97 protein-coding genes and 1 riboswitch (2 of these 98 only partly in view) are annotated in these 115,343 nt (G+C 64.3%); of the genes, 42 read left to right on the top strand and 55 right to left on the bottom strand.

Features of this window, described 5'->3' with window-relative positions; all coding sequences use genetic code 11:
• Nucleotides 1-162 carry the end of an MBL fold metallo-hydrolase gene (locus IPM18_06840; protein MBK9119307.1) on the top strand. It extends 576 nt beyond the left edge of the window, so only the last 162 of its 738 coding nucleotides appear in the window; its start codon lies beyond the left edge, outside the window; the stop codon is at nt 160-162.
• Nucleotides 163-244: 82 nt separating this feature from the next.
• On the opposite strand, the gene IPM18_06835 is transcribed toward IPM18_06840, so the two are convergent.
• The gene (locus IPM18_06835) at nt 245-1,300 is read right to left on the bottom strand and encodes an NAD(P)-dependent alcohol dehydrogenase (GenBank protein ID MBK9119306.1); all 1,056 of its coding nucleotides are present in this window, start codon (nt 1,298-1,300) and stop codon (nt 245-247) included.
• Between the two features lie 329 nt (nt 1,301-1,629).
• On the opposite strand from IPM18_06835, the gene IPM18_06830 reads away from it, so the two are divergent.
• Nucleotides 1,630-2,397 (top strand): SIMPL domain-containing protein, encoded by a 768-nt coding sequence (locus tag IPM18_06830; protein ID MBK9119305.1) that lies wholly within the window; start codon nt 1,630-1,632, stop codon nt 2,395-2,397.
• Nucleotides 2,398-2,448: 51 nt separating this feature from the next.
• On the opposite strand, the gene IPM18_06825 is transcribed toward IPM18_06830, so the two are convergent.
• The 3 genes from IPM18_06825 to IPM18_06815 form a co-directional block, all read right to left on the bottom strand.
• Complete coding sequence (locus tag IPM18_06825) at nt 2,449-5,274, bottom strand: S8 family serine peptidase (protein MBK9119304.1); 2,826 nt, start codon at nt 5,272-5,274, stop codon at nt 2,449-2,451.
• A 439-nt stretch (nt 5,275-5,713) separates the two neighbouring features.
• Nucleotides 5,714-7,144: a hypothetical protein gene (locus IPM18_06820; GenBank protein MBK9119303.1), complete on the bottom strand. Its 1,431-nt coding sequence runs from the start codon at nt 7,142-7,144 to the stop codon at nt 5,714-5,716.
• 8 nt (nt 7,145-7,152) lie between these two features.
• Nucleotides 7,153-7,632, bottom strand: coding sequence for a hypothetical protein (locus tag IPM18_06815; protein ID MBK9119302.1), 480 nt, complete (start codon nt 7,630-7,632; stop codon nt 7,153-7,155).
• A gap of 321 nt (nt 7,633-7,953) precedes the next feature.
• Here IPM18_06815 and IPM18_06810 point away from each other — a divergent pair, with 321 nt between their 5' ends.
• Nucleotides 7,954-8,967 (top strand): prepilin-type N-terminal cleavage/methylation domain-containing protein, encoded by a 1,014-nt coding sequence (locus tag IPM18_06810; protein ID MBK9119301.1) that lies wholly within the window; start codon nt 7,954-7,956, stop codon nt 8,965-8,967.
• Between the two features lie 93 nt (nt 8,968-9,060).
• On the opposite strand, the gene IPM18_06805 is transcribed toward IPM18_06810, so the two are convergent.
• Nucleotides 9,061-9,936, bottom strand: coding sequence for a hypothetical protein (locus tag IPM18_06805; protein ID MBK9119300.1), 876 nt, complete (start codon nt 9,934-9,936; stop codon nt 9,061-9,063).
• Between the two features lie 217 nt (nt 9,937-10,153).
• Between IPM18_06805 and IPM18_06800 the strand changes: the two genes are divergently transcribed.
• Nucleotides 10,154-10,678 carry a hypothetical protein gene (locus IPM18_06800; protein ID MBK9119299.1) on the top strand — a complete coding sequence of 175 codons (525 nt, stop codon included), beginning with the start codon at nt 10,154-10,156 and terminating at the stop codon, nt 10,676-10,678.
• A gap of 8 nt (nt 10,679-10,686) precedes the next feature.
• Here IPM18_06800 and IPM18_06795 read toward each other — a convergent pair whose 3' ends face one another.
• Nucleotides 10,687-11,601, bottom strand: coding sequence for a CPBP family intramembrane metalloprotease (locus IPM18_06795; GenBank protein MBK9119298.1), 915 nt, complete (start codon nt 11,599-11,601; stop codon nt 10,687-10,689).
• A 130-nt stretch (nt 11,602-11,731) separates the two neighbouring features.
• Here IPM18_06795 and IPM18_06790 point away from each other — a divergent pair, with 130 nt between their 5' ends.
• Entirely contained in the window at nt 11,732-13,426 is a 1,695-nt protein-coding gene (locus tag IPM18_06790) for a hypothetical protein (protein ID MBK9119297.1), read from the top strand.
• A gap of 33 nt (nt 13,427-13,459) precedes the next feature.
• On the opposite strand, the gene IPM18_06785 is transcribed toward IPM18_06790, so the two are convergent.
• Together IPM18_06785 and IPM18_06780 are read right to left on the bottom strand one after the other, a co-directional pair.
• The gene (locus IPM18_06785; GenBank protein ID MBK9119296.1) at nt 13,460-15,721 is read right to left on the bottom strand and encodes an insulinase family protein; all 2,262 of its coding nucleotides are present in this window, start codon (nt 15,719-15,721) and stop codon (nt 13,460-13,462) included.
• Nucleotides 15,722-15,834: 113 nt separating this feature from the next.
• Nucleotides 15,835-16,254 carry a thiol-disulfide oxidoreductase DCC family protein gene (locus tag IPM18_06780; protein MBK9119295.1) on the bottom strand — a complete coding sequence of 140 codons (420 nt, stop codon included), beginning with the start codon at nt 16,252-16,254 and terminating at the stop codon, nt 15,835-15,837.
• Nucleotides 16,255-16,497: 243 nt separating this feature from the next.
• Between IPM18_06780 and IPM18_06775 the strand changes: the two genes are divergently transcribed.
• From IPM18_06775 to phoU, 4 genes are all read left to right on the top strand, one after another.
• Complete coding sequence (locus IPM18_06775) at nt 16,498-17,211, top strand: winged helix-turn-helix domain-containing protein (GenBank protein ID MBK9119294.1); 714 nt, start codon at nt 16,498-16,500, stop codon at nt 17,209-17,211.
• A gap of 5 nt (nt 17,212-17,216) precedes the next feature.
• Nucleotides 17,217-19,076 (top strand): PAS domain-containing protein, encoded by a 1,860-nt coding sequence (locus tag IPM18_06770; protein MBK9119293.1) that lies wholly within the window; start codon nt 17,217-17,219, stop codon nt 19,074-19,076.
• 288 nt (nt 19,077-19,364) lie between these two features.
• Nucleotides 19,365-20,201, top strand: a complete 837-nt coding sequence (gene pstB, locus IPM18_06765) for a phosphate ABC transporter ATP-binding protein (protein MBK9119292.1) — start codon at nt 19,365-19,367, stop codon at nt 20,199-20,201.
• Nucleotides 20,202-20,286: 85 nt separating this feature from the next.
• Nucleotides 20,287-20,946, top strand: a complete 660-nt coding sequence (gene phoU / locus IPM18_06760) for a phosphate signaling complex protein PhoU (protein MBK9119291.1) — start codon at nt 20,287-20,289, stop codon at nt 20,944-20,946.
• A 45-nt stretch (nt 20,947-20,991) separates the two neighbouring features.
• On the opposite strand, the gene IPM18_06755 is transcribed toward phoU, so the two are convergent.
• The 4 genes from IPM18_06755 to IPM18_06740 form a co-directional block, all read right to left on the bottom strand.
• Nucleotides 20,992-22,059 carry a DUF368 domain-containing protein gene (locus IPM18_06755; protein ID MBK9119290.1) on the bottom strand — a complete coding sequence of 356 codons (1,068 nt, stop codon included), beginning with the start codon at nt 22,057-22,059 and terminating at the stop codon, nt 20,992-20,994.
• A 38-nt stretch (nt 22,060-22,097) separates the two neighbouring features.
• A complete protein-coding gene (locus tag IPM18_06750; protein ID MBK9119289.1) occupies nt 22,098-23,288 on the bottom strand; it encodes a Gfo/Idh/MocA family oxidoreductase in 1,191 nt (396 codons plus the stop codon).
• Nucleotides 23,289-23,554: 266 nt separating this feature from the next.
• Nucleotides 23,555-24,379, bottom strand: a complete 825-nt coding sequence (locus IPM18_06745; protein ID MBK9119288.1) for a hypothetical protein — start codon at nt 24,377-24,379, stop codon at nt 23,555-23,557.
• Between the two features lie 262 nt (nt 24,380-24,641).
• Nucleotides 24,642-27,632, bottom strand: coding sequence for a phosphoribosylformylglycinamidine synthase subunit PurS (locus tag IPM18_06740; protein MBK9119287.1), 2,991 nt, complete (start codon nt 27,630-27,632; stop codon nt 24,642-24,644).
• A 265-nt stretch (nt 27,633-27,897) separates the two neighbouring features.
• Between IPM18_06740 and hflX the strand changes: the two genes are divergently transcribed.
• The 7 genes from hflX to IPM18_06705 all read left to right on the top strand — a co-directional run bounded on the left by hflX (nt 27,898) and on the right by IPM18_06705 (nt 35,748).
• Complete coding sequence (gene hflX, locus IPM18_06735; protein MBK9119286.1) at nt 27,898-29,253, top strand: GTPase HflX; 1,356 nt, start codon at nt 27,898-27,900, stop codon at nt 29,251-29,253.
• Between the two features lie 90 nt (nt 29,254-29,343).
• Nucleotides 29,344-30,072 carry a hypothetical protein gene (locus IPM18_06730; protein MBK9119285.1) on the top strand — a complete coding sequence of 243 codons (729 nt, stop codon included), beginning with the start codon at nt 29,344-29,346 and terminating at the stop codon, nt 30,070-30,072.
• A 27-nt stretch (nt 30,073-30,099) separates the two neighbouring features.
• A complete protein-coding gene (locus tag IPM18_06725; protein MBK9119284.1) occupies nt 30,100-31,500 on the top strand; it encodes an HlyC/CorC family transporter in 1,401 nt (466 codons plus the stop codon).
• Entirely contained in the window at nt 31,497-32,483 is a 987-nt protein-coding gene (locus tag IPM18_06720) for a DUF21 domain-containing protein (protein MBK9119283.1), read from the top strand. Before IPM18_06725 ends, IPM18_06720 begins: the two co-directional genes overlap by 4 nt.
• A gap of 31 nt (nt 32,484-32,514) precedes the next feature.
• Nucleotides 32,515-32,856 (top strand): hypothetical protein, encoded by a 342-nt coding sequence (locus IPM18_06715; GenBank protein MBK9119282.1) that lies wholly within the window; start codon nt 32,515-32,517, stop codon nt 32,854-32,856.
• A gap of 155 nt (nt 32,857-33,011) precedes the next feature.
• Nucleotides 33,012-34,373 (top strand): dipeptidase, encoded by a 1,362-nt coding sequence (locus tag IPM18_06710; GenBank protein ID MBK9119281.1) that lies wholly within the window; start codon nt 33,012-33,014, stop codon nt 34,371-34,373.
• A gap of 64 nt (nt 34,374-34,437) precedes the next feature.
• A complete protein-coding gene (locus IPM18_06705) occupies nt 34,438-35,748 on the top strand; it encodes a hypothetical protein (protein MBK9119280.1) in 1,311 nt (436 codons plus the stop codon).
• A gap of 22 nt (nt 35,749-35,770) precedes the next feature.
• Here IPM18_06705 and IPM18_06700 read toward each other — a convergent pair whose 3' ends face one another.
• The 11 genes from IPM18_06700 to ispD all read right to left on the bottom strand — a co-directional run bounded on the left by IPM18_06700 (nt 35,771) and on the right by ispD (nt 47,307).
• Nucleotides 35,771-36,166 (bottom strand): STAS domain-containing protein, encoded by a 396-nt coding sequence (locus tag IPM18_06700; GenBank protein MBK9119279.1) that lies wholly within the window; start codon nt 36,164-36,166, stop codon nt 35,771-35,773.
• Nucleotides 36,163-38,229, bottom strand: coding sequence for an ATP-dependent zinc metalloprotease FtsH (ftsH, locus tag IPM18_06695; GenBank protein MBK9119278.1), 2,067 nt, complete (start codon nt 38,227-38,229; stop codon nt 36,163-36,165). Before ftsH ends, IPM18_06700 begins: the two co-directional genes overlap by 4 nt.
• Nucleotides 38,230-38,250: 21 nt before the next feature.
• Nucleotides 38,251-38,748, bottom strand: a complete 498-nt coding sequence (locus IPM18_06690) for a hypothetical protein (protein ID MBK9119277.1) — start codon at nt 38,746-38,748, stop codon at nt 38,251-38,253.
• Nucleotides 38,745-39,815, bottom strand: a complete 1,071-nt coding sequence (gene bamD / locus IPM18_06685) for an outer membrane protein assembly factor BamD (GenBank protein ID MBK9119276.1) — start codon at nt 39,813-39,815, stop codon at nt 38,745-38,747. Before bamD ends, IPM18_06690 begins: the two co-directional genes overlap by 4 nt.
• A 50-nt stretch (nt 39,816-39,865) precedes the next feature.
• Nucleotides 39,866-40,963, bottom strand: coding sequence for an ABC transporter ATP-binding protein (locus IPM18_06680; protein ID MBK9119275.1), 1,098 nt, complete (start codon nt 40,961-40,963; stop codon nt 39,866-39,868).
• 261 nt (nt 40,964-41,224) lie between these two features.
• Entirely contained in the window at nt 41,225-42,550 is a 1,326-nt protein-coding gene (dnaA, locus tag IPM18_06675) for a chromosomal replication initiator protein DnaA (protein MBK9119274.1), read from the bottom strand.
• A gap of 37 nt (nt 42,551-42,587) precedes the next feature.
• Nucleotides 42,588-43,859, bottom strand: coding sequence for a tRNA pseudouridine(13) synthase TruD (gene truD / locus IPM18_06670; GenBank protein MBK9119273.1), 1,272 nt, complete (start codon nt 43,857-43,859; stop codon nt 42,588-42,590).
• 113 nt (nt 43,860-43,972) lie between these two features.
• A complete protein-coding gene (locus tag IPM18_06665) occupies nt 43,973-44,377 on the bottom strand; it encodes a hypothetical protein (GenBank protein ID MBK9119272.1) in 405 nt (134 codons plus the stop codon).
• A gap of 26 nt (nt 44,378-44,403) precedes the next feature.
• Nucleotides 44,404-45,501: a PAS domain-containing protein gene (locus IPM18_06660; protein MBK9119271.1), complete on the bottom strand. Its 1,098-nt coding sequence runs from the start codon at nt 45,499-45,501 to the stop codon at nt 44,404-44,406.
• Nucleotides 45,482-46,441 carry a hypothetical protein gene (locus tag IPM18_06655; GenBank protein MBK9119270.1) on the bottom strand — a complete coding sequence of 320 codons (960 nt, stop codon included), beginning with the start codon at nt 46,439-46,441 and terminating at the stop codon, nt 45,482-45,484. Before IPM18_06655 ends, IPM18_06660 begins: the two co-directional genes overlap by 20 nt.
• Before the next feature lie 131 nt (nt 46,442-46,572).
• The gene (ispD, locus tag IPM18_06650) at nt 46,573-47,307 is read right to left on the bottom strand and encodes a 2-C-methyl-D-erythritol 4-phosphate cytidylyltransferase (GenBank protein ID MBK9119269.1); all 735 of its coding nucleotides are present in this window, start codon (nt 47,305-47,307) and stop codon (nt 46,573-46,575) included.
• Nucleotides 47,308-47,578: 271 nt separating this feature from the next.
• Between ispD and IPM18_06645 the strand changes: the two genes are divergently transcribed.
• Together IPM18_06645 and IPM18_06640 are read left to right on the top strand one after the other, a co-directional pair.
• Nucleotides 47,579-49,465 (top strand): flagellar basal body P-ring protein FlgI, encoded by a 1,887-nt coding sequence (locus IPM18_06645; GenBank protein ID MBK9119268.1) that lies wholly within the window; start codon nt 47,579-47,581, stop codon nt 49,463-49,465.
• A 56-nt stretch (nt 49,466-49,521) separates the two neighbouring features.
• The gene (locus IPM18_06640; GenBank protein MBK9119267.1) at nt 49,522-50,448 is read left to right on the top strand and encodes an rRNA pseudouridine synthase; all 927 of its coding nucleotides are present in this window, start codon (nt 49,522-49,524) and stop codon (nt 50,446-50,448) included.
• Between the two features lie 13 nt (nt 50,449-50,461).
• Here the strand turns inward: IPM18_06640 and IPM18_06635 are convergent, their stop codons facing one another.
• The 4 genes from IPM18_06635 to ndk all read right to left on the bottom strand — a co-directional run bounded on the left by IPM18_06635 (nt 50,462) and on the right by ndk (nt 54,625).
• Nucleotides 50,462-52,135 carry a tetratricopeptide repeat protein gene (locus IPM18_06635; protein ID MBK9119266.1) on the bottom strand — a complete coding sequence of 558 codons (1,674 nt, stop codon included), beginning with the start codon at nt 52,133-52,135 and terminating at the stop codon, nt 50,462-50,464.
• A gap of 680 nt (nt 52,136-52,815) precedes the next feature.
• The gene (locus tag IPM18_06630; protein MBK9119265.1) at nt 52,816-53,535 is read right to left on the bottom strand and encodes a superoxide dismutase; all 720 of its coding nucleotides are present in this window, start codon (nt 53,533-53,535) and stop codon (nt 52,816-52,818) included.
• Between the two features lie 122 nt (nt 53,536-53,657).
• Nucleotides 53,658-54,011 carry a cupin domain-containing protein gene (locus IPM18_06625; protein MBK9119264.1) on the bottom strand — a complete coding sequence of 118 codons (354 nt, stop codon included), beginning with the start codon at nt 54,009-54,011 and terminating at the stop codon, nt 53,658-53,660.
• A 158-nt stretch (nt 54,012-54,169) separates the two neighbouring features.
• Nucleotides 54,170-54,625: a nucleoside-diphosphate kinase gene (gene ndk / locus IPM18_06620; GenBank protein ID MBK9119263.1), complete on the bottom strand. Its 456-nt coding sequence runs from the start codon at nt 54,623-54,625 to the stop codon at nt 54,170-54,172.
• Between the two features lie 259 nt (nt 54,626-54,884).
• Between ndk and IPM18_06615 the strand changes: the two genes are divergently transcribed.
• The gene (locus IPM18_06615; GenBank protein MBK9119262.1) at nt 54,885-56,078 is read left to right on the top strand and encodes a PilT/PilU family type 4a pilus ATPase; all 1,194 of its coding nucleotides are present in this window, start codon (nt 54,885-54,887) and stop codon (nt 56,076-56,078) included.
• 11 nt (nt 56,079-56,089) lie between these two features.
• Here IPM18_06615 and IPM18_06610 read toward each other — a convergent pair whose 3' ends face one another.
• On the bottom strand, nt 56,090-57,574 hold the full coding sequence (locus tag IPM18_06610; GenBank protein ID MBK9119261.1) for a hypothetical protein: 1,485 nt from the start codon (nt 57,572-57,574) through the stop codon (nt 56,090-56,092).
• A 48-nt stretch (nt 57,575-57,622) separates the two neighbouring features.
• The gene (locus IPM18_06605) at nt 57,623-58,534 is read right to left on the bottom strand and encodes a helix-turn-helix domain-containing protein (GenBank protein MBK9119260.1); all 912 of its coding nucleotides are present in this window, start codon (nt 58,532-58,534) and stop codon (nt 57,623-57,625) included.
• A 253-nt stretch (nt 58,535-58,787) separates the two neighbouring features.
• On the opposite strand from IPM18_06605, the gene folE reads away from it, so the two are divergent.
• The 8 genes from folE to phrB all read left to right on the top strand — a co-directional run bounded on the left by folE (nt 58,788) and on the right by phrB (nt 68,011).
• Nucleotides 58,788-59,432: a GTP cyclohydrolase I FolE gene (folE, locus tag IPM18_06600; GenBank protein MBK9119259.1), complete on the top strand. Its 645-nt coding sequence runs from the start codon at nt 58,788-58,790 to the stop codon at nt 59,430-59,432.
• Between the two features lie 195 nt (nt 59,433-59,627).
• Nucleotides 59,628-60,464: a fasciclin domain-containing protein gene (locus tag IPM18_06595; protein MBK9119258.1), complete on the top strand. Its 837-nt coding sequence runs from the start codon at nt 59,628-59,630 to the stop codon at nt 60,462-60,464.
• 367 nt (nt 60,465-60,831) lie between these two features.
• Complete coding sequence (locus IPM18_06590) at nt 60,832-61,596, top strand: SDR family oxidoreductase (protein MBK9119257.1); 765 nt, start codon at nt 60,832-60,834, stop codon at nt 61,594-61,596.
• Nucleotides 61,597-61,598: 2 nt separating this feature from the next.
• Nucleotides 61,599-62,972 (top strand): TIGR01777 family protein, encoded by a 1,374-nt coding sequence (locus IPM18_06585; protein MBK9119256.1) that lies wholly within the window; start codon nt 61,599-61,601, stop codon nt 62,970-62,972.
• 20 nt (nt 62,973-62,992) lie between these two features.
• Entirely contained in the window at nt 62,993-64,510 is a 1,518-nt protein-coding gene (locus tag IPM18_06580) for an SDR family oxidoreductase (GenBank protein ID MBK9119255.1), read from the top strand.
• Complete coding sequence (locus IPM18_06575; GenBank protein MBK9119254.1) at nt 64,507-64,947, top strand: hypothetical protein; 441 nt, start codon at nt 64,507-64,509, stop codon at nt 64,945-64,947. Before IPM18_06580 ends, IPM18_06575 begins: the two co-directional genes overlap by 4 nt.
• The gene (locus tag IPM18_06570; GenBank protein MBK9119253.1) at nt 64,944-66,584 is read left to right on the top strand and encodes a cryptochrome/photolyase family protein; all 1,641 of its coding nucleotides are present in this window, start codon (nt 64,944-64,946) and stop codon (nt 66,582-66,584) included. Before IPM18_06575 ends, IPM18_06570 begins: the two co-directional genes overlap by 4 nt.
• Nucleotides 66,581-68,011, top strand: coding sequence for a deoxyribodipyrimidine photo-lyase (gene phrB / locus IPM18_06565; protein MBK9119252.1), 1,431 nt, complete (start codon nt 66,581-66,583; stop codon nt 68,009-68,011). Before IPM18_06570 ends, phrB begins: the two co-directional genes overlap by 4 nt.
• Nucleotides 68,012-68,199: 188 nt before the next feature.
• On the opposite strand, the gene IPM18_06560 is transcribed toward phrB, so the two are convergent.
• Both IPM18_06560 and IPM18_06555 read right to left on the bottom strand, forming a co-directional pair.
• Complete coding sequence (locus tag IPM18_06560) at nt 68,200-68,754, bottom strand: TetR/AcrR family transcriptional regulator (protein MBK9119251.1); 555 nt, start codon at nt 68,752-68,754, stop codon at nt 68,200-68,202.
• A 76-nt stretch (nt 68,755-68,830) separates the two neighbouring features.
• Nucleotides 68,831-70,435: a redoxin domain-containing protein gene (locus tag IPM18_06555; protein ID MBK9119250.1), complete on the bottom strand. Its 1,605-nt coding sequence runs from the start codon at nt 70,433-70,435 to the stop codon at nt 68,831-68,833.
• A 131-nt stretch (nt 70,436-70,566) separates the two neighbouring features.
• Here IPM18_06555 and IPM18_06550 point away from each other — a divergent pair, with 131 nt between their 5' ends.
• The 3 genes from IPM18_06550 to IPM18_06540 all read left to right on the top strand — a co-directional run bounded on the left by IPM18_06550 (nt 70,567) and on the right by IPM18_06540 (nt 73,474).
• Nucleotides 70,567-72,096, top strand: a complete 1,530-nt coding sequence (locus tag IPM18_06550; protein ID MBK9119249.1) for a hypothetical protein — start codon at nt 70,567-70,569, stop codon at nt 72,094-72,096.
• 308 nt (nt 72,097-72,404) lie between these two features.
• Nucleotides 72,405-73,163, top strand: coding sequence for an LPS export ABC transporter ATP-binding protein (lptB, locus tag IPM18_06545; GenBank protein MBK9119248.1), 759 nt, complete (start codon nt 72,405-72,407; stop codon nt 73,161-73,163).
• Complete coding sequence (locus IPM18_06540; GenBank protein MBK9119247.1) at nt 73,160-73,474, top strand: DUF167 domain-containing protein; 315 nt, start codon at nt 73,160-73,162, stop codon at nt 73,472-73,474. Before lptB ends, IPM18_06540 begins: the two co-directional genes overlap by 4 nt.
• Here IPM18_06540 and IPM18_06535 read toward each other — a convergent pair.
• From IPM18_06535 to IPM18_06505, 7 genes are all read right to left on the bottom strand, one after another.
• Complete coding sequence (locus IPM18_06535; GenBank protein MBK9119246.1) at nt 73,428-74,075, bottom strand: biotin--[acetyl-CoA-carboxylase] ligase; 648 nt, start codon at nt 74,073-74,075, stop codon at nt 73,428-73,430. The genes IPM18_06540 and IPM18_06535 overlap by 47 nt on opposite strands.
• A 21-nt stretch (nt 74,076-74,096) precedes the next feature.
• Nucleotides 74,097-74,915, bottom strand: coding sequence for an ABC transporter ATP-binding protein (locus IPM18_06530; protein ID MBK9119245.1), 819 nt, complete (start codon nt 74,913-74,915; stop codon nt 74,097-74,099).
• Entirely contained in the window at nt 74,905-75,972 is a 1,068-nt protein-coding gene (locus tag IPM18_06525; GenBank protein ID MBK9119244.1) for an ABC transporter substrate-binding protein, read from the bottom strand. The genes IPM18_06530 and IPM18_06525 overlap by 11 nt, the downstream gene beginning before the upstream one ends.
• Entirely contained in the window at nt 75,969-76,424 is a 456-nt protein-coding gene (locus IPM18_06520) for a hypothetical protein (GenBank protein MBK9119243.1), read from the bottom strand. Before IPM18_06520 ends, IPM18_06525 begins: the two co-directional genes overlap by 4 nt.
• Nucleotides 76,425-76,471: 47 nt before the next feature.
• Nucleotides 76,472-77,143, bottom strand: a complete 672-nt coding sequence (locus tag IPM18_06515; GenBank protein ID MBK9119242.1) for an MBL fold metallo-hydrolase — start codon at nt 77,141-77,143, stop codon at nt 76,472-76,474.
• A gap of 11 nt (nt 77,144-77,154) precedes the next feature.
• A complete protein-coding gene (locus tag IPM18_06510; GenBank protein MBK9119241.1) occupies nt 77,155-78,465 on the bottom strand; it encodes an extracellular solute-binding protein in 1,311 nt (436 codons plus the stop codon).
• Nucleotides 78,466-78,624: 159 nt separating this feature from the next.
• Nucleotides 78,625-79,689 carry an ABC transporter ATP-binding protein gene (locus tag IPM18_06505; protein MBK9119240.1) on the bottom strand — a complete coding sequence of 355 codons (1,065 nt, stop codon included), beginning with the start codon at nt 79,687-79,689 and terminating at the stop codon, nt 78,625-78,627.
• Nucleotides 79,690-80,028: 339 nt separating this feature from the next.
• On the opposite strand from IPM18_06505, the gene IPM18_06500 reads away from it, so the two are divergent.
• The 7 genes from IPM18_06500 to IPM18_06470 all read left to right on the top strand — a co-directional run bounded on the left by IPM18_06500 (nt 80,029) and on the right by IPM18_06470 (nt 88,077).
• Complete coding sequence (locus IPM18_06500; GenBank protein MBK9119239.1) at nt 80,029-80,949, top strand: ParB/RepB/Spo0J family partition protein; 921 nt, start codon at nt 80,029-80,031, stop codon at nt 80,947-80,949.
• Nucleotides 80,950-80,951: 2 nt separating this feature from the next.
• The gene (amrB, locus tag IPM18_06495) at nt 80,952-81,803 is read left to right on the top strand and encodes an AmmeMemoRadiSam system protein B (GenBank protein ID MBK9119238.1); all 852 of its coding nucleotides are present in this window, start codon (nt 80,952-80,954) and stop codon (nt 81,801-81,803) included.
• A 326-nt stretch (nt 81,804-82,129) separates the two neighbouring features.
• Nucleotides 82,130-83,704 carry a S8 family serine peptidase gene (locus IPM18_06490; protein MBK9119237.1) on the top strand — a complete coding sequence of 525 codons (1,575 nt, stop codon included), beginning with the start codon at nt 82,130-82,132 and terminating at the stop codon, nt 83,702-83,704.
• Between the two features lie 212 nt (nt 83,705-83,916).
• A riboswitch (SAM riboswitch) is annotated at nt 83,917-84,020 on the top strand.
• A 214-nt stretch (nt 84,021-84,234) separates the two neighbouring features.
• Entirely contained in the window at nt 84,235-85,572 is a 1,338-nt protein-coding gene (locus tag IPM18_06485) for a homoserine dehydrogenase (GenBank protein MBK9119236.1), read from the top strand.
• A gap of 2 nt (nt 85,573-85,574) precedes the next feature.
• Nucleotides 85,575-86,366 carry a hypothetical protein gene (locus tag IPM18_06480; protein MBK9119235.1) on the top strand — a complete coding sequence of 264 codons (792 nt, stop codon included), beginning with the start codon at nt 85,575-85,577 and terminating at the stop codon, nt 86,364-86,366.
• Between the two features lie 118 nt (nt 86,367-86,484).
• The gene (locus IPM18_06475) at nt 86,485-87,672 is read left to right on the top strand and encodes an aminotransferase class I/II-fold pyridoxal phosphate-dependent enzyme (protein MBK9119234.1); all 1,188 of its coding nucleotides are present in this window, start codon (nt 86,485-86,487) and stop codon (nt 87,670-87,672) included.
• Between the two features lie 84 nt (nt 87,673-87,756).
• Nucleotides 87,757-88,077 carry a heavy metal-binding domain-containing protein gene (locus IPM18_06470; protein ID MBK9119233.1) on the top strand — a complete coding sequence of 107 codons (321 nt, stop codon included), beginning with the start codon at nt 87,757-87,759 and terminating at the stop codon, nt 88,075-88,077.
• Between the two features lie 138 nt (nt 88,078-88,215).
• Here IPM18_06470 and IPM18_06465 read toward each other — a convergent pair whose 3' ends face one another.
• A complete protein-coding gene (locus IPM18_06465) occupies nt 88,216-89,808 on the bottom strand; it encodes a sigma-54-dependent Fis family transcriptional regulator (GenBank protein MBK9119232.1) in 1,593 nt (530 codons plus the stop codon).
• A 279-nt stretch (nt 89,809-90,087) separates the two neighbouring features.
• On the opposite strand from IPM18_06465, the gene IPM18_06460 reads away from it, so the two are divergent.
• Together IPM18_06460 and IPM18_06455 are read left to right on the top strand one after the other, a co-directional pair.
• Nucleotides 90,088-90,741, top strand: coding sequence for a cysteine dioxygenase family protein (locus IPM18_06460; GenBank protein MBK9119231.1), 654 nt, complete (start codon nt 90,088-90,090; stop codon nt 90,739-90,741).
• Between the two features lie 10 nt (nt 90,742-90,751).
• A complete protein-coding gene (locus IPM18_06455; protein MBK9119230.1) occupies nt 90,752-92,155 on the top strand; it encodes an FAD/NAD(P)-binding protein in 1,404 nt (467 codons plus the stop codon).
• Here the strand turns inward: IPM18_06455 and fliS are convergent.
• From fliS to IPM18_06430, 5 genes are all read right to left on the bottom strand, one after another.
• Nucleotides 92,107-92,685 carry a flagellar export chaperone FliS gene (fliS, locus tag IPM18_06450; GenBank protein MBK9119229.1) on the bottom strand — a complete coding sequence of 193 codons (579 nt, stop codon included), beginning with the start codon at nt 92,683-92,685 and terminating at the stop codon, nt 92,107-92,109. The genes IPM18_06455 and fliS overlap by 49 nt on opposite strands.
• Before the next feature lie 64 nt (nt 92,686-92,749).
• Nucleotides 92,750-95,809 carry a flagellar filament capping protein FliD gene (fliD, locus tag IPM18_06445; GenBank protein MBK9119228.1) on the bottom strand — a complete coding sequence of 1,020 codons (3,060 nt, stop codon included), beginning with the start codon at nt 95,807-95,809 and terminating at the stop codon, nt 92,750-92,752.
• Nucleotides 95,810-96,084: 275 nt separating this feature from the next.
• On the bottom strand, nt 96,085-96,573 hold the full coding sequence (locus IPM18_06440; protein ID MBK9119227.1) for a hypothetical protein: 489 nt from the start codon (nt 96,571-96,573) through the stop codon (nt 96,085-96,087).
• Nucleotides 96,574-96,835: 262 nt separating this feature from the next.
• Nucleotides 96,836-97,648 (bottom strand): hypothetical protein, encoded by an 813-nt coding sequence (locus IPM18_06435; GenBank protein ID MBK9119226.1) that lies wholly within the window; start codon nt 97,646-97,648, stop codon nt 96,836-96,838.
• A 373-nt stretch (nt 97,649-98,021) separates the two neighbouring features.
• Nucleotides 98,022-100,580, bottom strand: a complete 2,559-nt coding sequence (locus IPM18_06430) for a hypothetical protein (protein MBK9119225.1) — start codon at nt 100,578-100,580, stop codon at nt 98,022-98,024.
• A 296-nt stretch (nt 100,581-100,876) separates the two neighbouring features.
• Here IPM18_06430 and IPM18_06425 point away from each other — a divergent pair, with 296 nt between their 5' ends.
• Nucleotides 100,877-101,506 (top strand): HNH endonuclease, encoded by a 630-nt coding sequence (locus IPM18_06425; GenBank protein ID MBK9119224.1) that lies wholly within the window; start codon nt 100,877-100,879, stop codon nt 101,504-101,506.
• 10 nt (nt 101,507-101,516) lie between these two features.
• Here IPM18_06425 and IPM18_06420 read toward each other — a convergent pair whose 3' ends face one another.
• Genes IPM18_06420 through IPM18_06385 form a run of 8 tightly spaced genes read right to left on the bottom strand, consistent with a single transcriptional unit; the run spans nt 101,517 to nt 107,798 of the window.
• Entirely contained in the window at nt 101,517-101,870 is a 354-nt protein-coding gene (locus tag IPM18_06420; GenBank protein ID MBK9119223.1) for a translation initiation factor, read from the bottom strand.
• 20 nt (nt 101,871-101,890) lie between these two features.
• Nucleotides 101,891-102,322 carry a monovalent cation/H(+) antiporter subunit G gene (locus tag IPM18_06415; protein MBK9119222.1) on the bottom strand — a complete coding sequence of 144 codons (432 nt, stop codon included), beginning with the start codon at nt 102,320-102,322 and terminating at the stop codon, nt 101,891-101,893.
• 3 nt (nt 102,323-102,325) lie between these two features.
• Nucleotides 102,326-102,589 carry a cation:proton antiporter gene (locus IPM18_06410; protein MBK9119221.1) on the bottom strand — a complete coding sequence of 88 codons (264 nt, stop codon included), beginning with the start codon at nt 102,587-102,589 and terminating at the stop codon, nt 102,326-102,328.
• A 21-nt stretch (nt 102,590-102,610) separates the two neighbouring features.
• A complete protein-coding gene (locus IPM18_06405; protein MBK9119220.1) occupies nt 102,611-103,084 on the bottom strand; it encodes a Na+/H+ antiporter subunit E in 474 nt (157 codons plus the stop codon).
• Nucleotides 103,081-104,679, bottom strand: a complete 1,599-nt coding sequence (locus tag IPM18_06400; protein MBK9119219.1) for a Na+/H+ antiporter subunit D — start codon at nt 104,677-104,679, stop codon at nt 103,081-103,083. The genes IPM18_06405 and IPM18_06400 overlap by 4 nt, the downstream gene beginning before the upstream one ends.
• Before the next feature lie 10 nt (nt 104,680-104,689).
• Nucleotides 104,690-105,037, bottom strand: coding sequence for a Na+/H+ antiporter subunit C (locus IPM18_06395; GenBank protein MBK9119218.1), 348 nt, complete (start codon nt 105,035-105,037; stop codon nt 104,690-104,692).
• Between the two features lie 2 nt (nt 105,038-105,039).
• Nucleotides 105,040-105,453, bottom strand: a complete 414-nt coding sequence (locus tag IPM18_06390; GenBank protein MBK9119217.1) for a Na+/H+ antiporter subunit B — start codon at nt 105,451-105,453, stop codon at nt 105,040-105,042.
• Nucleotides 105,450-107,798, bottom strand: a complete 2,349-nt coding sequence (locus IPM18_06385; GenBank protein MBK9119216.1) for a DUF4040 domain-containing protein — start codon at nt 107,796-107,798, stop codon at nt 105,450-105,452. Before IPM18_06385 ends, IPM18_06390 begins: the two co-directional genes overlap by 4 nt.
• A 456-nt stretch (nt 107,799-108,254) precedes the next feature.
• On the opposite strand from IPM18_06385, the gene IPM18_06380 reads away from it, so the two are divergent.
• Both IPM18_06380 and IPM18_06375 read left to right on the top strand, forming a co-directional pair.
• Entirely contained in the window at nt 108,255-110,222 is a 1,968-nt protein-coding gene (locus tag IPM18_06380) for a glycogen synthase (GenBank protein MBK9119215.1), read from the top strand.
• Nucleotides 110,223-110,543: 321 nt separating this feature from the next.
• Nucleotides 110,544-110,972 (top strand): hypothetical protein, encoded by a 429-nt coding sequence (locus IPM18_06375; protein ID MBK9119214.1) that lies wholly within the window; start codon nt 110,544-110,546, stop codon nt 110,970-110,972.
• A gap of 156 nt (nt 110,973-111,128) precedes the next feature.
• Here the strand turns inward: IPM18_06375 and IPM18_06370 are convergent, their stop codons facing one another.
• The 3 genes in view from IPM18_06370 to IPM18_06360 are tightly spaced (at most 39 nt apart) and all read right to left on the bottom strand, a layout consistent with a single transcriptional unit that may run on beyond the window.
• Nucleotides 111,129-114,062 (bottom strand): DUF1460 domain-containing protein, encoded by a 2,934-nt coding sequence (locus tag IPM18_06370; protein ID MBK9119213.1) that lies wholly within the window; start codon nt 114,060-114,062, stop codon nt 111,129-111,131.
• An 8-nt stretch (nt 114,063-114,070) separates the two neighbouring features.
• Nucleotides 114,071-115,015 (bottom strand): GNAT family N-acetyltransferase, encoded by a 945-nt coding sequence (locus IPM18_06365; GenBank protein MBK9119212.1) that lies wholly within the window; start codon nt 115,013-115,015, stop codon nt 114,071-114,073.
• Nucleotides 115,016-115,054: 39 nt separating this feature from the next.
• Nucleotides 115,055-115,343, bottom strand: the 3' portion of a protein-coding gene (locus tag IPM18_06360) for a glucosamine-6-phosphate deaminase (protein MBK9119211.1). The gene runs 2,045 nt beyond the window's last position; 289 of the gene's 2,334 nt are visible here — the last part of the coding sequence; its start codon lies off the right edge, out of view — the gene reads right to left on this strand; its stop codon occupies nt 115,055-115,057.

Raw genomic sequence — 115,343 nt, 5'->3', positions numbered from 1 at the left:
ACGCCGAACACGCGCCCGCTGCTGGAGAATCTTGCCGCGCTCGGGCCGCGCGTGCTGGCGACCATGCACGGCAGTTCCTTTGCCGGAGACGGCGCCAAGGCACTCCGCGATCTGGATGGGGTGATGAAGGAAATGCTCGGAGCTCCGCACAGAACGGCTTGAGTTTCCGCAGGGGATCAACCCCGCACACCGGCTCGGGAGCAACGTGAAACACGCGCTCGATCGCCGGTGATTCAACCGGCCATCACTCCAGCGTGGACATGTCGATTACAAAACGGTAGCGCACGTCGCCACGCAACATTCGCTCGTACGCCTCATTGATCAGCTGAATCGGAATGAGTTCCACGTCACTTACGATGCCGCGCGCCGCACAGAAATCCAGCATCTCCTGCGTCTCCGGCAGGCCGCCGATGGCCGAACCCGCGATGCTGCGCCGGCCCAGCAACAGGTTCCAGATGCCCGGCGAAGGGTGCGGCGCGGCGGGCGCACCCACCAGGCACAGCGTGCCGTCGCGCCGCAGCAGGTGTGTATACGCATCGAGATCGTGCGGCACCGCCACCGTATCCAGAATGAAATCGAAGCTGCCGGCCTGCCGCTGCATCGCCGCCGCATCACGCGACAGCACAACCTCGTCCGCTCCCAGCCGGCGCGCATCCTCCGCCTTCGACTCCGACGTCGTAAACAGGACCGTGTGGGCCCCGAACGCGTGCGACAGCTTCACCCCCATGTGCCCCAACCCGCCAAGCCCCACGATGCCAACCTTCCTTTCCGGGCCGGCCTGCCAGTGCCGCAACGGCGAATACGTTGTAATGCCGGCACACAGCAAGGGGGCCACCGCCGCGAGATTCGGCTGCTCCGGCACGCGCAGCACGAAGCGCTCGTCCACCACGATGCTCCGTGCGTAGCCGCCATACGTCGACTGGCCCGGCAGGTGCGCATCCGGGCTCGCATAGGTGAACGTAGCCCCCTGCTGACAATACTGCTCCAGCCCGACGGCACAATTTCCACAGGTGCGGCAGGAATCAACAAGGCAACCGACAGCCGCGTGCTGGCCAAGCCGAAAGCGGGTGACCTCGGAGCCCAGTGCGCTAACGCGACCAACGATCTCGTGGCCGGGGACGACCGGGAAGGTGATGCCGGGCCACTCGCCGCGGGCGGTGTGCAGGTCGGAATGACAAACGCCGCAGAAGAGAATGTCGATGTGGACATCGTGAGGACCAAGGTCGCGGCGGTCGATGACAAAAGGGGCAAGCGGGCTCGTGGCGCTCAACGCTGCATAGGCGGCGCTCTTCAAAGGCATGGTGGACTCCTGGGGTGGCAGTGGCCAGCCGGCTCGGACAGTGTCGCCACGGACCATGGCTGCGTGGGTATGATAGTCGGCTACCGCTCCAGATCCGAACCCCCTGCGCGGGTCAGGGGCCACCGCCCCACTCCGATGCCGCCCGCGCGGCACAATCCACCCGCCGTTCGCACGGGCCATGGGCTGGACCACGAATCCACCCCAGCAGCACAGCCCTGTCGCGAGTTGTCGTGGCCCGTTGACGGTGGGCGTAGATTCAGCCGTGGTGTGCGAAAACGCGTCACGGACGACGCGTCGCGCGCCGTTCCCACGCCTCACGGAGGAGCGTCATGGAGTATCACGTCCGTCTGCACCTCGCCAGTGCCGCCCTTGTCGTCACCCTCGGCCTCATCGTCAGTTTGATCACCAGTACGGCCATCGCCTCGCGGGCCTATCGCGATCGCGGCCGCGAGGCCACGCGCGATCAGCAGACCATCACCGTCAAGGGCTCGACGCGGCAGCAGATTACTTCGGACAACGCCGTCTGGACGATCGCCGTAGGCGGGCGCGGCAAGACGCTGCCGGAAGCGTACGAATCGCTCGCCGCCGGCAGTGACCGCGTCCGGGCGTTCCTTCGCGACGCCGGCTTCACCGATCCGCAGATAGGTGAAGCCGCCATCGATACGACCACCCACTACGCCCGCGACCAGGAGGGCAACGCAACCCGCGAAATCTCAGAGTACACACTCGAGCGGCGCTTCGTAGTCACCACTCCGGACGTCCAGCGAGTGCACCAGTCCGCCGGGCGCGTCACCGAGTTGATTCGCGAAGGTGTGCAGGTGTACTCCCGCCCGCCCCAGTATTACTACACCGACCTCGCCCAGCTCCGGGTAGACCTGATGGCCGCGGCCTCCGCCGATGCCCGGGCCCGTGCGGAGAACATCGCAACGAGCACCGGCTGCCGTCTGGGGGTATTGCGGAATGCGCAGATGGGAGTCATCCAGATCACGGAGCCGCTCTCCACCGAAGTGAGCAGCTACGGGCTGTATGACACCAGCACAATCGAGAAGGACGTGCGGGCCGTTGTCACCGCCACTTTCGGGATCGAAGCCGGGTAGTTGGCGCCTGCCCGGGACAAAGGGCGCAGCCCGCGGTACGGATGCGTGGGACTATGGCACCGTTGTGCAGGGTTCCGGTGAACCCGCTTTGATGGCCCCGATGAACCCGGAGATGTCGCCGAAGTCCACCTGGCCATTGCCGGAGAAATCACCGTTGAGGTACGCGCAGACCCCGTTCTCGGGGTCGTATTCCCAATCCGCCGGGCCCGCCACCTTGATCGCCGCAATGAAGAGACTGATGTCGGCAAACGAGACGATGCCGTCGCAGTTCATGTCGCCCAAGCAGTACTGCGGGATGACCGGCTGGCACTCATCCGGAATCCCGTCACCATTGGCGTCGAGACTCGTACCCGCGAGCAGATCGCAGGCATCGAGCGTACCACTGGCGTTGCAATCGCGCCCGGCCCACAGGTTCGCCGTGGGAATCAGCCCCATACTGCCGCCCGGCGGCGTCCAGAGCAACTGCAGCGTGGCAGATCCGCTGCCGTGGTAGTACTCCACTTGGAGGGCATAGGTCTGAGCAGCGCCCAACGCCACCGCAGCCGTGTGCATCGTCAGGGGCTGATCAAGCCAGGCATCCACCAGCAGCTCACCGGCCAGCCACAGACGCACACCGTGATCGGCCAGCACATGCAATTCATACGCTCCCCCCGCGCTCGTCTCGAGATAGCCGGTCCAGCGCGCGCTGAAGCCATCGGCCCAGCCGGGCCACGGACCATTCGAACCCCAGTTGAAGTTCAACAGCGACTCGATGCGGCCACGCGGCGGGCCGCTCAATGCAGAATTCTCGAAGTAGGAGCCCGCCAGGCCACCCAAGACCAGTTCACAGGAATCCAGCACCCCGTTGCCATTGCAGTCGAGATGGGACTCGCTGGAGATGTCGCATTCGTCGGGAATTCCGTTGCCGTTGCAATCAATCGACCAGCCCGAAGCCAGGTCGAGAGAATCGGCCACGCCGTTGCCGTTGCAATCGAGGAAGGTCGTGAAGCCGGCCAACACGGGCGTGGAGTCTTGGGCACCGGCGCCGTTCACGGCAATCACGCGCCAATAGTACTGCGTGTTCTGATCGAGCCCCGAAACCGTCGTCTGCAGCGTGATCAGTGCTTCGCGCACCACGACCGGGTTCGCGAAATCGGGTGTCTGGGCGATCCAGAAGTTGTAAGAGTCGGCCCCGCTCGCGGCCGACCATTCAAATGTGACGTTGTCGAGGCCGACTTCCGTCGCGCCGGGGGCCGGCACGAGCAGGTTGAAGTCACCCGGCGCCGTCACCGGCAGGGCCGCGAGCACCGCCTCGTAGGCATTCACAATACCGTACCCGAACTCGGTGTCGTACCCCGCGGGTCCGCGGTCCGTACAGGTGCTCTGCAGGATCTGCTCAACCTGGACGGCATTGAGGGTCGGGTCGACGGAAAGCACCAGCGCGGCCGCCGCCGCCGCATAGGGCGAGGCGAATGAGGTCCCGCTCGCCCACGCGTAATCTGTGGCCTCGTAGCCCGCACTGCCGGTTCGGTCCGTCACACGGATATCCTGTCCCGGGGCGACAAACGCGATGCCGGTGCCATACTGGCTGAAGCTGGCGCGATTGCCGTTGCGGTTGACGGCCCCGACGCCGTTGACCGTGGAAAGACTGGCGGGATAGCCAATCGTGCTCGTTCCGCCGTTGCCGGTCGAAGCGAAATGCACCATTCCGGCAATGCGTGAAGCGCTGTAGCGGCTCGTGATCGAGCTGCTCGGGCTGAAGGAGTTACTGTTGTTGGTCACGCGGGCGCCGATCGACTGCGACCAGATCAGCGCGTTGACCAGCCAGGTCGTGTTGTGGAAGCCCGTCCCGTTGCATGGCACGTTCGAGATCGTCCACTTCGCCGCCGCGAGGCCGCAGTTCGGTGCGAGTCCGGCTACTCCAATGAAGTTGTTAATCGTCGCACCGACGCACGAAGCCACCGCGGTCCCGTGGTTGTCGCAACTGTTGCCGGGTTCGCCCCCCGTCCCGGCGGTGGTGAAATCGGCCTGCGCGGTGACGTTGAGATCCGGATGAGAGGACTGGATGCCATCATCCAGAATCACGACCGTAATGTCCGGGCTGCCAAGCGTGAGATCCCACGCCAGGTGGCCCTTCATATCCATCCCGGCCGTCCCGCCGCTCTGTCCCGTGTTGCGAATGCCCCACAACTGGCTGAAGAAGATGTCATTCGGAATCAGCTCGCGCCGGTTCACCCGGAGCATATCGGGCTCCGCGAAGATCACATCGTCCGAGGCCGCCAACCGATTCGCCGCATCCAACACGGCGAACCCGTCCCGCGTTGCGAAGCGGGCTCGATAGGCATTGGGCAGATCGGCCCAGTCCTGATCGAGAACTTCGGCGACACCGGCCGCGGCCAGCGCTCGCAGCGCATCCTCCGGCGAAACATGGCTCGCGAACTGCACGAGCAAATCCTGCGTCACGTACAGCGGGTCGCCGCGCTCGTCGAGCAGCATCGGAGAGATCGTGTGAGCCGCGTCGATCGTCGCGAGCAGCGCGCACAGGGCCTCCACCGCGGGCGCCGATTGTGCCTCCGCCGGCACGGCCAGGGCATACCAGCCCGGCACCACGTGCGGCGTCGCGTCCGCCACCGCCATACCATAATCCGCGAGCGCCGCGAGCGTCGCGGCATCCTGCGTGAACACCGCCAACTGATCGATCACGAGTCGGAGCGGGATCGGCTGATCGAAGTACATGTAATAGTGGCCGGCCTGCACAGCCGTGGCCTTCGACACCGCCAGCGACTCCGCGGAACCCGCGCGGGCGCTATCCGGCAACACCGCCAGGACGGCGCCGCAAACCAGCCACGCCACCAGGGTCACCCGCTTCTTCGAAACCGTCCTTAACATGGCAGCCATGCGCATGATCGTTACGTCTCCAAACACAACACCGGGGATTCATGAACCCGGTCTGAGCAACCGCGACAACCTCCGGCACGAACCACGGCGCATCCAGAATCTAGGAATGAAACGCACGCCGAGGGTCCATGCACGCAGGGCGGCAGCAACGGCCCCTGCACCGCCAACACCCGCACAGCACCGCCGAATGATGCGCCTGCGTGAGCATCGGTCTCACGAAGACGTCCAGGCCGGCACTGCGCTGGGGCTCTCCCAAACTACCCATTCTAGGTTGCAAGCCCGGTCTGACGAAAGTGAAACTTCGTCATGCCATGAGAATTGTCACCGCCAACGTCCCAATAGAGGAGGGATTCGCCCGTAGCAACATCCGATAACTCGAACGTGCCCCCCCAGTACCGTCGCAAGGAAGGGACGTTGAGGCGATCAGTGTGTCGCAGCACTACTCGCCGCGGACGAGATAAAGGGTCTCAGAGTTGTCGTTGAAGAGCGCGCGAAAAACGAGAATATCGAAATCGTTCAGGATGCCACTGCGTCCGGGACGATCACGCCATGGATCCGACTTCGTCCGGATATCCAGGAGGCCGGCCGGGGCGTTCTGTACTTCGTCCGCCACGATCAGGAACTGCTCACCCGTCCAATACGCGAGCCCCGCCTGTCCACCCGGGTGCGTATAGGGCAATGCTGCGCGGCCAAGGTTGTTCAACGCTCCACCCGTCGCATTCCATGTCACATTGGCCACCTGCAACCCGATCGGCAGCACATCGGTGAGCCGCTGTTGGCTAGCCGGCCCGGCCCGGTACAGGTGCGTGCCGACCTGCACAATCGCGTCACCATCGTCGTTGACACCGGTGAAGAGTGCGTCGGCCGGCGTTCCAAGTGAGCCGGTAAGTTCCATCCACGTGACCGCGTACGGATTCCACAACAGCACCGCGGCGCGGTTGCCACCGCTCGTCGCCACGGTCGTGGCGACGGCAATGTGTCCAAGCGGGCCAATCGCCACACCCGCGTACGCCGCGTTGGTCGGGTTGACCTGCATGATGTTGGGCAAGCCCGGCCATGTCGCCGCGGTACGATTGTCGATCACGCGGAAGCTCGTGCTCCCACGTCGCATGAAAACGCCCGGTCCGCTTGTCGGCGAACCCCACTTCGACTGGAAGATCATGTCGCCGCCACCGCTGACCGTGGTGGGCCGTTCCGGATTTCGGAAGAACTTCGTGGCGGCCTGATCAGGCACGGGCTGAGGGCGAATCTGGTCATCCGACAGGGGCGTCAACGTCGTGCCATTGCTTGTGAAAACACCGCTACCCGTCGGGAATAACGACGTCGTCGTGATGTACTGGTAGGTGGTCGAGAAGATCGCAAAGCCGTCGTCGGTGATGCCGGGACGGAAGAACTCGGCTTCGAAGAGCGGATCACCGTTGTTCGCGACGTCGACGTCGGCGTAGTTCGTGGCCAATTGATCCCGGTCGGCCACGCGCGCCAGCGAGTTGTCCGTCGCGCGCCAGCGGTATACGCCCCGGATGCGCGTGGAGGATGAACCTGTGCGGCGCGCCACTTCGCTGACAAAGAGCAGCCGACTGCCGCCACCCCACGAAATGTCGAGCGCACGCGGATCATAGTTCGCAATCGACGAACCCCAACGGAACTCCGCGCCGCGCCCGGGAACAGCGATCGTGCCGTCCGGATCATCGTCGAGAATGCGCACAATCTCCGTACCGTTCCACACATACAGACCGGACCGACCGCGAGCCCCGGTTCCGCCATACAAGGCCCAGAAGGCAACGCGATTCCAGCCATCGATGATGGGCTCGCCAAAGGCCGTGAAGGTCACACCCGCCGGCTGCCCGGGTACCGGATCACCGGTCCGCACGAGTGCACTCAGCGAAACACTGGTTGGCGGAGGCGGCGGTCCGCCCCCACCGTTATCGTTGTCGTTGTCGTTGCTGTTGCCGTTTCCATTGTCGTTGCCCCCACCGTTATCGTTCGTGTTGTCGTTGTCGTTGCCCCCCCCATTGTCATTCGCGTTGTCGTTGCTGTTCCCGTTGTCATTGCCCCCGCCGTTGTCATTGTCGTTATCATTTCCATTGCCGTTGTCATTCCCCCGCCATTGTCGTTCGCATTGTCGTTGCCATTCGTGCCCCCATTGTCATTGTCGTCGTCATTATCGTTGCTATTGTCGTCGCCGTTGTCGTCGCCGTTGTCGTTCTGGTTCCCATTATCGGTCTGCCCGCCATTATCGTTACCGTTCACGGACGGAATCTGCGGGCATCCTCCCCCCAGCACACTCAGCCCCAGTACTGCCACGAACACGAAGCCGATCGTCCACGGAAACCAGCGAACGGGGATGCGCAGTGACATTCTCGCAGCTCCTTGGGGGGGGCGCAAACCGGCGCGGGGGCGCAGCTGCACCCACAAGACAGATCGGTCCAATCGCCCTTTCAATACAAGTCTACGTCTGCTCGACAAGGGCCGCCATTCGAGGGGCTGACTTTCCGGCCCTATCACCGCCTATGAGCCGGGTGCCTGGCATACTCCCGGCGGTATGAGCTGCCACGCGACACCCAATTGCCCGCAAAATGCTCGAAAAATGCTTTGACGCGTCACGGGGCCCCCGGCTACGATCGGGTAGCCGAAGTGAGACACGTCCCGTTTGAAACGTCCGGTTCCGGGAGACATGTCATGCTGCGCGTGCGAACCCGTCAGGGTTTTACCCTGATTGAATTACTCGTTGTAGTCGCCATCATCGCCCTCCTGATTTCCATCCTGCTGCCCGGGCTGGGCGCTGCCCGCGAGCAAGGCAAGAAGGCCAAGTGCCTTGCAAACCTGCGGAGTATCGGCGCGGCCACCCACATGTACGCATCGGAGTTTGAGTTCCTGATTCCCATCCACGAGCAGATGCGCCGAAGCACGTCGTACTGGGAGTGGCGGATCGTGCACTGGTTCGCCTGGGGCGGCCGGTCGGCCACCGAGGTCCTCCAGACCGATCAGGGCTTCATGCGCCTCGCCGACACCGGCACATATGCCCGGCCGGTGTACTCGGCCCAACGCCGGCCATTGAATATTTACTCCCTGTCCGAGATCAATGAAAAGGATAAGGCGTCGATGGAGCTCTATCGGTGCCCCTCGGACCGCGGCTACCCGGAGCATCCGAGCATTGACGACGCCCCCCAGCAGAGTCTCGGCAAGCCCTGCTATGACATTCTGGGGAACAGCTACCGCGCCAGTCTTTCCATGCTGACGTACCACTCCGGCGGCACTAGCGTCGGGCATTTCTCGTTCAGCGCCTGGGGCAAGCGAATCTCCACGCTCAAGAACCAGTCCGACATGATCCTGCTGGGTGAGCCCACCTTCTTCAACATGATCGGCATGGACAACACGGGCCAGCAGGCCCCGAACCCCGTACTCGTGATGGGCTGGCACAAGCGTCCACTGATCGACAACGTACTGTTCTGCGACGGATCGGCCCGCCCGACCCGCGCCAGCAAGCGCGCCCCCTTCGATTTCATGACCTATCAGCAAATGCAGGTGGCGAATCCGAACTACTTGAGTCGGGGGAATGGCTGGCGCATCGACTGCTTCCCGACGCCAGGCGCCGTGATTTTCGGTTCGACCGCCCAGTGGAAGACCTGGATCGGAGCGAACTGGTCGACCAAGTGGCCGTTCGCGAACCGACAGGTCGTCGGCCAGAACTAGTATGCGTACGCCCGGTAGGTCTGCGGCACGAAAGCGCCGCGCCTCCGGAGCACTGCGGATTAGTGGTGCGCACATTCGGCGTGACCATGCCCGTCAGAACCGTACGACCAGTACTTCGAACACCGGGAAGCCCACAATCTGGGCTACCGCGCTGTACAGCAGGAGCAACAGCAGCGCCACGGCCCCGCTGCTCACGACTGCACGGAACGGATGGTGCCGGGCCTGTCGCAGCCGCGCGTAGAAACAGCACGCCACCCCCGCCAACCACAGCAACATCTGCCCCCACTGCAGCAGCCCCATGAGCGATTGCCCATCGTACATCCACTCCACGTAGGGATAGAGGCCCGAAAGTTGATACGCACGGGAGGTCAGCGCTTCACCCACCCAGCTTGTGGGGCCAAACACAAAGCGAATCAGGTCGGAGAAGAACACCAGGGGCGGGCCTGTCAAAATCTCCGTCACCATCACCGCGCTGGTATAACCGCTGATCGCCAGCCAGAAGGTCAGCCCGGCGCGCCACCGGTTGACCGGAGCCGGATCGAAGGTGGTCAGTAAAATGGTTTGCAACAACACGTAAACCACTGCGGCAACCATCCAGGCGGCGTACACCGCCCATTCGGCCTCGATGAGCAGCGCGATGGAGGTGCCGGCGAAGCAGACCGCGCCGAACCCCCAGCCCGCCCGTACCGAAACCCGCTGCACCGCCTGACGCGCGAAGATCCACGGCAGGAACAACACGGTGATCCAGGAGATCACAAAACCCAGCGGCCGCCACCAGCCCCTCAGACGCTCGAAGTGCATGGGCGCCGGACCGCCCAGCGCCTGGAAGAGTTGATCCCGATCAAAGGGACTACCACACTCGGGGCACCTCTCCGTTACGAGTCCGGTCAGGTTGTAATGACATACCGGACAGTGCAGGCCGGAATCAAAATGTTGTGCCGGTACAGCCGTGGGCGGAAACTTGCTCATGCTGCCCGGATGGTAACGGCGCACAGCCCGAACGTAAGCTCCGGCGCGGCGGGTGTGTTTCCGGCCGTACGGTCGCCCGGACCGCAGCCGCAGTCCGGATTGTTTCTGCCTGCGTTGCACACCCGGCCATATTCTCGTTGCTACATCGGGGGTTTACGGCACCGGAGGTTCTCTTTTTACCTGCTGCTCGCCTATCGTTCCCATAGGAGGCAGAAAGATGGCCCACGACCCCTTCACAACGCTGGGGCTGGCGCCGGGGCGCTGGCCGCCACACGAGGTCCGAAAACGGTTCCTCGCCGCACGCACACGCCTGGCACCCGCGCTCGACGATCCCGTGCGCTATCACGATGCGCAGCAGGCCCTCGATGACCTCCATCTTGCCTACGTCGCTCTCCGCGATCCCCAACGGCAGGACGAGATTCTTCGCCAACAGCGGGGTGGCACTCCCGCCAACGAGCTGCGCCTGCTGATCCGGGCTTCCCTTGAAGCCGGATTGCTACGCCACTCGCGCCGCGAGGCCATTCTCGCCCGCGCCACCGAGCTCGGTATCAACGAATTTCAGGCCCAGTTGCTCATCGCACAGGTTCAGTTCGGAGACGAAGGGGTCGAGCCGGTCACCTCCAAACGCCTGCCGCGGATACAAGCATCCCGTGGCACCACACGGGCCTGGGCCGGCCTCGCCGGGGTCGGCTTGCTCGCGCTGGTCCTGTTCCTGTCACTGAAACGGTGGCTCGGTGTTTGACGTCTGCGCTAGGTTCCTGCGACCTGTTCCGAAAGCTCTTCCGCATACGACAATAACCAGGGCGCCAGCAAAAGTTGTGTCACGTTGAACGCGGCGTGCGCCACGATCACCGCGGGCAGACTGCGCGACCAGAGGTATATGCTGGCAAAGATCAACGCCAACGCGAACGTTTGCGGAATCGCCAGAAGACCCTGCCCGATGTGCAACACGGCGAAGATGGCCGACGACACGAGCACGGCTCCGATCCAGCCCAGGCCGACGCGTCGCAGATACGGCAACAGGACCCCGCGGAAAAGCACCTCTTCGTGAACGGCGACCAGCACCATGAAACCCACGAGCCCCCCCAGTCCGTGGGCCGACAAGGGGTTGATGAAATCGACCCGTCGCAGCAGATCGTCCTCACCCGCCTCGATCAGGTTCGCAAGCAGGTAGATGATCGGCGCCGTCAGCACAATCCCTACGTAACAGCCGATGAAGCACACGCCCGCAAACGTAAAATGTCGCCACCACGGCTGTCGGCCCAGCCCGAACGTCGCCCAGGGCGCCCGGTGCAAGAACGCAAGCGCGATCAACAACCCAACCGCAACAAACGCGCTACCCCCCTTGTTTAGATACAGGTAGGGCAAAGACCCCAGCGCCACCGCCATCGTTTCGTCAACCGGTGTACCGCTCGGCAATGCGAGCATGGCGGCGAACAGCTCGACTCCCACCATCAGCGCCGCGGCAACCATGATCAATCCCAGACCGCCCCACGCAGCCGCCCAGGATATCCACGCCATTCGAAACGGATACCATGGATCGCGGTCCTCCCCATGGGGAAACATCGGCCGCGCCACCGGCAATTCGTCGCCCCGCGGCCCCAGGGTCGTCCGCGCCCACGGTATCTCGCTCGGCAACTCAATCGGCCGATCTGGTTCCATCATTACCGCTATCCATATGGGTGGCCCTGCCGGAGTGACCGCACCCGGTTCCGCGCACATGTACCATTGCCGCCCGGCCGCTTCTCAGGATAATAACCCGCTCGCCACGGGCGGGCTCGTAGGAGATCGGCACTTGACGCCTTCCGACCATTCCACCCGCCCCCGTGTAAGCACCGCACGGCCATCCCGCACCAGTGGCCTGCGCGGCTGGCGCTGGGATGGCCGCAATACGCTCGTTTCCACCCCCGTGCGCTGTCGCGCGGACGAGTGGTACCTCGCCCGTGCGCAAACCACGTCCAGCACATTGACCGAATGCCACCTGCTGTTGCACTTTCTCGATGGCGAAGGCATACCACATGGACAGCGCATCCTGCGGCTGCATGCTCCGGCCGCGGGGCCTCCCGGTGAACTACTCGGCTGGGTGCAGACGCCGGTTGGCACGCGACGGCTTCAATTCCGTGTGGATACTTCCGGAACACTGCCGCCACTCACCGAAGTGCGTTTTCACCACGTTTCCGAGCGCGACCCCAAATGCCATCCCCTCGCGAATGTGCCCCGCTGGAGCACTTACACCCCGCCCTTCATTCCCCGGCGTGTCGTGTTGCCCGCGGACCTCGCCCCCCTCGCGAGTCATCTGGGTGACACCGAGGTCCAACTCGCGGCGCCACCGCCATCGAAAAAGCATTTGCTCCGGCTCGCCCGGGGCAACGCCTGTGTTCTACCAGCCGCCTGGGTGCGGCATCTGGACCTGCGCCTCGCCGATCTCGAACACCTGGCGGGCACCGCGTGGCTGCTCACCGACCTCGGAACGACCGTCACCGTGCTCACGGCCGCGCGGGTCGCCGACCTGCGCCTCATTCAGCTTGCGGACGAACACGGCATCATGTCCGCGCGGCACGCATACGCCGATGTGCCCACACGCGGTTTCGCACTCCAGGATGTCTTCCCTTACTGCGCGATTCGCCCGGACGGTCGCTTCACCATCCGCGCGATCAAGACGGGGCGCAGTTGGAAACGTTATGCCACGGACAACGACTGTGCGGCGATCCTGACAACCGAAACCCCCTGGGCGGATCGCCATGCCGATATCCTCGCAGCACTGCGGCCGATCGGTCGTGGGGAGTGGCTCACGACCGATGTGCCGTGGCTCGCGAGTGGCCTGCTCGGCACGCCCCTCGCACCGCGCCTGCTGCGGCATTTGCTCCGCGCGCAGCTCGCCCTGCCAATCGACGATTTCGTGCAGTACTGGAATCGCTGGGACGATGGCGACACCGTCGTGCGCGATATCGGCGACCTCGCTCGGCGCTATGCACCGCTACACCCGATCCGCTGGGCGCCCGCAGCTGACGGCACCGAACACCTCGGAGTGGAGTTGGTCGGCGGTCCGGGGCAGCCGCTCTGGTTCGCCACGGGTCGCATTGACGCCCGTGGTCCACACGAAGGCATACCGCCTGAACCCATGATGATCTTTATGAAACAGCTCGCGCGCGAGCGGCGCGCTGGCACTGCCTGGTCGGAGCGCTACCTGACCCCCCAGACCATCGTCTGGCGGTTCGACACCGCCGATGGGCAGCGCTTCGCCGTGAATTACGATGCGGCCGGCACGGTGCGCCATGGTGGATCTGTGTCAGCACCGGCCGCCACACGGCCGCCGCGCGTGCTCCACGTTACCTTGCGACCGCAACACCGTGCGACGAGTACGCCGGGAGACCACGACACGCTGGTGCTGACCACTTCTGAAGGACTGCATGGCGACGGAGCGTTCGAGTTTTCGGCCGATCTGTACGCCGCCCTGCGAAACTGGATCGAGCGCCAACACTCGGCCTGAGGGGGGCGGCACGCCACGGCGCGCTGCGGCGACTCAGGGCTGGGTGAGTTCAATCACAAGGATCGCGGCCTCGAGCAACTCCGGCAGAGCCGCACGCAACTGCGCCGGCGTTTCCGCTTCGATTCGATCCCATGGTGTGTCGTCTTCGAGTGCTGCGGCCGCAATTCGCACCGGACGATCCAGCCACCGCCAGCGCTCGGCGCGCGCCAGCTCGACTGCTGTCACCAACAGCGCATCCTCCACTTCGCCGGTACGTAACCGCGCCACCCACGCCCGCAGCGCCTCCTCGCCGGCGCGGGCGACTTCGGGGGTAAACCGGGCAACCGCACGAAACTCCAGGGCAGCCGCACACCACTCTGTGAGGCCGCCATCTCCTTGCTCGTCAAACAACTCCAGCGGCAGCCGCCCAAGCAGCACTTCCACAGCATGCCGCCGCAGTGCCGTGCGGGCATCCGGCGCTGGCCGCCGCCAGTCCAGACGCAACACCAACTCCGCAGTGTCAGACGCCGTTGGACGGTGTTCGCACGCAGCGGCGGCCCACCCACCTGGCGCGGCGCGGCCACCAGTCCCGAGCGCCGCAAAACGCCACGCCGCCGGCAAGCGCGCCAGAACTTCGCCGCCATCCACATTCCCGCAGACCGCTATACGGAGCCCCCGCGGGGCATCCGGCGCTGCCTTCTCCGCCTCCGAACCGCCCCACACCCTTGCGTGCCATTCCAATGTTTGGGAGACAAAGTTACTCGGCCCCTGTGACCACCAACTCACCGCGTCCGGCAACCTCTCCTGCCACAATACGAGGCCGTGATACGCGTGGTAGACCTCCGCGGCCCGTAGCATTTCGGCGGCCGGCCGAGTGGCCGTGTTGTGCCTGCCGTGATCCTCCTGCAATGGGATCCTCGTCCATGCCGCCATGCCACCGGGCAGCGCCAGGGAAATGAGACTAACCTCCGCATTTTCGCCGAAGTGCGAACGGATGACCCGCGGCGCGCGCGCGGGTGCACGTGCATCGGTCGCACCTGGCCGGTAAGCCGCAAGACGTCGCAACACGAGATCCGGGGGGATGAAGCCACGCCCCGGGCGGTGCAAGTCGTTTATCGAATCACGCAACAACACCCGCGGCTCTGTCCATGGGCGCAATACCTCGTTCACCGCGCTCGCGGCGGCAGACTGCGTGACGAGGGCCTCCCGCAGATCGCGGGCTGCCACTTGTACATCTGCCATCCGCAGCAACGGCAACCGCCGCTCGGCGTGCAGGGCTCGCTGGGCATCACCGCCCACGACTTCGTATCTGCCGAGCGTGCGCGCGAAAGCGGCGAAACTCTCCCAGTCGTCCCGCAAGGTGCGACCTGCCAGCGCTCGCGCACGGTTGAACTCCTGCTCGCTGAGACCCTGCTTCTCGATCGATTCAAGCTCGACCGCCAGTTCGACAATGGGCACCACAGCGGAAGTCGGCTGGGATGCGGATGGTCCCGCCGAGGTCACGTGCGATTCCAGCCAGAGTTCCACCGCACCATCGGTGCGCCCGGCGAGACGGCGCCACCGGGGAGCCAGCCCACGAGCAGCACTGACACGCCGCCAGGCGCCATCTGGCCACGCACACAGGTGCTCCAACAACACGTCGATGGCCGAACCCGTTGCCACACCGAGAGAAGGGCCCGGCCAACGCAAGACGTTACCGGCGGCTTCGGTGACGACGGTTGCTTGGGGGGATAACACCGTATCCTCGGACCAGGCCCGGCGCGGCGATTCCGCCCAAGGCCGTAATCCGAATTGTTCCTGCGCTTCTGCAAACGCCAGAGGTGGTGACCATGCACCGACAATGAGGAGGGTCGCGTTTCCGGCGACAAACCACCGTTCAATGAGATGTTCCGCATCCTCGACCCGTAACGGATTGGTCGATGACGCCCGCACCGCAGCAAGTTCCTCGGCACTGGGTGGCTCCGGTGCGACCATGTCCGCAAGCAGGCCCAGGGCCGCAGTGGCCTGGGGAGCCGGCAGTGTGACCGCGAACATGCTCGCATCGTGCGCGACCACGGCTGTCGACTGCCCACCGAGCGCCGCCAGCTTCCAGAGCCGCGCGTCGCGCACTGCAATTGCGGTATGCACAGCGCGACAAAGCCCGGCTTGCCCGGACGGGTCGTCCCCATGACCCGCTCCGAACCAGAGCTGCACCTCCACGAGTGGCAGCGCGAAATTGGGTATCACCACGACGTGCAGGCCGTTTTCGAGTCGCCGGTATTCCGCCGCCCAATCCTCTGCCCAAGCGCTCCTGGGTCCGGCCAGCAGTAACATCACCAATGTGACCCACCCAATCTGCCACACCCATCCAACTCGCGCTCGCCACAGGCAAGAGGGCCCGCTTGCGATCCCGCTCACGGCTTCCAATAGCATCCGGAGCCCCCGAAAATTCATTCGAGAAACCGCTCCCGCCATTCCGGTAACACCCACAGGCAATCTTCCCGACGCCCGAACCAGCGATACCTGTGCTGCGCCACCCATTGGTATACCCAGTCCCGCAGTGGGCGAGGTAGCAACCTGAGCACCCCAAACACTCTCCACACCCCTCCCAATTCGCGGGCGATTCGCAGGGCAGCCGCACTCGCAACCCACACCCGGCCATCTGCGAGCAGGACCACCGAGTCCGGCCCGGACAAGCCGCCATACTGCGCCAAGAGCTGCTGTCCCACTTGCGACTGTTGCGCTGCGAATCGGAAACGTCCCCGCCGGTCACGCTTCAGGATGAACTGCACCGACCACTGGCAAAGTGCGCACTGCCCATCATAGAGCACCACCACGGATTCGACCTTGATCGGCCGGGGGAGCGACATCAAATGTACGTCCACGCGTGAGTTTTCAGGAGCAATCACACCGGATCGTAGCCCAGGGAGCGATCGAAATCTGTTAGCGCAATCTTAGCGCTGCGCTCACTGCGAATTGAAACCCCCTTGTCACCCTGTAAGAGGCACCGCATCGCCTGCAACCGAGCCCTTCGGTACGATAGAGCGCGCTCGGGGACCTTGGCGGAGAAGCACATGGCCGAACGGCCGGATCAGGACTCCCGCAATACCACGATGCCGCGCAACCGCGGGACCATTCTCGTGGTTGAGGATGAGACCGACCTCGCCGATGTCCTTTGTTATCACCTCGGCCGCGAGGGATACCATTGCCGGCGCGCCGAGGATGGCGAGCGCGCCCTCGCCGAAGCTACCCGGCAACCACCCGATCTCGTGGTGCTGGATCGCATGTTGCCGGGGCTCTCCGGCGATGAGGTGGCCCAGCGCCTGAAGCGCGACGCCCGCACCGCCGCCATCCCGATTCTAATGCTTACCGCGAAAGCCGAAGACGAAGACGAGCTGGTCGGCTTCGCCCTCGGTGCGGATGATTATGTGCGCAAGCCGTTTTCCGTGAAACTCGTCCTCGCCCGAATCGCAGCGGTGCTCCGTCGGCAGCGCGCCGGAACCGGCAAACGCGAAGTTCTCGCGATCGGTACCGTTGTGCTCGATCATGGTCGCCATGAAGTCACGGCTGGGGGTCAGCCCCTCGATCTGACCGCCACCGAATTCCGCATTCTCGCCGCGCTCATGTCGGCGCGCGGTCGGGTGCTGACACGCGAACAGCTCATCGACAACGCCATTGGGCAGGGGGCGGCCGTCACGAACCGGGCCATGGATGTGCACATCGCCGCCCTGCGAAAAAAGATGGGGGCGACCGCCAACTGCATCCACACCGTGCGGGGCGTCGGCTATGCTTTCCGGTTACCAGAAAGTGGCACCGATGAAGCGTAGCCCTCATGTTTCTCAGTGGTCGACGTAATCGCCTGTTACTCGCGGGCGCCCTGCTCGTGGGCGTGGCTCTTGTGGCTGCGCTCTGGCTGATTTCGCGCGAACAGGAACGGTTGCATGGCGAGGAAGTCGCCAGCCAACTCCAGACCAAGGCACGTCTGCTCGCGGGAGTGCTTGCGGATGGGCGTCCCGACGTCGATCGGCCCCTTTTCCACCGTCTGATCGCTACCCTCGAAGCCGAAAACATCGCGCTCGCCATTTTCGACGCTGAGGGTCATGTGCTGGCGCAATCTGCGGGGCTCGCGGATGCCGACACGCTTTCGATCGCACCGGAAGTCATCGCGGCCCTGCGGCCTGGGGGCACACCGGCCCGTGACGTGCGCCGCTGGGGGCCGCGCAATGCCGTCCACGTGATGGTGGCGCTGCCGATCCACTTCGGCGGCCCGGAGGCCCGCTGTGCCATCTGGCTCGCACAGCCCCAGTGGGCGCTGATCGACCACCCCGGCGCCGTCGTACGGCTGCTTGCCTTCATTGCGACCACCGCCACGCTTGCGGTCATCGTGCTGCTGACGCTTTACCTGCGCTTTCGCCGGCGCGCCCTGGCCCGCCTGGTCCGGACCGTACGAGAACTATCTGCCGGCAATCTCACCTCTGAGTTGCCGCGCGATGATCACGGTGAACTCGCCGCGCTGGCGACGGCCCTGAATTCGCTCCGAAAACGCCTTGCCGCCCAGATGGAGCTGATTGATCGCCAGCGCCGGATGCTTCAGTCGCTCGTCGACCAGTTGCATGAGGGTGTCATCGTGACCCGCGACGATGGCCGCATCGTCCTCATCAACCCCACCGCGATGCGGATGCTCAATCTCCCGGGGGAGCGCGGCCACCAGGATTTCATCGGCGAGCCCGTCGAGCACTGTGTTCAGGATCACCGCCTGCAGCGCATGCTGCTACCGGGGCTGGCGCCACCGCCGTCGCCGCGCACCGCGGCATCCGACGACAGTGGCAGTGATGCGCGCCTCGAGATCGAGACCGGTGATGGCCCGATTCACCTTCTCGCGCGCGCCTCGGAGGTGATCCTCGCCGAACCCGGACAGCGCACCGTCGATGCGGAGCGCGGCCGCGCAGTTCTGCTGACCGACATCACCGAGTTGCAGCGCATCATCCAGATGCGCACGGATTTCGTGGCGAACGCCTCGCATGAGCTGCGCACACCGCTGTCGACCATTCGCGCCGCAGTCGAGACGCTCCTGGGGATGGATCTCGTCGAAGAAGGACCGGCGGCACAGACCTTCCTGGAGAAGATCGATCGTCACAGCGCCCGTCTTGAAGCCATGGTGGCGGATCTACTCGATCTCTCCAAGCTCGAAACACCCTCTGAACGCTTCAAGCCGGAAACCATCGACTGCAAGAACCTCCTCCAGGAACTCTACGCCCGCTTCGCGGAGCGCCTCGAACGCAAGGGGCTGCATTGGCACGCCGAACGCCGCCCCGCTCACGCCGCCACCGTCCTGGTGAACCCCCACCTGCTGCGCCTCGCCGTTGACAACCTGCTTGATAACGCCATCAAGTTCACCGACCGTGGCGGCCACATCCGTGTGCAACTGACCCTCACCAACGAAACCGCCACACTTACTGTCGCGGATACCGGCTGCGGCATTCCAGAAGAAGATCAGCAACGGGTGTTCGAGCGCTTTTACCAGGTCGAGCGGGCCCGTTCGGGCGCTGAACGCGGCACCGGGCTGGGGCTTTCGATCGTACGACACGCGGTCAACGCCATGCGGGGTGCCGTGGAGTTGCGCAGCACACCGGGGCGTGGCACCGAAGTCACGTTGAGTGTGCCACAGCCACGCTACGCCGAGCGCTCCTGATTGGCGAATCCCATCCGGCCCCACCTCTTCGATGGCATCCCGCCAGTGAAAGCTAATTTCAAATTCATAATGAATGTTATTATAGGACTTATTGGCCACATGGATGGTACTCTGCTTCTTGGGAAAAACCGCCCTTACTAACCAATTCTTAACGCTTCCCGACTACGCTCATCCTTGATGGACGTTCCGGAACCGTCCGCTGTCGCCCCCGACGCCTTGGCCATGGGCTCCGGGCTGCCTGCAGCCGAACGCCACAACACCAGCCGCCGCACTAGGGACTCGGACGAGATGATCACGATGGAAGTCAAACCCACCGACTCACACGTGCGCCCGTCTCCCGTGTCCGCTCCGGCACGGGCGGTCGCGCCGCCACGCGACCATGTCCGCACCGAATCCTTTTCCGTGTTGTACAGCGGCAACCCCGCCGTGCGGAACGTCTCCATCACCATGCCGCAAGGCAAGGTGACCGCCATCATCGGACCCTCCGGCTGTGGAAAGAGCACTCTGCTCCGTGCGATCAATCGGATGAACGACCTCATCCCGACCTGCACCACCAAGGGGCGCCTGCTGTTGGAAAACGAGGACGTCTATGGCACCCACATTGACGTAACCACCCTGCGCAAGCGTGTCGGCATGGTCTTCCAGAAGCCCAACCCCTTTCCCAAGTCGGTCTTCGACAATGTCGCTTACGGTCCACGCGTGCACGGCATCCGTGGTCGCGCCGCGCTCACCGAGATTGTCGAACGCAGTCTCGAACAGGCCGCACTCTGGGACGAGGTCAAGGATCGCCTGCACCAAAGCGCGCTCGGTCTGTCCGGGGGACAGCAGCAACGTCTCTGCATCGCCCGGGCCCTCGCCATCGAACCGGAACTGCTCCTGATGGACGAGCCGACCTCCGCTCTTGACCCGATGGCAACCGACCGGATCGAGAACTTGATCGCCGAGCTGCGGGGGGAGTACACCATCATCATTGTCACACACAACATGCAGCAGGCCGCCCGGGTTTCCGACCAGACCGTATTCATGTACGTCGGCGAGATGATCGAAGCCGGCGACACCAGCGTGATCTTCACCAACCCCACGAACAAACGCACCCAGGATTACATCACCGGGCGTTTCGGGTAAACTTTTGCCTCGATGATCGGCCGGCGCTTGGACCGCCATCGGTCGTGGCGGACGTAATTGCGTGCGCGGCCAGTGCGAGGCAGGCATGTCCACCCATTTCGTGAATCTGCTGAACGATCTGCGCCGGCGCTCCCTGCGCATGGCCAGCCAGGTCGAGGATATCGTGCACGAGGCCTGTGAAGCCGTATTCTCCACGGACGAAGCCCTGGCCTTGCGCGTCATTGCGCGGGACGAGGAAGTCGATGCCGCCGAGGTCGAAGTGGAGGCCGAGGTGGTTCGCCTGCTCGCACTGTACCAGCCGGTGGGCTCGGATCTGCGGGCACTCTGCACGATCCTCAAAGTGAATAATGACCTGGAACGCGTCGCCGACTGCGCGGTGAACCTCGCCGAGCGGGCCCGCGCCGGCGTGGTGCAGGCCCTGGCACAGCGTTCGGCCCAGCTCAAACAACTCTGTCCAGCCGTACGGCAATCGCTGCGCAACGCGATTCGTGCTTATAGTGATGGCGACGCGGAGATCGCGGCCCAGATCCGCCAGGAGGATCAGGGCATCGACGCTCTGCACGTAAAGATGGTGCGCGACGTGGTTGCCCTGAGCGGTCTGGCCGCCGAGGAGATCGCGGCGTATCTCGATCTGTTGTCGGTGGCCAAGAACCTGGAGCGCATCGCCGACCACGCCACCAATATCGCGGAAGACGTGATCTTCATGTCCACTGGCCGGATTGTGCGCCACAGCGCCCGCGGCTGAACATGAAACCAGCGTTCCCCGGGGCATAGATGAATTTGCCGGCGATTAATCCGCTGAGGGTGCTGGCGCGGGCAGTGGCGCCACGGCCGTAAGACCGTCATCCGCCTGCGAACGCAGCCGGGTCAGACCCCAGGTCACACCAAAACCAACCAGGACCAATGCCGCCGCGCCCAGGATGCGACCGGGGGTATAGCTGGATTGCTGTCGCTGCGGCCATTGCCGCAGGATGGTCGCCACGAGCTGATCGTCGGCGACGCCGGCAACACCGGGGAGTTGCCAGGTTTCTGCGAAAGCCCGCAGCTCGGCCGGGGTGCGACGGTGCATGGCCTTCTCACCCGGCACCTTGTCGAACGGCCAGAGTCCGAGGACCGATCCCAGCAGGATGCCGAGCAGCACACCAAGGGTGGGCCGCGCGCAGCGGGCCAACAGCAGCTTGAGCAGGTGCGACAGTCCGACGATACCGAGCGCAGCCCCGAGCGCAACCGGAACAAGAATGCGGGGCTGCAGCGGGCGGATGGCATCCATGATGCGCTCGTACTGATCCATCACCAGGAGGACATACGAACCGGAAACGCCCGGCAGCACCATGGTCATGGCACCGACAACTCCACTGATGAAGTCCATCACCGTGTTGTGCGGAAAACCGGCGCCCTGCCGCAGCCCAAGCACGCCAAGCATCAGCGCCAGGCCGACCGCGGTTGCGAGAACAGCATCAACTCGCCACGGCCGCAGCGCCCGAGCGAGCGCCGGCGCGCCGCCGAGCGTGAGTCCGATGAAGAGTGCGTACATCGCGACAGGGTAGTGGAACAGCAGATACAACAGCACCCCGGCAAATGCGACGATCGCACCGGCCGCACAGCAGCCGAGCACCCCGATGAAGCTGAGGCGCCGGGTCGTGAAACGCAGGGCAGTGAGATCGGCCACCGTGTCGACAAACTCGCGGTAGAACCCCAGTGCCAGCACCATGGTGCCGCCCGAGACCCCCGGGATCAGGTTGGCAATGCCCATGAACAGGCCGGTGACGGCGATGCGCACGAGCCGCAGGGGAGCAAAGGCGGCCGCCACGGCCGGCGCTCCGGCCGCGACGGGCGAAGACTCGGGTGTACCAGTCATATGGGCTCCGCAGCGGACCCCGGCGGGGGGGCGCGGGGTTACTTGATCTCGGCGAGTTTGACGGCGGCGCGGTGCTTGGCGGCGAGCAGCGCTGCTTCGAGCACACGTTGCGTCTCGTAGGCATCCGTAAAGCTCGGCAGCGGCACGATCGGCTCTTCGCCTCCAAGGACGGCGAGCATGTCGGCGACCATGTTTACGAACGTGTGTTCGTATCCGATGATGTGGGCGTCGGGCCACCAGGCCCCGGCGTAGGGGTGCAGGCCGGCGGTGGTGCACATGATCCGGCGCCAGCCGCGCAACGCGGGAGAATCGTTCGCGTCATAGAACCAAAGCAGATTCATGTCTTCGAAGCCGAAGCGGATCGAGCCATGCTCGCCGTTGACTTCGATACTATTGTGATTCTGGTTACCCGTGGCGAGGCGGGTGGCCTCAAAAGTGCCAACGGCGCCGTCGCGAAAGCGGGCGAGGAAGAGCACACAATCGTCGACATCACTCTTGCCGCGCTGCTTGCGGGCGGCCCCGCCGCTCGCGATGCCGCCGCGGTTACCGGCCTTCTGCGGCAAAGGGCGCTCCGTGACGAACGTCTCCGCAATGGCGCCGGTCACCTCGACAATTTCCTGCCCGGTGATGAAGCGTGCCAGGTCGATGATGTGCGCATTGAGGTCGCCGTGAGCACCGCTGCCGGCATACTTCTTCTGGAAACGCCAGACGAGCGGCGTTTCCGGGCCACCCCAGTCCTGTAGATACGAGGCCCGCACGTGGTAAATCCGGCCCAGCTTGCCTTCCTGCACCAGGCGGTGGGCCAGGGCGACGGCTGGGCAGCGGCGATAGTTGAACCAAACGAACGTCTTGGAACGGCGGGCCTTGACCGCCGCATTGCGCATCGCGCGGGCGTCCTTGAGGGTGTGCGCTAGGGGCTTCTCACAGGCGACATGCTTGCCGTTCGCCAGTGCCGCGAGGGCCTGCTCGGCATGCATGTAGTTGGGAGTGCTGACATCGACCAGGTGGATGTCCGTGTTCTTGACGACTTCCTTCCAATTGGTGGTGTAGTTCTTCCAGCCCCAGCGATCGGCAAAAGGGGCGAGCGCAATCAGATCGAGCCCGGCGATGGTGTGCATCACCGGGGCCAGCGGTACGTTGAAGAACTTGGCGACCTTCAGGTACGCGTTGCTGTGCGCCCGGCCCATGAACTTCTGGCCGAGCAGCGCGATATTGCAGACGCCTGCCATGGTAGTTGTTTCCTGCAAAGACTGAGCACGTCACTAGGAAGCATGGACGGGCGGAAGAGCCCGCAGAACCACACTTGCCACCGGGCGACCCCCTCTGCCGTGCCACGGACTCGAAACGCGGAAGAGATCGGCCACGAGCGGGAGCGGCATCCCGACGCGCACAGCACGTCTCGAGGAGTCGCGAGACTGTTACCGTGCAAACGGGCGGGCGTCAAGAGTTCTGCCGGGGCGCGCCACAGTTCGCGACAGGTGGCACGGGACGGACCTCAGCGGCCGTATTCATCCTCGTCATACGGCACCCACGCGTGCGGGCTGTCGCCGGCCCGCAGCAGTGGCGCCACAAAGTGGGCAATGAATCGCGGCGCAGTACTGTCCGCGTGGCCGCCAAAATAGCCGTAGGGCGTGTATTCCGCCCGGTGGGACTGGTTGCGGAGCCGCTCGACGTAAAGGGCCTCGGTGTGCTCATCGGCCCCTGGCGGCAAACGGAAGCCGATCAGGCCGGCGGCGCGTTCAAACCCCAGTTCGCGATCGACCGTGCCGGTGATAGGCAGACCAAAACGCAGCAGCGGATCTGCGGGTGAATAGAAGTGGTAGAGCATCCCGTGGACGCGCTGGAGGACATCCGTCAGGTCATATTCGCCGGAAAGACTGCTCGAAAGGAACACGACCGTGCCGACCGGGGTGTCAGGGGGCAACCCTTCGAGAGCCCACGCCACAATGCCGGTACCCGCGGAGATCGCGATGAGGTGGACCCGTCGGCCGGGATATTCCTGCTGATACGCGCGGATTCGAGCAGCGAGGCGGCGGGCCTTCTGCTGATTGCGCCCACGGGCGAACTGGTCCACAACGGCGTCGCCGATGGGACTCTGCCAGGCAAAAACCTCGATTGACCCACGATATCCGGCCTCCCGGAGACCCCGGGGAACATCCCATGTGCCGACCACGTTGCCGACGCCCCCCGCACCACCGACGAAGTAAATCCGTCCGTACGCAGCGCCGGCGGGATCGGTCCCGAGACTTGAAAGCAGGGCACACCCGGGGAGAGCCGCGAGAAGGAACGTGTGGATGATGATGCGATGAGGTCTGGACACGCGCGCGACTCCTGGCGCCGTGCAGATTATGGGTGTGAGTGGGCCGTGCCGTCTACGGGTAAAACGCGACACGACCGGTGGCCCCCGCAAAGCGGTGTGGTTGGGTATATTCTTGCGTTATGCCCGGGACTGAACACATCCTATGGGCGATTGCAGGGGGGCTCGTGACCGCTGTCATGTTTGCAGCGGTCGGGTTTTGGACATGGCATGAGTGCGCGCGCCCCCCCGCTCACTCCCGCGGGGACACCTCGCCCGACACGGATCAGGACGACCCGTGACCGGCCGAGGGGGTGGTCCATGCTGCCCGCAACTCCGCCACGGAAAGCACCTGTCCTGCCACGCACAGTTCCGGCCTCTCGTGTGTCGTACCGAGGCGCCGGCACGCGATTCCTGGAAGCCCGGTCGAGGCCTGCTCCATTTCAACCACGTAACCGGCCGCCAACTCCTCAAACCCCGCGGACAGCACGCCTGATTCCGCCGTCACCGCGACACCACGACCACCCGCAATCGCCATCTCCGCGACCGTGACGAGCCAGCCGCCATCACTCACATCGTGGGCGGCCCGGACGGCGCCGGCGGCCACGAGAGCAGCAACCGCACGGTGAATCCGGGCCGCGACCGCGAAATCGAAGCCGGCTGCCGGCAGGCCACCGACCAGCCAAAGTGCACCGTCGGAGGACTTCAAGTCGGGCGTGACACAGCGGTGCACATCGGGCACGATGCCCAGCGCGCTGATCAGCAGGGTCGGTGGAATCGCAAGTCGCCCCCGGGTTCTGACGCGCTCCGTGATCATCGGCAGCGCGGCGGCGAGCCGCGCAGCGTCGGGACCCGATCCTTCCGCGCGACGCCGCAGCGCCGCGAGGAATCGCTCGACGTCCTCGCGCTCCAACGCGAATTCATTGTTGAGCGAATCCTTGCCCGAGATGAACGGCGTTCCATAGGCCAGCGCCACATCGTGACAGGCCTGGCAAGCTCGGACGAGTGCGCCGAGCTGGTGGGGGTCGTCGCTGCGTCCCCAGCAGAAATTGTCGAGAATCGCGGTTTGGGCTGGATCGCCACCGACGCACACCACATTACGCACGGCCTCGTCGATCGCGGCCGCTGCCATCCAGTAAGGGTCTACGTCGGCCAGGCCCGGTGAGAGGCCACAACCCACCGCGAGGCCGCGCCGGCTGGTCAGCCGCGGTCGCAGCACGGCCGCGTCCCCCGGACCGCCGCCGGGGCCAAGCAGCGGCTTGATGACACTGCCGCCCTGCACTTCGTGGTCGTACTTGCGAATGATCCATTCCTTCGAGGCGATGTTCGGCCGGGCAAGCTCCGTAAGCAGCCGGGCGGCAACGCCTTCCTCGCCCGAAGGGGGCACGGAACGCTGTGCAGACGCGACCGGTTGCCAGGTCGCTTCACGCTGCAGACGGGGTACGCCGTCGTGAAGAAACGCCATGTCCAGCGCGCCGACGAGCGCGCCGCGATAGCGCACCACGAGGCGCGGAGCGTGGGCTTGTGTGCCGGGAAGTGCGCTGGCCCCCTCCGACCCGAAACGTCCGATGACCGTCGCCTCGACCTCCTCCGCGCGCATTGTCGCAAGGAATGCTGCGAGCTTCTCCGGCGGCACCGCGACAACCATGCGCTCCTGCGCCTCGCTGATCCAGATCTCGTCGTAGCGCAGGCCGGCGTACTTCAGCGGCACCTCCGCGAGTTCAACCGTCGCACCAACATCAGCAGCCATCTCACCGACCGCACTGCTGAGCCCACCGGCGCCGCAGTCGGTGATCGCGGTGTAAAGGCAGCCGCCGTCCGCGTCACGCGCCCGCAACAGGGCTTCGAGGAACCGCTTTTCCGCAATCGCGTTGCCGATCTGGACGGCGTGCGAGAACTCATCCGCGTGGGTGTCCGTCAACTCCGCAGAGGAGAACGTAGCGCCGTGAATACCATCGCGCCCCGTGCGGCCCCCGACCACGACAATGTGATCTCCCGGGAGCGCGGCCTTCTCGATGGCCCAGCGCGGGATCAATCCAACACACCCGGCAAAAACCAGTGGATTACCGAGATAGCGCGGATCGAAGGCGACGGCACCATTCACGGTGGGAATGCCCATTCGGTTGCCGTAGTCCGCGACGCCTTGCACAATGCCGCGCAACACGCGCCAGGGATGCAGCACGCCGCGTGGCAGCTCCTCGTGCGGCCAGTCGAGCGGCGCCACGCAGAAAACGTCGGTGTTCGCGATGGGGCGGGCGCCAAGACCACAACCGATGACGTCGCGAATGACACCGCCAATGCCGGTGGCCGCTCCGCCGTAGGGTTCGATGGCCGAAGGGTGGTTGTGGGTCTCGACCTTGAAGGCAATTCCAAAGTCCTCGTCAAAGCCGATGATCCCGGCATTGTCCTTGAAGACGGACAGGCACTCCGGCCCGCGGCCCTCCACCATGAGACGTTGGGTAACCGCTGCGATGGTGTCTTTCAGCAGGTTCTCGTAGTGGCGCTCTTCGATGGTGGCAGTGGTGGACGGACCGCCGGGTAGCGGAGCGCCGCGGTAAAGGATCTCGCTCTTGAGGGTCTTGTGTACACAATGTTCAGACCAGGTCTGCGCAAGCGTCTCGAGTTCGAGGTCGGTGGGGTCGCGTTCCAGGGTGCGAAAGTGGGACTGGATCGCCTCCATTTCGGCGCGGGAGAGAAAGAGGTGGGCATCGCGTGAGAGCTTTTCCAGCGCGGCGGCATCAAGATCGCGCAGTGGAACGGTTCGCAGGCGAAAGTCGTAATTCGGCGGCTGCGGGGCCGGGCGGATTTCAGCGGAACCCAGGACAACTTGCTCGATGCAATCGTTCGCCAGCGTCCGTCCTGCCGCGAGACGAACATCGTCCACGCCCCAAGTGCCCGTAAGTACAAAGCGTCGCGCGGTGCGCACACGTTCGACGGGGACGCCCGCGCTTTGCAGTGCGGCCAGCGTGCTGTCGGCAACGGGGTCCATCACGCCCGGCCGGAGGTGAACCTCGACCGCCTCGGTACCAGCCGTCAAACCCGGCAGGTCGGCGGCGGTGGTGACGACCGTGGCGGTTTCTACGACCGGATCTCGCAGCAGGGGCACAACGGTGCGCTCTACGGTGGCACGGTCCAGTGGGCCTTCGAGGAAGTACAGATGGCTCGACCGGACGCCCTTGAGGCCGGGTAACCCGCCTTCACGCAGAAGCTGTGCAACTTCTTCCGCTGCCGCACCGGCTGCCCGCGGTGCAATTTCGATCCGGTAGACGTTGCTCATGGGGGCCGCCAACCTCCTCGCCTGCCGCACACCGTTCGCACGCCCCCGAAACGCCACTCCGCCGGGCATGATAGCGGAAAAGGGGGGGCGATTCGGGACAGGCGAAAGGCCGGAATCTCTGTCACGGCCACATTCCCCCGGAGTGGATTTCACGCTGGAACCGCCCCCAGCCATGATACACTACCTATGGCTGAGTTGATGATTCTGCCTGGGCTGCGAACGTCGCGGGCCGGGTGTCCCCATGTGTCCGGCCGTCGCGTGGTCGATGGCTGTGAACCCAACGGTCGCCAATTTCGGAGCTGACTTGTCCGCTACGCCACGCGAAAAACTCTCCGTTCGTCGCGAGAACGCCCTGCTCGTCAAAGTGTTGCTCGACCGGGAACCCATCATCGCCGATCCCCTAGCGGAGCTGGCGGAATTGGTGGAGTCGGCTGGCGCGGTAGTCGTCGGCCGATGCGTGCAGCGCCGGCAGGCGTTTCACCCGGCGACCTGTGTCGGCAAGGGCAAGCTGGAAGAGATTCGCCAGCGAGCGGAGGCCTACGAGGCCGAAGTCGTCGTCTTCGACAATGATCTCAGCCCGTCCCAGATCCGCGAAATCGAGAAGGTGACCGGCCGGAAGGTGCTGGACCGCAGCGAAGTGATCCTCGACATCTTCGCCAGCCGGGCCCGGACGCACGAGGCACGCTTGCAAGTTGAACTGGCCCAGCTCGAATACACCGCTCCGCGGCTGCGCGGCATGTGGACACACCTTGAACGCATCGCGGGCGCGGGTGGCGGCACAGGCGTCGGTGTGGTGGGCGGCATCGGCACCCGTGGCCCGGGCGAGAGCCAGATCGAGATCGATCGTCGGCTGGTCGACAAGCGTGTCGCATTTCTCCGGCGGCAGATCCAGGCGATCGATCAGCGCAAGGTGCGGGAGGTCCGGGCGCGGGAAGACTTTTTCACCGTCTCGCTGGTGGGCTATACGAACGCCGGCAAAAGCACGCTGATGAACGCGCTTACCGGAGCCGGCGCGTACACCGAGGACCGGCTGTTTGCCACGCTCGATACGTTGACTCGCCGCTGGGAACTGGGGAATGGCCGCTACGTGTTGCTGTCGGATACGGTCGGTTTCATCCGCGATCTGCCGCATCACCTGGTGGCGTCCTTTCGTGCCACACTGGAAGAGGCCATCCACGCAGACCTGTTGCTGCACGTTGTCGATGCGGCCAGCCCCGATGCCGCCGAGCAGATCGGCGCCGTGGAGAGCGTGCTCGCGGAGCTCGGCGCGGCCCACGTACCCACGCTGATGGTTCTGAACAAGGCGGACGCGGTCGAGGACGAGGTGGCCCTGACCGTGTTGCGCAACCAGTTTCCGAAGGCACTGCCGGTGTCGGCGCTCACACGCACGGGACTGGTTGAACTGGGCAGTGCGGTCGACGCGCGGGTGCGCGGGGAGCAGCGCGCGGTACGGCTGTCGGTGCCCTCGGGCGATGGCCGGGCTTTGAACTTCCTGGAACGGTTCGCCGAGATCGACACACGCGCATACGAAGATGGCAGAACCATCCTCGACGTGCGCATCGCCCCCCGCGCGCTGAATCACCTGCACAGCATCGCGGCAGACGTTCAGCATTTGGGATAATACCGGGGCCTCTGCTGCGGACGCCGTTTGGATGGCCGACACGAGCCAGCCCCGGCCAGGTCGCCAGAGATTGACCACGGAGGGTTCGCCATGCTGTTGCCGCGTGACTTCTCCCGCGCGACGCTCGTACTGCTCGGGGTGAACCTCCTGCCGCTCGGAGGCGTCCTGTTCCTGGGGTGGGATGCCGCCGCGATCGTGATTTTGTACTGGGCTGAGAACGTCATCATCGGCGCCTATACCGTGCTCAAGATGATCGGCGCCCCGGTCCAGCCGCCGGAAACACACCTGGGCAAGCTGTTTCTGGTACCGTTCTTTTGTCTGCACTTTGGCGGTTTCTGCGCTGGACATGGAGTGTTCCTGCTGATTCTCACTCAGTTCGGCGGGGCTGCTGGTCCCCACGACACTTTATTTCCGCCGGTCCCGTGGCCGGGACCACTCATCTTCGTGCAGCTTCTCATTGGTGTGGTCCTGACACTCTGGGAGCGCATGCCGCCGGGCATGGCCTGGTTGTTACTCGGGCTGATCATCAGCCACGGGGTTTCATTCGCGCAGAATTACATCGGCCGGGGCGAGTACCTGCGACTGTCTGCCTCCGAAGCAATGGGCCAGCCCTACAAGCGTATCATCCTGCTGCATGTCGTCATTCTGGCCGGGGCGGTGCCGGTGCTGCTGCTCGATTCGCCGGTCCCGCTGGTGGTCATCCTGGTCCTGCTCAAAATCGTGCTCGACCTGTGGTTGCACGTGCGTGAGCACCGGAGCCGCCCATTGGAATCGGACGCGACCGAACCACCGGTGGCCGATTCTTCGGCCCGTGATTGACCCGTCCGCGGCGGATACACTGCCGGCGTGTGGGCGCTGACCGTGAACTTGTTGCCGCCAATCCTCGTTGAGGCGGCTCGTGTTGCGCCTGTTCTCGGCACTGCGCCCTTACCGGGCGCAGCCGATCTCGGCGCCGTAGCCCTCGCAGCCAACGCGGTGCTGCTGCTTGTTCTCGTCGTGCTCTCGGGCATTTTCTCCGGCAGCGAGACGGTGCTCTTCACGCTCACCACTGTGCAGATTGAGCGGGCCGCCGCCAGCGCGAATCCCTTCCGGCGCCTGGTGGCCCACCTCCTGAAGCGGCCGAAGGAAGTGCTGCGCTCGATCCTCGTGGTCAATACGGCCGTCAACGTGCTGCTGTTCGCGACTTCGTTCGTGTTGTTTCAGTCGCTGGCCGCGCAGGCCGGACCGTGGGTAACGCCGGTTTCGGGCGTTGCGAGCATTCTACTGGTGGTGGTCTTCGGGGAAGTCGTACCCAAGGTGCTCGCGGTCAAACTCGCGGAGCGGCTGGCCCCGCTTTCGGCGACGGTCGTGCGAATGGCGGATGTCGTCGCGGGGCCGGTGGGGAAGATCATCGACGTGGCCCTGGCGGAGCCGTTCGTACGGGTGGTGCTGGGCGGAGGGCAGAAAGTCGCACCGCCGACCGGTGACCTGTCCCGCGCCGAACTGAAAGCGCTGCTCGAACTGAGCCGCCGCGGAGGCACCCTGCGCCCGTTGGAAGACAGTTTCCTGCGCGCCGTGCTCGACCTCGGCCACACACGCGTCCGCGAGGTGATGGTGCCGCGCGTCGCGATGCGCATGTACGATGTGAATGAATCTCCCGAGGGGCTCCGCACGCTGATGCGGGAGACGCGCTATAAGAAAATCCCCGTGTATGACGGCACGCCGGATGCTGTGGTCGGCATGGTCTACGCCAAGGTGTTGTTTCTGCAACCGGACCGGCCACTGCAGGAACTGGTGCAACCGGTGCGCTTTGTGCCGGAACTGATCACTTGTGAGCGGCTGCTGGCCCATTTCCGCGAATCCCGCACGCAACTCGCCATCGCCGTGGACGAGTATGGTGGCGTGGCCGGGCTGGTAACACTGGAAGATGTGCTCGAACGTATCGTGGGTGAAATCGACGACACACAGGACCGCGAAGAGCCGGACATCCGACCGCTGGAAAGCGGGGACTTCGATATCAGCGGTGGCCTGAGCGTGCACTACTGGGTAGAGGCGTTTCGCTTGCCGCCGCGGGTTGAGCGAGTGGCAACCGTCGGTGGGCTGGTGATGGCACAGCTCGGCCGACCGGCGCAAGAGGGAGACCGAGTCCGCTTCGGCAACATCGAACTCGAAGTGATCCGGGTTGCACAACGGCGCATCGAGCGGTTGCGACTGCGGCTGCTGAACGAGGCCCGTTCCCAGGAAGATGATGGGGAGGTGCAGCGATGATCCTGCTGTACCTGGGGGCGCTGCTATTCGCATTGCTGCTCAGCGCCCTGTCGTCGGGCTCGGAGACCGGTTTGTACTGCATCGATCGCGTACGGCTGCGCGTGGCAACAGAGCGCGGTGAGCGGGCCGCCCAGCGCCTGGAACGGCTGCTGCGCCGGCCGGAAGACGTGGTGATCACGATGCTGCTCACGACAAACATCGCGGATTACCTCGCGACCGCGGCGGTGACGGCCCTGCTGCTGCACCTCGCGGTGTCGACGGCGGTGGTCGAGCTGTATGCAACGGCCATTTGCACCCCGCTGATCCTCGTCTTCGGTGGCCTGATTCCGAAGGACTGGTTTCGCCGTGAAAGCAACGCGCTGTTGGCGCGGCTGAGTGTGCTGCTGGTGGGAGCAGAGCATCTTGCGCGGATAACCGGGCTGGTCTGGTTTCTGCGGGGACTGACGACGCTGCTCGCGCGCTGGCTGGACCCGGCCCAGGCCGTCCCGGAGCACGAGTTGTTGCCGCGGGCGCGGTTGCTGCACCTGCTGCGCGAGGGGGCGGCGCGCGGTGGACTGACGGTGCTCCAGCGCGACCTGATCGAGCGCGTGTTGAACCTTCCCGGGGTGCGCGTGAGCGACGTCATGATTCGCCTGCCGCGGGCGGCGACGGTGCCGCGCGACATTGAGCGGGCGGAGTTTCTGCGGATAGCCCGGATGGCACACTTCTCGCGGCTGCCCGTCTGGGTGCAGCAGCCCCGGCGGATCGTCGGTGTGGTACCGGTCTTCGACGTGCTGAGCGATACCGAAGAACGTCCGATCGCCGCGCACGTCAGGCCCCTGGCAACCTTGGCGGAGTCGCTGCCGGTGTCCGCGGCGCTGCTGGAATTGCAGCAGCAGCGCCAGACGATGGCGGTGGTTGTGGACCGGAGCGGGTTGGCGGTGGGCATCCTGACGGTCAAGGACCTGGTCGAAGAAGTCGTCGGCGAACTGGAAGCGTGGTAAACTGCGTGTGGTTGGGCTGAGGCGCAGAGCGATGGCAACCGAACAGCATGATCTTTCTAAAGAAGTCACCTGGGTGAGTCCGCGCCTGGGGCCGCTCGCGCTGGTACTGCGTACGCTGGGGGCACTGTTTTACCTGCTTCCGATTGCGCTGTTCCTGATCTTGTCGGGTCTGGGGATGCTCTTTCTCTGGCTGGTTGTGAATAAGGCCCCGCCAGTCACGATCTGGCTGGCGGAGGGCAGTTCCGGGTGGGTAGCACTCCTCGCGATCGTGCTGGGGGTGGCCCTGTGGGTCGTGCTCGCACTGGCGGCGCTGCTATGGGTGTGGCGCTGTGCACGGGCCATGTGGGAGCTGTTGTCGGATGGGCGACAATAGGCCGCAGGCCGCACGAACGCCTTCTTCGGGCCCCCCATCCACCCGTGTGGATACGGTTCGATTCTTTTGGACGCGGCGGGGTCTCCGCGGTACGCTCCCTGCTCCCGGTGGCGGCGCTCGCCGGCAGCTCCGCGGCCGTTGCAAGGAGTGTCACCGTGAACCAACTTACCACGTACCTACAACAGCACCAGGCCGCCCATCTCGAATGGGCCCGCGACCTGTGCCGCATCCCCAGCATCAGCACCAAGCCCGAGCACAATGCTGACACGCGGGCCGCCGCGGAGTGGACACGCGATCTCTGCACGAGCATCGGCCTCAAGGCCACCTTGCACGAGACGGGCGGCCACCCCCTCGTCTATGCCGAGCGCTGCGAACACCCGGGACAGCCGGTTTATCTCGTCTATGGCCACATCGACGTTCAGCCCGAAGGCGACCTGTCCCTCTGGAATGCCGCCCCGTTCGAGCCGGTCATCAAGGACGGCCTGCTCATTTGCCGAGGTTCTTCCGACGACAAGGGGCAGGTGTTGATACACCTGCGGGCCGCGGCCGCGTGGCTGGCGACGACCGGCAAACTGCCGATCAACCTCAAATTTCTGATCGAGGGCGAGGAAGAAATCGCCTCGCCCAACCTTGGACCCTTCCTGCGACAACATGCTGAACTGCTGCGTTGCGACCATATCCTGATCTCCGACACCGGCATGTACGCAGACGGCTGGCCGACGATCACCTATGGCACGCGCGGGTTGCTCTACAAGGAAATCCGCCTGCACGGGCCCAAGCACGACCTGCACAGCGGCTCGTTCGGGGGCACACTGACAAATCCCGCCAATGCACTCGCACACCTGCTCGCCTCCCTGCATGACGCACAGGGCCGCGTCGCGATTCCGGGCTTCTACGACACGGTGGACGAGTTGTCCGCCGCCGAGCGGGGGCAGCTCGCCGAACTGCCGCTGAACGAACAACGCTACGCGGCCGACATCGGCGTCCCCGCGCTCGCCGGCGAGCAGGGCTATAGCACCAATGAGCGTCGCTGGATTCGCCCGACGCTGGATGTGAATGGCATCTATGGCGGCTTTATGGCCGAAGGCGCCAACACCATCATTCCGCGCAGTGCCGGGGCGAAGGTCAGCATGCGCCTGGTGCCCAGTCAGAGCGGCGAACGGCTCAGCCAGATCTTCGACGAAACCATTCGCACCCGTTGTCCGAACACCGTTCGGCTCGAGATTCTCAACCACGGTGCAGCGGATGCTTACGTGGCCCCACTTGACAGTCCTCCGATGGCGGCGGCGCGACAGGCGTTGCAGGAGGCGTTTGATCGCACGCCGGCACTGATCCGCGAGGGCGGGTCGCTGCCGATCCTGGCGCTCTTCAAGCAGGTGCTGAAGGCAGACTGCCTGATGCTCGGTTTCGCCGGGCCCAATTGCAACGCGCACGGGCCCAACGAGAACATCGTCATCGCGGACATGGATCGCGGGGCCGACGCCATCGCGCGGCTCTACGGACACCTCGGCGCGTAGCGGCCCCGCGCAACGCCGACCCCAGCGCCCCGGCACCGGGGACCGCACGCCACGGACAGGTGACATGCGTATCGACGCCGCCCGCATTGTCGGACTCGTCGGCGCCGTGGCGTTTGTTGCGTGGTACCTGGTGGGCTTGATCCTGCGGCCGGATCTCACCGCGGACGAAACCTACCATGTGCCCGCTATTCTCGGGTTGGCCAGGGGAGACTGGACGGAAGCGCTCAAGCTTCCCATGCCGCCCACCTATCACCTGGTCGTGGCGGGTGTTGCGCGCGTTTTCGGTCCCGATCTGTGGGTCTTGCGGTTGCCGAACCTCATCGTGGCCGTCGCCGCGATTTTTGTCGTGGATTGGGTCCTCCGCGCGCGGTGGCCGCAGGGGGACGCACTGGGGGTCGCGTTGTTCGCCTGCAACCCACTGCTATGGCCCTATGTCGCCTTTTGCTACACGGAACCCCTGTGCCTGCTGGGCGTGCTGTTGGCATTCGGCTGGCACGTCCGCGGACGTTATCTGGCGGCGGCACTCGCATTGCTGGTCGCCTGCCTGGTGCGGCAATCCACAATGGTCTGGGGATTGTTCTTCCTCGGGTGGGCGCTACTCGAACAACTGGCACCGTGGGCGGGATTGTCCCGCGCAGCGGTCGGATGGGGCCACGGCGACACGGGTGGCCGTACTGCGCGCACCCCGTCACCCCCACCCCCGAATTGGCACCAAGCGGTGATGGCGACCTGGCCGTACATGGTCCTACTCGAGCTCGCCGCGGTGTACGTGCTGGTGGTTGGATTCACACAGAGCCATAGCGTCGAGAATGCACTGCGGCCCAACCGCGCCCAGGGCTACGTGCTGATTCTGACGCTGGGCTTGCTGTGGTTCCCGCGTTGGGTAGCCGCATTGCCAGGGCTCTGGCGGGTGGCGGGGCAGCCGGTGTTGTTGCGCGCGGCGGGTTGCACGGCTCTCGCGGGCCTGGTCGGCCTGCTTGCGCTCGCGTTCGCGAACCCGCACCCCTGGAACCTGGACACCTACTACCTCCGCAACTGGCCATTGGCCGCGATGACTCGTGATGGTGGTATGCGATGGGCATTCTCGGCCGCCGTCGTACTGATCGGGGCGGCACTGGTGGTGGCGGCCCGCGGAGCGCCATACGGGCGCGTGCTGGCCCTGGCGGCTCTTTGTGGCGCGGCTTACGTCGGGGCGCACTACCTGGTCGATCCGCGCTACTACGTGTTGCCAATTTATGTGCTGGAGTTGCTCTGGCCACGTAAGGGTTCACAACGGGAAACAGCGCGCACCCTGGTGGCATGGTACGTGTTGCTGTTGATCGGCTTGTGGCTGGGGCTGGCCTGGCAGCCGGGGGGCTGGGGGGGGATCTGGTAGGTTTCCCAAGGCGTGGACCGGTTCAGGGGCGCTGTTCGGCGCGCATCCGCTGCAGGGCCTCTGCGAGGGTCGGCACGATCTCGAAGAAGCGGTCGAGTTGCGTGGTGCCGAAGAGGCCGGCAACGAACGGCGTGGGGTTCACCAGCGCTACGCGGCATTCCTCGGTATTGGCCTGTGCGGTAATCCGCACCAGCTCACTGAGGCCGACGGAGTTCATGAAGCGCAAGGCACCCAGATCGATCAGGACGCGCGTACCCGGGCCGGCGAAGAGTGCCGTTACCGCTCCGACGACATCGGGCTCCGGCTGGCCGGTGAGCTCACCATCCAAGCGCACAAGGAAGACGCCGTGGTCTTCCCGTATTTCGATCTGCACATCATTCACACGGCACTCCCACACCTGGGCGAAGTGGCGCTTCACGCCGGGCTCGGCAGGGCCCCCGCGTCGCCATCCGGCGGCTTCTGCACGGGCCGCGCTACCGGTGTGGTGTCCGGCCGGCGCTGCTGCTCCGCCGCGATGAGATCCGCCACGGTCGGGCGGTCGATGGTTTCACCGGCCATGATCTGGCGTACTTCCTCGCCGCTGAGGGTTTCATACTTCAGCAAGGCCTGGGCGATATTCTCCAGACTGGTGCGATTTTCATGCAGGATCCGGCGCGTGTCTTCGTAGGCCCGCCCGATGATCTGCTTGACCTCTGCGTCGATCACCTCGGTGGTCTTATCGGAAAACTCGCGCCCCAGCCCGAAATCAACCTGGCCGCGACGCGTCAGGGGCTCGTCACCGTAATAGACGAAGCCGAGCTGATCGCTCATGCCCCATTCTGTGACCATCATGCGGGCCATCTGGGTTGCCTGCCGGATATCACCCGAAGCCCCGGAATTCATGTCCTGGCCAAGAACTTCCTCCGCAATGCGGCCAGCACAGAGTACGCGCAGGGTCGCCTCCACATACGAGCGGTTGTAGGTCATGCGGTCCTTCTCGGGCAGGGAGAAGGTCGCTCCGCCGTAGGGTCCGCGCGGGATGATACTGACCTTGTGAACCGGGTCCGCATCTTTCAGCAGCGATTGCACGAGGGCGTGTCCGGCTTCGTGATATGCCGTCAGCAGGCGATCACGATCATCCACGACGCGGTTACGCTTGGCACGCCCCCAACGGACCTTATCGCGGGCTTCTTCGAGGTCTTCGAGCTCGACGGCATCCTTGCCGGCGAGCGTGGCGAGCAGGGCCGCCTCGTTGATGATCGCGGCGAGGTCGGCGCCGCTGAACATCGGTGTGCCACGCGCCACGCGCGTGAGCTTGGGATCGAGCGGCGGCTGAATCTTCACTTTGCGCGCATGGACCCGCAGGATTTCAAGGCGCCCCTTCACATCCGGCAGTGGCACAAAGACCTGGCGGTCAAAACGGCCCGGCCGAATCAGGGCGGGGTCAAGCACGTCCGCACGGTTGGTCGCGGCCACGACAATCACCTGGTCGTTGCTGTCGAAGCCATCCATCTCGACAAGGATCGCATTGAGCGTCTGTTCGCGCTCATCGTGGCCGCCACCGTTGTAGCCCATTCCGCGGCGGCGCCCGACCGCATCAATCTCATCGAGAAACACAATGCAGGGGGAGTTTTCCTTTGCCTGGCGGAACAGATCACGAACGCGCGACGCCCCCACACCCACGAACATTTCGACAAAATCCGAACCGCTGATCGAGAAAAAGGGCACGTCGGCTTCGCCGGCGATCGCCTTGGCAAGCAGCGTCTTGCCGCAGCCGGGCTCCCCCACCAGCAGCACGCCGCGCGGTATCCGTCCGCCCAGCCGCTGGAACCGCTTCGGGTTCTTGAGGAACTCCACGATTTCGTAGACTTCCTCCTTGGCTTCCTCGATACCGGCCACCTCGTTGAAGGTGATACTGGTGTGTTCCTTGGTCAGAATGCGGTGGCGGCTGCGGCCGAAGTTGCCGAGCATGCCAGCCCCGCCGCCGGTCTGGCGCAACTGGCGGAACAACAGGAACCAGATGAGTGCAAAGAGCAGGAGCCACGGAATGATGGCCAGCAGGATGTTCATCAACAGGTTGCTGGAAGGATCACTGGTTACGATGATCTCGCGTGGGGAGTCCTGCTTCAGCCCCTTGCGAATCGACTCCACTTCATGCACCAGGCCGAGATACTTCACCTGGAAGCGCGTGGTGTTGTGCTTGGCGGAAGGCGGCGCCTTGTAGAACTCCCCAGTGAGCAGGTCCGGTTTGAACACCACCCGCTGGACCTCGCCCTCGGCGACGTGCGTCCAGAAGGCATTCATGGGGATTTCGTTCACGGGGTTCATGCTCTGGCTGAGCATGACGACCACCATGAGTCCCAGGCCGACGATGAAAATCCACGACAACAGGCCGCGGTTCATCCGCCCGGGCGGACGCGGCGGACCGCCATTGCCGCCATCACCCTCGCCGCGCGGTCGCTGGTTGGATTGCTGCTCATCCGGCATACGTTCGTCGCCCATCGCGGGGAAACCCGGCTCGAGTCACCACGCCTCATACATCGTAGCCACGATCCGGGCCGCGAGACGGTCGATGGCCCGTTCCTGTGCCAACCGCTCACTTTCACCGGCCGTGGGCAGGTAATCCACCGCTTGGATGATGGCCGGATGATCGACCAGAATGCGCCCGGTTCGCACATCCTTCCACTGCACCTGCACCACGAGGGTCAGGGTCTTGTCGCGCGGCTCGCGCGTCCGAAAATCCGGCGCAAACGCCGTCTGCCGCTCTTCACGAACTTCGGCCACGAGCACGGTATCCGCTTGGGTTCCATCGACCAGACGGTAAGGCGTATCCATCGAGATGCGCTTCTTCACGGCCTCCAGCAGCATGAATTCAAGATCGCGGCGAAACTCCCGTGACCCGAACATGTCCACGTAAACCGTCTGGAAATCGGTGCGGTACGGGCCGCCCGCGCGATAGCCACACCCGCAAGCCCCCCCGGCGATACCGGCGAACACCGCGATCAGCAGTGCAGATTTCATGATTGCCCGTCCTCCTGTGCCGGGCCGGGTCCGACAACCCCTTCACGCGGCGGTGCTCCCGGAACACCATTCTCGACCGGGCGCGCTTCAAGGTCATCCTGCCGCCCCCCAAGGGCTCGTAGCCGCGTACGGGCATCGGCCGCGGCGAGCGTCTCGGGGTAATCCGCCAGTACCAGCCGATAGTAGTACTCCGCCGCGCTCGGTTGACGCGTGCGACGGTACCAATCGGCAACGTACAAGTCCTTCTCGGCACGCTGCTGGCGAATGCCATCGAGACGGCTGGCCACCTGCTCCTGTTCCGCGAAGACCGGGAAGGTGCCAGCCAGCAGGCGGTAGCGTGCTTCGGCTTCAACCAGCGGCATGCTGTCGTACTTGATGCCCGGAAACGCCGCGTTGGCGGCTTCGGCCGCGCGCAGCATGGCAATCTGCACAAACCGCCCGCTGGGGTACTGCTCGATGAGGAACGCGTACTCGTCCTGGGCCAGCCCGAGGTCGCCGTTGTCAAACAAGTAATCGGCCTTCAACTTCAGGGCCAACTCGCCCAACCGGGTGCCCGGCATACGCTGCCAGACCTGGTCGAGAAGCTCTACGCCCTCATCGTACGCGGGCATCGGCAGGAAGCCCCAAATGAGCCGCCGCTCACCGGACAGGAAAGCCCGGGCTACGTCGACCGTACGCTGGTTGGCCAGTGCAAATAACTCACCCGAAGTGTTCTCGGCCACACTGCTGTACTGCTCCGCGGCCTTCCAGAAGTTCTTTTGCTCGAAGTACGTTTCGCCGCGCAGGAAGATCGCTTCGTAATACTGGTCGTCGTCCGGATTTTCACGCAGAAATGCCCGCAGCACCGCCCGGGCGCGCCCGGGCCGACCGGCTGCGAGCAGGTCACGAGCTTCAGCCAAGGTGCCTTCACTCGGAAGTACCGCAAGCGGGTCGAGGAGCACCCATTCCCCCGTACGCGGGTCAAAGACCTGCTGTTCGGACTCTCCGGGCGGGCGGCCGCTTTGAAAAACGAGCGCCAGTGCGGCAATCGTACCCAAGGTACGCCAATCGTATGTGCCACCGAACATGGGTGCGAATTATAGGGGCAGCCCCTCACCGCGTGCCATGGCCCCAGGCCTCACCGGGTGACATTCCGTGGGCTCTCACCCGTCGCAAGCCAGCACGCAGACCAGTGCCCCGCGGCAACCTGTTCTGAGAGCGGCAATTGGGTACGGCAGCGCTCGTCGGTGTGCCCGAGCGGACAGCGCGGGTGAAACGCACAGCCCGGCGGGCGGGCGCGCGGTTCGGGCACGTCACCGGGAATGACGGGCAGGTGCCGCGACGCGACACTCGGAAACGGTGTGTGTGGAGATCCGGTCAGGACAGATTCTATCAAATGCGGCGTCGCCCGAAGCAGGCCCTGGGTGTAAGGATGACGGGGAGCCGTGAACAGGGTTGACACCGGGGCGGTTTCAACGATGCGTCCGGAATACATGACCGCCACTCGATGCGCGATCTGCGACACTACGCCCAGGTCGTGGGTGATGAACAACATCGCCAGCCCCATCTGCCGTTGGAGGTCCTGCAAAAGCGCCAGAATCTGGGCCTGCACAGTGACATCCAGCGCGGTTGTGGGCTCATCCGCGAGCAGTAACTCCGGCTCACATGCCAGTGCCATCGCAATCATCACGCGTTGACGCATGCCGCCTGAAAGCTGGTGTGGGTACTCCCGATAGCGTTGTTCGGGGGCAGGAATGCCCACTTGTCGTAACAATCCCAGCGCCCGGGCGCGCGCCATCTGGCTGCCCGGGGATCGGTGGACGATGAGTGTCTCCTCAATCTGCGCTCCCACGGTCATGAGTGGGTTCAGACTCGTCATCGGCTCCTGAAAAATCATCGCAACACGGTTCCCCCGGAACGCACGGAGCCGCTTCTCCGACCACTGGGACAGGTCTTCCCCTGCAAAGCGCACATTGCCCGCCGTGAGGCGGCACCGCGGCGGCAGGAGTTGCAACACCGCCAGCGCTGTCAGACTCTTGCCGGAGCCAGACTCCCCGACCAACGCCAGTGTCTCACCACGGCTCACCCCCAACGTGACGTCAACCACGGGTCGAACCGGACCAGCGGCCGTATCGAAGGTCAATTCCAATCGGTCAACATCGAGCAGCACAAGCCCAAAATAGCGGCATGCTCGCCGGTCGTCATGCCGGCGCCGGGGGAGTTCGCGGTGTGAGATGCGTTTCTTCTTACTGAGACCACGATAAAGATATCTTCTCTCGTCCTTCTTCTGTTCTGTCAATACGTCACAAGTTTGGTCTGTAAGTGCCCTATCTTCAGTAGAAGGAAGGAGTTAACGGTTTCTTCCCGCTGTTGCGCACAGGTTCTGTTGCGCGACAGTTCACCTGACAATCCCACCAGATAACGGTCCATGCCCACCGGTTGCGGTGGTGCCTGGCTCCCGTACCCGGTGGAGCGACAGCCGGGCACAGGTTTCTAATCACCCTCTTGTCAAAAGTTGGTGCGTGAGCTGCTGAAGGGTGTGTGCCAGTTCGCGGACATTCGTGCGCTCGTTCTCGACCCGGGCCTCGGCATGTAAAACGGTGGAGTGGTCTCGTCCTCCGAAATGCATGCCGATCTCTTCCAGACTGAGGGGTGTCAGGCGCCGGGCGAGGTACATGGCCACCTGGCGCGGGTGGCTGATAGAACGGGTGCGCTTTCGCCCGAGGAGGTCCTGCAACCGGACGCCGTAGTGCTTGCTCACGACCTCGAGAATTTCACTCACGCGGAGGGGGCGCTGCTCACGCTTCGATGTGGCATAGCTGGAAAGTACCTCGCGCGCGGTTTCAACGGTCAGGGGGCGGCCCTCGAGTTGGGTCATCGTGATTAATCGTGTAAGGGCGCCTTCCAGGAGCCGGATGTTCGCCTCCACGTGTTCAGCGATGACGTCGATGACCTCGTCAGGAACCTCTACGCCGCGCAGTCGGGCCTTCTTGTGCAGGATGGCTTGACGAGTTTCGCGGCTCGGTGGATCGATCTGAACGACGAGGCCCCAGTTGAAACGACTGACGAGGCGGTCTTCCAGCGTAGGGATCTCGTTCGGCGGCGTGTCGGCCGAGAGGATAATCTGCTTTCCGCTCTGATAGAGCGCGTTGAACGTGTGGAAGAGTTCTTCCTGGCTGGATTCACGGTTGGCGAGGAACTGTACGTCGTCGATGACCAGGAGGTCAGAGGCCCGCGCATTTTCACGAAAAATCGGGAGCGCGCCCGCGGCCATGGCCTGCACAAAGTCATTGACGAAGCTTTCGCAGGTCACATAGGTGACTTGCCGGGTACCGTCACGCTTCAGGACCTCCGTACAGGTGGCTTGCAGGAGATGGGTTTTACCGAGCCCCGAGGCCCCGTGCAGAAAAAGGGGGTTGTACAACGTGCCGAGCTGGTTGCAGACGGCGCCGCAGGCCGCATGGGCCAGCCGATTGGACGGCCCGACCACAAACTGGTCGAAGACGAAGTCCGCGCTGAGCCCGAATTGTGCCAGGACTGCTGGCCGGTTGGTTGCCAGCAGCACGGGACCGCGGGTTTCCCGTCCTACGAACCGCACCACCACAAGCAGTCCGGTTAACTCCTGGGCCGCACGCAGAAACACGGGTCGACAGTGGCGCTCAAGATACTGAACGTGCGAAAGATCGTCGGCGCGCACCTCCAGTTCGCCGCGTTCCGGCTGCGCGGCTTCGAGATCCTTGAACCATGAGCGGTACAAGTCGGGTTCATAGGCCCGTACCCTGTCCAGCAGACGGTTCCAATCCAGAACCGGCTCGTTGCGCATGCCTGCCTCGCCTCGTGTTACGTCGTTCACACCACCATCAATCCGATGTGTCGGAAACGTCGGCACCCTCCGCTTCCGGAGCCGCCGCGGTTACCGCTTCGGGCCGGAACAGCTCTCGCAGCAGCGCTGTGGCATAGCACCCACGCGGTAGTGTGAAGCCCAGTTGAAGATAGGGACCGCGCAGGTCCGCGCCAAGCGTGAGCTCTGTATCTGCCGGGCGAAACCGCAAGGCGCGGCGTGCCCCCTTGGTGCGCACCCCCTCTTGGTGAAAACGGTCCAGCGTCAGTCCGGCCGCCTTCAACACGGCCGCTTCCATTTCGCCCGCGGCACCCTGGGCTTCTGTCATCCGGTATCCGAACAACGGACCGGTGGGGCTGATCTCGAAGGAGTCCGCCCGCGGCTGTTCCCGGGCCACGTCCTCGACGCGGAAGACGGCATTCGGACCATGTCGACAGGCCAGATCACCCAGCCAGAGCTGCCCCAACCCATGCGGCAGGCGGGTCCGCACCACTTCGTTGAACAGGTAGGATTGAAAGGAGGATACAAAAAACGCTTTTGCACTGCGGTCGTAGGCCCAAAGCCCGCGGCGCTTCTTGCCCTTGTTGTTGGCAATCGCACGCAGCGCCTGCCGTTCGTTGCGGAACATCCGGGGCCAATGCTGCACGGCCTCTTCGTAACGTCCGGCGTCGTAGTCCTCGCGGGCACGACGAATGGTGCCGTGATCGGCGGGACCAGGGCGGCCGAGAATAAGGTCCATGGCTTCGTCGGGGTTGCCGGCCACCAGGGCGCGCCCGATCTCCCATGTATCGCCGCGGTAGCCGAAGCGTTGCTCGCCGAAGTAATTCGGCACCCCCTGCGCGGTGAGGCGGGCGAGAGCCGCCCGCGCCTCGTCACCGCGACCCGCATCGGTATCGCGCACGCGTATCACAAAACGATTGCCGCGCAAATGTCCCAGGCGCAGCTTGTTCCGGTGTCGGGTGATGGCCAGGATGCGAATCCGTGGCAATTCCAGTGCTTGCAGGCGCTCCGGCTCAAGATGTTCGATGGAGAACCATTGCCGCGTGACGGCGCGGGCATCTTTCAGGCCGGCGAAGCCAATCTGGTGCCGGCGAATGCTTAATGCGCGGGCCAGGTCCTGCACGACCTGGAATGTGGAGAGCCCGGCTTTTTCCAGCCAGAAGTAAGTGTGCGGACCCTCCCCGTCGGCCGGGTAAAGCGGAACTTCCTCCACGACGAAGTCGGTGTAATCCGCCTTGATCGTCCCCGCGAGCGGCGCGAAATCCGTCAGAAACCGCGGCAGCGTTTCCATGCGACCGTCTCTCGTGAGGGTGAGTGCCAGGCGCGGTGCGTCGTTTGGCGGCCGCGCAAGCGGTTCATTGTCCGCCCAGAGTGCCGCCGGTGCAACCCTGCCCGCCGCGCCGCTCAGGCCGGACGATCCGTGGTGGTCGCCTCGAAAGCGGCGCGTTCGAAGGGATTGTCAAGGTACGGATGCTGGCCGCGCAACCATGCCAGCAGACTGGCGCCGAGATACGCCGGGAGGAAGCAGGGTCCCCAGCGCTCGTACTGAGCCACATGGATGCGCTCGTGTGCCCGCGTGCGGTCAAGGGTCTGTCGATCGAGCCCCCAGACGACATGGCCCAACGTCAGGGCGGCAGCGGAACCGACCCCCGGCAGGGGACCGCGCAGCAGTCTGGTGACCACGCCGCCGTGGACTTCGAGAACGCCGCCCACGATGCGCACGGAGCCCTGCTGCAACAGCACGAGCGGAACGGGTACGAGTCCAAGCAATGTCGCCGGGGCGGCCCAGAGGTGGAGGAATACCCGCAGCCCCCCGCGCGGACGGCGTAACATGGCTAGCGCTGCACCGGGAGCACGATATCAAAACGGGCCCCCTGCCCCGGAATGTTGGAAACGGTAATGGAGCCGTGCATTTCGCCCACCAGACCATGCACCACGGCCAACCCCATGCCGGCGTTGCGTCCCGCCCCCTGTCCCAGTGCCCCCTTGGTGGTGAAGAACGGCTCGAAGATGCGCTCGATATAGCGCGGATCTACCCCTTCGCCCGTGTCGGTGATGGATAGCGCCACACTGTTCTCGTCGCGTCGGGCGAGTGTCACGGCCAGCGTACCACCGCTCGGCATCGCGTCGAGCGCGTTATCGACGATATTGCTCATAATGATCATGACCTGGTCGCGGCGGACGGGGACAATGGGCAGCATCTGCCAGTCAACGAGCAGCTTGATGTGCTGCTGCGCGAGGCGTTGCTCGTTCTCGTCGCAGTAGAAAAGCACGGTTTCGGTCAGATCGCTGAGGTCCCCTTCGCTGTGGTCGGCCTGGGCAAAGGCCAGCAGTTGGCGAGTCATCTGGGCGGCTCGCCCGACGGCGTCCGCCGTGCGTTGCAGCGCGCGGCGCATCGCGCTGGTCGTGTTCATGTTGATCGCGTATTCCACGCTGGTGGCGATGCAGCAGAGCAGGTTGTTGTAGTGGTGTGCCACGCCACGCGAAAGTGTGCCGAGCGAGGCCAGCCGCTCGCGCTCCTTCAGCGTGCGCCGCAGCCGCATCCGCTCGGTCACATCCCGGAACCAGAGAGAGACGCCGCGTACGGTGGCGTCGGCATCCAGAACGGGCGTGAACCAGACGGCGTATTCGAGCGGGTCCGCATCGGTACCACCGATGCGTGTACGAAACTCGAGCGGTTCGAAAGTCGTCCGCACGGTGTCAAACATCTGCTCGACAGCTTCGCGGTCGGCCTCGGCAAAGAGCGCGGCCACCGGGCCATGAAGCCGGCGGTCGGTCCCGCCGAACAGCCGCGTCGCCGCGGGATTGGCGGCGACGATCTCGGCCTCATTATTGCACGCGATGATGCCCAGACCCGCGCTGAGAAACAGACTCTCGAGGTAGCCCGCATCGAGCCGGCCGGTGGCACTTGCGCTAGTTACGATAGGAGACATGGTTTACATCCGCGCGCAGGAACACATAAGAGTCGTGGCGGACACCATCCTCCTCCCGCGTGAGCAACGCTCCGCCAAGAATGCCGTACACATCGGCCATCTCCGCGGGGGCGAGCAACAGAAACTCGCCGGGACCGAGGTTCACCGAAAAGGCGGCCTCCCAGAAGCTGCGGCCGTTGTACTGTGGAACCTGTGAGAAACCGCCCTCACCGCGCACCCAGCGAAAACCCTCCAGCCGCTGCCGCACTTCGGGCGTGATGTGCAACCGGACGCGCTCGGGACGGGTGAGGTCCAACTCGTGGACGACCCGCAACACGTTACGGCTTTGCGGCCAGGTCTCCCCCGTAAGAACGCCGTCCGTACCCATTACGAACAACGTCTGTTCGCGCGGGCGCTGGTCAAGTTCGAGCGCCAGCGGATGATGGGGCGGCAGGATCAGGGGGTCCATGGTCAGCACGCGGGTGCCCGGCACCGCGTCGAGCGTGGCCTTGACGGCGGGCCACCACTCGTCGTGTCCGAAGCCGATACGCAGGCCGTTCTGCCGAATGCGCTGCTCTGTTGCGGCGTCGAGCACGTCCTCGCGCAGGTGGTTCCAAAGAGGTTCGAGGGCCGCACGCGCATGGCTCGGAACCTGCACGTAAAGTACGGTGACCGAAACGTCGATCCGGGCCTGGAACACGCGTTCGTCACTTGGGTTGGAGGGGGCGAGCTCGATTCGGTTGCGACTTTCAGGGGTCGTGGTGGCGGCGGGCGGGCTGGTGGGTGTGAGGGTGAGTGTCGTACCGGTCGCAGCGGGTGCCTGACCAGAGGTGCCCGGCCAGCCGGTCCATGCCGTGCCCGAACAACCCAGGCCCAGCGCGCAGATCGGGATCAGGGCAAGTTGTACCGAGAACCCGAACCCCGTCGAAGAACCATGCCGCCACGTTGGGTTGTGCCTCATCGCAACCGCCAGTCTCCGCGTTCGCAACGATGGGTCAAGCTAACACCCGACCCGGGCGCGCCCGGCGATGACCTCGACAGGCAGGCCGCAGAATCCTCCGACGTTATCAGTTTAGTCGGTTCCGTGCGCGTTTACCACTGGGCCTCATCGAATGCGCCCAAGGGAGCCCCCTTGATCTTGCGCCCCATTTCCTTCACCAGGGCGGCGGCCAAGGAGATGTCACCCGGCTGGGTGATCTTCAGATTACGTCGATCCGTCGGCACGATGGTGACCCCATGTCCGAGCCGTTCGACGAGTTCGGCATCATCGGTCGGGTGAAAATCCTGCGGGCGCTCGGCGTACGCGCGTTCGAGCAGATCGCGCCGGAACACCTGCGGCGTCTGGGCCTCGTAGAGACCCGCGCGTGGCACCGTTTCGTCAATCACACCGGCCCCCGAAACCCGCTTAATCGTGCCCGAGAGCGGAGCGGCCAGGATCGCTGCCCCGCTCTTGCCGGCCTCGGCGAACACCTTGTCGATCCAGCTTTCGAGAACGCAAGGCCGCACGGCATCATGTACGCAGACGAGTTCTGCGGCCGGATCCAGCTCGGCCAGGGCCGCCGCAACCGAGGCGTAGCGTTCCGTGCCACCCCGCACGAGCTTGAGTCCGAGAATCATGATGTTGGCGGCGTATTTCTCCCGCACGACGTCGTAATCATCGGGGGCCACGGTCAGAATCGTCTGACAAACATCCTCGCGGTTGATGAACAACTCCAGCGACCGGATGAAAATCGGCCGGTTGTCGAGCAGGGCGAAGGGTTTCTTGACATCGCCGCCGAAACGCTTGCCGGCGCCCGCCGCCGGGATGATGACTGCCACTTTGCTCACGGGCTGCTCCTGGTTGCCGGCCTACGTACACGCCACGATCCGTAGCTTTGACGGAGCACATCGGCGGGTCAAGCGTGTCGGCAAGCCGACGGCCTCCGCCGGGAAAGTGTCCCGCGGGCAGGAACTCGGCGGTATACTGCTCCCTCGCGGTGCAGTTGAGAGTTGAGACCGAGGCGGGTGACACTGGCCCGCCCCGCAAGTGGAAGGCCGCGATCCGGGTGACAGGCCCATCAGCCCAGCGCGGCTCTGCGGATAGGCGAGGATTCCACGTATGAGTTTCCACGACAGGGTCGCGGGCGGAACCGTCCGAGGGGCGCGGCGGACCCCATGGGTTGCAGCGGTGCTGCTCCTTGTCTGCGTGACGGGTTGTGAGTTGCTCCAACGGCGTGTGCCGCCCGAGGAGCCGCCCCCGCCAGCCGAGGAGGAGTCGCCCGATCCCACCATCCGTGGCACCATCGGTTCCATCACGCGCCTGGGCAGTGAGGAGCTCGAGCCCATGCGTGGCTTCGGCGTGGTGGTGGGGTTGAACGGTCGCGGTAGTGGCGACTGCCCGACGGTCATCCGCGAGTATCTGATTGACTACTTCGCCAAGCAGGTGGGGCCGCTACTGCCCCAGGATCGCCGCCCGACACCGGCCGGGCTGATCGACTCGCTTGATACCGCCGTCGTGGAGATTCGCGGGGTGGTGCCGATGGGAGCCCGGGCGAACACGCGTTTTGACCTGCAGGTGGAAGCGCTCACCGGTACCGCGACGCAATCGCTCGAAGGCGGGCTCCTGCTGGCGGCCCCGCTGCGTTACTTCGAAGAGGCCGCGAGCGGACGGGGTCTGATCGAAGGCCGTGTACTGGCGGAATCGTCGGGGCCCGTATTCGTCAATCCATTTCCGGAAGGCGAAGACGGTAACCTTGATCCGCGCCGTGGCCTGATACTCGGAGGCGGACGGACCACCGATGCGCGCGTGACACGCCTGCTGCTGCTTCAGCCGGATTACCAACTTGCGCAGCGCGTTGAGCGTCGCATCAACGAGCGGTTCGGGCCGCGACCGCGTGTCGCCGAGGCGACCAGTGCCGGTGTGATCGAAATGCGGACGCCGCCGCAATACGCACGCGACCCGCAACGTTTCATCCAACTGGTCCAGCAGCTCTACGTCGACAACCGGACGGCGTTCGTGGATGCGCAGGCCGCCGAGATCGTGCGGCAGGTGTTGGCGCGACAGGTGGACGTGGATCGCGCAGCGCTGACGCTCGAGGCCATCGGGCGCACCGTTGTGCCGCGGCTCCAGCCCCTCTATGGGCAGAACGATCCGCGCGTGCGTTTCCTCGCGGCGCGCACCGGTCTGCGGCTGGAAGATTTGAGTGCGCTGCCCGTTCTGGCCGAGTTGGCCCGCACGGGACCGGACGAGCTGCGCGTGCCGGCGATCGAAGAGTTGGGCACGAATGCATCACCCCAGGTCGGGCTACAGCTCACCCCGCTGCTGGACGAGGCCGACCCCTTGATCCGCATTGCGGCATACGAGGTGCTCCTGCAGCGTGCCCATCCGGCCGTGCGCTCGACCCCTTTCGCGCTGTGGCTCGACCGAGGCCAGATCAATTTCAGTCTCGACATTGTCGAGTCGAACGGCCCGCCGCTGATCTACGCCAGAAGAACGCGCTTGCCGCGCTTGGCGATCTTCGGGCCGGGTGTGCCGGTGGTCGCCCCGGTGTTCTACTCGAACAGCGATGACTCGGTCACGGTTTTCACGCGCGACAACGCCCCGGATGTGCGCGTTTTCACGCGGCGCCGCAACCGCATGTCAGAGCAGTTGATTCTGCCGCCGCGGGCGGCTGAATTGGCGCGCGTGTTAGGCGATCTGCCGGTGCTCGATGACAACCGGCGGCCACGGGGCCTCGGCTTGCCCTATTCGCGCGCCCTTGAAGTCTTGGCCGACCTGTGCAATTCGGGCACGATTCCAGCAGAGATGGTGCTGGAATTCAGCCCCCTGGCGGAGCAGCTCGGCCGGGGGGCCGGGCCGCTCGGTCGCCCACCGGGGGCGCGTCCCGAAGGCGTGCGCCGCGACGTGGTCCCGCCGGTGCCCGCCGCCGAGCCCGCGCCACGCCCGCGGCCCGAAACCGAGGATGAGCGGCTGATTCGCACGTCGGAGCAGCAGGCACTCCCCTGAACGGGCGAGTTCGCACCTGGAAACGAGAGGATGGCGCCGTGGCCCCGACCGAACGCATGCGATTGCAGAAATTCCTTTCCGATGCGGGTGTTGCCTCGCGCCGGCGCGCCGAGGAGTTGATCCGCGCGGGCCATGTGCTTGTCAACGAGGAAATCGTTGATGCACTGCCGGCTTTTGTTGATCCCCGCACGGACCGGGTGCGTGTGGGGGGACGAATCGTGAAGGCCCAGCGTTTCTTGTATTTTCTGGTGCACAAGCCGAAGGGCTTCGTGTGTACGAACCGCGACCCCGAGGGGCGGCCGCGCGCCGTGGACCTGCTGCCCGAAGGCGCGGGGCGCCTGTTTTCCGTCGGCCGGCTCGACGTGGACAGTACCGGCCTGCTGCTCATGACCAATGATGGCGAACTGGGCGAACGGCTCACCCATCCGCGCTACGGCGTGCCGAAAACCTACCATGCCGAGGTGCGGGGCCGGATTTCAGCAGAGCATGCTGTCCAGCTTAAGGCCGGGATTCACCTCGCCGAGGGCAAGGCGCACGCAGCGCAAGTTGAACTGCTGCACAGTGGCCTGGATCGGTCGGCGCTTATGATTACGCTGCATGAGGGGCGCAATCGGCAGGTGCGACGCATGTTGGCGCGGCTGGGTCACAAGGTGCGGCGCCTCAAGCGCACTCACATCGGGCCGCTCAGCATCCGGGGTCTGCCGGTCGGGGCCTGTCGGCAATTGTCCGATGCCGAGCTCGAAGCGCTGCGCCGCTTGGCGGAACAGGGCGCGGTCGCGGCGGCGGATGCGCGGCGCGGCACGCGGCGCACACCCAGCCGCCGTTCCGGTCCATCCAAGAAGCGGTCCGCGCCGACCGGGAAATCGCCGGTTCGTCCGCCCCGCGGAACCGTTGCACCTCCGGGGCGAACCCCCGGTGGTCGCCGGGGGCGCGACCCGGATCGGGACGGTCCCCGGGGGCCACAGCGCCGCGTCATTTATTGACGGTGGCGTGGATTCATCCGCGCGGGGGGCCATCGGCCTGTTCGAGGCCGCGGAGGGCGGACTCGCGCTGACTCAGTTGTACGTCGTGATCCGCTGTCAATTCGCAGATGGCGCGCCAGGTGGCGGCGGCGCGGTCGATCATTCCGATGTTTTGCAGTGCCAGGGCAACGTGTGCACGGAACGCGGCAGGAGACATTCCGTTCGTATGCGTTTCTTCGAACTGCTCGAAGGCTAGGTCGAATTGGTTGCGCTGCGCGAACAGCAGCCCGAGTCGGTAGTGCGTATCCACGGCGCGCGGATCGAGTTGCAGCGCTCCGGAAAAAGCCGCGAGAGCGTCTTTCCGGTCGCCGGATTCCTGCAGGCAGATCCCCAGCTTGACCAGGGCCTTGGCGTAGTTCGGGTTCAGCGCAATGGCCCGGCGGAATGCTACGATGGCTTCGTGCGAGCGCCCCAACTGCCGTAGCAGCAGACCGTAGCGATAATGCACATCGGCGTGCTGGGGTTGACTCAGCGCGGCTTGCTGGTGCCGCCGGAGGATATCGGCCAGTTCATCTTCACCGTTCGGTTCCGCGGGATCTTCGGCAGGGCCGGCCGCTTTCAGTTGCAGCCGAGTCGTCTCGGAGAACAGCAGTGTGCTGCTTGGTTCGAGACTGGCAGCGAGGTCCAGCGTTGCCAGGCATTCTTGCTCCCGCCCGGCCGCGTGCTGCGCCATCCCCAGGCCGACGAATGCGGTCATGAGACGATCGTTCAGTTCGACGGCATGGTTGAACGTGAGTGCCGCTTCGGCATAGCGCGCCTGCCGCATATGCTGTGTGCCAAGCTTGACCGTCGCTTCGAGGAACGTCGGCTGCGTCTCAAGGGCCTGGCCGTACGCGGACATGGCACGGGGGTCGTCTCCGGCGCGGGCGTAAAGATCGCCCAGCCGCACGTAAAAGGGTGCCATGCCAGGGTACTTGCGCACGAGCCGCTCAAGGGATTCGATGGCTTCCTGCAAGCGACCTTCGTCGGCCAGCCGATCCGCGGAGGCGAGCGAGCCGTCCTGGGCGTCGGGCTCCACAAGCAGGGCGCGCTGGTACTGCGCGATGGCTTCGACCGGACGCTGCGCGGCAAGGTACAGGTTGCCGAGTGTCAGCAACACGTCCAGGTCCCCAGGATCCAGTTTCGCGAGCTGCTCGTAATGCCGGATCGCGGCGTCCAAGTCGCCCGTCCGCACCGCCATCGCGGCTAGGCGTTCGTAAGCGTTCCGCAGCTCGGGACAGCGTTCCAGCGCGGCCTGGTAAGCCGCGGTGGCGGCCTCCGGCGCGCTCGCCCGCTCGTGACAAAAGCCAATTGCGAAAGCGATGGCCGGATCACGCGTGTCGCGCTGGGCGGCCTGCTCGAGGCAGTGCAGGGCCTCGTTCAACTGGCCAAGGGCGTCGGCGGCGCAGGCCAGCCCCAACCAGGGTGCGGCGGCCGCGGGGGCGAGTCGCTCCGCCGCCCGGAAGGATTCGACGGCCTCTCGCAGGCGAACCTGTCGGAGGCAGGCCGCGCCGGCGCGCAGTGCCAGGTCATAGGACGTGGGCGCTTCGGCCGCCCGGGTGCGCAGCCGATCAGGGTCGTCCTGCTCGGCGCCGGGAATCTGGCTGTCGAACGCAGCACGCAGATCGGGCAGCAAACCGCGGCCCAGGGTCTCAAGCAGATAACTCATGGCTGGCCTCTTCCTTCCCTTCCGTCGAAGGCCCGCTCGGCCCACTGCCGCGCGGCGCCCATGGCTCGTGGCTGGTGCGCCGGTCTGCCGTACCCGCCTCCGCGAGGGCACACAGACAACACACCCGCTTCTTACTTCCGCAGAAGTCGGCACCGAGGTGGGCCGAATCTGCCAGACGGGATTGATCGCGTGGAGTGTGCTTCATTTCCTCTCCGCGCTGCCCCGCACCACTTCAGCGGCGGGGGCGTTTTTTTGAATTCGCCGGTGCAGCGGCCGGTTTGGGGGCCGCGTTTTCGGCGGGGGGTTTCTCCGGTTCGATGGTCGCCACGACGGTGCCGCGCGGCACCATGAACAGCGTCTGACATTGCACGCAGCGCACGAGCCGGCCGCGGGCGTTGTCAGGAGCGACGACCGTAGAGCCGCACTTCAAATTGGGGCAAATCATGGTTACCGACACGGCGGTCCTTCCTCGCAGGCACGTTGACCTGCCGGGAGTCGTATCGACCGCGGGGAGGGTGTCGGTGAGTTCTGCGCGAAACTTGTGGCGCAGATGCGGAAATGTGGTCCCGTCCGGGAATCTCAGGCGGGAAAGGAAAGCGGGCAGCCGGCGCGCACCGCAGGTGGCACGCCGGCTGCCCTGGAAATTCGGTGGAGCGCGCGCAGGTCTGGAAACGCGGGTGCTATGCGGACGTAAGTGCCGCGGCCGCGTCGGTGCGGCAGGCCATCAGGCGGCGCTCGACTTCGGCCCAGTTGACGACTTCGAAGAAGGCCTTGATGTAGTCCGTGCGCTTGTTCTGGTATTTCAGGTAATACGCGTGCTCCCACACGTCGAGCGGCAACAGCGGCACGGTACCCCAGGCACCAAGGTTCTGGTGCTTCTCCGCCTGAAGTACGAGCAGCCGGCCAGCCAGCGGCTCGAAGCCGAGCACGGCCCAACCGCTGCCCATGACCTGCGCGGCGGCCGCGGCGTAATGCGCGCGGAAGGCATCCACGGAGCCGAAGTCGCGCACGAGGTGCTTGTGGATTTCGCTGTCGGCCGGGGGATCACCACCGCCGTCCTTCTTCATCACCGCCCAGAACACCTCGTGCAGAATGTGACCGGAAAGATGAAAGGCGAGCCGTTCCGACAACGCTCCCACCTCGCGGATCCGCTCGCCCCCCGTGCTGCGGATCGCGGCCAGTTCGGCCAGCGCGCCGTTGGCGCCGCGGACATAACCGGCATGATGGATATCGTGGTGCAGCTTCATCGTCTGCGCGTCGATATACGGCTCCAGGTCGGCGTAGTCGTACGGCAGGGGTGACAACCGGTACGGTCCGTCACCGTCCTGCGCGGCGGCGGCGGAGACGTTGCCGGCTGCTGGCGCTGCGGTGGCGAACCCCGCGGTGCTGCCGAGTGTCATCCAGCCGCCGACGACGGCAGCCGACCCGAGTAGTTCACGTCGCGACAGGTCTCCCATGGCATTCACTCCTTACCGGGTGCAACCCCAACCCAGCCGGTTGGTTGCAACCGATGATGGGTAACTCAGCGCGCGCAATCCTGCGGCGCCGGAATGAGGCAAATGAACTCGAATGGTTCGGCGCCCGCGTTGACGAACTGGTGTAGTTCGTTCGCCGGCACCCAGATGACGTCCAGCGGCTGGCACGGGCGATCGCCGGCGGCGCTTTTGACCGTGCCGCGCCCCTTGAGAATCAGCACTTCGTGCTCGTAATCGTGCTGGTGGTGGGGCGTGTGTCCGCCGACGGCGACTTCAAAGTGCCGCATGTGAAAATTACGAGCTCCATCCTCCGGGCCGACCAGCATGCGCATCTGAACAGCGCGCGCCCCTTCCAGTCCGACGGTCTGCTGCGGATGTTCATGCAGGGGTTTGACTTTCATCGTTGGCAACTCCGCGCGGGACGACGCCGCAGGGACTTGAAGCGATTTCCATTCCTCGCCCCCTTGGGCGGGAGGTCGGGAGAGTAACGCTGTTCAACAGAGCTTCGACCCTCCCCCAGCCCCTCCCTGCCGGGGGAGGGGTGGTTCGGGGACGGTTTTCAGCCCGCACTCATGATCCATTGTTCCGTGACGCGCGTGTAGCTCACCAGTTCCTCGGGCCGGAAGAACAGCTCGATCTCCTTCGCTGCGGTCTCCGGACCGTCACTCGCGTGGACCAGGTTGTACTGCTGGTCGAGGCCGAAATCTCCGCGGATCGTACCCGGGTCGGCCTTCTGGCCGTTGGTCGCACCGAGGAGGTTGCGAACAACCGTGATGGCGTTGGGCCCCTCCAGCACTGCGACAATCACGGGGCCGCTGGTCATGAATTGGACCAGGTCCCCATAAAAGGGCCGCTCCCTGTGCACTTCGTAGTGCTGCTCGACCTGCTTGCGGGTCGAGTGTTGCAGCTTCATAGCGGTAATGCGCAAGCCCTTGTCCTCGAAGCGAGCCAGGATGCGGCCCACGAGGTGTCTTTGCAGGGCGTCGGGTTTGAAGATGATCAGGGTACGTTCCATGTTCACTCCCACTCATTGCACGATGGTTTCGATTGCGGTTCCGAATTCTAGCGGCGGTGCGGCTGCCCGCCAAAAAGGCGACGGCCTGGCAGTGGCCTGTCGCCGGGGCAACGATGCGGTACCGGGCCGCCTCCTTGCCCGACGACTTCCGACGATCGCAACCTGTTACCTGGACGGGACGTACAAGCTCTCGCGACGCTGCCGGGCGGCCCGTCTCCCGGCCATTCTCGACTTCAGGTGCGTCGGAAAGGCAGTTACGATGTTGGATGTGGATCTCGCAAGTACCGGTCCGGGTGTGCTCGACAATGCCTTGCGACACTTGCGTCCGAATGGTTGTGACCAAGAGCAGAAAGGCGCCGGCATGAAGCCCGCCACCGATCTGGACGCCCTGCTGCACGCTACGCTCGCGCAGGGCGCATCTGACCTGCACCTTGTCCCGGGCTATGCGCCGACGGTGCGTGTCCATGGGAAGCTGGTGGTTTTGCCGGGCAAGGCGCTGACGCCATCGGATACGGATCAACTCGTGCGGGCGCTGGTGCCCTACCGCTTGCGGGATGCGCTGGGCCAACAGAAAAGTGTGGATTGTTCGGTGTCCACGACCTATGAGGGCGCAACCGCCCGTTTCCGGGTGGGGGTGTACCTGGCACAAGGCGCGTGGTGCGCTTGCCTGCGACATATTCCAAGCGTGATTCCTTCGCTTGAAGTCCTGGGTTTCCCCCAGGAGGTGGCGGAGCGACTGGCCGCCTGCCGGGACGGGCTGATTGTCGTCACGGGCGTGACGGGCTCGGGCAAGACGACGACCCTTGCAGCGCTGCTTCAGTTGATTCGTCAGCGGCGCGCCGTGCGGGTGCTCACCATCGAGGAGCCGATCGAATATCTCTATCCCCCGGATATGGGTGGACTCGTCACCCAGCGGGAGGTTGGGCGTGACGTGGATACTTTTGCCGACGGCCTCCGCGCCGGGCTGCGCCAGGATCCGGAGGTGATCCTGGTCGGAGAAATTCGTGATCGCGAAACCGCCCAGCTCGCGATCAGTGCAGCCGAGACCGGCCACCTTGTCCTGACCACGTTGCACACCCGGGATGCGAAGGGGGCACTCTCGCGGCTGGTCGACATCTTCCCAGCGGACGCACAGGACGAGATTCGCACCCAGCTCTCGCTCAGTCTGCGTGCGATTGTGTGCCAACACCTGGTCCCCGCGCTTGATGAACATGCCGGCCGCGCTCTTGCGCTCGAGGTGCTGCCCGTACACGGCGGTGTGCAGGTGGTGATCCGGGCTGGCAAAATCGAGCAACTCGAGTCGGCCGTGCAGACTGGCAAGCGCGAGGGTGCGGTGCAGTTGGACGAAAGTCTGCAAGCGCTGGTCACCGCTGGTCGCGTCACCGCCGAAGCGGCCCGCCGGTTCGCAAAGGAGCCGGAGGCCATCAAGGGATCGAGCCGCTCCTGGAGCTGAGACAGCGGTTCTTACGGGCCACTACCCGTATTGGATGTATGGGTCAGCAGCCAGTCGAGAGCGGCTGCCAACCGATCGCCGATCGCGAGCGTATGGCCATAACCGGAGAGTCGCTCGAAAGTCACGTCGATTCCACCGCGCTGGGCCGCTTCCACGCCGCGCGAAATGCGACTGATCGGGGAAATCGGGTCCTGTGTGCCGGCGTAGATGAGGGTTGCGGGAAACGCGCCACCGTTCGGAAGATTGTTACCACCGGCGAAGCACACGATGGCCGCGATGTTCTCGCTGTAGCGTTTACCGAGCTCGATGGAAGTCGCTGCGCCAAGGGAGTGGCCGAGCAGGTAGATCCGTTGTGGGTCAATGGCATAGTCTGTGCCGAGGGTGGCAAGCAAAGCGGGAAAATGATCGAGCTGGTTGATCGCCAGCTCGGTGCGCGGGGTCACGACAATCATGTTCCGGGTGGCTGCGAGCGTTCGAATGCGGCCGGCACCGTAACCATAGAAGAACATGTTCTCGTCGCCACCGGCGCCGTGATATGCGATGACCAGCGGGCGGGGCTTGGCCGGATCGGCTACGGACCCGGCAAAGACCCGAAAGGGCAGCGGTCCGCGATCCGTCGCGAGCACGCGCCAGGTGTCACCCGCAAGGTTGGCGTAGGGGTTGGCCCCGGCAGCAAGGGTTTGAAGCTCCGCGCGGACGGCTGCGATCAAGGTGTCCATGTCGCTCAGGAGGACCGTCAGGTTGCTGTCGGTCGGTCGGCTCACGAGAAGTTCATTGCGGGCGCGTGCGGAGGCCAATGCCTGCCGATTGTCTGGGGTCTCCGCCACGTTAGCGAGCAGCTCCGCATGTTGAGCGCGGGCCGCCTCCGGTGATTCCTGTACGACACGCCAGCGTGTCAGTGGTGCGAACCAGCCCGCGGCAGCGCCAATTTCGAGGACGTAAGCACCGGTGGGCAGGGTGCGCACGTGGTCGGGCAGCACGATGCGCGCCGTGGGGCGGCTCAAGGCCCGCACTTCCAAATCGGCCGGCTGCTCATGGGCCACGGTGCCCGTGTCGGTATTCCGAATGCGAAGCTGCAGGGTTACCCGGCTCGTGGCCATGAGCCCACCCATGCGCGTACCGTCGAGCTGGACCGTCACCGCCTCCGGCGCATCCCGCACCAGGGTGGGCGGTTCCACGCGGCCACGCAGCTCCGTGATCAGGCCGCGCTCAGGGTGTGGAGCGCCAAATCCTTGCAGGCCAGCGGTCAAGCGGCGCAGCGTCTGGATGGCGTCGGCTTGGCGGCCGAGGAAAAACTGGATACTCGCCTCATCGAAGCGTTCGTTGATCCGAGAAATGTCAGTGGAATCGGGTGGGTGCGCGGCAAGGGTCAGTTCGAGATCAAGATATGCCACCGCGAGATCGCTGCGACCCAGTTCGTTACCGGCGGGCCACACGCAGGCGGTGAGCAAAAGCAATGCAGACAAAGGCGCGAGGAACAAGATGCGTTGCGACACGCCGAGACTCCTTGGTTGTGAGGTCAGGCGACCCGGTGCCTTGCGGCGCTATGGGATCTGGATCGGAAGCACCAATGGGGCCTGGGCACCCGCCCGGCTGGCGAGCACGCCATTCGCGAAGGCGGCCAGTTCCGCCATCGATCGGCCGACGAAGACTTTGTCGCCAAGCGCCGTTCCGATGTTACCCAGACTCTGGCCACCCACCACAAGACGAACGCCCCGTTCGGCCATTTCCTGCGCGAAACGGCGCGCGCCGGCCTCGGTGGCCGGTCGGTCGGGAACGTGGCTGAAGCTCAGCCACGCAAGTGTAGCTTTGTGGTGGTCGACCGCGGCGCGCAGGGCTTCAAAGGGTGTGTTGGGTCCGAGGTTGACGGCGTGATAGCCCTCCGCCGCCAGCACGGTGGCCGCCAACAGGGACGCCAGAATGTACGGGTCACCGGGAATCGCCCCGCCCACCGCTGTCGCAACAGTCGTCCGCGGCTCGAGCGTGGTGTGCAACTGCCAGAGCGCTTCCATGCAGATGTCGGTGGCGCGGTGCTCGATGAAAACGCCGTTCTCGTGGTGTTCCCAGAGGCGGCCGAGACGCTCGAGGGCGGAGCGAACGGGTCCGTCGGCTAAAGCGGCAACGGTCTGCCCACTCAGATAAAGCGACATAACGAGTCCGCGGGCCTCGGGTGCCTGGCCGGCGGCGAGATAGCGATAGAGCAGATCGGCGGGCTCCTCGCCGCCTGTGGTGTCGGCTTGCACCAAATCGAGATCGGTGAATCCGAGCACTTCGGGCCGTACGAGGGGCGTCTTGGTTTCGCGAATGAAGCGGATCGCCTCGGCGATGGGGATGCGGCGGTGCCCGCCGGCGGTACGGGCCACACGGATCAGGCCGTCGTCGGCCCAGCGTTTGAGCGACGACTCGCTTACGCCAATGGCGGTTGCCAGCTCCTTAGGAGACAAAACGGGCTTCAAAAGAAATCCTCTGGTCGTTTTGATCGATTATACAATCCGACCCAAGAATAGCAAGTCCGCATTGTAACGTTATATAAAATAAGCATATTAAGGATGTTCTCCCGAAAACAGGGGCGCTATGCTGGCAGCTCCGCTCAGAATAATTCTGGACGCCCGTTTGACAAACCGATCTTTGTGATGAATACTTAGGACGTTACGAACGAATTGAACGTATTATCGTTCAGGTGTGGGAAGGAGTCGAACTGAGATGTATATGGAAACAGCCATTCCGGGACGGAGCACACCGGTGAGCGGGCTGACATTGCGGCTGCCGGTGACGCCCCAGCAACCCGTGGATGTTGAGCGTATCGAACGGGCCGTGCGGGAGATCCTGCTTGCGATTGGCGAGGACCCCGCCCGGGACGGGCTCCTCGACACTCCAAAGCGTGTCGCCCGGGCATATCGTGAGCTCTTCGCCGGTTTGCGGCAGGATCCCGCGGCCCACCTCGAGCGGGTGTTTGAGCAGGAGACCGACGGTGTTGTGCTGGTGCGCGACATCGAGTTCTTCAGCATGTGCGAGCACCACTTGCTGCCTTTTTTCGGGAAGGCGCATGTCGCCTATCGCCCGAACGGCGATCGCGTGGTCGGCCTGTCGAAGCTGGCACGCACGGTGGACACATTTGCCCGCCGCCCCCAGGTGCAGGAGCGTCTGACCGCGCAAGTCGCCGACGCCATGATGGAGCACCTCCAGCCGGCCGGCGTAGTGGTCATGGTCGAGGCGGAGCATCTCTGCATGTCCATGCGGGGGATCTCGAAGCCCGGCAGTGCAACCGCGACGACGGTCAGCCGGGGGATCTACGCCACGGATGCGGAGGCACGGCGGGAAATCTTGAGTCTGATCCACGGGCACGCCCGGTAGGTGTGACCGTTACCCCATGCAAGAAGGGGCTCGCGCTTTTGCGAGCGAAGAAGGATAGTTTCCAAGGAGCTGATCGTGATGACGAGTGTTGGAATGTTGCGATTGATTTGTGGTGGCTTTGTGCTGGCGGCTGGTTCGAGTGCCGTGCTCGCTCAGTGCGGCGGAGGCGCCGCGAAGGCGAGTAATCCGGTGCGGATGGTGAGCACCTCGGGCAAGGCCGACATCGTGGACACCGCGGTCGCCGCGGGCAGCTTCAAGACGCTGGCGGCGGCGCTGGGCGCGGCCGACCTGGTCGATGCACTGAAAGGTGATGGTCCGTTCACGGTATTTGCTCCCACCGACGAGGCCTTCGCCAAACTCCCCAAGGGCACGGTTGAAGAGCTGCTCAAGCCGGAGAACAAGGCGAAGTTGCAGGCAATCCTGACGTACCACGTCGTAGCCGGCAAGGTCGATTCGAAGGCGGTCATCAAGCTGACCGGGGCGACGACGCTCAATGGGCAGCGGGCCACGATCGCGGTGCAGGATGGCAAAGTGCAGGTCGGCAACGCGACCGTCGTTACCCCGGACGTTGAGGCCAGCAACGGCATTATCCATGTGATCGACACGGTCATGCTCCCGGCGGACAAGAACATCGTCGACACCGCGAAGGGCGCCGGCAAGTTCAACACGCTGCTGAAGGCGGCGGTTGCGGCGGGCCTGGCGGAGACGCTCGCCACCGGCGGTCCGTTCACCGTGTTTGCCCCGACTGATGAGGCGTTCGCCAAGTTGCCGGAAGGCACGCTGGCCGACCTCCTCAAGCCGGAGAACAAGGGCAAGCTGGCTGACATCCTGAAGTTCCATGTGGTTTCCGGTCGGGTGTACTCGCCGGACGCTCTGAAGGCCGGCCAGGCCGAGACGCTGCTGGGGCAGAAGGTTCGCATTCGGGCGGCGGACGGCAAGGCCATGATCAACGATGCGACGATCATCGCCACGGACATCGACGCGTCGAACGGCGTGATTCACGTTATCGACACGGTGATTCTGCCGGGCTAAGACCGGATCTCTGGAAGGGAAAGATGCGAAGCGTTGGTGGAGCGCGGTCTAGAGGGCTCGGCAGGGTAAAACGTGGCGAGAGCGACGCCACGATAACGCGACCGCCGTTGTGCTGGGATGTTTCGATGAAGTCGCGCCTCAATTACCCGCCGAGCCCCCGCGAAATACATGACCGCCCCTGCCACGCCCTGACGGGCGTGACGGGTGGCGGGGTGGAGCGACCGATCGCAAGGTACGCAGGCCAGGACCGGTAAGCGACAAACTCCTCCCTCCCACGTGAGCACCCATGGTCCCTGACCGTGGGTTGCTCTTTTTGAGGGCCCGTTGAGCGGTCCGTGGTTGCCCGCGGATGAGCAGGAGCAGGGCGATGAGCGCAACGACGAGCTTTCGCGACGAGGGTGTTTACGCGGTCGTGGGTGCGACCGGAGGTGTCGGCACTGCGTTGGTCCGGCGGCTCGTGACCGGTGGCGCGCGGGTTGTGGCACTGGGGCGGAACGAAGCGGGATTGAACGCCCTTGCGGCCGATCTGGGGGTGGCCACGCAGGTTTGCATGGCGGCGGATATTGACGCGCTCGATACAGCGCTTGGTGTGGTCGCTGTGCAGCATGACGGGCTTGCGGGTGTTGCGAATTGTGTGGGTTCCCTGTGGCTGCGCCCGGCCCATCAGACCACTGCCGCGGACTTCGAAGCCACCCTGCGAACGAATGTGCATTCGGCTTTCGCCGTTGTAAAGGCGGCCGGCCGGCTGACGAAGGCCCGTGGGGGGTCGGTTGTGCTGGTTTCTTCGGCGGCGGCCCTGGTTGGGTTGGCGAGCCACGAGGCGATCGCAGCGGCCAAGGGCGCCGTCGCGTCCCTGGCGCGCTCGGCCGCTGCGACCTATGCCGGTCAAGGACTGCGGGTGAACGCCGTGGCCCCCGGGCTGACGCGAACACCCCTGACGACCGCCATCACCGCCAATGAGTTGTCACTCAAGGCATCCGTGGCGATGCACGCGCTGGGAAGAATTGGCGAGCCGGACGAGATCGCCGCGGCGATGGTATGGTTGCTCAGCGAGGAAAGCGCGTGGATCACCGGTCAGGTGCTGGGTGTGGATGGCGGCCTTGCGTGCGTGCGGGCGCGGAGCAAAGCTTGAGAATGCAACGATTCACACGGGAGATCCCCCTGTCGGTATCGGCTGATGAAGCGTTTGCCTGGCACGCGCGCCCGGGGGCCTTCGAGCGTCTTTTGCCACCTTGGCAGCGCGTTCGAGTCCTGGAGCGACAAGGCGGGCTGGAGGTCGGGGCACGCCTCAAGCTGCGCTTGCCTGGACTCCTTCCGATTGCGTGGCTGGCCGAACACACGACCTGTGTACCGGGACGCAGCTTCACCGATGTGCAACGTCGTGGTCCGTTTCACACCTGGGAGCACACCCACGAATTCGTGCCTTGCCCAGACGGTACCAGCATTCTTCGTGATACGATTCATTACCGCCTGCCAGGTGGTGCTTGGGGGGCTTGGCTGGGCAGCGGTCGGGTTGGCCGCGAACTTCGACGCATGTTCCGTTACCGGCAGACCGTGACGCGCGAGGATTTGGCCATGCACGCGGCAGAGCAAGCGAAGCCAAGACAGAGGGTGGCGCTGTCGGGCAGCTCCGGTCTGGTGGGTACGGCGCTGCGGACTCTCCTGACGACGGGGGGCCACACCGTGCGGCCACTGGTGCGGCGCGCTGCCGGGGTGGACGAAATCCCCTGGGACCCGCAGCGCGGCGTGGCCGAAGCGGCGGCGTTTGAGGGGCTCGACGCCGTGATTCATCTCGCCGGCGAGAACATCGCGGCCGGACGCTGGACAAGCGCTCGCAAGGCGGCCATCCGCGAGAGCCGTGTGGCGGGGACGCGCTCACTCGTGGACTCCTTGGCGCGCGTCGCGCGGCGGCCCCGCACGTTCCTGTGCGCCTCGGCGGTAGGCATTTATGGAAGCCGTGGCGATGAAGTGCTGACGGAGGGTTCCGCGTCCGGCGAGGGGTTTCTGGCAGAGGTGGCACGCGCGTGGGAAGCCGAAGCGATGCGTGCGACGGAACTGGGAATGCGGGTCGTGCTGATGCGGATCGGCGTGGTGCTCTCGCCCACCGGCGGCATGCTGCGGCAGGTTCTACCGCCGTTCCAGCTTGGTGCCGGGGGACCGGTTGGGAACGGCACGCAGTGGCTTTCGTGGATTTCGCTGGACGATGTGAGCGCGGCAATGCACCACGTACTGCTACACGATGAGGTGCACGGCCCGGTGAACCTCGTGGCGCCAACGCCGGTGACGAATGCGGAATTCGCCCGAACACTGGGGCACGTGCTGGGGCGTCCCACGGTCCTCCGGGTGCCCGAATTCGTGGTTCGCACCATGTTCGGCGAGATGGGCGTGGAGACTGTGCTCGCGAGCGTGCGGGCCACACCGCAGGCACTCGAACGGAGCGGGTTTTGTTTTCGTCACGCCACCCTCGAGGTTGCCCTACGGCACGTACTCGGGCGGGCAGCGGAGTGAACCACAACGAGTTGTCACCAATGGCATGGCCGGCGAGCGACTCTGGATCGGAGGCGCGGTCGGGTCCGCGCACGACAGTCTTTGTGACCGGCGCCACCGGCTATATCGGGGGGCGGCTTGTGCCGCGCCTCTTGGCGGCGGGCTACCGGGTGCGCTGTCTCGCGCGCTCCGCGGGCAAGATTGCGGTGCGCACCTGGGCGAACCACCCGCACGTCGAGATCGTGACGGCCGACGCCCGTGATCGGGCGGCCCTGGCCGCGGCGCTGCGCGGCTGTACCGCAGCGTATTATCTCATTCATTCGATGATTGTGGCTGGACGTACCTACGCAGAACTGGATCGGCGCCTCGCAGAGGGTTTCGCACACGCCGCGGAGGCGGCCGGTGTCGGGCGGATGATCTATCTGGGTGGGCTGGGCGAGACGGGGGCCGGGCTCAGCGAGCACCTGCGCTCGCGCCGCGACGTGGAGCGTGTGCTCGCGGAGACGACGGTCCCTGTGACTGTGCTGCGAGCCGCGATGATCATCGGCTCGGGCTCGGCGTCGTTTGAAATTCTGAGATATCTGGTCGAACGATTGCCGCTTATGGTGACGCCGCGCTGGGTGCAGACGGAATGCCAGCCCATCGCCGTGCGGGACGTGCTTTTCTACCTTGTGGCGTGCCTCGACACCCCCGCAACGATCGGCCGTACACTCGATATCGGGGGGGCGGATGTACGCACCTATCGAGAGTTGATGCAGGGGATGGCCGCCGCCCGGGGGCTCTCCCGGCGCATCATTCTGGCTGTGCCGGTGCTGGCGCCCAAACTGAGTTCGCTGTGGATCCACCTGGTCACGCCGTTGAGCCATGACATTGCGCGCCCCCTGGCGGAGGGCATGAAGAACCGGGTCGTGTGTCGCAACGACGATGCCCAGAAGTTGATGCCGCGCAAGCTGCTTACAGCGCGCGAAGCGATCGAAGTGGCGCTGGGGCGGATCGCGACACACGAGGTAGAGACCGCCTGGAGCGATGCCGGGCCGATTGCCGGCGATCCGGACTGGGCCGGTGGGAAAGTCTTCATCGACGAACGCAGCACGCCGGTTGCGGCGCCGCCGCTGGAGGTCTACCGGGCGGTCTGCCGAATCGGCGGTGGTCAGGGCTACTACTCGTCCGACTGGCTCTGGCGGCTGCGCGGGTGGCTGGATCGACTGGCAGGTGGCCCCGGATTGCGACGCGGACGGCGCAACCCGGAGATGGTGGTCTACGGAGATGCACTCGACTTCTGGCGCGTGACGGCGGCAGAACCCGGCCGTCGACTCCAATTGCGGGCGGAGATGAAATTGCCTGGAGAGGCGGCGCTGGAGTTCCGGATCGAACCGCTCGGGACGACGGGTTCGCGACTGGTACAATCCGCCCGCTTCAAGCCGCGCGGGTTGCTGGGGCTGGCATACTGGTACACGGTGCTGCCACTACATCACTACGTCTTTTCGGGCATGCTGCAGGGAATTCGGCGGACGGCGGAAAATCTGTTCGCCGCCGCGCCACCGGAGGCGGTCGCATGACCGCGGCGGTGGCCACTTTACACGCGTTCGCGACGCTCGCGATGGTGGGACTGATCTGGTTCGTGCAAATCGTGCACTATCCGTTATTTCTGCGGCTTGAGCCCGCGTCGAGCGTGGTGTACGCGGAAGCACATCAGCGCCGCACCACCTGGGTGGTAGCGCCCCTGATGCTGCTGGAGGCCAGCACGGCCCTGTGGCTGGTGTGGGTGCCGCCGCCCGGCGTCTGGCAAGCGTGGCCACTGGTTGCATTCGGCCTGCTCGTGCTCATCTGGTTGTCGACCGCCTTCGTGCAGATTCCCTGCCATGCCCGCCTGGCACGCGGTTTCGACTCAGCCGTGGTGCGACGACTGGTCCACACGAACTGGCTGCGCACGGTGGCATGGACGGTGCGCGGCGTGTTCGCGCTTCAGTTCATGCAGGCAGGGTCGGAAGCATGAGCGCCCGGCGTACGCGGACCCAGGGGCAGGCGGGAAACAAGTCACTGGTTGCGGCGTGGCGCCCCCTCCGCGTGCGGGGCGCGGTTCGCCGCCTGCTGCTTGTACTCGGAGATCAGCTCGACGGGGAAGCGCCGGTGCTGCAGGACCTGGACTCGCGGCACGATGCGATCCTCATGGTGGAAGCCGCGGAAGAAGCTGAGCATGTGCCCAGCCACCGGCAACGAACGGTCGCCTTTCTCGCGACAATGCGGCACTTTGCGTTGGAACGTGCCCAGGCGGGCTATCGGGTGGAGTACGTCGAGCTCGACGACTTACCCAACAGTGGAGTGCTCGCCGAGGAAGTCGGGCGTGCCGTGGAACGGCTGCGCCCGGCGCAACTTGACTTTGTGCGTCCGGGCGAGTGGCGCATTCTGGAATCCCTCGAAGTGTTGGGGGCCGAACTCGGCGTACCCCTGCGCATGCACGAGGACCCGCACTTCTATCTCGCGCCGCAGGAGTTTGCCACCTGGGCGAGTGGGCGCAAGACCCTCGTGCTGGAGCACTTCTACCGCGCGATGCGGCGGCGCTTCGACGTTCTGGTCGATGAGGACGGTCAACCCGAAGGGGGCACCTGGAATTTCGACAGAGAGAATCGCCGGCCCTACCGCGAAGCTGCCCCGCCTCCGCCGCCGCACCGCTTCGAGCCCGATGCCGTCACAAGGGGCGTCATGCGCCTGGTGAATGAGCGTTTCCCGGCGGCCCCCGGCCGCATGGTTTCGTTCCGTTGGCCGGTGACGCCGGCTGCCGCCCGGCAGGCGCTCGAGGACTTCGTACGACACCGGCTGCCGCGTTTCGGTGATTACCAGGATGCGATGGTCACCGGCGCGCCGTGGATGTTTCACTCGCTGCTGTCGGTGCCGTTGAACCTGAAGCTGCTGAATCCACGCGTCGCGGTTGCGGCGGCGATCGAAGCGTATGAGGAAGGCCACGCGCCGCTCAACGCCGTGGAGGGGTTCGTGCGACAACTGATCGGTTGGCGCGAGTTCATTCGCGGCGTGTACTGGCTGGCTGGGCCGTGGTATGGCAAGCGAAACGCCCTGGGCCAGCACGGGTTGTTACCCAATCTGTATTGGACGGGGGCTACGGAGATGCATTGCCTGCGACAGTGTGTCGGTGAAGTGCTCGAACACGGTTTCGGCCACCACATTCAACGGTTGATGGTAACCGGCAATTTCGCCCTCATCGCTGGCGTGAACCCGCGAGCGATCAGCGACTGGTACCTCGCGATGTACGTCGATGCGGTGGATTGGGTCACCCTGCCCAACACGCTCGGCATGGTGATGCACGCGGATGGCGGCATGGTGGGCACCAAACCCTATGCGGCCAGCGGGCGGTACATCGAGCGGATGAGCGACTACTGCCGCGGTTGCCGCTACCGGCCCGGTGCGCGGACCGGGGCGGATGCTTGTCCGTTCACGGTGTTCTATTGGGATTTCCTGCTGCGCAATGAGGACCGGCTGCGCGGGAATCGGCGCATGGCGCTGCCGCTCAAGAATGTGGCACGGTTCGAGGCGCGTGAGCGGCGCGAGATTCGCAGCCACGCAGACGCGCTGCGAGCGGAGTTGGGTATCGGAGCCGTGGAGAGGAGTCGGGAATGAGGGTGCTGGTATGGCTGCGGTCCGATCTGCGCGTGGTGGACAACGCGGCGCTGCGCATGGCGGCGCAGGATGCAACCGACGGCGTACTGGCCGCTTTCCTGTTGCAGCCGCAGCAGTGGCGAGAACACGACTGGGCGGACATCAAGGTGGCGTTTCTGCTGCGAAATCTGCGAGAGCTGCGGGCGGCGCTCGAGAAACTGCGGATTCCGCTGCTGATTCGCACGGTAGCCGACTTTGGCAAGACGCCCGCGGCCATGCAGCAGCTTGTCCGCGAGTACGCCTGTGATGCCGTGTATTGGAATCACGAATACGAGTGGAATGAGGGCAAGCGCGACGCGGCTGTGGCCTACGCCTGCGGGCGCGCCGGAGTGAAAACGCGGGCGTTTCACGATCAGACGATCGTTCCGCCCGCAGCCCTACAGACCGGCCAGGGTGATTTTTACAGCGTCTTCTCTCCCTATCGCAGGGCGTGGCTGCGGCATGTCGATGAACACGCGCTTGGAGAGGTGCTGCCCGCGCCACGCCGTCAGCCCGAACTTGCGGCTGAACCCGATGATCTTCCGGACCGGGTGCCCGGTTTCAACGCTGATCGGGATCGTGCCGATCTCTGGCCGGCTGGGCCGAAAGCCGCCGAGAAGCTGCTGGAAGATTTCGTGGCCGCACGGCTACGCACGTATCACGAGCAGCGCGACACACCGGCGGCTGGGGGAACGAGTCGGCTGTCGCCCTATCTGGCCCTCGGTGTGATCAGCCCGCGGCAGTGTGCCGCGGCCGCGCGGGAGGCGAATGCCGACCGGTTGGATGGTCCGCACCGGGGACCGACGGTGTGGATCAGTGAGCTCATCTGGCGCGAGTTCTACCGTCATGTGCTGGTGGGTTTTCCGCGCGTCAGTCGCCATCGGCCCTTCAAGCCGGATACCGACCGCCTGCCGTGGCGCCAGGATGAGGAGGTCTTTTCGGCATGGTGCGACGGCCGTACGGGCGTGCCGATCGTGGATGCGGGTATGCGGCAGTTGCGGGCGACCGGCTGGATGCACAACCGGCTGCGGATGATCACGGCGATGTACCTGACGAAGGATCTGTTCATCGATTGGCGCTGGGGTGAACGGCACTTCATGCATCACCTGATCGACGGCGACCTGGCGAGCAACAACGGCGGCTGGCAATGGTCGGCCTCAACGGGCACCGATGCGGCCCCCTACTTTCGCATCTTCAATCCATACGCGCAGTCGCAGAGATTTGATCCCGACGGCGCTTTCATTCGGGCCTATGTGCCCGAGCTGCGCGGCCTGTCCGCCCGCGAAATTCACGCCCCAGCGGAACTCCCGGAGCTTGTGCGTGTGACGCTGGACTATCCCGCGCCCCTCGTTGACCACTCCACGGCGCGCGCGGCCATACTCGCAGCGTTCAAACAACTGAGCGGCTAGCCGGTTACGACGCTGCGATTCACTCTTGCAGCATGCGCGGGGTGGGCCGTGGCGCCCACCCCGCACAAACCCCGATCGGATGGCCGGGACCAACCCGGGCGTGCCTGGGCGGCGAAACCAGCACGCACCGATCGGGGGCTGCAAACTCGGACTTAGTGCGCTCTCGCTACCCGGGGTACGAGCATTCGTCAGGCCACAAGGGCCTCCTGCCATTCCTGTGCGAACAACTCATGCCGAATACGCACTTGTGTAGCGGTATAGTCCCACTCCATTGTCAGTGGCCGCCACCCAAGACTGTCGAGCAACAGTGCAATCGTATCGCGCGTGACATCAAACCCCGCGTGAATTCCTAGCTGCACCGTGGCGACGCTAGTGTTGAGCAGTGCACGGGTTCCGAATACGAGGGCCCAGAGCGAGAAAGCCAGCTCGCCGGTCTGTGGCCGGGCGGGCAGGACCAGGTCTCCACACTGCTGCGCAGCGCCGATGACGCCCGTGAGCAACGCCACCATACGACTCTCACACCGGCGTAAGTGGTCGGTGGAGTTTTCTGCGCCCCTGGATAGCTGTGAGGCGACGCGCACAAGCTGTAGGGAGCGGTAGTGGTAGGGAAACAATCGGAAGAACAGTTCATCCGCTTCTGCAAGGGCGAGTAATCGCTCCCGGGAACGGCCTTGAAAGAAGGCCGCTCGTTCGTACAACGCGGTGGCACGCCCCAAAGCAATGATGGTGGATTCAGCACGCATGGTCGCTGCCATTATGGCGGGTGCTGCGAGTCTCCCAACTGTCTCGCAGGAGGCGCTGATGACCAGGCGGGCGGCCTCAGTTCTCGCGCGCGAAATCTACGTGCGACAACTCGATCGCGATCTCACGAGCCGCACGCGTCATGAGGTCGACCGCAAGGATACGGTGATGGTTCGTATCCGCGATGTAGAGCGTATCCCCCCCGACGGCGAGTCCGCCCGGCTCAAACAGTCCGATCGTCGTGCCGGTGCCCCGTTCCGGTCGACCTGTGCCCAGCCAGGTTGTCACGGTCCCGGTTCGCAGGTCGATCGTGCGGATGAGGTGGTTAAAGGTATCCGCCACATAGAGGGTTTCGCCGTGCAGCGCGACGCCCTTCGGATGCTGAAACAGGGCCGTGCCGCCCGTACCGTCACGGTGGCCGAAACCGAAAAGGTCGCCGCTGCCTGCAACCGTGGTTGTACGGCCGCGCGGGCGCGTTTCCACGCGTCGCACGGAGGAAATCTCGGCGTCTGCGACGTAGAGCAAAGTGCCGTCGGTTGCGAGTCCGGAGGGTTGCGCAAAGTGCGCTTGGATGTTCGGTCCGTCGCGGCGGCCTTCGTTGCCTGTTCCGGCCCATGGCCCGATGCGCCCGGAGGCCGGCTCGTAGACCCAGAGCTGATGCGGTCCGGCCATCGCGACAAAGATCCGGTCGCCCACGATGGCAACATCCCAGGGAGAGCTGAGGGGTGTGCGGGAGCCGGGGCGCAGACCGCGCCGCTGAATTTCGCGCGCCTGCGTGCCTGTGCCGGCGATAGTGACCACCCTCCCCGTAGCAAGATCGACCGCTCGCAGGGCGTGGTTGCCGGTGTCGGCGACGTACAGAGTGGCACCGTCAGGCGTCAGCGCAACGCCCTGGGGCTGGTGGAAGCGGGCCTCCGTGGCAGCACCGTCGCGGAACCCCGGAGTGCCGTCGCCCAGGATGCGCTGAACGACGCCTGCCAGATTGCAGACCAACACGCGGTGGTGGTTGGTATCGCTGATGACGAGCCGGTCGCGCGCGGCATCCACCGCGATTTTCCCGGGAAACTGCAGCACCCCCGGTTGAAACGCCGCCGCTTCGGGCCGAAAGCGTCGCGGTGCACCCAGCGTGCCTTTGCGGCGGTGCAGGTCTAGGAGTTGCCGGATACTGCGAACGAGCACGTCGTGGTGTCCCTCGCCGAAATGCGTTGCCACGATGTAGCCCTCGGGATCGATCAGCACAGCCGTGGGCCAGCCGCGTATCACGTAGGCGTTCCAGGTTTGGAGGTCGCTATCGACGGCCACCGGATGGCGGATGTTGTGGCGGAGCACGGCCTTGCGAACATTGGTGGCGTCCTTTTCCTGCGGAAACTTGGCCGAATGCACCCCGACGATGACGAACGGGGCATCTGTAAACTGCTCTGCGAGGTACGCGAGGTCGGGCAGGACGTGCAGGCAATTGATGCAACAGTAGGTCCAGAAGTCGAGCAGCACGACTTGCCCACGGAGATCCGCCATCCGCAGCGGCTCGGAGGTGTTCAGCCAACCGGAGATGCCGGAGAACTCTGGGGCGCGAATGCGCGGCCCGGTGCCTTGGGCGTCGGCCGCGGAGGCGGCGAACAGGATGAGCACGAGTGCGTACCGCGCCCCCGAACGACGACAATGGTCTCGCCACACAGTAATCATGGCATGAAGATGGTAGGCCGCCCAGCGACGTGGTGCAGGTTGCCGATCGAGTCGATCCGCGCGTGTCGCAACACGACGGGAGTGGCGCCTGCGACTTGGCAACCGCCCAGATCCCACGCAGAATAAACCCGGTGAGCCCCGAACCCACACCGCTGCCCCGCTCCATCCGCACGCCCCTCGCGCGCTATGCCGAGATTGTGCAGACCATTTTCATGGGCTTGATCCTCGCATTTATCTTTCGGGCGTTTTTCGTGGAACCGTTCATCATCCCCACCGGATCCATGGCGAATGGTCTGCTAGGCGCCCACGCTGTACGGGTCTGTCCGGCGTGCGGTTGGGAGTTTGTGTTTGCGCCGCTTCCCGGCCAGGCGCCGGCCGAGACCTTTCTCGTGCCCCCGGAAGTGGTTTGCCCGAATTGCCACCAGCGGATCGCCAGCACACCGGAAGAAACGATACCCCGGTCGGGTGACCGCATCCTGGTGCATAAATGGCCCCTGGCGCTTGGTGCCCTGCTTTCTCCGCGCACCTGGGATGTGGTTGTCTTTCGGGATCCATCGGACTATGAGCAGCACTTCATCAAGCGAGTGGTCGGTCGGCCACACGAAACCGTCGAAATCGCCGGTGGTGACGTCTTCATCAATGGTCGGGTATTGCGTAAGCCCGCGCATGTGCAGGCCGCGCTTTGGTTGGTTGTCTTTGACCAGGCCCATGTTCCACACCACGGTGCCGGTGCGGCGCGCCATGCCCGCTGGGTGCGTTTTCCGTCGCCGCAGGATTCGGGGGGCGGCTGGGACGGACTCGACACGCGTGTGCTCCACTTTGATGATTCGAGCAGTGTCAGTAACACGATTGAGTTCAATGCCGATGCCTCCCCTGAGTATCTGGTCGACTTCCATGCCTACAACCGCCGTTCGACCCACACGTTCGCGGGAGATGTGCGGTTGAGTGCGATCGTGCTTTATGAACAAGACACGGGGGCGCTGGTGTGGACCCTCGAGCGCCCGCCGTATGTCTTCACGCTTGAGATCCCGCCGGATGGCCACTTGGCGTTGAGCGGCGCCTGCCTCGATCGCGCCCTGTTCCCCGCGGGTTTCGGGGCGCAGGAGCCGCTACCCAGTTTCAGGCGTGAGGTTACGGTTGGCTCTTTTCATCCGGTCCGTCCGCGGGTGGTGGCTCTGGAATTTGTGGACTACGAGCTGCGCGTGCAGGTCGATGGTCGAACGGTACTGCGCGTGGCGGAATTGGCGGAAATCCCGTTCCCGCCCCCCATCGACTACGTTCGTACACATCCACTGCAAGCTCCGGTGGGCCTCCGTCTCACCGCGGCGCGGACGCGCCTGGCGCTGCACAACCTGCGAATCGAGCGCGATGTCGTGTATGTAGCCCATGGTCCGCAGAATCAGCGCGCCGCGGTCGGTGCCCCATTCCAGTTGCAGGCCGGAGAATACTTCGTGCTGGGTGATAACAGCGCAGACAGTTTCGATAGTCGGGAGTGGACTTCGGGCGGAGTTCACTTGCCGCCGGGGTACCGCCCCGGAACGGTATTGCAAGGGCAGATTGTGGGGCAAGCCGCTTTCGTGTATCTTCCCGGCCTGCTGCCACTCGACCGATCCGGCCGGTGGTATGTGCCGGACTTGGGGCGTGTACGATTTGTACGCTGAGCTTCCAGATGGCGCGGAGTCATACGGGTTGTCAACATCCCGGAAGCGATTTTTGAGCGGTTTCGAGCACAGGCGTGATCGATTCGGATACGGTTACCGCCCAGCGATCAACGGGTGGCACGCTGCGGGCATCGTTATTGTCACAAGCGTCTTTTCTGCAATGACTTGCATCGAATTTGCGAGCGTCTCAGAAAGGTATTCCGCAACTGTTAAGATTTTGTAACGCCCGGACCAGGATGCTGGCTGGCGGTGGCCACTTCTAAACAAGTTGTCCACACTCCTCCCGGCGTAAACCCGAGACGGCATTCATGCTCCTTCAGGCCGACAATCTCGTCAAATCCTACAATGGCCGAACTGTCGTCAACCACGTATGTTACGAAGTTGGCGAACGTGAAATCGTCGGCCTTCTCGGACCGAACGGTGCGGGCAAGACGACCAGTTTCCGTATCACGGTGGGGATGATCTCCGCCAACGAGGGGCGGATTCGATTCAACGGCAATGACATCACCGGGTTACCGATGTACCAGCGTGCCCGCCGCGGAATCGGGTACCTGTCACAAGAGCCCAGTGTCTTTCAACGCCTAAGTGTTGAGGACAACCTGCGGGCCATTGCGGAAACCATGCGATTCACCCGGGCCGATCGCCGCCGTGTCGTGGAGGAACTGCTGGATCAGTTCGGACTGGCACATATTCGTAAGAACCTGGCGAAAACGGTTTCGGGTGGGGAGCGGCGCAAGCTTGAAATTGCCCGAGCACTGATTCCGAAACCCAAGCTGATCCTGTTGGATGAACCGTTCAGTGGTGTCGATCCGAAAGCGGTCGAAGGGTTGCGGCTGGAGATTTTCCGCCTGCGCGACTCCGGCATCGCCATTCTGCTCACGGATCACAACGTCCATGAGACGCTCAAAGTCACCGACCGGAGTTACGTCATCCACGAGGGGGCTGTGCTTCGTTCAGGCGTCCCCGCCGAATTGATCAACGACCCGCTCGTGCGTGAAACTTACCTCGGGGATTCATTCCGGGGCGACGAGTTTGGTCCTGCGCGGCGCGAGTCATTGTCTTCGTGAGTGAACCTCTTCCGGGTCTCGATCTTCGCGGGACCACCAAGGGGGTCGAGTTTTCCGTCAAAGTCGTGCCCGGGGCTTCGCGAACGGGTCCGCTTGGATTGCTCGGTGGGGCCCTCAAGCTTGCGGTATCGGCGCCGCCGGAGGGCGGGAAAGCCAATGCTGCGGTCCTCGAACTGCTGGTCCACATTCTGGGGGTGCGAAAATCCGACGTGCAGATCGTCTCCGGTGCTTCAAAGCCACGGAAGCGCATCGCGGTCACGGGGCTCAGCGCGGAGGAAATTCGTCAACGCCTTCATCAGGTTGATTCCTGACGGTGCATCCACGCTCCCATGCGGCATCAATTTCCTCGGACGCACCCTGCCGGGCCCGCGCTATCCAGGTCTCGCAACTTTGAACGAGTCTGTTCAGCAGCGCTTCCGGGTCAAATCGTGCGAACTGCGTGGGGTCGAGCAATGCTTCGATCGAGGTACACGGCCATTTCGTGCGATCCGGCCACGAACGTGGCACCGCACGGATATTGAGTCCAATACCCACGATCAAGGCCCGTGCCCGCCCCGCCTCCACGATCAATTCGGTCAGGATACCACCGAGCTTGCCACCGCCCGCCAGGATATCGTTGACGGGTTTCAGATGCGCCGGCACGCCGGTCGCGGCCAGTGCTTCGATACAGGCGACACCGGCGGCACGCGTGTAGTCGGTTGTCAACGGGAATGGTTGCGATGCGCCAGGCCAGGCGAGACTCAGATACAATCCGGCGTCGCGCGGCGAGGCCCACTCGCGCCCCCGGGTGCCGCGCCCAGCCGATTGCGCGCGGGCAACGAAACAGGTGGGTTCGGTCAGGTCGCCGGAGCATAGCCAGCGCTGTGCCAACGCATTTGTCGAGTCCGTCGCATCCACGCGCACCACTCGCACGAGCCGGCTCCACTCACATGATCAGGAATCGTGCCACCAGTCCGGCAATACCAGGCGGCGAGTTGCACCTGTGCTGCCGATCCACGCAAAGGGCGCGCCATAGATTTCAGCCAATTGTTCAGGTTGCAGCACGCGCTCCGCAGGACCATCCGCCGCGACCCGCCCGCCACGCAGTGCTATGACGCGTCCTCCCAGCACAGCCGGCATTTGCAGATCGTGACTTACCAGTACGAAGCCACGCCCCCGTCTGCGCCAATTGTACAGGATGCGCACGAAATCAAGCTGGACGCCCGGATCGAGGGCCGTGTTCGGTTCATCAAGGAACAACATGCGGGCGTCCTGCGCGATGGCTGCGGCCAGCAGCGTCTTCTGGCGCTCACCACCGCTGAGAGTGGAGAAGGCGCGCTCGGCCAGCGCGCTCAGCCCGCAATGTTCGATGGCCGCGGACACGGCCGACACCCCGGCGGCCCCAAGGCGGCCGAATGAATCGGTATGAACGTAACGGCCACCGGCCACAACATCCCACACGCGCAAAGCGGCTGTGCGGGCCAACCCTTGCGGGACATAGGCCGCAAATCGCGCTCGCACATGCGCCGGTACGCGGCGCAGTGGTTGTGTACCCAACGCAACCGTCCCGTGTGTCGGGGCAAGCAACCCGAGCAACACGCGGAGCAGCGTCGTCTTGCCGGAGCCGTTCGGCCCGACCAGCACCAGGCACTCATCCGGGCGCAGTGTAAGTTGAATGTCGGCCAGCAACGCCTGCCCACCGCGCAAGATCGTTACGTCGCGAGCCGTGAGCGGACCCTGGCATACCGTTGCGTGTGCTGAGCTACCGATCATTCCCCCCCCCTGCTGCTGGTTCCGACTCCCGTGCGAGGAGCGCTGCGAGGGCGGCCGCAGTGTGGGCAATACGCGGACCCAGCAGGTAGTGTTCCGGCCCAGCGAGCACGTGTACGCGCTGCTGTGTTACGGCGCGCAGCGGCCCGACACGTGCCCACGCTGCACGGGCTGCGGTGTCGCCTGTCGGTCGAACGGCCGGATCGGGCGCGAGTTCGATGATCACATCCGGATTGGCTTGCAGGACGAACTCGAGCGAGGCGGGGCTGAACGGGCGCGCCCCCGACGGCATCACGTTCGCATGCCCCAGCAGCCGCAGGAGGTCATCGTAGAACGACTCGGCCCCGACGGCGTACACCTGCTCCGGCGGATCCGGCAGCGTCCCGATCACGAGCAGGACCCGTTGGCGGGGGGCGTGCCTGTACAGATCCGCCACCGCGGCCAAGTCCTGTTGGATGGCGCCGGAAAGCCGGGCGGCCGTCATGCGCCGGTCCGCCAGGGCCCCCAACTGCTCGATCGAGGTATACAGGTCTGCCAGAGAGGTGTCCGGCAGCGTCACAAAGCGCAGCCCGAGCGAGGTCAGCCGTTCGCTGATGGCGCGACTCGTACCCGCGACCAGAGTCAACTCCGGCTGCAATCCAAGCAGTACCTCCACGTTGAGATCGTTCAGAGCGCCGATGGTCGGGATGGACAGAATCTCGGGTGGATAAACGCAGTAGCGCGTGCGCCCCACAAGCGCCTCCGCGAGTCCCAGGGCGACACATAATTCCGTGAGATTGGGGGCCGTCGATAATAAGCGTGGCGCAGGCGCCTGGCGTTCCGTCTCCACGAGCAACGGTTGTGCGACATAATTCGGCCAGCGCGCGTCAATTACAGGATGTGGACCGGCATTCTTGGAGGAGTGGTGGGCGGACTGCGGAGCGCGCTCACACCCCGTGAACAGGGCGACGGCGAGCAGTGCGAAAATCCAGGTGCTCGTGGAGGGCTTGGCGGTGCCGCGCTCGCATCGAACTTCCTGGCGGTGTTTCCAGCGGCACGCCGCGGCTTCCACGGAGTTCATCTTGGATCCGCCGCCACCTCGGGTGACAGCCGCTGCAAGACCAGGGCAGCGACATAGGATGCCTGTAACTGATCCGCCCAGGAGGGTTCCTGACCAAAGATATCCCACACCAGACGCCCCTCCCGGAACAGCACGCCTCCCGCCAGCCACGCCCCCTCCACACCCCCGCGGTACACTTCTGCGCCAACCGGTCGGAGGTGTGCAAACCCGGCGCGGGCGGCCTCATCATCGGTGAATGCGAAGGCCCGCACGGTCAGTATACGTTGTGGGCGATCGGCGTGCCGGTAGACCGCCAGCCACACGCGCTGCGGCAGCACCGGCCAGGTTGCGGCATCGATTTCGACGACGCGCGATGCTTCCGCGGCGCTGCCACTCCAGACCACTTCCCCCGTGCGCACCCACGGATGTGCCGCGCCGCCGGGTGGAAAAGCATCGTCCACGCGCGGAGTCATGGCGCAGCCCCCGCTCAGCAACAGTATCAGTGCACATGCACAACGGATCAACCGAGCTGGCCTCCAGTTGTCAGGAATGGGTTCCGATCGCGTTCTTCACCAATCGTGGTAGTTGGACCGTGGCCGGAATAAACCACGGTCTCTGCCGGCAGCGAAAGGAGCTGGGTGCGGATATTCCCGAGCAGTCGCGTGCTGGAGCTGCCGGGAAAATCCGTACGACCCACGCTGCCCGCAAAGAGCGCATCACCAACCGCGACGACACCCGCAGCGGCGCAGTAGAACGCCAGGCCACCCGGAGAGTGTCCGCTGACATCCAGCACCTGCCATTGCAACGAACCGAGTTGCAGGTGCTCCCCGGGTGCGAGTAGGCGCTCCGGTGGCTCAACGACAACGGGGGTTGCAAGGCCGGCCGACAAGTTGGCCCACGGATCGGCAAGCATCGCGACTTCGTCGCGCGGCGCGAAGAGCGGCACGTTCGGCAAGGCGGCGCGCAACGTGTTGACGCCCGCAATGTGGTCCACGTGCGTGTGGGTGAGGATGAGCGCCTCAGCCGTCAGCCGCTCCTGCGCGAGGGCCGCCAGCAAGTGTTGGGCCTGCGGATCAAGGCCCGGATCGAGGATCCAGGCACCGGAATGTCCTTCGGGCCAGAACAGTAAGGCATTCTGCTGAAAGTCGGGCTGGACGGAGACAATCACGCGCAGCGGTCCGTGGTGAATCATCGGAAACACTCCTACCGCGACAATTCGCGCACCCGCTGATATTTTTCCCGGAACCAGCGCGACCACTCCAGCTTGAGATCACTCGCAGAACCGCCGCCTTGCAGCTTCTCCGCCAGCGCGGGTATTTCATCAGCCGTGAAGGGGAGCCGGCGCCACTCCGCCAGTGCGGCCGGCTTCATGCCGCCGTCCATAAGTGCTTTCCATGCAGTTTGCAGATCGTTGTGTTGGTCCACGAATGCGGCACCGATGAGTACGGCAAGCAGCGCGCTACGCTGCCGCTGCACCTGATCGTCGATCTTGCCGAAGACGCCGGCTGCGGCCTCCTGGTAGGGATCGCGGACGACGAGTGCTTCGGCGTACTGCTCGCACACGTCCGGTCGCACCGGCAAACGGCGCAAGGTGTTCTGTTTCGGGCCGCCTTCGGTGCCGGCCGGCAGGACCCACAATCGCTGTCCCTCCGGACTCAGCACGAAAGTGATGAACTGCTCCGCAAGCTCGCGATGAGGCGCCTTGCGCAGGAGCGCGATCGGGTCCGGCGTGATGGCGCTGCCGCCACGCGGGTGGACATAGGCCAGCACGTCACGTCCGGCTTCGGCGATGCGCCCCCAGGCATAGAAGTCAATGCAAGGACCAGCGAGCACCTCGCCCGTCGCGATTTCGTTCGGAATCCGCGCCGACGAATCGGTGATGATGCGCGCGTTCGCGAACATCTGCATGAGCAATGGCCAGCCGTCATCCCAGCCGTGCTGCTGCAGGACAAGCTCGTAACTCACCGCCACACTGGAGCTCTTCTGTGGATCGGCTACGACCACCCAGCGGAACATGCATGGATCGGCAAGGTCGCTCCAAACTTCCACCGGCGGCAGATTCTGGTTGCGCAGCCCGCGCTGGTTGACGAGCACGCCGAACGAGGAGAGTGCGCTGCCGTACCACAGGCGACTCTCATCGAAGTTCGCAACTCCGGCGATATCAGCGGGGATGCCCGCCAGAATCGCATCCGGAATGTTCGCGCGTTCGAGGTAACCCCGGCTCGCTGCGAGGCCGTGGTCAGGTACCCCACCACCGAAGAATACATCCATGCCAAAGGTGTCGCCCGGGCGCTGCCGCTCCTGGGCGTCGAGTTGCTGCAGAATCTCACGCGTGCCGCGCTTGATCCAGCGGATCTTGAGAGGGCGGCCGACGTGCTCCTGGAACGCCCGGTCAAATTCCTGCTGAATCTCATCGCTGTGGGGCGTGAGAATCTGGAGATCCCAGTCGTCGCTGCGGCGGCAGCCCGTAGATAGCAGCACCGCTACCAATCCACCGGTTACCAGCCATCGCATTGTCTGCCGCATAATGCTCTCGCTTGTTATGTTCCTGCGCACCTTGCTGCCCGGTTCCAGCAGAACCAACAGGAGTGTACTCGCCCCGTTGCCCAGCGGCGCCCCCAAACGAGTTGCTGCGGCGGCCTTGGCCAGCGACCCGGGGACCGGCGCGGGACCCTATTCAGGAAGCACGACGAGATCACTCGAATCGATGCCGAGCTCGATCTTGTCGCCGACGGCCGGATGCGCTTGTCCGGGGCGCGCGACGGTGGTCGCTTGCAGCCGGGTTGCCCCCACCGTCAAGGTAAGTTGCAGGATTTCACCAAGGTACATCGACCCGGTGACCTGGCCCGGCAGCCGATTCCTGACATTCGGCCCCGGATCAATGAGCACCGCTTCAGGCCGGATGGAAACGATGCAGGTGCCCGTCGGCGGAGTGCCATGGGCGCTGGTTGCGACCAGGGTGCCGATCGGCGTTTGCAACGTGCGCGTGGTACCGTCGGCACCGACAACTTCTGCCGACAGAAAGTTGGCTTCTCCAAGAAAGTCGGCAATCGCCCGGTTCGCGGGCTGCGTGTAGAGTTCCCGCGGTGTGCCGACCTGGCTGATTTTGCCCTGAAACATTACGGCCATGCGATCCGCGACCGACAGGGCCTCCTTCTGGTCATGCGTGACATAGACGCCGGTCAACCCGAAATCCTTGCACAGACGGCGGATCTCGGTGCGCATCTCCAGGCGCAGTTTCGCATCAAGGTTGCTGAGCGGCTCGTCGAGCAGAAGGCACTGGGGCCGAATGACGAGGGCTCGTGCCAGCGCGACACGTTGTTGTTGCCCGCCGGAGAGCTGGTTGGGCTTGCGGCGCGCGTACTCACTCATATGCACGCGTTCGAGGGCCTCGGCCACACGCCGTAGCCGCTCGGCGCGGGCCACCCGTCGTACGCGGAGGCCGTAGGCAACATTGGCCTCGACGGTCATGTGGGGCCAGAGGGCATAGTTCTGGAAGACCATGCCGGTATTGCGATGTTGGGGGGCAACGTAAGTCACATCGCGTTCGCCGAACAAGACCTGTCCGCTCTGGGGGGTGTAGAAGCCGGCGATGGTGCGCAGCAGGGTGGTTTTCCCACAGCCGGAAGGACCCAGCAGGAAGAAAAGCTCCCCTTTCGAAATCTCCACGCTGACCTGGTCAAGCGCCCGGACCGGGCCGAAGTCCTTGACGACGGTACGTATGGATACGGGGATCACGGGGCGTCCTCGTCCGAGCCCGGGGTGCGGCGACGGGCGACGACCAGCGCCGCAGCATGGCCGATCCCGTGAAACCCTTATTGAAAGGCGGAGTGGGCAAGCGGGCAAGCGCGGCAAACAAGCCGAGCGAGGTTAATGGGGTTGTTTGGACCGTAGGCCGAGGGCGGCTTACTCCTGGTGAGATCTTATAAAACACTAGGAAGTATAGCTTATCTACATGACTGGTAACCCTGTTTTATTAAATGCGTTTCATGTGAAACAGTACGTTGTTGAGTTGTGGGTGGTTTGATTGACGCCCCGATAGGGTGTGGTACTCTGGTGGTAGCCATGGAGGAAGGTATGTCAAAAGCACCCGCGCGTCTTGGTCGGGGACTCAGTGCCTTGGTGTCGAATCGCCGCTTGGATACTCCCCTGCCGCTGCAGCATGCGCCACCTGTGGACGCAGTCCTTCCAGAAATCCCACTCGACACTATTCGACCTAATCCGAAGCAGCCGAGGACCTTGTTCGATGACCAGGCGCTGGCCGAACTCGCGGCCTCGGTCCGGCAGAGCGGGGTCCTGCAACCTGTCCTGGTGCGGCCTGTGGGTGACGACCAGTTTGAGCTCGTGGCAGGAGAACGACGTTGGCGGGCGGCTCGGTTGGCCGGCTTGATGACTATCCCGGCCATTGTCCGCTCGCTTGACGATCGTGCGGCCCTCGAAATCGCGCTGGTTGAGAACCTCCAGCGGGAGGACCTCGGGCCTCTCGAGCGCGCCACCGCCTACCAGAACTATCTCCATACATTTGGGGGAACAGTGGAGGAATTGGCTCAGCGACTGGGCGAGAGTCGCGCGAACGTCTCGAACTATTTGCGATTGCTGAAGTTATCGCCAGAGGTATGCTTCATGCTTGGGGCTGGGGAGCTTGGTATGGGCCAGGCCCGTGCCTTGGCTGGGGTGGTGGACCCGCAGCGTCAGCTTGCCATGGCGCGCCTCGTAGCTCGGAGAAATCTGTCTGTGCGGCAAGTGGAAGAGCTTGTCCGCCAGGCAACTGAGACGGATCCGATCGATCCTCCTGCAACGCGTAGTGCCCGATTGTCGCGCGGGGTGGGGCACTTGGCCGATGTGGAGCGGTCGCTCTCGAAGGCGCTCGGGTTGCGGGTTCGTTTGGTGGCCGGGCGACGAAAGAACTCGGGTCGGATTGTAATCACATACAACAATCTTGACGAGTTTGATCGAATTGCCCAACAGCTTGGGGGTGAAGTGCATCTGGAGGAGTAAGAGTGGCCATCCGCGCGCCCGCTTTCGCCGGCTTGTTTTATCCGGGGGAACCAAGGGTTTGCCGGGCAGAGATCGAGGCAATGGCAGTGGGATTGCCGGTGCCGGTGTCGGCAAGGGGCGGTATCGTCCCTCACGCGGGATGGCGGTACAGTGGGCGGATTGCACTCCGCACTTGGCAGGCAATCACGGCAGCCAAGCCGGAAACTGTAATCATCCTTGGGGCGGTGCATCGAGAAGAATCCGTGGTGGCGCTCTTGGATACTTCGCAGGGGTGGTCGACGCCCCTGGGTGTGCTGCCAATGGACCAAGACATCCTGAGCGCACTACGGATGTCGGACCTGTTCATGGTTCGGCCTGAGAGCCACGCACAGGAACATGCGATCGAAGTCCAATTACCGTTATTGCAGCACTTGTTACCAGAGGTGATGTTTGTTCCAGTAGGTGTGCCGCTCGGTGCACAGGTGGTGGCGATAGGAGAGTGGTGTGCGGGGGTTGTGCGACAATCTGGTCGTCAGATTGCGCTGGTGGCATCCACAGATCTGACGCATTATGGACCGAATTATCGCTTCCAACCAGCGGGGCAAGGTCCGGCCGGGTCTCAATGGGCATATGAAGTGAATGACCGCAGGTTTCTGTTTGCAGTGGAGAGATTAGCGGCGGATCGTGTGGTTATCGAGGCCGAGACCCACCACAATGCGTGCGGTGCTGGCGCGGTCGCTGCTCTTGTCGCGGCGGCGAATGTGCTTGGGTGGGGGCGTTTTGAACTCCTGGAGCACGCAACAAGTGCGAGGGTAACGGGCCGGGCGTCTGAGAACGTGGTTGGGTATGCAGCCGGGGTGTTTCGGGGTGATTAGGACCATGTGACGGACTAGATTGAAAACGGCGTTTCACGTGGGATAAATTTGTTATAACAAAAATCGTTGTAATATTTAACGGGTTTGAGGGGGCTCTGTCGTGCTGCAAACGGATAATCCATGGCCATAGAATGATTGTCTGTGTCAGGTTGCCGTCGGTTCTCAAACTCCGACTTGGTGCGCCCCAACCTTCAATTCCGGTGAGGAGCTGGCACTGTATGTGGAGTTGGTTTCCGCCCCTGCTGGCGATTGCTCCATTGATTTCAAATGCGCCAGGGGATAACGCCTTTCATTCGTACAATAACATTGATATTATAGGACTATATTTGGCGCCGAAGCTGCATCCAGAACTGCATGCATTTGTGTCCCTGGGGCTGCCCCTTCCGCCGGTGTGGATCTACTTCTCCGACAAACCGTTTACAACCTCGGGCGGACCGGATGCGGCCGAGCACCTTACACAGAAGTCGCTCGAACGAAGACGTTTACGAAGACAGGTGCCCGGGCTGCTGGACCACCGCGATTGGCCGGTGCCGTCACATTACTTGGCTACCGTGAAGCTTGCCGGCGCGGATCTCCGCACGACCAGCCAGTGGCTCAATGCCGTCAGTGCGCGCGTGCCGCCAGAAACACTAGCGGTGATCGCGGCCCTGCCACATGTCCGCCGCATCGAGCCGGTACGGGCCATGCACCCGGCGGCGGTGCCCCTTGAGCGCGTTGAGGATGTGCCGCCCGCCGCCGCCCGCGACGCGTTCTATGGCCTCGCGGCCAACCAGCACGCGGTGATTAACCTGCCGGCGCTCCATGCCCTGGGCTTCACTGGGCGGGGCATGGTCATAGGGGTGCTCGACACCGGCTATCGCATCGATCACGTGGCGTTCAATCATCCGCAAAGCCCCTTGCTGGTGCGCGGGGCATACGACTTTATCAACGCTGACCCGAACGTCGGCATTGAAGAGGGGGATCACGCGGACCAGCATCGCCATGGCACACTGATTCTGGGGACGCTCGCGGGCTATGCGCCGGGTGACTTTGTCGGGGCCGCGTTCGACGCGGAGTTCCTGCTTGCGAAAACCGAGGACGTAACCCAGGAAGCTCCGCTCGAAGAGGATTGGTACGTGGCCGGACTGCAATGGCTCGAAGCACAGGGTGCGGATGTCGTGACCAGTTCCCTCGGGTACATTGACTGGTATACGCAGGCCGACCTCGACGGTTTGACCGCCGTCACAACGATCGCGGTGAACCTAGCAACGGCAAACGGGGTCGTGTGCGTCACTTCAGCGGGAAACATGGGCCACGACGGCGAAGTTTCGACGCTGGTCGCCCCGGGTGACGCGTTTGAAGTTCTTACGGTTTCCGCCGTCAACACGGCCGGGGCCACGGCGAGCTTCGCGTCGAAGGGCCCCACGGCAGACCAGCGAGTAAAGCCGGAGGTGCTGGCCCACGGTGTGCGAACGCGTAGCGTAAACACGAATGGAACCACCGAATACGTGCAGGCCAGCGGTACTTCGCTATCAGCTCCGCAAGTTGCGGCCGTGGCAGCTCTGCTCTTACAGGCCCATCCACACTGGACCGTGGCCCAAGTACGTGAAGCCCTGATCACTACGGCCAGTTACTATGTCGCCTACGGCACATACGATCCGGCGTACGTGCGCGGCTACGGCATCATGGATGCGTACGCGGCATTCGCGCGCGTGCTATGCACCTGCGACTTGAACCAGGATGGTCGGATCGACCTAACTGATGCGCTGCACCTGCTGGACTGCTACACGGGACCGGGTCAGGCGGGCGACCCCGTGTGGTTGACACCGGGGGCCTGTATTGCGGCCTTTGATCTTGATCGCGATGGGGACATTGACTTGTACGACTTCGCGTTTTTTCAATTCGAGTTTACGGGTGAGTAGGCCGCAGCCAGGTTTGCGACGGTCCTCTCCCAATCGGATGCAGGCGCATCCAAGTTTGCATGTGCACTTTGAGGTCCGTGGATCTCGGGCCAGGGTGGCACCGCCCCCCGCCAGGATGTCCTGTGCGGAAAAACGAGAATCTGCTTGACATTCGCGCCGGGAAACTCAATACTTGCCCTGTTCATTTTCGCGGGTTCCCCGCGGAATGAAAGCGTTTATCCAGAGTGGCTGAGGGAACAGGCCCGAAGACGCCACAGCAACCTGGTCACTGCGGACTAAGGTGCTTCCTCCTGCCCGAGATCGGGAGAGATAAACTGTCGGAGCACGCGCGGCTGGAACCCGGTCGCGTCCCATGCCGCATGTTTTCCCCCGAGACAAACAGACCGCTCGCTGGTGCAAACCCATGATCTGCCGGTGTTGAGTGGTCGCCGAGTGTGTCACGCCGCGGTCCATGGATAGGACTTGGGGCGTGTATTCGCCCGCAAGTGCCGGGCCCGGCGAGGGTGCGCCTATGCGGCGGAGGAATGAAGATGGCAAATGCGACGGCAGATCGGATTGTCCCGCAGGATGACGCCGAGAGTGCGTGTGCGCGCCGCGGCAGTTTGGCGGAGCGCCGGGTGTTGCGAGAAATTCGCATCGCGCTGCTGGGCGTGGGGAATGTGGGACAGGCCGTCGCACGCGGTTGCATCGAATGGGCGACGGCCTTCGCGGAGCGCGGGTTCGTGTTGCGACCGATCCTTGGGCTGGTGCGCGATCCCCAACGGGCGCGCGGTGAATTGCCGACCGGATTACACCTGGTCGGCGAGTCGCAGAAACTTGTTGCGGAACGGGTGGATGTGGTGGTCGAGGCCCTCGGCGGCGTGGAGCCGGCCTTTGAACTGGTGCGCGCCTATCTTCAGCGGGGTGTACCAGTCGTGACGGCGAACAAGACGCTGCTTGCAGAGCATGGCGCCGTGCTTCGGCAAGTTGCACAGCAGCAGCATGTGCCGTTGCGTGTTGAGGCGAGTGTTGTCGCGGGGGTGCCCTTTGTGGGGACACATGCGGCGCGTCCGCTGGCAGCGCGGGTGGAAAGGGTGACTGGCATCGTCAATGGTACCAGCAATTTTATCCTGACCACCATGCAGCGCGATGGAGCCAGCTTTGAGGCGGCGCTGGCACGGGCTCAGCAACTGGGTTACGCCGAGCCCGATCCGGCCAAGGATGTGCGCGGGATGGATGCGGCGGAGAAGTTGGTTGTTCTGCTGCGCGAACTCGGCCGAGCCGAGGTGCCGCTCGCAGCGCTGATGCCCGTCGGAATTGATACGCTCGGCCCCGAAGATTTCGCCGATGCGGCGGCGCTTGGAGGTCGAATCAAGCCGGTGATTTCGGCTGAATTCACGGAGGGCACTTTGCGGGCATACGTGGGACCGGCCTTCGTGACGGGAAGTCATCCGCTCGCACGGGTCGAGGGGGCGGAGAACGGAATCGTGCTGGCGGGTCGTGCGATTGGCCGGCTGTTCTATGCCGGTCCCGGTGCGGGGCCCGAGATCACGGCCGCAACACTGCTCGATGATGTGATCGAGGTGTTTGCGAATGGGGGCGCAGCCAGTGAGGCCGCGGGGGGTGCTGCACCGGTGCCGCGTTTGGCTGCGCTGCAGGCACGCTACTTCGTGACCTGCGTAGCCGTCAACGCCGTGAGTGCACTCGATGTTGCGGTGCGGGTGCAGGGGGCCGGCGCAACCTATGTGCGACAAATCCCGATGGCATCCGGGCGGGTCCGCGTGGTAGCGCTGGTGCCGGCGAAGTCGCAGTCGGAGGTGGAGGCCCTGTCGGTGCGCCTGTCAACCGACAGCGTAGGGGTGCGGACGTATCCCGTGGTGGAGGAGTAAAGATGTCGAGCGCACCACAACCGCTGGTGGTAGTGAAACTGGGAGGTTCCGTGCTGACGGACGATGCGGCCTATGTCCATTGTGCGCAGGCGCTGCGGTCGCAGCTCGCGTCTCGGCCGCACGAGCGCATTGCAGCCGTGGTGTCCGCGCGGCACGGAATGACGGACCGGCTGCTTGCTGAGGCCACGGCACTTTGTCCTGAGCCCGAGGCACGCGCGCTAGATCTGTTGTGGTCCATTGGTGAGGTGGAGTCGGTTGCCCGACTGACACTGTGCCTGCATGCGCTCGGCGTGCGGGCCTGTGGCCTTGGAGCGCACGAGTGTGGTCTGCTGTGGACTATTTCTGATGCAGTGCAGCGTGGCACAGCCGCGGCGGCAGCAGTGGAAATCGACCCGGTCCCGGTGCGCCGCCGCCTCCGCACGGCGGAAGTTGTCGTGGTGCCCGGTTTCTTCGCCCGTACGCCGGAGGGTACGCTGGTGTCGCTGGGGCGGGGTGGCTCTGACCTGACGGCCGTGTTGTTGGCAGTGGGCCTGCAAGCGCGGACCTGTCAGCTCGTGAAAGACGTGCCCGGCTACTTCGACCGCGATCCGAATCAGTTCCCCGACGCCTGTCCGCTTGCGGAGATCAGCAGTGCGGCCGCACTGCGCATGGCGGCAGCGGGCTGCGATCTGGTACAGACCCAGGCGCTGGAGGTCGCAGGGCGCTCGGGGTTACCGGTGGTGGTGCGCAGTCTTGATCCCGCCGGACGCCAGACGGTCGTCATCCCGGAGCTGCGCGCCGAGTTGGTCGCTTAGGATCAAAATACTGACAGCAAAGGGTGCCGAGAGAACCAAGGGCCGGGGAGCGGAAGAATGCCAGCGCAGCAAAGGTCCTGGCCTGTTCCCCCGCCCCCGATTTCGACGAGGTGATTCCATGCAATTCGCAACAAAAACTATTCACGCCTTTCAACCCGCGGAGCCGGAGACCGGTGCCGTCGTACCGCCGATCTTTCAGACGACGACCTACGAGCAGCAGGCCCCGGGAGTGAACCAGGGGTATTGCTACTCGCGGACCGGCAACCCGACGCGCACGCGTCTCGAAGCCGTGCTCGCGGCGCTCGAAGGGGTGGAGCACGCGGCCGTGTTCGCATCCGGTCTGTGTGCCGAGAACACGCTCTTCCAGGGGCTGCTGCGCCCGGGGGATGAAGTGATCGTGCCCCCGGATGTCTACGGCGGCACACACCGACTTCTACACCGGGTATATGCGCCGCAAGGCCACGGTGTGAAGGTGGTGGACTACACCGACCTGGATGCGCTCGATGCAGCACTTTCTGAACGCACGCGGCTGGTGTGGGTTGAGTCGCCGACCAATCCACGGCTGCTGATCTACGATATCGCCGCGCTCGCCGAACGTGCGCACCGCAGCGGCGCCCTGGTAGTCGTGGACAACACCTTCGCGACGCCGCTCTTTCAGCAGCCGTTCGCGCTGGGGGCCGACCTGGTCGTGCATAGTGTGACGAAGTATCTGGCCGGTCATTCGGATGTCATTCAGGGCGCGGTACTGGCCAGGGATGGCGCCGTGTTTGAGCCGATTCGCTTCCTGCAGAACGCCGCCGGTGGCACGCCCTCGGCATTCGATTGCTGGCTGACATTGCGAGGGATCAAGACACTGGAGTTGCGGGTGTTGCGGCACGCCGAGAACGCGGCCGCGATTGCAGCCGCTCTGCAGAAGCACAAGGCGGTGGCGCGTGTGTATTACCCCGGACTGCGCGATCATCCCGGGCATGCGATCGCGGCGCTGCAGATGAGTGGCTTCGGCGGCATGGTGTCGGTCGAGTTGCGTGGCACGACCGAGGAAGTGGTGCGTTTTGTCTCCGGTCGGCGCTACTTCTCGCTGGCCGAGAGTCTGGGTGGAGTGAAGTCGCTCATCTGCCACCCGGCCACGATGACCCATGCGTCGATTCCGGCGGAGACACGCGCTGCGCTCGGCTTGTCGGATCAATTGGTCCGGCTGAGTCCGGGCTGCGAGTCGGCCGCGGACCTGGTGGAGGATCTGCTGGAGGGTTTGGATGGACTCTCGCAGGCCCCCTTGCGTTCCCAGTTCGAGCCGGCAGCGCTCTAGCACGTTAGAATGGCCCAGTGTGACGGTGCGCAGTGCCAACTCGTGCGAGGTGAATGCGGCGTGCCGTGCGAGGAGCAACCGGACATGATCCTGACGACAACCCCGCAGATCGAAGGTCGCCGCATTACGGCCTATTTCGGCATCGTGACGGGCGAGGCCATTCTGGGTGCGAACATTTTCAAGGATTTTTTCGCCCAGATCCGTGATGTGGTGGGTGGCCGCGCAGCGGCTTATGAATCGGAGCTGCGCAACGCCCGCGAGATCGCGTTCGCGGAACTGCGCGAGTATGCGGCCGAACTGGGTGCGAATGGTGTGGTGGGTATCGACCTGGATTACGAGACCATCGGTGCCAACGGCAGCATGTTGATGGTGAGCGTGAGTGGCACGGCGGTGCGGATCGAGTAGCAGCAATCCCCCAACCTCCCCGCTTTCACAGGGAGGAGGTGGTGGTGGGTCGAGATTCACATGAAGAAGACCCCTCTCCGGACCTCGGCTCGAAGCGACGAGGGGGATTGAGATAGCTTCCGGTCACGCTGTGTGGTCTCAAGTGCCGGTCTTGCGAAAGCTCCGCCAGTCGACGCCGAGTTTTCGCATTCGTGATCGCAGCGTGTGCGGGTTGATACTGAGCCGTGCGGCGGCTCCAAAAGGGCCTTCTACGCGTCCGTGGCAAGCCCATAGGGCTTCCTCAATGTGACGACGCATGAGCCCATCGAGCGAAGCCCCGTGGGTGGCCGACTGTTGGGCTGGCAGCGACGTTCCGATCTCCGGTGCATGGTAGTCAGGTTCGGGGGGCGGCGCGCCGCGCGGGGCAGGGGCGGCGCCCAGCGCTGTGCGGATTTCCAGTCGGCGGCCGTTTCCAAGCAGAGCAGCGCGATCGATTACTGCGGCGAATTCACGTACATTGCCGGGCCAGGAATACGCCAGTAATTCCTGAATGTCGCTGGCGGTAGGCAGCGCGAGTGGCAACCCAAATCGCGTAGCGGCTTTTTCTGCAAAGTAGCGGGCAAGTACCGGTACATCCTCCGGTCGCTCGCGTAGTGGTGGAATCGGGATCGGCAGGACGGCCACTCGATACCAGAGATCTTCCCGAAAGGTCCCCGCCCGCACCATGGCCGCAAGATCGCGGTGAGTCGCTCCCACGACCCGCACATCCACATGCATCACCTGCTGGGCGCCAACGCGCTCCAAGTAGCCATCCTGCAGGACGCGCAGCAAGCGCACTTGGGCAGCCAGGGGAAGATCGCCGATCTCATCGAGGAAGAGTGTGCCGCCGTCAGCCCGTTCGAACCATCCCTTACGAGTGTCGGTGGCCCCCGTGAAGCTGCCGCGCTCGTGCCCGAACAGTTGAGTGTCGATCAGCTCCGGAGGGATGGCGCCGCAGTTCACGCGAATGAAGGGGCCGTGTGCGCGGCACGAGCGCATGTGAATGGCGCGGGCAATGACTTCTTTTCCGGAGCCCGTTTCACCAAGCAGCAATACCGGCACGTCGGATGGGGCGACGAGCTGCACACGCTCCATCACTGGGCGGAGGCCGGCTTCCTCACCAATGACGATCGTGCCCACATCGCTACGACCCAGTTTCGCGAGCAACGTACGGCGGTCTGCCTCGGCAACCTCGCGAGACTGTGAGGTTTCGTGCAGGCGCCGATCATTTTCGAGTGCTACCGAGAAGGGCTCCAGCAAAGCTGCGAGCAGGGGTAAGTCACGCGCGCTGAAATTGCGATCCGCATCCGCGACAAAAATCAGAACACCGGTTGGGCCCTCGGCGCCACGCAGGGCTCCGATGTGAACAGCTCCTTTCATGCTGGGCGCGCTGACGCGCCGTACAGCTTGGGGGAGCTCAGCGGTGCTCCGCGTTGCCGGTTCGGAACCACACCAGGCAAGAAATTGTCGCAAGTCCTCGGGTGAAAGATCTGTGCGGCCCGGGGGGATGGCGCCGGTGTGGATCGACGCGGCTGCCACGGTCTCAAGGATGGATTGGCTCAGATTCAGTCGCCGCACAATGAGTTGTGCAACCGGCAGTTGGGCGGCAAGCAAGCGAACAATCTGTGCGGTGCACACATGCACCTCGGAGTGCCGACACGCTTCGCGCCACACTGCCAACAGCAGAGTGCTATCCAAGTTATTCTGTGTCATATCACGGATTTTCTATCATATGGGTCGGCTGTCTGCAAGGTCATTGCCAAAACAAACCGCGGGTTCTGTTTGTAACCTGTTGTGCATTCAAGTGTTGGAGAAATCAAAGCCAACGGACTACTCCTGGTATGATCCATGCAAGTCCTGCGCCTCATGAAAAACTCAGTTTCAAATCGAGTGCGGCATAACCCGCGACAATCCGGGGAGCACGCGCTGCCGACGATGCCACTGGCCAGGTACTGCGACGAGATCAGCCACTTTGCAGCCATCGGTGGTGGCATGGGCTCTTCGGAGTGGGAAGGAAAGAGCGAGTGGTTGCGGTACGGGGCCGCCACGGCAGCGCCGGCCACGCGGCGGGGAGTGGCTGACCTGCTGGCCGAGTTGGACGCTGTGGAAGGTCGGGTCGAGGCGGAGGTTCTGGCCGCCCTGCTTCGCTCGGTACGACCCGACCTATTGGAAATGCGGCCGTGGCTGCGGTTTGGGTCGCGCACGTATCGTCGAAACCTGCTGCGTCGTCGTCCTCACTATGAGGCGTTGCTACTTTGCTGGCGGCCTGGACAGCACAGCCCGGTTCACGATCATCGTGGCTCCAGCGGCGCGGTGGCTGTGCTCACCGGTGAGGCCACGGAAGTATGTTTCGGGGGCCCACCCGGTGGTCCGTTGCGGGCAGCCACGTATCAACGCCTGCCGGCCGGGTCGGTCGTCAGTTCATCTGACGACGACATTCACCTGGTTGCCAATTGGTCTCGACCGGCGCGGCCCCTGGTCACGCTGCATGTGTACTCTCCTCCGCTCAGCGGCATGCAAATTTACCCGCGCGAGCAGATCGTGCCGGTGTCGGCGACGGAGGTCGATGAGATCGATTCTCCGCCGAGGCGCGCAAGGGTGATTCCCATGCCGTCGAGCCGCCTCCGTGCCGTGCGGGAGGCATGAGGCATTGGCTTTGCGAATTGCGATTGTAGGCGCCGGGTTCTCCGGTACGTTGACCGCCGTCCAGCTTGCACGGCAGGCCGGCAGCGCGCTACCCCTGCGTGTGTTCCTAATCGATGCGAGCGGACGGTGGGGTCAAGGCGTCGCGTACGGCACCAAGTGCGATCGCCACCTGCTTAATGTGCCGGCGGGGAGGATGAGTGCATGGCCGGATGCGCCCGATGATTTCGTGCGCTGGGCGCAGCAGCGCCAGGCGACGCTCACCGCGCACACCTACGCATCCCGGGCGCTGTATGGGGAGTATCTGGCCGAGTTGCTCGGGCGGTACGGCGGCCGGGTGGTCGAACGCGTTGCCGCGCGTGTGCAAGACATCTTCCCTACGAGTGCCACCGGTGAGATGAACGTTCGACTGGATTCAAACACGTTAATCACAGTAGATCGCGTCGTTCTTGCCACCGGGAACAATCCCCCGCGGGAGCCGTGGCCGGGCGCAAGCACACTCTCTCCCGAACGCTACGTGCGTGATCCCTGGGTGTCCAACGCCTCGGATGGATTGTCCGCCGATGCACCACTACTGCTGGTCGGAACAGGTCTCACCATGTTGGATGCGGTGCTGGATCTGGAGGCGCGGGGCCACCATGGGCCACTGGTGGCTGTATCGCGCCACGGGCTCCTACCCCAACCCCACGATCCAAGCCCGCATGCGGACACAGTGCCGCCCATTCCGGAAGTGCTCCAGGCCCGGCGGACGGCACTTGCGCTCCTGCGGGCGGTCAGGAGTACGGTGCGACGGTCTGCGGAACGCGGTGTCGGCTGGCGGGACGTCATTGCCGCGTTGCGGCCGCACACCGCGCCGCTTTGGCAGTCGCTACCCATGGCTGAGCGAAGTCGGTTCTTGCGACATGTCCGGCCATATTGGGATGTGCATCGTCACCGCGCCCCGACAGAGGTTGTAGCTGCCATTGCGGTACTGTGTGCAACGAGGCGTTTGCGGGTGGTCGCAGGCAGGATCATAACGGCGCGTCCCGATGCCGACGGTCTCGTTGTAAGTGTACAGCCACGCGGGCAAGCGCACATGGATGAGTGGCGTGTGGCCAGGGTCGTGAATTGCACCGGCCCGGAATCTGACGTGCAGCGCTACGAGGAGCCACTGTGGAAGAATTTGCTGGCGCGCGGATGGGCGGAGGCCGATCCATTGGGTTTGGGTGTGCGCACCGCATCCGACGGGGAACTGTGGAGCAACTCCCCAGGTGGTGAGGGTCGGGTATTCGTGGTGGGACCGATGCGCAAGGGAGACTACTGGGAGCACACGGCGGTACCGGAGTTGCGAATGGCAGCGGCCGAGCTGGCCCAACGGCTGCTCGCGACTCACCCCTCGGTCGAGAAGCCGGCAGAATGCGGGGAAGTGCCCGGATAGAAGGTGGGGCGTTTGTGGCCGGCATAACCGGCCGCGGGATGGTTCGTGCTCGGGCGTGTGTCCGGCACGAAGCCGGAGGGGTTGGCGGGCTCCGGTTCGGGGCTGCGTTGCGTGGCGGCGGCGACGACCGCGGCCTTGGCGGCGCCGGCCTGCTGTTGCAGTCGCTCCATCAGCATCAACCAGGTCTCGCGTTCGTAGCGCAGAATCTGAAGGGCTTCTGTGACGGTCGCCGCATCCTGGTTGAGATTCGCATCGACGAGGCGGCGATAAACAAAGTTGTAGACGGCTGCCATGCGGTCCGCGAGATCGGGGTTCGCGTCGCGCCGAATACCGTTGGCGAGCTCCAGCATGATGCGCTGGGCCCGCTCGAGTGCGTTGAAGGCCGCGGTGCGATCCTTGGCGGCGAGGGCTTCCTGGCCGCGCGTGGCGAAGCGGATGGCGCCGTCGTACAGCATCAGTTGGAGCTGCTCGGGCGTCGCGGTAAGCACCGCGTTCTTGAGATATTGTTGTGAGGCGTTCGAGTAGCTCATACCCGCTGTATCGTCCGCTTGCCGGTGTCGGCTTAGCGCAGCGCGCGGCTCCGACACCGCCTTCTCAACGGCGCTGCGAAGACATCGTATTGAACTGGAGCTGCGAGAGGTTCGCGAGGGCCGTCTGCTGGCTCTGCATCGAGGACAGGGCCGACTCCATGGCCTGAAACTGCCGCAGTAGCCGGGTCCGCTTGCGCTCGAGCCGCTCATTCAGAACGGTCACGCGCTCATTGAGCAGTTCCGTGCGGGATTTCATGGTGCCGGTTTCGCGGCCGATAAGCCCGCTGTCGTCGTTGATCTGCTTGAGCCGTTCGTTCAGGATTTTGGACACACCTTTGTCGGCATCGGTGAAGAAGCGCTCGACGGCATCGGGGTCCTGCTCGAGCGCGCTGCGGAATTTCTCCTCGTTGAACTTGAGCTTGTTACCGGTGTCGGCCTCGATTCCGAGATCACGCAGGCGCTCGAAGGAAGCGCCGGTGAACTTCAGACTGGTAAAGGCGCTGTAGAGCCGTGTCTCGATGATGCGCAGTGTGCTGTTGCCCTGCAGGATGCCCAGTGCCTGGTTCTTTTCGTCGAATTTCCCCGCGTCCCGCACCCGCTGCATCAGCGTGTTATAATCGCTTACAAGATCCTGCGCCGCCTTGACCAGCCCGGACTGGTCACGATCAATCTGCACGGTTACAGGCGTGTTCTCGACACTGTGTATGGTGAGACTCAAGCCGTCCACCACGTCGTTGAAGGTGTTGGTGGAACTGGTGAGCAGGACGCCGGTGCCGGTGTTGCCGCCGAAGAACACGCGGGCATCCTGGGCCTGGGTCAGCATGGTGACGCCCAGGACGTCATTCGGATCATCGATCAGCAGACTGCCCGCCAGGCCACTCACGGCCGCTGTCAGCGACATCCGGTAGGGGGCAAACCCGGTGCCGTCGTTCAGAACGCTCGCCCGTGCGAGTGTGGTCTCGGTGCCGATGCGTGCGGCGATCGACTCGAGCGTGTCCCCGCCGCCGACGGTGAAGCGGAACTCGAACGCCCCATTGATGTGACCCTCGTTCGAGGTCCCACGTATGTTCAGATCGCGTGCCGCCGTACCGTCATCATCTTCGATGCGCAGGAGTCCGCCGTTGCGGCTTTCAATCAGCAGGCCGTCGCCCGTGTCGTTGATGCGGGCGCGGAGACCGTTGTGAACCGATTCGATCTGGTCGATCAGGTCGCCGAGCGTGCGAATGGAGCCGTTCCGCAGATCCACGGTCGCGGGCACACCGTCTGATCCGGTCAGTTTGATGCGACTGAGATTGACTCCGCGCCCACCATTGAGCGAACTCAGACTCGTGTTCTCGGACAGGTACTTGCGTTGCAGGTTGTCACCGGTGATCTGGTACCCGCTTTGGGCAAGCCCGAGCGCTTCAGCGAACGCGCCTGTGACCGTCAGGGGCGAACCATTGGTCGCGTTTCGCAGCACCAGCCGTGTGCCCGTGCCGCTGTAGTCGGCTTCAATTCCCAGCAACTGGCCGTCGGCATCCGTTGCGCCGTTCAGCGTTCGAACCACATCAGCCAGTGTTTCTGCGCCGGAGAAATCGAGCGTGGCGGTACGACCGTTGGCGGTGATGGTCATGGTGCCGGTGCCGAGGCCGCGGCCCCCTTGCAGAGTCTGCAACAGCACGGTGTTGAGGCCGCCAAGCAGGCGCTTGCCTGTCACGGTGCCGTCATGATCGCCGGACTCGAAACCCAGGTCGCGAAGCGCGCGGGCCGCAGCGCTGCCATCGGTGACTTCAATGGACAGTTTGTTGTCCGCCGAGACCATTTGCAGACCGCGACCGTCGGGACGCAAGCCGGCCGTCACGATCCGCTGTCCCTGTGCATCCTCGTTGCCGGTGGCGAAATTGATCGCGGTAAGCACGTCCCCCAACGTGGTCATGTGCAGAACATCCGATCCGCTGATGCGATTGTTCGTGGCGGTTCCGGCGATACCCAGGTCGCGGGCGGCAAAGCCCGTGACGTCCTCGATCTTGAGCGGAGTGACCTGGCCTGCGGGAAGATTGCTGATGTCGCTGTCGTCCGTGACGACCAGGCGACTGCCCGTAACGGTGACACTGATGCGCTCGTCACCGAAGGCCCCCTGGATGGCGGTGCGCACTTCATGGATCGTGCGCTTGCCGGTGAGGTTCACTTCGGCGGTGGTGCCGTCACGCGCCGTGATCCGAATGGTACCGTCGCGCACCCCCTGCCCGTGATTCAGCCGACCAAGCCGCGTGCTGTTGCTGAGAGTGGCGGACAACTCGACGTTCAGGGTTTGACCGCCGCTGAGAATGCGGAAGTCGTTGCCGAAGCTTCCGCTTGCGATGCCGAGGCCGTCGTTGAGCGCGCTGAGCGGTGACGTTGCGGCAAGGTAGAAAACACCACTGCCTTCGAGTCGGCCGGAACTGCTGGTGTTGGTGCCTGGAGAAAAACCCAGGTCTGCGGCGGTGCGTCCCCCGGCGAGCTCAACGACGCGCAAGGGACCGCTGCCTCCCGACTGGTCGGTCAGCACGAGACGGTCATCGAGCACCTCCGCGGTGACGTTCAGACCGGCCGCACTGATCTGCGAGAGCACATCGCCCAATGTGACCGCTTCGGACAGGTTGATCTGGGCTTTGGCACCGAGACCGTTGATGAGCTCGAACGAGCCGCGGCGAACCCCGGTGTGGCCGTTGAGTTCATCCAGACGCGTGTGCGAATTCACCCGGGCCTGTGCCGATTCGATCGTGAAAGTGCCGCTGGGCAGCGGCGCCGTGCGACTGTTGTAACCGCGACTCACGAACTGGTGTGTCGTGGCGAGCGCCCGCGGGATGAATTGATACGACCCTGGTCCCGTTGTGGCGCTGCTGATGGCAGTCAGCAGGGCCGGCGCGGATGACGTGGTCTTGTTCGTGCGAAAGGTTGCAGCGCGCCCCAGCGTGTCCACCCGGTTCAGCAGGGCGGTCACTCGCGCAGAAATGTCGAGAAAGGCCGTTTGTTGCGCCCCAAGGTTCGCGACGCGCTTGAGCAACTGGTCACGCGGGCGGGCATCGAGTGCAATGAGTTGCTCGACCATGGCCTGATAATCAATGCCGGTTACCAGCCCGACACCGGATGTGATCGTTCCCATGGCGGTCCTCCGGGGGCACGCCGTTATACCGGCCGCGCAAACGTAGTCGCGGCACTCGACGGTATCGGGTGGTTAAGGGGCAAGATGAATGCCGCGGGCGGTGGAATTGCGTGGGAAAGGGAAACCGGACTACCAGCGACTGGCGGCCACGTGAGCGGAGCAATGCTCACGCGGCTGTATTGCGGTTGCACGGAGCGCTGGATGCGCCGAACCGCGGCATGTGGAACCGGGCGCGGTGTGCCGTGTGCGTGGTGCTTCGCGTACGGTAATCGGACCTATTCGAAGTCGTTGGCGTCAACCGGAGGCATGTCATCGGCCTCTGGAGGGGGCAACGGCTGGCTGGGCGGTGGCGTAGTTGGAGCCGCGGAAGGTGCCGGTGTCCAGGCCGGCTGGGCGGGTGGCAGCCCAAAGTCCGCGCGCGGCGGTGCCGGACGATTGACGACTGTGTTACTGCCGACGGAGTTGAACTGGACCTCGAGCAAGTGGTACGGGAGACTGACCTCGTTGCCGTTGCCCCACGCTTCGATCTTGTAGACGGTAACGTCTTCCATGACTTCAACGCGGTTGTTGTTGCCCGCGATCTTAAGATGGCGCACGCGTGAGCCGGGCAGGATGCGCCGATACTGGTTGTGCCCGGCCAGCTCGAAGTCGCCGAAGATGCGTTGTTCCGCGTTTACGTCACTGCCCAGACCCTGGGTCCCCACGCAACCCGTCCCGACGAACAGACCGCCTGCGAACAACACCGTCAGCAGCATCCTTGTCATCGCTCATCCTCGCTGATTCATGATCCAGAGCACCCGCCGCCCCGCCGCCGCATCGCACCGTCCGTGCGCTCGCAGTCGGCCTGATCGCGCCGTTCGCGCCTCCGTGCGCGGAATTCGGCTGCGTGAGCGGTCACCGGCACTGTGATCGATCCAAAGTCCCGTCGTGGGCGCCTGGTATGGACTACCCGCGACGCCGGAGTTTACCCCGCGCCGCATTCGAGGGCTAGTGTGCTAGCCAGCAATCGCCTGTTCCGCCCGGAGATCATTTCGCGTCCGAGCCGGCCACCTCCGAGGCCTGGCCGGCGTTCAGGAGCCGCAGGATTTGGCGGCGCAGATGCGTCAAAGGCCGAGTACACCAGCGGTGCAGTCGTATTCCGAGATTCAACCGGTCGAGCACCGCCACTTCGCTTGGCGTCAGGAGGTCGGGGCGCAACCGGCGCTTGTGCTTCAGGTAGTGGTAATAATCGCCGTGCTGGAAATGGTGCAGCACCCAGCGTACCGGTCGCCAGGCACGCCAGCCCACCGGTGGCAGGTGCAAAGAGATTTGGAAGTCGATCAGATAGGGCCGACCGTCGTCCCCCACGAGGATGTTTTGGCGCTTATTGAGGTCGACGTATGCAATATCACGGCGATGAAGGGTCTGCAAGAGTTCCAGCAAATCATCAAAGAACGTGTCGGACACGGCTTCACGCCGCCCCAGTGGTCGCCCGGGTACAAAGTCGTGCAACAAACCCGTATCGTCGATCGCCGCGAGTAGTCGCGGTACCCCGCGCAGGTCGTGGGCTTGCTGATAGAGGTGGACTTCGTGGCGACCCAGGAGTCGTCCGATCCAGAGCAGCGGAATGCCAAAGAAGGGACTGCGCCGGTTGAACTTGGCGACGACCTTTTCGGTATTGCTGCGATAAAGGCCGGTAGCGGCGAAAAAGTCGTGTTTGAAGGTGTGGGCAAGGTCGTAGCGTCGTCCGGCGACCCACAGGTGTGCCGGTAGTTCTCCGCCGGGCAGTGCATAAAGCCAGGTATGGCGAATGCGCCGTACGGGCTGCTTGGGTGCGTGTTTTCGCTTCGTCGCGTACACAGCAGAAGCTTAACCGCAGGTTGCGGCCAAGTCAGTGCATCCGGAGGGTGGTAAGCCGCATCGCAGGGAGTTGTGACGGTTTGGTGAAATCATCAGCTTGGAACCGCGCCCGACAAGAATGAACCCACGCGATGTTAGGTGGAAGTTCAACGTATCTCGCGGGGTCCATTTATAAGGCGTGCGGCACCCTGTGGGTATTGGCGCGGTCTAAGGGTGCCGCAGCGAGTGGAAGCAAGTTGTTGTGACGAAAGAGGTTGTGTTCAAGTGACGTTTTACCGTCAGTTTGAATGCTCTTTCGCTGCATAGCAGTATACCCCGGCTTGCCATAGTTTCAACCAAGACTTCCCCCAAAATCTTCACCCGGTACGAAAATTCATGGTGCTTTTCCGACGTCGAGTCCGAGAAGTCGAGCGTGAACGCTTGCGGCCAGCCCATCCCACGGGCTGTCCGGGTGGCTGCTGCGGAAGTCGGCCAACTGCTCGGCCACCTTCAGTTTGTCGGCCTCCGGAAACTCTGTGGCCTCATGTATGCTTGCCCAAACGATAACGGCCTCTTCCGGAAGCTGGCTACGTTCCATGAGTAGACGCAGGGAGGCGGCCGCTCGCAGAGACGCACGGGCCTCAGGCAAGGGGGTTCCCAAGGTCGCCCGGCTTGTCCATTCACAGGCGCGATCCACCGCACCGGTCCGTAGGGCAATCAGCATCTGTGAGTAGCACGCCAACGGATTGTCCCGATCGTCGAGCAGTAGCCGATCGGCCATGGGGCCTGTACTGGGGTCACGCGCAAGGGCCGCTGTCCAAACCGCGTAAGACCTGAAGTTGCGATCGCCCGGCTCCAGCCGCGCGGCAGTGCGCCAGGCGGTCAGGGCTGCATCCAATTGATCCATCTGGAGACAGACTTCGTGAAAACCGCGCAGGGCTTCGTACTGGGTGGGATGATCAGCCAGGACGGATCGATACACGCGCCATGCTTCGGCCCAGTGATGGCTGCGCAGGTGATATTCGGCCAGGACCAATCCACCCGCCAGGTACAGCGTCGGCTGGACAACCGGATCGAGTTGACGCAGCACCTCCATGATCAGGCGATAGCCAGTTTCACCCGAACCGAAGCGCACCTCGCAACGGGCTATCCCGATCCACGTGTCCGGGGGTGTGGGCAGATTTCCGCTCCGTGCTGCTGTTACGGCGGCCTCAAAATGCGGGCAGGCCTCGGCAGCGCGACCGAGATCGAACATGAGCAGCCAGCCGTAGTTGGTTTCGAAGGTCAGACGAGCAGCCGGATCCGCTGGCAGACACTCGCCAGCCGAAGCGTAAGCCGTTGCCGCCGCGTTGAAGTCGCGCAGCATCTGGTAGGCCTGAGCCAGACGCAGCCAACTCAGATGAGCTTCTGGTTCAATCTGCCTGGCCGCCTCGGCTTGGCTTAAACAGGCCACCCCATCGCCCGCGCGCTGAAACGCGAATGACAGCCGGCGGTGAAATGTCGCCCGTGCCGCCGGTGTCGGCAGGCATTCATCGAGTCGTTTCGATGCCGCGGCTGCGTGCAATACCTGGCGCCACCGATCCCGAAAATAGTTTGGGAGAGCGTCGCGCGCCTCAGCCGGCACCGCCGCAAATACGGAGCGTGACAGCACACCTTGGGCAGCATCGTCGAGCGCGATCGCCAGCCGCCAATGGGCCCGTGGGTCATCGCTGTCGCCGCGTAATTGCTCAGCCCGGGGGATGCCGTTGCGAGCGCTTTGCACATCAAGAAACGACACGACTGCCAGTAGCAGTACGGCCAGCCGAAGCCAGCCGGCGTGCCAGTTCAGGAGCCCTTGGCGCGTGGCCGGCGCCACTGCGGCACGAAGTCGCTCCAATGCCACGCCAAGTACAAGTGCGGCCCCCATCAGCGGCATGTAGAGCGCAGCGTTCGTCACGGTTTCAGCCGTGCGGGTGCCGTGTACGCCGGTTATCAGGGCGGCGCCGAACCAGATCCAGCCGATCGTTGCGGCGCGGGTCTGACCGCGACGGGCCGCGGCGAGCGCCATGATGATCGAAACGATCAGGGTGACAATCCCTAGCAGCGGGAGCACCGCACCCCAGTGTAGAGACGGTGCGACGAGGGCATCGGGGGTGAGTCCAAAGGGCCATACGGCCGCGCGCAAGGCATGCCCGACCGCCCACAGGGTAACCAACCACTCCGGTGGAAAGCTGCCACGGTACATGTGGATATACCCGACGGTGGAGCCGAAACCGAGCAGGAGGAGCAGGTAGCTGCGCCAAGCGCGCCACGCCCGGTGCCCACCGCGGCAGGTCAGTTCGATGGTCAACAGGAGAAACAGCCACACAGGTTGCGGTGCGAAACCCTGGGCAAGTACGGCACAGGCGAGTGCGCCCGTCCACAAAACGTTGCGCACCGTTGGTGTCCCGTCGGAGGATACCTTTGAAGAATGGGGCGGTGGCATGGCCCGGAGACAGGCGCACAACGCGCCAAGCCCCAGCAACGCCGCCAGCAATTGCGGCCGTGGGGCATCGACGGCGTACGCTGGCAGCAAGGCCGGATGCAACGCCCACCCCAGTGCGAGCCACCAAGCGAGCACGGGCTGTGGCGTGGTGCCGTTGCCCGCTGCATGGGCAAGTAAATGTGTCAGCAACCACCAGAGTAATAGAGCGTTCGCAGCATGCAGCAGGAGGTCCACGCCGCGCAGGGCCAGCGGGTCCCCGTCTGAAAGCGACCACTGCACCGCATAGGCCGCCCACCCCAGGGGTCCGGCGCCGGCGCTAAGTTCGGGATCGCGGAGCGCGCGTTGCATTTGTGAAAGCAACGGGACTTCACTGTCTCCGGAGAACAGGTGGATGAGCGGATGATTGGCGAGATGGGTCTGCTCGCGCCCCGGTGACCAGGGGGCATCGAGATCCGGCACGCCCACGAGGAGTATCGCCAGAATGAGCACGGTGCCCCGCATCCAGGGACGTGGTGACGTGCTCGACTCAGCAGGGACGGGATGCTTCGAAAATTCATCCGTGGCGAGCATGCTGCGGTTTTATCGCGCTGGGGGCGCAAAGTGCAAGCGAACGCAGTCCGGTTCACGGGGTTCAGGATGTGCTGACGAAGGTCTGGGAGCGCTCGTCCGGACGGGTGCGATGCTCCTGCACCGGGAATTTACGTTGCCACGCAGCTTGCTGCATCGCTAAGATTAGCGGGCGGCCCGGCGTTTCGAGCGCAAGCCGTAGTGCATTGAGGTGTGGCATGATTGCCGCAGAATCGGCCCTGAGCGCCAATGTCTTGTTACTCAACCGCTTGTACATGGCGGTACGGGTGGTGAATGCGCGCCGGGCGCTGACGATGCTGTATCGCAACCTCGCAGAGGTCGTCTTCGTTCATGACGGGCAGTACCTCTCGTACGACTTCGACAACTGGGTTGAGGTCAGTCAGGCGCGGCGACAGTTCGAACCGGAGAAGCACGACTGGATTCGCACGGTCCATTTCCAGATTGCCGTGCCCAAAATCATCCGGCTGCTGGGGTACGATCGTTTGCCGGCTGCGGGTGTCAAGCTGAACCGGCGCAATCTCTTCGCGCGGGATCAGAACCGCTGCCAGTATTGCGGGAAGCGATTCCCCACGCAGGAGCTTAGTCTGGACCACGTGACGCCACGCTCCCAGGGTGGCGGCAACACCTGGGAAAACATCGTCTGCGCTTGCGTCAGGTGCAACGTCAAGAAGGGTGGCCGCACGCCGGAGCAGGCCCACATGACGCTGATCAACCACCCGGTCAAGCCGCGGCGTTCTCCGATTCTGACCGTGAAGATGTCGGATGCGAAGTATGCGAGCTGGAAGCAGTTCCTGGATTACGCGTACTGGAACGTCGAGCTGAAGTAAGCGGCAACGCTCATCCACCCGCTGCCCGGGCCGGATAGCCGCGCTCGTGCAGCAGCGCGATGATTCGATCGCGATGATCCCCCTGTACCTCGATGGTTCCTTCCGTGACGGTCCCGCCGGCGGCGCAAAGGGTACGCAGTTCCCTCAGAAGCGCCTGCAAATTACTCGCGACCGGATCGAGCCCCGTGACGATCGTTACCATTTTGCCGCGCCGCCGCTCACGTCGCACGCGGGCCGCCTGCTGGGCCGGCGGACAGTGCGTGCCCATGGCGTTGCGCGGACACGCGCAAGACGCGCGCGGCCGGTGACACACTTCACACGTGACCGGTCGCTCCCAGGGCGTGCCCGTGAACAAACCCGACATGCTGACCTCCGACGCGAGGGCTACGGCTGCTCCGGGGATTCCACCCTGTCCGCCTCCGACCGCGGCACACCGGTCAGCGAATCGGGTTCACCGCGGCTGGCGAGCGCGTGGGTGGTGCGGTTGTAGCGGCCCTGGAGTTCGTCGATCGTTGTGTCGCTCGACAGGGGCACGCGCGCCAGGTAGCCCGCCCGTGCCAGCATGTGGGCGGCGATGGGGGCCGTCAGAAAGAGGAACGCCGCCACCATGACGGCCCGCACCGCCACGCCGACATCGGCGAAATGGACTGCTGCCCCGAGCACCATCGCTGCGGTGCCCAGCGTGGCGGCCTTGCTTGCGGCCTGCATGCGGTTGTAGAGATCGGGCATCAGCAGGATGCCGAGCGCGGCAATCAGTACAAAAGCTGCGCCCGTCAGCTCCAATACCAGCGCCAGGTAGAAGGACCAGTGCGGCACGATTCAGACCCTTTTTTCCAGGTAGCGCGCCAGCGCCACGGTCCCGACGAAGCTCACCAGCGCGAGCACAATGGCCACGTCGAGAAAGACGGGCAAATTGCGCGTCACGGAGTAGAGCGTTGTCATCGTCACACCGATCGCCGCCATGACATCCAGCGCCATGACCCGGTCCGGCAGACTGGGACCGATTGCCAGCCGAATAAACGCCAGCAGAAAGGCGACCGAGAGGATGGTCAGCATGATGACGGTGTAGAGCGGCAGATCCATCGCAACTCTCCCGACCCGCGCTTATCGCAGCAACTGCAGCAGGCGTCGCTCAAAACCCTGTTTGATGGACTGGCGGAAGGCCGCTGGATCGTCCACGAACATGCCATGCACGTACAACACGCTGCGATCATCGGAAACATCCAGACTCAGCGTTCCCGGCGTGAGCGAGATGATGTTGGCCAGCAGCGTGATCTCCGTATCCGTGCGTGCGTCGAGCGGTACGGCCACGATTCCGGGGCGCCGCAGGACCTGAGGTGTGAGCACGTCCCACGCGACGATCAGGTTGGATTTGAACATTTCCCAGAGGAAGAAAAGCAGAAAACCCAAACCCTGCGGCAGCTTCCGGAAGTAGGCCGAATCGCCGAATAGCGGTCGTACCCACCAGAGCACGAGGTAACCGACGACGAACCCGACCACGAGGTTCGCGATCTCGCCATTGCCGGTGGCCACGGCCCAGATGACCGCCAGCAGCAGGTTGAGAAACAGGGCACTCACGGTGATGTCTCCGGCACCGCGTACGCGGCAGGATCAGCGGGTGGAGCGTCGATCAGGTGTGGGCGGTAGGGCGGCACACCGACGGCCGTGATGTACTCGGTCGGGTTCAGCATCTGTTCGGCGGCGCGCTCCGCGAGCCGGAAAAGCCCCTGTGGATACACGCCGATGAACAGTGTGAGCGCGGCGAGCAGGATGCTGGGGACGACCAGCAGTGTGAGCCGTCGGCGGCTCGGCGGCAGGTGTGGTACCGAGTCGGTGGTGCGCTCGGGGGCGACTTTCCAAAAGGCCTCATTCCAGATCTTCACCATGCTCAGCAGGGTAAGGAGCCCGGCGAACAGGGCTGCGAAGACCGCCCAATAGGCCTCCGCCTGCAGGCCGGCCTGCAACACAGCAAGTTTGGCCCAGAAGCCGGAGAGTGGCGGCACGCCCGCCAGACTGAAGGCGGGAATCAGAAACAGCACCGCGAGCCAGGGCAGTGCAACTGCGAGTCCTCCCAGCGGCTTGAGATCATCCGTCCCGCGCAGCGCCCGTACGGTCCCGCTGACGAGGAAGAGATTCGTCTTCACGATGATGTGGTGGATGATGTAGAACACGGCCGCCGCCAGGGCGAGTCGGCGGATGGCCGGATCAGGCGTGCAGAGCAGACCCAGGCCCATCACCATGTAACCGATCTGGCTGATGATGTGGAAACTGAGGATACGGCGCATCTCCATCTGGGTCACGGCGCCGAAGACGCCGGTCACCATTGTCAGGGCGGCGACGGCGAGGATCAGGCCGTACATCGTCGGACTGAGCGGAAAGACTAGCGTGAAGACCCGCAGCAGCGCATAGACGCCGACCTTGGTCAGCAGGCCCGCGAAAATCGCGGATACCGCCGGTGGGGGGGTGTGGTAGCTCGCCGGCAACCAGAAAAAGAGCGGGAACACGCCGGCCTTAATCCCGAAACTCAGCAGGAACATGCTGCTCACAGCCAGCACGAGGTGGGGGTGACTCTCGGCCAGCACGGGCAGTTTCTGGGCGAGATCCGCCATGTTCAAGGCACTGACGCTGCCGTAGAGGATGCCGACGCCGGAGAGAAACACCGCCGAGCTGAACAGGTTGAGTGTGACGTACTTCAAGGCGCCTTCCATCTGGGCCCGCTCACCGCCGAGCGCGAGCAGCACGAAGCTGGTGATCAGCATGACCTCGAACCAGACGAACAGATTGAACAGGTCGCCCGTGAGAAACGATCCACAAACGCCCATGAGTAGAATCTGGAGCAAGGCAAAATAACCGAAGCGCTGCCGACGGATGCCGATATCACCGAGCGAATACAGCGCGACCACGAAGCCCATCAGGGTGGCAATCAGCACCATGAGCGCGCTGAACAGATCCGCAACCAGTGTGATGCCGAAAGGCGCGGGCCAGTTGCCGACCTGGGTGGCCTGCACGCCATGAGTCCAGATCAGTACGAGCAGTGCCACGCCCGAAGCGAGATGCACGGCGGCGCCGCCCACCCCCAGCCATACCCGCCAGGCGGGCCGTGCCTGGAGCAGCAGTGAGAGCGCCGCGGTCAGCAGCGGAATCAGAATCGGCAGTACGAGCATCGTATGCATGCGAGTTGATCTATCGCTCTGTCAGGGTCATTTCGTCGGAATCATCGGTGCCGACGGCCTGGTACACGCGCTTCACGAGTACTGCTGCGAAAGCCGTGACCGCAAAGCTGATGACGATCGCCGTGAGCACGAGGGCCTGTGGCACCGGATCGGCGAAGCCCTCGGGAGGCAGCAGTTCGCCCTCACGGATCAGCGGCGGGTTGCCGCGCACGGGCACCCCGGCCGTGAAGATCAGCAGGTTTGCAGCGTGGCTCAGGAGCACCAATCCGAAGATGAGTTGCACAATGCTGCGCGCCAGAAGCAGGTACAGCCCCAGCGCGTAGAGCCCGCCGACCACAACCGCGAGCAGGATGAACATGCCTATTCCTCGCTCAGTGTCAGCAGGATCTGCAGCGCGGTGCCGAGCACCGTCAGGTACACGCCGATATCAAACATCAGCACGGTGCCGATCTTGCCGACGCCGGGAATCATCACGGGGAACCACCAGGCCTGCATGAACGGTTCCGCGAGTACCAGTGCCCGCGCACCGCTGGCCGCCGCGATCAGCAGGCCGACTCCGAGAAGCAGCCGCGGGTCAATGCGCAGCAGGCGCCGCGCCGCCGCCGCGTCGAACGCCAGCGCATAGAGCGCAAAGCCGGCTGCAATCAGCAGCCCGCCGATGAAGCCGCCGCCGGGTTCGTTATGCCCGCGCAGCAGGATGAAGATCGAGTACACCATCAGCAGGATCAGCAGAAAGCCGGCCGTGGTACGCAGAATCAGCGACTGCACATTCATGCCGACGCCCTCCGCGTGCGGCGCCGCAACCGCAGCAGAGCAAACACCCCGATCGCCGCGACGGCCAGAACCGTGACTTCGCCAAGCGTGTCCAGGGCCCGGAAATCCACCAGGATCACGTTCACGATGTTACGACCGTGTGCGGCCGGTTTGCTGTTCTGCGCGTAGTAGCGCGCCAGCTCGGAATCGAGCGGTACGGCCGTCGACGCCAGCACCAGCAGGGTCATCACGAGACCCGCCGCGCTGGCATAGAGCGCATCGCGCGCGCGTTCGCGCGGGGTTCGCAGGGCCTTGAGCTGCGGCAGGTGGTAGAAGACAAAGACGAACAGAATCACGGTAAGGATCTCCACCATGACCAGCGTGATGGCGAGATCGGGGGCGCTCAGGAGGGCGAACAGCAGGGCGATCGAGATCCCCGTCACCCCCAGGAACGCGACCGCACTGAGCCGTGACCGTGACCGCGTGGCGAAGGCCGCCGACAGCAACGCCACGACCGCAAGCGTGGCCTCGTGCCAGTAGATGGACCAAAGCTCGTCGGTAAACGCCGCCGGCACACTCCGTACGACCGGGACGCACAGCAGGGCTACGAGCACCAATACGACCACCATGACGTAGCGGCGGAGATGGCCGGATTGCAGGAGGCCCGTGACGCCCGCCGCCAATTGCAGCACACCGGCCAAGGCGAGCTCGTAGCCGCGCGCGGGTCCTGCCCGCTCGATCCGGTGGCCCACCACCACCAGGTGCTCGAAGAAGTGATGCAGCCGCGCAAACAGCACGAAGCCCAGCACGAGCGTTACCGCGCTGATGGCCAATGCGGTCAGTGCGGCGGGGTTCATGCCGTGCCAGAGGTGCAGCTCCATGGCGACCACGTGTCCGGCGATCGCTGATACCGCCGCTGGTCCGAGGGTCTGGTCAAACACGGCTGGAAACAACCCCACGAAGAGTCCGCCCACGGACAGCACGACCGGTCCGATCAACATCGCCAGCGGGGCCTCGTGCGCGTGCTTGGGGGTCGCCAACCGCCGACCATAGAACGGCCACACGGCCACGACCAGGGCCATTGCGATCAGGAAGATGTTGGTGAGCACTGCCACGATGATCAGTAGTGCCCCGACCCATTCCAGGTCCAGCTTGGCCTTGAGGAGCAATTCCTTGCCGATGAAACCGAACATCGGCGGGGCGCCGGCCTGGCTCAGTGCCGCCAGCAGGGCGGCAAGCGCCGTCACCGGCATCAGGCCGAAGAGCCCGCCCAGGCGCGTGACATCACGCGTCCCGGTTTCGTGATCGATGCTGCCCGCCACCATGAACAGCGCGCACTTGTACAAAGCGTGTGCGGCGACGAACACCACGGCCGCCTTGAGGGCGGCGTCCGTCCCCAATCCGATCAGCATCGTCAAGGTGCCCAGCACGCTGACGGTCGTATACGCCAGGATCCGCTTCAGATCGCGCTGCCCAGCGGACATCGCTGCCGCGCTCAGCATGGTGATTGCGCCGACCGACGTCACGATGACCGTCCATAACAACGTGTCACCCAGCCCGGGCTGCAGCCGTGCCAGCAGGAAGACGCCGGCCTTCACCATCGTCGCCGAGTGCAGGTAGGCACTTACCGGCGTAGGTGCCGTCATCGCGTTCGGCAGCCAGAAGTGGAATGGAAACTGCGCCGATTTCGTAAAGGCCCCGAGCAAGATGAGAACGAGGGCGGCCGGATACAGGGGATGCGCCCGCAGGTCGAGCGACAGGATGGCGGAGATCCGTCCGAACTCGGTCAGGCCGGCACCGTCCGCCGTCGCTGCGGCGATACTCAGCAGGATCAGCCCCGCGAGCAGGGCCAGGCCGCCACCGCCCGTGACGAGCAACGCTTGGAGGGCCGAAGCCCGTGATTTCTCTTGTTCGTGATTGAAGCCGATCAGCAGGAACGAGGTAATGCTCGTGAGTTCCCAGAATACAAACAGGGTGATCAGGTCATCGCTCAGGACCACCCCCAGCATCGAACCCATGAATGCCAGCAACAAGCCGTACAACCGCGCCGCGCGCGGGTCGCTGCCCATGTAGCCACCGGCGTAAATCAGGATCAGTGCCCCGATTCCCGCGATCATCAGCACAAACAGGGCTGACAGTCCGTCCATCCGGAGGGCAAACTGGACCCCCAATTCCGGCAGCCACGACCACACCAGCGAGGGTGCCGTATCCGGCTCCAGCGGCAGATGTCCGGCCACTACCCAGACGATACCCGCTGGTACCAGGGCCAGCGCGTACCCGGTCAGCCCACGCAGGACATTCCGCAGCCACGGGACCAGTGCTACGGCCATGAACGGAGCCGCGATGATCCAGAACAGTTCGAGCATGCGCCTTCCACTGCGCCCGGATGCCTGTACGCCACCGGATCTCGGCCAGACCCACTCCAGCCGCCGGACCTACATCGGGCTGTTACACCGGCCTGACCACGGACCCGCATCCCGCTGCCCAACCGGCTGTCCAGGCAAGGGCAGCGCCCGGGACCGGGGTAATTGCGGTTTGTCCGGCCCGTGCGCCGGGCAGTGTACAGACATTATTGTCGGCCCGCTGCCATTCGTCGCAGGAAGCCTTCTCGGTTTCGACGAACCGCTCCTTGTCTCGTCGAGAACGGCCCGCCGGGTCAAGGACCGATGGCAGAATGGCAGGGGCGCCGGGTGTGCGCAATCGTCAGGTGCTGATCTGGCACAACCCCGTGAACGCCGATAAAGTCACCAAGGCGGCCTCTGGACGTCGCTCCGCGCGTCGCGGCCGCATCCTGCTGCGTCTGCACGCGAACTGGGAAGACGATGGCCGGCAATCGCAACGGCGCCATTCCTGAGACCGACCAGACCCTCGCGCTCCCCGAGGCCGCATTACTTTTCGAGGTGGCGTGGGAGGTCTGTGCCCAGGCGGGGGGTATCTACACGGTGCTGCGCAGCAAAGCGCCGGCCACGGTTCGCCGCTGGGAGGATCGCTACTTTCTCATCGGACCCTATCGCGAGGCCTCCGCCCGTGTGGAACTCGAACCGCACCCCCCGTCGGAGCAGCTCGCGCAGGTCTTCGCAGCTTTTGCCCGAACCGGCGTGCGGCTGCACTTCGGTCGTTGGCTGATCTCCGGCCGGCCGCAGGTCATTCTGGTCGACCTTGCCTCGCTGGCGTCGCGCCTGGCCGAGACCAAGTACTTCCTTTGGAAGGACAACGGTATCAGTTCGCCGGCGGGCGACTACGAGTTTGATGAAATCGTACTCTTCGGGGCCTTTGTGACGGATTTCCTGCAGGCCCTGGGGCGGCAGCTCCCGGCGGTGGCCCTGTTGGCACACTTCCACGAATGGCAGGGTGCCGCCGCGGTTCCGCGCCTGCGGTTCCTGAATGCTAGGGTTGCAACCGTCTTCACGACGCATGCCACGCTCGCGGGGCGTAACCTGTGTGCCGCGAACGCGAACATCTACGACCAGATGGGCGAAATCAATGCTGGCGCCATTGCCGAACGGCATGGTTTCTCGCATCGTCACGCACTGGAGGGCTCCGCCGCCGTCAGCGCGGACGTTTTCACGACCGTTTCCGGCATCACGGCGCTCGAAGCGGAGCACTTTCTCGGCCGCCGGGCGGAGGTCCTGCTGCCCAACGGGCTGAACATTGAAAGATTTGCCGCTCCGCACGAGTTTCAGATTCTTCACCGCGAATGCAAACAGCACATCCACGAATTCGTGATGGGGCACTTCTTCCCCAGCTACACTTTTGACCTTGATCGTACGCTCTATCTCTTCACTGCCGGGCGCTATGAATACCGCAATAAAGGCCTCGATGTTTTTATCGAAGCGCTTTACGAGCTGAACCGCCGTATGCGGGCGGAGAACTCGCCGATGACAGTGGTCGCGTTCATCATCACGCGTGCCGCTACCCGGGCCTTGAATGTCGAAACGCTCAATCGGCAGGCCATGTTCAATGAGTTGCGCGACACCTGCCAGCGCATCCAAGACGAGATGGGCCAGAAACTCCTGCACATCGTCGCCACCGGCCGTTTACCCAGTCTGAACGAACTGCTCGATGAATACGCCACCGTGCGCCTCAAGCGCATGCTGTACGCCTGGCGTTCGGGCCCACCGCCGACGATCGTAACCCACGATCTGATCGACGATGCCCACGATCCGGTGCTCTGCCATTTGCGCCACCGGCGGTTACTGAATCTTGAAAGCGACCGTGTGAAGGTCGTCTTCCATCCTGATTTTCTGACGGCCACGAGCCCCCTGCTCGGCATGGATTATGACCAGTTTGTGCGTGGCTGCCATATCGGCGTATTTCCGTCTTACTACGAGCCGTGGGGCTACACGCCACTGGAATGTGTCGTGCGTGGCGTGCCGGCGATCACCAGCGACCTGAGCGGTTTCGGTCACTACCTGATGGAACACATTCCCGAGCACGATTCGCACGGCTTGTTCGTGTGCCGCCGGAAGGGTGTGAACTTCAATGCGACCGTGGGACAGGTCGTGGAATGGCTGCACCTGCTGACGCAGATGCAGCGCCGTGAACGCATCGCCCTGCGCAACAAGGTGGAGAGTCGCGGTGGGCACTTCGACTGGAACAATCTCGTGCGGTTCTATGTGGATGCCCACCGACTCGCGCTGGAGCGGCATTATGCCGGACACTCGCTGATTCCCGCGGACCCGGACCATGACCCCGAACCGCGCGAAACCCCTCAACCTGGGCCGCGTCCGCAGCGGCGCCGGACGACTCGTGCGGCCGCGCCGCGCCGCGGTCCGTCCCCGAAGCGCTGACCTTACCCCCTGGTCCCCCATTGCACGGCGTCGGCGCAGCCCACCACTCCTGGCTCGACAACCCCAAGTAGCCATGGTGCGCACCGGACGGGGCTGTCCCCGCTTCAGGAAATCGGCCGGATTCGCCGATACGTCCTCATACTGACCTGACAACCCGGGACCCGTGATAGACGCGGGTTGCAATCCGTTCCCGCTCAATTGTGAGCTTAGTGCTATAATTTTGTTAAGATTTGATGAGTGTCACTCTTGATTGTCGCGTATCAAACTGGAAGGCGATGAGGCGGGAGCGATCTCGGTGTACTGAAAGGATGCAGTTGTCCGATGCGACGGCCTACTTGGAAGCAGCGACTCTTGGTTCGCCTGGCGCGTTCACTCGCTGTGCGGGTTTTCCCCCAGCATGACCGCTCATTCCGTACGATCGCTTTGCTGGCGGCCTTGGCCGTGTTCAATGCTGTCGATCTGGCATTGACCCAGATCCATGCTTCCCGTGGGAACTTTGAAGAGGCCAACCTCCTGGCGCAACCTTTCATCGACATGCCCGGTGGGCTCACCCTCTACAAGCTGGTGCTCTTCGGTCTCGGCGCGTTCGTGCTTTATCGCTTCCGACGCTGCTGGCAATCTGAAGCTGCGCTTTGGGGGCTTGTCATTTGCTTTGGGGGCCTGATGTTCTGGTGGTACGAATACCTCGTGGCATTCGAAATCTGCCTCCAGGACCCGGCCATTGGCTTGCCGTGGTTCAACGCGGGGTAGTAACGAACCCAGCGGCCTCCTCCCCTGGGATGGGGTCGGGAGTTGGAGATTCTCAGCGGCTTCTCACTTTCCCCCAACCCCTCCTTGCCGGGAGGGGCTTCCGGCCAAGGGGCTTGTCTCGTCCGGCACGAACAGGCGCCCTGGCAACACTTCCGCCTACTCGCGCGGCTTTTCCAGGATGTAGGTGACCCCGCCCGATCCACGCATCCAGACATCTTCGAGATCCGTACGCAAGTAAACGCGTTGCCCGACCTCCGGGTCCGACCGGCCCGAATCGTTGACGTACACGCCGCCTTCGGCATCGAAACCCGTGAGAACGATGAGGTGCCCACCGATCGCACCATAAGGGGCATTGCGCAATTGCCCCTCCCGCTCCACTCGGATCGACGCGATCAGGGGTTGATCTGACGCGAGGTAGTGCTCCACTGTGGCCCAGTCCGCGATGCGCGTCAGGTAGCCAGGCACCCCCAATTCCCATGCCGCTTGTACCTGTCGCGGCCAATTGCCGTAAATGTCGTGCACTGGGTCGTAGACCGCCTGGGCGACGCGAAGTGTGCTGCTGTCTACTCCGCGATAGGCGAGCACCATGCTCACCGAAGCCGGGCTGCACAGTCGGCCAAACAATTCTTCGCGCTCCGTGCGCTGGTTGTGAAAGGGTACGGGCAGCCGACCCCGTGCGTCCCCGGGAGGCAACGTGAAGTGCGGTGACAGGGATCCCGGCCGGGGCGTCGCCAGGGGCAAGCCGGTCGTATCGGACAGTGTCAAGTCCATGCGCTCGACCCTTACAGCGGTGGCGGTTGGCGCCAACGCACGGAGTCGGTACTGGACACGGTCGTAGCGCTCCGGGGAAACGAAGTAATCCACGTCGATCTTGCCACCGCGATAGGCGAACACGGCTGCACTGAGATCCGGCGGCTCCGCCCCGGCAAATCCGACGTGCAGATAGGGTGACCACGAGTCGTCGTAGTGCCAGCCGACCCGTATCTCAATCGCGACCTGCGCACCTTCCGGGACGGTCAGATTCCATGACAACAGCGCCTCGTTGAACGGAAACGGCGCTGTCCACACCGGAGACTCGTACACAGCCGCGAGATTCTCCGCGGGACGCAGCGTGAGCACATCTTCGGCGAAGTCCGCGTACAGCCGCGTACCGGCGGCGAAATCCATCGGCCGCGTATGATGCAAGGTTTGATGGTAGGCCGGGGGGGCGCTACGTGAGCCGCCCAGCAGATCGTCCACGCCGGCGGCCAGTGCCGCCAGGTATTCCTGGCCGCGCGGATGATGAACCATCGCGGCGAGCAGATAAAGCAGATCACCGTGCTGCACGCGGGCGGTGTCGAGGTGCCAGTCCTCCCACTGGCCGCTCTTGCGCAGCAGGGTCAGGTGGCGTCCGCGAAGTCCGCCGACGAAGTTGTGGCTGTGAAAGTCGAGCGCGGGAGCTGCGAAGATGCGTTTCAGTCGAGCACTGGCGGTGGCACTCACCAATTTGCCCTGCTCCATCAGCAGGTAGTAACGCAGGCACTGGCGGACGGTGGCACCGTGCGAATGATCGTGCAGCGGATCACCGTTGCGCGGCGCATCGAGGCCGTAATGCTTGCCGCACCAGAGTCCGCCGCCCCGTTCGGCGTCATAGAAGCGGTATTCTGGCGATTGGACAAAGGACTGCAGGAATTCGAGCCCGATGAGCTGGCTGTATTTCGCGGCCAGCTCATTGCTCGAACGCTTGATCATCAGCTCCAGCTCGCGCTCCGTTTCGGGGTCGAGTGTGGCCGCCGCTTCTGGATACTTCGCGAAATACGCCCCGGCAATGATGATCTTCGGTACGCTCGCCCCGTAGAACATCTCGTCCGGGCGAACCAGCGCGAGCCGCTGGGTACGGAGATCGAGCATGCCGCACGCGCGCTGCTCGTCGGGAATGTCGAATTCCGCCCCGAGCCGCCGGTCGAGTGCGATCAGTGCGGCCTGCAATTCATGATCCACCGGAGTATCGTGATCCAGACGGTAGGCCTGCATCTGCATCGCACCCCTCCAGTCAAGGGCATAGGTGGGCGGGGCGCCGGTGTTCATCAGCGGGCTGCGCGCCAGCGCTGCCTGCACGCTGGCCCGCGAAATCGGCGTCGCGTCCGGCGATTCAAGCGCCGCCGCCATGCGGGCCTCCGCATCTGGCCACAAGCGCAGGATCTTGATGCCCACGCAGCGCCGGTCCGAAGCGAGATAGTCGAGCAGCGGCTCTTCGCGCACCTCCGGACGGGCCGAATGCAGAAAATGCACTGTGCCGTCGGGTCCATGGACAATCAGGCCCGTGTGCCCCGCCCACTGCGAATCGGCGTCACCGCGGATGATGTTGACGAAGTCTCCGTCGCGCAGTTCGGACAGAATTTCGTGGACACGCCCCTTCGGGAGATACGCGTCGCGGATCGGCTCATCGGGGATGTCCTGCCCGATCCCGAACTTTGCGAAAAAGTTGGCGCGCCGACAGATTTGCTGCAACGATACGGCCACCGCTCCGTCGCCGAGCGCGCTGGTCAGATCCTCAAAGAGGTAGGCGTTGTTGCGATTCCAATCGGCAACCGTGTAATGATTACGGGTGAGCATGCTGACGATGCCGTCACGATAGCGAATGCGCTGCAGCGTGCGCAGGTAGGACCACCAGTCATGGCTGAGCGCCAGGGCATAAATATGCTCACAGAATGTCACGCAGTCGCTGCGCGTCAGGCAGTAGATCGGATCCGGGTCGTGCCATTCGAAAGGGAACTCGCCGAGCAGATAGATTTCGTATGGTTGTCCGAGACCTTGTCGCGCCAGGTGGACGATGCGGTCGGTCAGTACTGGCCGAGCCGCCAGCAGCCAAGGCAGATAGTCGTCGAACTCTTCTTCGGCGAACTGGTACAGTGGGCGGTCGGCCAGGGCGGCGCCCGCCGTGGCGGCCGGCGCGGTCGGTGAGGTGGTGTGACGGTTGGGCTGGGTTTCCTCTCGTGGTGCCGCCGCGCAACCGCTCAAACCCAGTACGAACCCCAGCAGTGTCGTGATTCCCGTGGTGGCCCAGCACGTGCTGCACGGGTTCCTCTTGTCGCCCCTGCCAACCACCATATTTGAGTTCAACGCTCCACCTCCGGTGATGCCAGGTCCAGCCGGTAGCGCCAGAACACGCGCTCGACCCGGCAGGGCACCGCCCGTGAATAAAAGGTGATGGGACCGACCCACGGAATGACGGCCGTGATATGACCCGCTGCCCGCAGATCATTCAGACATCGCTTCAACAGCAGGCGTCCGAGGCCGGTGCCGCGGGCCGCCGGGGTGGTTCCCATCGGACCAAAAAAGCCCCACTCCCGGTTCTGTCCGGAATGTGCACTGAAGGCGATGACGGTGTTGTCGCGCAGTGCCAGATGCAGCGCGGGCGGCGCGCGGCGCAGGGCCAATTCGGTTTCCAGGCGCCACTCCGCCCCGAATTGCGCCGCGAAAAAGGTATCGAGCAGCGGGCCGTCTTCTGCCGTGGCCCGTCGCACGACGAAGCCCTGCTGCGCGAGACGAGTCTCGTCACCGGCCGTTTCGAATGGCGCGCCGCGGAGATCCGCGCACAGGTTGACGCAATCGCCGAATTTGCGGAAACCCTGGCGCTCCAGCCAGCCGAGCGCCGCCGTGTAGCGCGGATCGAGTCCCGGTGTGAAATAGTTCCCCGGCTGGGCGAGGGCTTCGGCGGACGCGATGCCGGCCGCACTCCAGTCGGACCGCACCCGCGCAAACAGTTTTGTGGCCACGCCCCGGCCGCGGTGCGCCGCCGCCACGGCGAAGAGCCCCAACCAGCCGCGTCTCAACGCCGGTCGAGACACACCCTGCAGCGCGCCGAGCAGTTGTCCGCCGGCCTCCGCAAGGTACAGCGCGTAGGACTGTTCCGCCGGGCGGGGATTCGCGAACAGTTTCTCGGCCAGAAGCTCCGGTCCAAAGCGGTCAAATTCCAGGGCTGCCGTGAAAAGGGCATGCACGGCAGCGAGGTCGCGTGGCGTTCCCGGACGGATCGAGATCTCGGCGGCCACCATCGCCATGCGCTGCTTCCTCACGGTCGGTCCCGGTCTGGCGCGGCGTCAGCGGTCTTCGGCGCGATGCTTGAGCTCGGCGGCGTTTGAGAAGAACTCAGCCGTGCTCATCTCCCGCAGATAGACCATCCCACAGGCCGCCCGCAGACCATGGTCCTCGTTGTACACGAAGAAGTCCTCGCCGAGGAAGGTCTTGACCTGGGCGAACTGCTTGGCTTGGATCTTCCGGGCGAGCTTGGAGAACGGGCCATCGAGCTCGTAGCTCGGGAACGAGGCCGTGCGCTGCGTTGCAAAGCAGGTCTCGAAGCAGGCCTCGAGATCGCTCATGTGGGTCAAT

The sequence above is a fragment of the Phycisphaerales bacterium genome (assembly GCA_016716475.1).
Lineage (GTDB): Bacteria > Planctomycetota > Phycisphaerae > UBA1845 > Fen-1342 > JADJWG01.
This window is presented reverse-complemented; position numbering and strand designations above follow the sequence as displayed.

Bases quoted from the DNA above. Each gene is read 5' to 3' on its own strand.
- IPM18_06835 (MBK9119306.1), bottom strand. From the start codon at position 1,300: ATGCCTTTGAAGAGCGCCGCCTATGCAGCGTTGAGCGCCACGAGCCCG.
- IPM18_06830 (MBK9119305.1), top strand. From the start codon at position 1,630: ATGGAGTATCACGTCCGTCTGCACCTCGCCAGTGCCGCCCTTGTCGTC.
- IPM18_06825 (MBK9119304.1), bottom strand. From the start codon at position 5,274: ATGGCTGCCATGTTAAGGACGGTTTCGAAGAAGCGGGTGACCCTGGTG.
- IPM18_06815 (MBK9119302.1), bottom strand. From the start codon at position 7,632: ATGTCACTGCGCATCCCCGTTCGCTGGTTTCCGTGGACGATCGGCTTC.
- IPM18_06810 (MBK9119301.1), top strand. From the start codon at position 7,954: ATGCTGCGCGTGCGAACCCGTCAGGGTTTTACCCTGATTGAATTACTC.
- IPM18_06805 (MBK9119300.1), bottom strand. From the start codon at position 9,936: ATGAGCAAGTTTCCGCCCACGGCTGTACCGGCACAACATTTTGATTCC.
- IPM18_06800 (MBK9119299.1), top strand. From the start codon at position 10,154: ATGGCCCACGACCCCTTCACAACGCTGGGGCTGGCGCCGGGGCGCTGG.
- IPM18_06795 (MBK9119298.1), bottom strand. From the start codon at position 11,601: ATGATGGAACCAGATCGGCCGATTGAGTTGCCGAGCGAGATACCGTGG.
- IPM18_06780 (MBK9119295.1), bottom strand. From the start codon at position 16,254: ATGTCGCTCCCCCGGCCGATCAAGGTCGAATCCGTGGTGGTGCTCTAT.
- IPM18_06775 (MBK9119294.1), top strand. From the start codon at position 16,498: ATGCCGCGCAACCGCGGGACCATTCTCGTGGTTGAGGATGAGACCGAC.
- IPM18_06770 (MBK9119293.1), top strand. From the start codon at position 17,217: ATGTTTCTCAGTGGTCGACGTAATCGCCTGTTACTCGCGGGCGCCCTG.
- pstB (MBK9119292.1), top strand. From the start codon at position 19,365: ATGATCACGATGGAAGTCAAACCCACCGACTCACACGTGCGCCCGTCT.
- phoU (MBK9119291.1), top strand. From the start codon at position 20,287: ATGTCCACCCATTTCGTGAATCTGCTGAACGATCTGCGCCGGCGCTCC.
- IPM18_06755 (MBK9119290.1), bottom strand. From the start codon at position 22,059: ATGACTGGTACACCCGAGTCTTCGCCCGTCGCGGCCGGAGCGCCGGCC.
- IPM18_06750 (MBK9119289.1), bottom strand. From the start codon at position 23,288: ATGGCAGGCGTCTGCAATATCGCGCTGCTCGGCCAGAAGTTCATGGGC.
- IPM18_06740 (MBK9119287.1), bottom strand. From the start codon at position 27,632: ATGAGCAACGTCTACCGGATCGAAATTGCACCGCGGGCAGCCGGTGCG.
- hflX (MBK9119286.1), top strand. From the start codon at position 27,898: ATGGCTGTGAACCCAACGGTCGCCAATTTCGGAGCTGACTTGTCCGCT.
- IPM18_06730 (MBK9119285.1), top strand. From the start codon at position 29,344: ATGCTGTTGCCGCGTGACTTCTCCCGCGCGACGCTCGTACTGCTCGGG.
- IPM18_06720 (MBK9119283.1), top strand. From the start codon at position 31,497: ATGATCCTGCTGTACCTGGGGGCGCTGCTATTCGCATTGCTGCTCAGC.
- IPM18_06715 (MBK9119282.1), top strand. From the start codon at position 32,515: ATGGCAACCGAACAGCATGATCTTTCTAAAGAAGTCACCTGGGTGAGT.
- IPM18_06705 (MBK9119280.1), top strand. From the start codon at position 34,438: ATGCGTATCGACGCCGCCCGCATTGTCGGACTCGTCGGCGCCGTGGCG.
- ftsH (MBK9119278.1), bottom strand. From the start codon at position 38,229: ATGGGCGACGAACGTATGCCGGATGAGCAGCAATCCAACCAGCGACCG.
- IPM18_06690 (MBK9119277.1), bottom strand. From the start codon at position 38,748: ATGAAATCTGCACTGCTGATCGCGGTGTTCGCCGGTATCGCCGGGGGG.
- bamD (MBK9119276.1), bottom strand. From the start codon at position 39,815: ATGTTCGGTGGCACATACGATTGGCGTACCTTGGGTACGATTGCCGCA.
- dnaA (MBK9119274.1), bottom strand. From the start codon at position 42,550: ATGCGCAACGAGCCGGTTCTGGATTGGAACCGTCTGCTGGACAGGGTA.
- truD (MBK9119273.1), bottom strand. From the start codon at position 43,859: ATGGAAACGCTGCCGCGGTTTCTGACGGATTTCGCGCCGCTCGCGGGG.
- IPM18_06660 (MBK9119271.1), bottom strand. From the start codon at position 45,501: ATGTCTCCTATCGTAACTAGCGCAAGTGCCACCGGCCGGCTCGATGCG.
- IPM18_06655 (MBK9119270.1), bottom strand. From the start codon at position 46,441: ATGAGGCACAACCCAACGTGGCGGCATGGTTCTTCGACGGGGTTCGGG.
- IPM18_06645 (MBK9119268.1), top strand. From the start codon at position 47,579: ATGAGTTTCCACGACAGGGTCGCGGGCGGAACCGTCCGAGGGGCGCGG.
- IPM18_06640 (MBK9119267.1), top strand. From the start codon at position 49,522: ATGCGATTGCAGAAATTCCTTTCCGATGCGGGTGTTGCCTCGCGCCGG.
- IPM18_06635 (MBK9119266.1), bottom strand. From the start codon at position 52,135: ATGAGTTATCTGCTTGAGACCCTGGGCCGCGGTTTGCTGCCCGATCTG.
- IPM18_06630 (MBK9119265.1), bottom strand. From the start codon at position 53,535: ATGACACTCGGCAGCACCGCGGGGTTCGCCACCGCAGCGCCAGCAGCC.
- IPM18_06625 (MBK9119264.1), bottom strand. From the start codon at position 54,011: ATGAAAGTCAAACCCCTGCATGAACATCCGCAGCAGACCGTCGGACTG.
- ndk (MBK9119263.1), bottom strand. From the start codon at position 54,625: ATGGAACGTACCCTGATCATCTTCAAACCCGACGCCCTGCAAAGACAC.
- IPM18_06615 (MBK9119262.1), top strand. From the start codon at position 54,885: ATGTTGGATGTGGATCTCGCAAGTACCGGTCCGGGTGTGCTCGACAAT.
- folE (MBK9119259.1), top strand. From the start codon at position 58,788: ATGGAAACAGCCATTCCGGGACGGAGCACACCGGTGAGCGGGCTGACA.
- IPM18_06595 (MBK9119258.1), top strand. From the start codon at position 59,628: ATGGTGAGCACCTCGGGCAAGGCCGACATCGTGGACACCGCGGTCGCC.
- IPM18_06590 (MBK9119257.1), top strand. From the start codon at position 60,832: ATGAGCGCAACGACGAGCTTTCGCGACGAGGGTGTTTACGCGGTCGTG.
- IPM18_06585 (MBK9119256.1), top strand. From the start codon at position 61,599: ATGCAACGATTCACACGGGAGATCCCCCTGTCGGTATCGGCTGATGAA.
- IPM18_06580 (MBK9119255.1), top strand. From the start codon at position 62,993: ATGGCATGGCCGGCGAGCGACTCTGGATCGGAGGCGCGGTCGGGTCCG.
- IPM18_06575 (MBK9119254.1), top strand. From the start codon at position 64,507: ATGACCGCGGCGGTGGCCACTTTACACGCGTTCGCGACGCTCGCGATG.
- IPM18_06570 (MBK9119253.1), top strand. From the start codon at position 64,944: ATGAGCGCCCGGCGTACGCGGACCCAGGGGCAGGCGGGAAACAAGTCA.
- phrB (MBK9119252.1), top strand. From the start codon at position 66,581: ATGAGGGTGCTGGTATGGCTGCGGTCCGATCTGCGCGTGGTGGACAAC.
- IPM18_06560 (MBK9119251.1), bottom strand. From the start codon at position 68,754: ATGCGTGCTGAATCCACCATCATTGCTTTGGGGCGTGCCACCGCGTTG.
- IPM18_06555 (MBK9119250.1), bottom strand. From the start codon at position 70,435: ATGATTACTGTGTGGCGAGACCATTGTCGTCGTTCGGGGGCGCGGTAC.
- lptB (MBK9119248.1), top strand. From the start codon at position 72,405: ATGCTCCTTCAGGCCGACAATCTCGTCAAATCCTACAATGGCCGAACT.
- IPM18_06530 (MBK9119245.1), bottom strand. From the start codon at position 74,915: ATGATCGGTAGCTCAGCACACGCAACGGTATGCCAGGGTCCGCTCACG.
- IPM18_06525 (MBK9119244.1), bottom strand. From the start codon at position 75,972: ATGAACTCCGTGGAAGCCGCGGCGTGCCGCTGGAAACACCGCCAGGAA.
- IPM18_06520 (MBK9119243.1), bottom strand. From the start codon at position 76,424: ATGACTCCGCGCGTGGACGATGCTTTTCCACCCGGCGGCGCGGCACAT.
- IPM18_06515 (MBK9119242.1), bottom strand. From the start codon at position 77,143: ATGATTCACCACGGACCGCTGCGCGTGATTGTCTCCGTCCAGCCCGAC.
- IPM18_06510 (MBK9119241.1), bottom strand. From the start codon at position 78,465: ATGCGATGGCTGGTAACCGGTGGATTGGTAGCGGTGCTGCTATCTACG.
- IPM18_06500 (MBK9119239.1), top strand. From the start codon at position 80,029: ATGTCAAAAGCACCCGCGCGTCTTGGTCGGGGACTCAGTGCCTTGGTG.
- IPM18_06485 (MBK9119236.1), top strand. From the start codon at position 84,235: ATGGCAAATGCGACGGCAGATCGGATTGTCCCGCAGGATGACGCCGAG.
- IPM18_06480 (MBK9119235.1), top strand. From the start codon at position 85,575: ATGTCGAGCGCACCACAACCGCTGGTGGTAGTGAAACTGGGAGGTTCC.
- IPM18_06475 (MBK9119234.1), top strand. From the start codon at position 86,485: ATGCAATTCGCAACAAAAACTATTCACGCCTTTCAACCCGCGGAGCCG.
- IPM18_06470 (MBK9119233.1), top strand. From the start codon at position 87,757: ATGATCCTGACGACAACCCCGCAGATCGAAGGTCGCCGCATTACGGCC.
- IPM18_06465 (MBK9119232.1), bottom strand. From the start codon at position 89,808: ATGACACAGAATAACTTGGATAGCACTCTGCTGTTGGCAGTGTGGCGC.
- IPM18_06460 (MBK9119231.1), top strand. From the start codon at position 90,088: ATGGGCTCTTCGGAGTGGGAAGGAAAGAGCGAGTGGTTGCGGTACGGG.
- fliS (MBK9119229.1), bottom strand. From the start codon at position 92,685: ATGAGCTACTCGAACGCCTCACAACAATATCTCAAGAACGCGGTGCTT.
- fliD (MBK9119228.1), bottom strand. From the start codon at position 95,809: ATGGGAACGATCACATCCGGTGTCGGGCTGGTAACCGGCATTGATTAT.
- IPM18_06440 (MBK9119227.1), bottom strand. From the start codon at position 96,573: ATGACAAGGATGCTGCTGACGGTGTTGTTCGCAGGCGGTCTGTTCGTC.
- IPM18_06425 (MBK9119224.1), top strand. From the start codon at position 100,877: ATGATTGCCGCAGAATCGGCCCTGAGCGCCAATGTCTTGTTACTCAAC.
- IPM18_06420 (MBK9119223.1), bottom strand. From the start codon at position 101,870: ATGTCGGGTTTGTTCACGGGCACGCCCTGGGAGCGACCGGTCACGTGT.
- IPM18_06410 (MBK9119221.1), bottom strand. From the start codon at position 102,589: ATGGATCTGCCGCTCTACACCGTCATCATGCTGACCATCCTCTCGGTC.
- IPM18_06400 (MBK9119219.1), bottom strand. From the start codon at position 104,679: ATGCATACGATGCTCGTACTGCCGATTCTGATTCCGCTGCTGACCGCG.
- IPM18_06395 (MBK9119218.1), bottom strand. From the start codon at position 105,037: ATGTTCATCCTGCTCGCGGTTGTGGTCGGCGGGCTCTACGCGCTGGGG.
- IPM18_06390 (MBK9119217.1), bottom strand. From the start codon at position 105,453: ATGAATGTGCAGTCGCTGATTCTGCGTACCACGGCCGGCTTTCTGCTG.
- IPM18_06385 (MBK9119216.1), bottom strand. From the start codon at position 107,798: ATGCTCGAACTGTTCTGGATCATCGCGGCTCCGTTCATGGCCGTAGCA.
- IPM18_06380 (MBK9119215.1), top strand. From the start codon at position 108,255: ATGGCCGGCAATCGCAACGGCGCCATTCCTGAGACCGACCAGACCCTC.
- IPM18_06375 (MBK9119214.1), top strand. From the start codon at position 110,544: ATGCGACGGCCTACTTGGAAGCAGCGACTCTTGGTTCGCCTGGCGCGT.
- IPM18_06370 (MBK9119213.1), bottom strand. From the start codon at position 114,062: ATGGTGGTTGGCAGGGGCGACAAGAGGAACCCGTGCAGCACGTGCTGG.
- IPM18_06365 (MBK9119212.1), bottom strand. From the start codon at position 115,015: ATGGCGATGGTGGCCGCCGAGATCTCGATCCGTCCGGGAACGCCACGC.